The following is a 115,343-nucleotide window of genomic DNA, read 5'->3' as shown; positions in this document are numbered from 1 at the left end:
CCTGCCACACCAAGTAGCGCTAATGCTAATGAACTCGTTGCAGAGACTGTATTTGCTACAGTACTTGTATAAGCGATGCTACCGCTAGTAAAAGCATGCGGATCAGAGCAACAGTTCACGCCAGAGCTTAAATTAAATGTGATGCTAATCAGGCCATCAGCGATGATGCTTGCCCACGTCGCTTGAGATATTGTTGCTTGGCCTGTCATAAATACCATGTTGCTATGACTACCAACGTAGTCATCTGATGCAAAGTTAAAGAGATCATTGCCAACATTATTGTCAAAGATGGTACCTAGTGAAAAACCATCGATAGAAATAGTTACAGACTCTGAAGCGTCGTTGTTGTCGAAGTCGCCAGCAATCATAAGAGTGAAAATAGCATCGGAAAATGTAGTAGAAGGGGCTATCAAGTTGCTATATGTTATACTCCCTCCATCGACACTAGTGCTCATTGAAGACAACGTAATTAAGCCAGCGTTGGCACTACCTGAAATCAACAACATTAAACCAACAATTAATTTTTTCATGAGTTTATCCTAACTGCTAAAAAGATGTGTAACATGCCTTTAGCTATAATAGTGCCACTTTGTAAGGTATTGTTTTTACGTTGATAATTTTGATAGATTAAAGGTGGTGTAAAATTTACAGACACACTCTATTGAGAACGTTTGAAATGAGTTATAACTTTAAACTCAGATTTCTAATATTGTCTTTATTTTGGTCCAGAACGGAATTTAACCCGTTAAAGAATGGTCTTTAATTTTTGTAGTCTATCGAGAGCTGTGCTAAGTGCGTTGGGGCACACAGTAAGGCAGTTCACTTTTTATTCTTATTTTCCGTTTTAGAGGTTTTCGTAGTGCTAAGGAAAGGCTTAGTTATCTCTACCGTTTTTTTGCTGCCTATAGCGGCAGCAGCGTTCTTTTTAAGTGTTCATGAGTTATTTAGCATGAAGACTGTTAATGTCGACCCAAAGTTAAAAGAAATATCGGGTATCGAATTTGATAAATATAAGCGTCTTTGGGCTATCAATGACAGTGGTGATGGTCCGAAGCTGTATATGCTAAATAAAGATGGCACTATTGCTCGAGAAGTAACGGTAACCAACGCCAAAAATGTCGACTGGGAAGATATGACCCAAAATCGCTTTGGGCACTTTTTCTTAGGAGATTTTGGTAATAACGACAATGACCGTCGTTGGTTGACCATATATAAAATTGAAAACCCAATAGATATTAAAACCGATACCACTGAAGCAGAGATTATCAAATTTACCTATCCGCAAATGGCAAAGGGGAAGGTAAAACCCGAAGACAAAAATTACGACTTAGAGGCTTTTGTTGAATATAAGCGTAACTTGTACTTGTTCACTAAAAATCGCACAAAGCCATTCGATGGTATTACTAAGCTTTATAAGGTCGGCGACCATGCTGCAAATTTTGATGCACAGCTCATCGGTGAGTTTAAAACGTGTACAACACTAGAGAAATTGTGTTGGATCACGTCTGCTGCCATTAGTCCAGACAGAACGAAATTGGTACTTCTCGATTCTACCAGTCTTTGGCTGTTCGAGAATTTCGTAGGTGACAACTTTTTCAGTGGGGATGTGTCGCGTATTGACTTAGGTGTTGTTACTCAAAAGGAAGCGGTAACGTTTTATGATGACAATACTCTTATATTTACTGACGAAGAGTACAAAGGCTTATTCGGTGGAAATATATATGAAGTTAAACTCGACCAGGTAAAGCGTATCGTGATTAAATATCGCGAAGATTCAGATCAAAATAAACAAATAAAGCAGTAAATTTTTATGAAGTTTAGTCCATTACTTTCAGAGCTTATTCAAGCATTGACCTGTTTACCTGGTGTGGGGAACAAAAGTGCTCAGCGTATGGCGTTTCATTTGTTGGAGCGAAACCGCACTGGCGCAATAGACTTGAGTAATGTTCTGCATAACGCGATGGAACATATTCATCACTGCAAACGCTGTCGAACCTTTACCGAGGATGAACTTTGCGATATCTGCCGGCATCCAGAACGAGAGGCTAGCGGATTACTTTGCATTGTAGAAAGCCCACAAGATGTTTTAGCTATTGAGCAAACCCTGAGCTACAAAGGTCAGTATTTCGTGTTGATGGGGCATTTGTCGCCAATTGATGGCGTAGGGCCAAATGAAATTGGTCTTGATGAGTTTGAATCTCGACTTCAAGCTGGTGGCATCAATGAAGTTATATTGGCGACCAACCCTACTGTTGAAGGTGAGGCTACGGCACACTATATTGCTCAGCTATGTGCCTCTCACAATGTAGAGGCTTCTCGCATTGCTCATGGCGTACCTGTGGGCGGAGAGCTCGAATATATCGACGGTAATACGTTAACTCATGCTTTTTCAGGCAGACGAAAGCTTTAACATTCTATTCAAACAGCGGTTTATTTGTCTGTAAGCCGCCGTGCACCAAAAATTTTCACCGCTAATTAATAAATTTTTGTGCTAAACGTTGAAAAATGCATCCAACGTCCTCACCTCGCTAACAGTAGCGAAATCCATTCAATGAGGAGATATTGGATTATGGCTGAAGCAGCCCACAAAGAAACCCATGGTTTTCAAACAGAAGTAAAACAGCTTCTTCATCTAATGATTCACTCTTTGTATTCAAACAAAGAGATTTTCCTACGTGAGTTAGTGTCAAATGCCGCCGATGCTGCAGACAAGCTCCGTTTTCGAGCGTTGGAAAATGACAGCCTTTATGAAAACGACGGCGATTTAAACGTTAAACTAAGCGTAGATAAAGAAGCAAATACTGTCACCATTACCGACAATGGTATTGGTATGACCCGTGACGAAGTTATCGCTAACCTAGGTACAATTGCAAAGTCAGGTACTAAAGACTTTTTTAGTAAATTGTCTGGCGATAGCGCCAAGGATTCACAGCTAATTGGCCAGTTTGGTGTTGGCTTCTACTCCGCATTTATTGTTGCCGATAAAGTAACGGTTCGCACACGCGCAGCAGGCGCTGACGCCTCTGCGGGCGTTGAGTGGATTTCAGACGGTGAAGGCGAATTCACTATCGCTGAAATCAACAAGCCGACTCGAGGTACAGAGATTACCCTTCACCTTCGTGAAGATGAAAAAGAGTATGCTGACGCGTGGCGTCTTCGCTCTATCGTGAGCAAATATTCTGACCACATCAGCATTCCTGTTCAAATGTGGAAAGAAGAAGTACCTGAAAGTGAAGGTCCTGATGGTGAAAAAATTGCAGCGCAGCCTGGTGAGTGGGAAGTTGTAAACAAAGCTACTGCGCTGTGGACTCGCGAAAAGTCTGATATTTCAGATGAAGAATATAACGAGTTCTATAAGCATATTTCTCACGACTTTGCCGATCCACTCGCATGGGCGCATAACAAAGTTGAAGGGAAAACAGAGTATACCAGTCTTCTGTATATCCCCTCAAAAGCACCGTTTGATATGTGGAACCGCGATCAAAGCCATGGGTTAAAACTTTACGTACAGCGCGTATTCATTATGGATGACGCTGAGCAGTTCATGCCAACGTACCTTCGCTTTGTAAAAGGCTTGCTTGATAGCAACGATTTACCGCTTAACGTATCTCGCGAAATTCTACAAGATAACAAGATTACACAAGCACTGCGTCAAGGCTGTACCAAGCGCGTATTGCAAATGCTTGAGAAAATGGCGAAAAACGACGCTGAGAAATATCAGTCTTTCTGGAACGAGTTTGGTAATGTGCTAAAAGAAGGTCCTGCGGAAGACTTTAGCAATCGTGAAAAGATTGCTGGTCTACTGCGCTTTGCTTCAACGCACGGTGACTCAGATGCGCAAACGGTATCACTAGCTGACTACATCGAGCGCATGAAAGAAGGCCAAGACAAGATTTACTATGTAACGGCAGATAGCTTGCAAGCTGCTAAATCAAGTCCGCACCTTGAGATTTTCCGTAAGAAAGGCATTGAAGTACTTCTTATGGGCGAGCGCATTGACGAGTGGTTAATGTCTCATTTGACTGAGTTCAACGAAAAGCAGTTCGTTTCTATTGCGAAAGCAAACTTAGATCTAGGTGATTTAGAAGACGAAGAGACCAAAAAAGCACAAGAAGAAGCCGAGAAAGAGGTTGAAGGCGTTCTAGAGCGTGCTAAAGCAGCGTTAGGTGATAAAGTTATTGATGTGAAATTTACTCACCGTCTTACTGATTCACCTGCGGTTATCGTGGCTGACGATAACGGCATGACAACGCAAATGATGAAGTTGATGCAAGCAGCCGGACAAACTGTACCGGATGTGAAATATCACTTCGAGCTAAACCCGGAGCACAGCTTAGTTAAACTGCTAGCAGATACGCAGGATGAAGAACTGTTTAATCAGTGGGTTGGTGTATTGTTCGATCAAGCAGCGTTGTCTGAACAAGGTAGCTTGAAAGATCCATCAACCTTTGTTCAAAACCTGAACACACTGCTGATGAAGTTAGCAAAGTAAAGCGCTAACAATATTAAATAGGTAAAAACGGGCTTAACGCCCGTTTTTTTATACGTGTTGTCAACAAATGTAAGTTTGTGATCTTAATTGTGCTATATTCGAAGCGTTTATAAGGCTCTTAAGATAAAAATCTCACTATTATTGGCCTGCAGAATAAAATATTGGTAGACGTAAATAATCAATTACGCCTATAAGCTGAATATATATTCGCCATTAGTCTTAAGATTCACCTAACGGTGCTGCTTACACTTGTCACTCAACTGTTGAATGTGTAAAGTGCCGGAAGTAAAAAAGTTCAAAAATCATAAGCGGAGAACGCACTCATGCGAATCATTCTTCTCGGCGCTCCTGGCGCGGGTAAGGGCACACAAGCTCAGTTTCTAATGGGCAAATATGGTATTCCTCAAATTTCAACTGGTGACATGCTTCGTGCGGCTATCAAAGCTGGCACAGAGTTAGGCTTACAAGCCAAGCGCGTCATGGACGAAGGGAAATTAGTATCTGACGAAATCATTATTGGTTTGGTTAAAGAGCGCATCGCACAAGACGATTGCAAAGATGGTTTCCTATTAGACGGTTTTCCTCGCACAATTCCTCAGGCTGATGCCATGAAAGAGGCAGGTGTTTCGGTTGATCATTGTATTGAATTTGATGTGCCGGACGACGTGATTGTTGAGCGCATGGGCGGCCGTCGTGTTCATCCTGCATCAGGTCGTGTATATCACGTTGTTTACAATCCACCTAAAGTGGAAGGTAAAGACAACGAAACAGGCGAAGACCTAATTGTTCGCGATGACGACAAAGAAGAGACTGTTCGTAAACGCCTAGCAATCTACCACGAGCAAACAAAGCCACTTGTAGATTATTACAGTGCAGAAGCCGCGGCAGGTAACTGTGCTTACCACAAACTAGACGGTACACGTCCGGTTGAAGAAGTCAGTAACGAACTGGCTGAGCGCTTGGGTTAAATACCCGCGTTTTAAGTTGTAGAAAAGGGCCGCGTAAAGCGGCCTTTTTTGTGGCTTGTAACTTATCAACTGATGACGTTTAATAACGTTTTAAGAAGTGGGTTTAGACAAGACCGTATAAAGGTTTTGATAGTCTCGATTTGCACATAACAATAACATGTGGAGCACACCATGGTTTTGCCAATTACGGCGTTTTACGCAAGCTTGTTAGGTATTTGCTACCTTTATTTATCAATAATTGTGATTGGCGCACGGCGTCGGCATAAAGTTGGCATCGGTGATGGTGGACATGAGGATTTGAGCCGTTTAGCGCGAGCACATGGTAACTTCAGCGAATATGTTCCTATTACTCTAATCATGATTGCATGCTTTGAGGCAAATACAGGCCAAATGTGGGCAGTACATGCGCTAGGGAGCGCGTTATTGTTTGGTCGCGTGTTGCACGCATATGGTCTTGGTAAACACGCTGGAGTGAGCTGGCAGCGCTTTGCTGGAATGATCCTTACCTTTATTGCAATGCTATGTGCTGCGATAGGGAATTTGATACTTATTCACTTTGGGCTTTAGCCGACGTTGTGAAATATGAAAACGCCCACGGAAGTGGGCGTTTTATTTTAAATGATGTACTTTACGTTAAAAGCGGTAGGTCACTTTTGAGTATACGAAACGTCCTCTAGGATTGTGTACGCCACCTACATAGCCATACAAGTCACTATCGCCATTACCAATAGCAAATGGTGGCTCTTCATCAAGTAGGTTGTTAGAACCCAGTACAAGACGAAGATTGTCGCTGTAGTTATAGCCTACTTGCAGGTCGACCAACATTTGTGAGTCTACGGTGCGAGAGGTATTCTCTTCAAAGTCGAGTACACCGTCGAAATTAATGTCAGGCGTATCCTCAAACTCACCAATAAAGCTAATATTTAGGTTGGCATCAAACGCGCCTTTTGACCACGTTGTAGCAAATAACCAGCGATGTTCTGGGTAGCCGTATTCTCCTGTGAAATCTAGATTGTTTCGCTCAAAGTTGTTCAGATAAGACCAATCTAAGCTGAAGCGTACATTGCCATACTCGTTCATATCCATACTGTAGTTAGCATTGAAATCTATGCCCGATGCTTCTTGCGATGATACGTTTTGGTATGTGTTAAATATTTTCTGGATTACGCCGAGAGACTCTCCTTGCTGAGGCGCAAGGCGCACACAAACCGTACTATTCTGATTATTACATTCAGCGTCGTACACTAGGCCGAATTGCTGCTCATCAATCTTGTTGTCTTGCGTAATACTCCAAACATCAATACTTAAGCCCAATTCTTGAATGGGTGCATAAATGACACCTACGTTCCACGATTCAGATTCTTCGGCATCAAGGTTTGGGTTACCCCCAAACTCAATGTTGTAGTCGAGTGAATCACAATCTTGTCCTGTGGCATCACAACGATATTGGTCAACAAAGAAAACACTTTTTTGTGAAGGACCTAGGCCAATCTGTGCCAATGACGGCGCACGGAAACCCTGTGCCCATGAACCTCGTACAGTAACTTGATCACTGGGTGCCCAACGAAGGGCAATTTTAGGGTTGGTGGTGCTACCAAAGTCACTAAAGTGGTCGTAGCGACCCGCTAGTTGTAATTCAAGTTGTTCGGCGAGCGGAATTGAAAGTTCTAGATACGCAGCGTATTGATCTCTCTCTGCTGCGGCAGATACAGATTCAGTACCAAAGATTAGCCCGCGTTGAAATTGAATGTCTGGTACATCAGACACTTCTTCTTCTCTATATTCTACACCTGCCGCCATCATGACGACGTCGTCGCCAAAATCGAAAGCCTCACCCGAGATATGCGCATCGAAACTCGTCATGCGCGACTCGCCGCGACGAACTAGGCTAGTCGTAATTTCATCAATAACACTTTGTGGGTTGGTCACGCCACCAAATGGGTTGTAGTTGCCAAGATTGATTTGTTCTTGGAGCCAGTCTACACGAACCCAGCCTTGTGATTGGTCACCGCTTTGTTCTGAGCGGCTACGCCCTTTTTGCACTGATGCTTCCCAGTCGTAATCTGCAATTTGGCCACGAAGACCTGCCACAAGTCGAAGGGTGTCTGACTCTATATCCCAGCGACGAGGACCTGCATCTACCGGACGATAGCGACCAATATCAATGTCTTGCCCGAACGGGTTATTAGGATGAGACCCTGGCACTGTCAAACCTGCATCTTCATCTAAAGGTGTGGCTGCGCCACCTGCTTCTGATGTGTTATGTTGCATGGCAACTTCTAAAAATGCTGTGGTATCAGAAGAAATTTTATAGTCGAATTGCCCGATAAAACCAACGCGTTCAGAAGCTGGGATCGTCAATCCAAATGGGCCATAGTCAAATAAACAACTGCCCGATGCGGTTGCATTTTCAGGTGGACAATCTGGGTCGATAGTTTTAACGCCATCTACATAAAAATAACCTGGGTAGCCTCGTGATGAACGAAAGTCCATACCGCCATAAGGTGACTGGTTGGCCGTACCAAATCGGCCCATTTCATCAGCACCTAACGTACTATTATTGAAATAGTCGATGATTACTGTCGCACTGCTTTTATCGCTTTGCGAACCCCATAGAATACTGGCTGTCGTTTCATCATAGTTCGGACCTGTTGTACCGCCGTAACCGGCATTGAGTTCAAGGCCGTCAAAGTCTTTCTTAAGCACAATGTTCACAACGCCTGCTACCGCGTCAGAGCCGTAAATAGCGGAAGCGCCATCTTTTAATATATCAATACGCTCAATAGCTGCGACAGGAATTGAGTTAATATCAACAAATGAATTGGTAATACTTTCTGCAAAAGAGCTTATCGCGACGCGACGCCCGTTGATAAGTACCAGTGTTGCATCTGGCCCCATACCGCGAAGCGATACCGCCGCGGCACCATTGGCCGTTGAGTCCTGACTGTTATTTCGTGTTGAGAATGTACCTGCGCCAGTCGCAGGCATACGCTCAAGAAGTTGTTGGAGGTTTTCATAGCCCATGCTATCAATCATGCCAGCATCAATAGATTGAACAGGCGATGGGCCTTCCATGTCAGTGCGCTTAATGCGCGAGCCTGTAACCGCAATACGTTCTAAATTATCTGCTTCTTCGTCAGCTTGTTGCGCGTAGGCAGGTGTCAGTGTAGTTAATCCCGAAAATGCCAATCCCACTGCGATGGCACTTACTTTACAACCATGTTTCATTATTATTTCCTTATTTCCATTTACTTGTTGTGTGTTTGCAAGCAGCGTTCTGTTGCAAATTTATGAATAGCATTGGTTAGACTTAAGTTGCAATAGTGAAAATAAGGAAAGATGTGACACTTAGTTACAAAGTGTGTAAACCATGTAGTACTAAGTAGAAGGAAAGAAAGTATTTGAGCAGGAAATAGCAGGAGTAACGAAGGTTACTCCAATGCAACAAAAAAGCGTTCTTTACGCGGTAGGTAAGCATTTTCTTTGTCTACGGAAAAGGCGATTGAAGTGGCTTGACCCCTAATCTCTGAAAGTGGAATAAAGCCATAATAGCGAGAGTCTACACTGTTATTTCTATTGTCTCCCATAGCCACTACATAACCTTCAGGCACAATAACGTTGTCGAAACTTGAAGCAGGACTGTCAATTGGGTTTAAGGCAATGGTACGGGAACTTGATAAGATGTCCTCGCGAAATACGTGTTCATTAAGCGGTGTAAGCTTCGATTTCTCTCCATTTATATGAAGCACATTATCATGCAAAGCGATATTGTCTCCTTGTACTGCAACCACTCGCTTAATCAAACGAGTTTGTGCTGCTTCACTGTCAATAATGATAATGTCGCCCCGTTTCACTGAGCCAGTATTTGCAACGCTGATGTCAGTAAAGGGAATATCAAGTGTATACGCCATTTTGTCTACCACGACGCGATCGCCTACTTGGATAGTGGGCTCCATTGAACCTGACGGAACGTGATACCAATCTGCAACACTGCTTCTAAAGGAGAACATCAAAACAATAAACAATATAAAGGTGAGGTTTTCTTTTACGTATTTTTTTACGTTCAACATTTAAATGCAGCCTTGTGTAATAGGTAATCTCGATGTAGGACGTCAATTGTGTTTATCAGTTCATAGCAAAATGTAAGGATATGTTTCGTGTCAATGTCCCCAGCTGTCTTTAAAATGGCCGCTATAAACGTACCAAAAAGTTAAAATCCTATTGAAACAATGGGTTAATGATGGAGTCTTTAGTGGATATCGGTTTGAACGTGTATAGAAGAGTGACTTAATCATTATTGTCAATGTAGCTTGCTACAAGGCTTTGTGGTAATTCTTAACGCTTTTATGGACAAAAGAAGCGGAACCATGTTTAAACGCTCAAAAATTTTTACTGGGCTAGCGGCTGTTACATTAGTAGCGTCAATAGCAGGCTGTAGTCACTCAAATACCTCTAAACCATTAACCTCTGATCAATCTCAGTCTAAAACCACAACCTCTCAAGTGGAAACCACCGTTGAAAGTTCAGCGACGTTCAATGTCGAGTTTGAACGATTTACTCTTGATAATGGCTTAACTGTACTTCTACACGTTGACCGTTCTGATCCTGTCGCTGCTGTGGCATTAACGGCCCATGTAGGCTCTGCTAGAGAAAAAGAGGGAAGAACGGGGTTTGCACACTTGTTCGAGCATCTGTTGTTCTTGGAGTCAGAGAATTTAGGAAAAGGCGGACTAGATAAACTAAGTGCGCGCATTGGTGGTTCTGGTGCTAACGGATCGACCAGTAGGGACAGCACTAACTATTATCAAACTGTGCCTATTGATGCCTTAGAAAAAATGATTTGGGCAGAAGCCGATAAGCTTGGTTATTTCATTAATACCGTGACAGAGCCTGTACTTGCGAAAGAAAAACAGGTGGTCAAAAATGAAAAACGTCAAAGTGTTGATAACCGTCCTTACGGCCACAATCAATATGTCATTGATAAAAACCTGTACCCCAAAGGTCACCCGTACAGTTGGCAGGTCATTGGGTCGCTAGAAGACCTTCAAAACGCAACGCTAGCTGATGTGAAAGAATTCTTTAATCAATGGTATGTGCCCAATAATGTAGTGCTAACCATTGCTGGGGATATAGATATTGCTCAGACCAAGGCGTGGGTAGAGCATTATTTTGGTGAAATTCCTGCTGGCAATAGTATTAAGCCCTTAGCGCAGCAACCTGCTGCGTTAACTGAAACAGTAAAACGCTTTCACGTCGACAACTTTGCCCAAGCGCCAATGCTCACTATGGTGTGGCCGACGGTGCCGGAATATCACCCTGATTATTATGCATTAGAAGTCCTATCTGAGTACTTAGCGCAGGGGAAAAACGCGCCGTTAAACAAGGTGTTAATTGATGAGAAAAAGCTCACCAGCAATGTTTATATGTATGGTTATGATTCTGAAATAGCAGGTCAAATGCAGCTACAAGTCATGGCGTTCAACGACACTGACTTGAATAGGGTTGCAGAGGCGATTAACCATGCATTTGCAGCGTTTGAAAAAGACGGTATTGCTGAAAAAGATTTAGCTCGTATCAAAGCTGGGCAAGAAACAGGGTTCTATCAGGGGCTATCAAGTGTTCTTGGTAAGGGATTCCAACTGGCCCAATACGAAATTTTTGCAGGTGGGGCACAGTACATCAGTGAAGATGTACAGAAGATATTGTCAGTAAGTGCTGACGATGTCATGCGTGTTTACAAGACATATATAAAAGATAAGCCGTTTGTTGCAACAAGCTTTGTACCGAAAGGCCAAGAATCTCTGGTGCTTAATAACTCGTTAGAAGCGGCAGTGGTTGAAGAGCAAATTGTGGCAGGTGCAGAAGAGAGCTTTGATGCGTCTATCACTGCTGACTACGAACGTACCCCTTCTAGTTTCGACAGAAGTAAAGAGCCGCCATATGGTGAGCAAGTTACCATCACACCGCCGGTGGTGTGGCAAACTACACTAGACTCTGGCATTCACGTAGCGGGCATAGAAAACGATGAAGTGCCGCTTGTCGCGTTTGAGCTTAAGATTGATGGCGGCATGCTGCTTGACCCACAAGATAAAACAGGCGTCGCTAATCTACTGTCTGGTATTTTGCTTAAAGGTACACAAAGCAAGGCACCTGAAGTGTTAGAGCAGGAAATAGAGATGCTTGGCGCTTCACTTGACGCACAAGCGACCGATGACGCCATTGTTATCAGCGGTACTTCACTGTCAAAGCACTTTGATAAAGTGATGGATATTGTTTCTCAAGTCATACTTACCCCACGATTCGACGCGACAGAGTTCGATCTTGCCAAAGATGATGTCATCAATGAGATTAAACAGATTAAAGCAAATCCAGGTGCAATCGCGTCGGTGGAGTTTGGTGAGCTTCTCTATGGTGAAGAGCACCCATTGGCGCAACCTGTTATTGGTTCAGTCGACAGCGTAACCGCCATTGAGGTGAGTGACTTAAAGCAGTACTTTGAGCGAAACTTTACGCCTACTTTAGCCAAGCTTCATGTAGCGGGGGATATTTCGCAGTCGAAGGTAAGTAGCGCACTGGCTAATTTAAACACAAATTGGAAGGCGAAAGCGGTAACGTTGCCTGAAGTATCTCAGGTTAAGCTACCTGAAAAAGCCAAGATTTATTTTTATGACGTGCCCGACGCGAAGCAGTCAGTGCTATATTTTGGTCATCCAGCACCATCTGTGTCTCACCCAGATAGTTATGTTGCCAGTGTCATGAACTACCGCTTAGGCGGTGGTGGTTTTGCCTCTCAACTAATGCAGGAATTACGTGAAAACAAAGGGTATACCTACGGAATCTATTCTGGATTCTCTAGTGATAAGAATACAGGCGTATTTGCATTAAGAAGTAATGTTCGCTCGAACGTAACGTTGGAAGCCATCGAAGCCATACGTGATATTTTGTTGTCTTTCGGGAACAACTATTCAGCTGAAGATTTGTCTGTGACAAAGGGCTTTACGCTTAAGTCTAACGCGCGTGCCTTTGAAACATTGGGCGCAAAACTAAATGTAGTGGGTAACATTAGCGACCTTGGGTTTGCTGACGACTACGTAATGCAGCGCGAGCAGCAAGTTAAAGCGTTGACGGTTGACGATATGAAGCGTTTGTATCAAAACTATGTTCATCCAGACAAAATGATTTATTTGGTGGTTGGTGATAAGGCAACACAATTTGAGCGTCTGAAGGCGCTCGGATTAGGAGAGCCTGTATTGCTAAACGAAACTGAAGAGTAGAAGAGCATATAAAGGCTTGCTCAATAACTGCACTTTAGCACATGTCGTAATTGTGCACGTTTAGTTGAAGTTGCAAGTCTTCGCTTAACTAGAGCGTGTTGACCACTGCAAAAACGTATTGCAAAGGGCAACACGCTGTTACTTCAATGGGCAGGTTGGCCCATTTCGTGTTGCCACATCTTCCTTTTAAGCCAATTGCAGAAAAGCGTTATGCGCTTGTGCTTAGGAGAGTGTTCAAGATAAATGATGTGTGATTTCCACCTGACCGGGTGAGGTATATCGACAGGCACAATAAGTTGGCCTGACTTGATGTATTGCCCAATCATCATATCAGAAGCCAACATAACGCCTTGGCTCGACAGTGCTGCACTCAGCGCCAGATCACTTGAAGAGACCTCGGTTTTGTTGAGAGGCTTGTTCATTGTATCTACTTGAACGTGTTCAAAATACGTCTCCCAATTTACCTTGTCACTCATGGGCAACGCCAGCAAACGCGTTTTTACTAAGTCTTCAGTGCTATGTATTTGCTTGTCTCTTGCAAATGACGGTGAGCAAACTGGAACGACGCCATTCTCACCAATTTTCTCAACAACTAACCCTTCTTTTTGAAGTGCCGAAGTAGACGTGCTAAATCGAATGGCGACATCGACGTTACCTTCATGTAAGTCTTCACATAGATTTGACGCTTGCACGTTGATGTTAATTTCGGGGTGAATGTTAAAAAAGTCGTAAAGATTAGGCAGTAACCACAACGCGCAATAGGCTTGTGTTGAGCTTATGGTTAGGCTCCCTTGAATAGGCTCTTCCTGAACTTGGTTTAACCCATTAACAATTTCTGAAAAGCCCGTCTGACAGGCGTGAAGTAATGTTTTACCTTGTGAGGTAAGTACCATTTTTCGTCCTTGTCGTCTAAATAAAGCCGCGCCAATATTTTCTTCGAGCAAGCGCATTTGTTGACTTACTGCGGCTTGAGAGACAAAGAGTTCTTCAGCGGCTTTGCTGTAACTTTGATGCCGCGCTGCTACTTCAAAACACAGTAAATTGTTTAACCATCGTAGACGTTTGTCCATATTAGTGCTTGTATAAGTTTACCTTATATAAAAGGTTAGGTTTTATCGTTGGTGAAGTAAAGACAAATCAAGGATGCTGAGCACTCGGTGAGCAGGCAAAAGGTAATTGTGACAATGTTAACTAGTTTATTGAGCAGCATGAAAAGGAAGGCAGGTGGGTTTAATGGTGCTAAGCGTGTTATCGCGCTTGTGAGCGCGCAAAAATTTAAAGTTAGACAGCGTATGAGTGACTATTTAGCTCATATTGGAAATAAGCTTAACTTATCTATGTGGAGCGCGTTTAAATAATGCTGCGGGTAACGTTGTTAGCACAACCCTGTAAAGGCCATAGCATGTGTTTACCATATGGCTGTACAAGGTTGTGCTAGGTAATGCCTTTATTTATGACGCTCGCGAAGTACATCAAGTGCATCGTTTAGCGACATGTCGCTAGCTTGAAGTAATACGGTTAGGTGATACAGCAAATCAGCGGCTTCGTTTTTTAGCTCTTCTTTGTCGTGTACGGTGGCAGCCAATGCGGTTTCAACGCCTTCTTCACCCACTTTCTGTGCTATTCGCTTAATGCCTTTGTTGTATAGGCTTGCGGTGTAGCTGCTTTTGGGGTCGGCATCTTTGCGGGCAGCCAATACTCGCTCTAAGTCTGCAAGAAAGGTAAATGCCGGAGTGTTCCCGTCAAACCAGCAGCTTTCAACGCCAGTGTGGCATGTTGGGCCATTAGGGTTAGCAAGTACCAACAGTGAATCTTGGTCGCAGTCGCAGGCAACGCTCACTAAATCTAACGTGTTACCTGACGTTTCACCCTTAGTCCAAAGGCGCTGCTTTGAGCGGCTGAAAAAGGTCACTTTACCCGTTTCAAGGGTTTTTGCTAGGGCGTCTTGGTCCATGTAACCCTGCATCAATACCTTGCCTGATAGTGCGTCTTGCACAATGGCAGGCAACAGGTTATCCATTTTGTCCCACGCTAGCTTATTGCTATTGTCATTAGTAATGATCACGGGTTTACTCCTTCTGCTTGCGCCGTTAATCCGTGACGCTTACGCATGGCAACGCCATTGCTGGTTAATTCTGCTTTCAGCTCATCAATGTTGATGATGCCCTTGTGAAATACCGATGCCGCCAAAGCGCCATCAACATCTGCCTGTTGAAACACATCAGTAAAGTGGGCAATTTCACCTGCACCTCCTGATGCAATTAGCGGCACTTCACATACATCGCGTACGGCTTTCAGCTGCTTTACGTCGTAGCCTTTGCGCACGCCGTCTTGGTTCATGCAGTTAAGCACAATTTCACCTGCTCCGCGCGATTGTACTTCTTTAATCCAATCGATGGTTTGCCACTGGCTTTTTTGTGTGCGGGCTTCATCACCGGTGAATTTGTAAACTTCGTATTGGTCGGTTGCTTCGTTATAGAAGCTGTCGATACCAATCACCACGCACTGTTGACCGTAAACATCGTGCAGCTGGTTAATAAGGTCTGGGTTGTTAAGGGCAGGGGAGTTAATCGAAATCTTATCTGCACCCATTTCCAAAATGCGCCCAGCGTCTTCAATGCTTTTAATGCCGCCTGCAACGCAAAACGGAATATCAATAACCTGTGCAATACGGCTTACCCAGCTTTTATCCACTACGCGGGCATCAGAGCTTGCGGTAATATCGTAAAATACCAGCTCGTCGGCACCAGCTTTCGCGTATTGCTCGGCAAGAGGCACAATGTCGCCAATGATTTCGTGGTTTCTAAACTGAACGCCCTTAACGACTTTGCCGTCGCGTACGTCTAAACACGGTATTATGCGCTTTGCCAGCATGCGATAGCCTCCTTAACCGTAAACTTACCTTCAAGCAATGCGCGGCCTAAAATAACGCCGCCAACATTTGTGGGTTTGAGTGCTTCAATATCAGCGATGCTACCAATACCGCCCGACGCTTGCCAGCTAACGTGTGGGAAGCGGGCTGCCATTTCTTGATATAGCTCGGTATTCGCGCCTTGAAGCGTACCGTCGCGGCTGATGTCGGTGCACAGTACGTGCTTTGCGCCAACTGATGCGAAGTCTTCTAATAAGCCTTCAAGGGCGACACCAGAGTTTTCTTGCCAGCCGTGCGTGGCAATAAGCTTTTCGCCGTTGTCGCTAATATTTATATCAAGAGCCAATACAATGTGCTCTGGGCCATATTTTTCTACCCAAGACTTCACTAGCTCAGGCTGTTTCACCGCCAATGAGCCAATAACCACACGGCTTACGCCAGTCTCGAGCAGTTGCGCTACTTCCTCTTCGCTACGAATGCCGCCGCCTGCCTGAAACTGCATGCGCTTGGTGTCGACCATAGACTTAATAAGTGAAAGCTGGCGTTTAGTTGTGTCTTTGGCGCCAGTTAGGTCAACAATGTGCAACCAGGTTGCACCTTGGTCGGCATAGTCGTGAACCACGTCTACTGGGTCCAGTTCGTATTGGGTTTTCTGCTCGTAGTCGCCTTGATAAAGGCGCACTACGCGTCCGTCAATAAGATCAATCGCTGGAATAATCATTATAGGTTCACAAAGTTAGTCAGTAGTTGTGCTCCGGCTTCGCCAGAACGCTCTGGGTGAAATTGCACCCCGTAAAAATTGTCTTTATTTATAGCGGCTGAAAATGCGTTGCCGTAAGTACAGCTTGCAAGCGTGTTCTCGTACTCAGGTACAGCAAAGCTATGCACAAAATAAAAGTACGTATCTTGTGGGATGCCTTTGAACAAGCTTTCGTTGTTGTGACTGCTGTTATGAGAGACAGTGTTCCAACCCATATGCGGTAAGCGCACGCCTTTCGATTCCATGCGCGCTACGTGCCCGGGCATAAGGTTTAAGCAGTCGATGTTGCCTGTACCTTGAAAGCCACCTTCGGCGCTGGTTTCAACCATAAGCTGCATGCCTAAACATACGCCTAGTACAGGTTGGGTCAGCGATTGAAGAGTTTCCACTAACGCTTTTTGTTTAATGCTTGCCATGGCAGCAGCGGCGGTACCTACGCCGGGTAAAAACACTTTGTCAGCGTTTTTTATTACGTTTACATCGTCAGATACCTCTACTTCAACACCCAAGCGTTCAAGCGCAAAGCGTACAGATGAAATGTTGGCACAGCCGGTATTCACTATAACGATTTTTTGTCGCTGGCTGATATTTACCACTGACATTACAGTGCTCCTTTACTGCTTGGTAGTGCATCGCCTTGGCGTGTAATAGCTTGACGAAGTGCGCGGCCAAATACTTTAAATAAGCTTTCTACCTGGTGGTGTGCATTGCCTTCGCTGGTGGAAAGATGCAGCGATAAACCCATGCTTTGCGCAAGCGAGTAGAAGAAGTGAGGCACCATTTCTGTGGCCATTTCGCCTACTTGGTCGCGGCTAAATTCAGCATCGAATTTAAGGTGAGGGCGGTTAGAAATATCCATGATACATTCCGCACGACACTCATCCATTGGCAGAGCAAATCCAAAGCGACCAATACCTCGTTTGTCGCCCAAAGCTTTTTTTAGTGCCTCACCGAGTGCAAGCGCGGTATCTTCTACGCTGTGGTGATCATCAATGTGCAAATCACCATTAGTAGTCAGATTTAACTCAAAACCACCGTGGGTAGCAATTTGGTCAAGCATGTGGTCAAAAAAGCCCATGCCGGTTTGAATTGTCGACTTAGCTTGCGAGTCTAAATCTACGCGAACGCGAATATCGGTTTCAGAGGTGGTACGCACGACCTCTGCAATGCGTGAAGACGCAAGTAAGCTTTTCTGAATATCGTTCCAGTTTAGGCTCTCGCGGTTGTACTGAAAGCTGCGAATACCCATGTTTTCAGCAAGTTGAACATCGGTAATTCTGTCACCAATCACAAATGAACGAGTGAAATCCACCTTGCCCTGCTGCAAGTATTCTTGCACTAGGCCGAGCTTCGGCTTGCGGCATGTGCAGTTGTCTTCGTCAAAATGCGGGCAAATTAACACGTCGTCAAACACGACGCCTTGGCTTTCAAATACGGCCATCATGGCGTTGTGAGGCTTGTCGAAATCTTCCTGTGGGAAGCTGTCTGTGCCCAACCCGTCTTGGTTACTTACCATCACAAGTTTAAACCCAGCTGCTTTAAGCTTAAGCAGCACAGGAATAACGTTTGGTTCGAAAACAAGCTTTTCTAAACTATCTAACTGCTTATCTACTGGCGGCTCTTCAACAAGTGTGCCGTCGCGGTCTATAAATAAAATGGCTTGCTGACTCATGCCGCGTCCTCATTATTTTTAAATTCGTTAATTAGCTGCATTAAACGCTGGTTTTGCTCTTCAGTGCCGATGCTTACGCGTAAACAGTTTTGTAAGTTAAGCTGTTTTGATTGGTCACGAATAAGCATGCCTTGGCTGACCAGATATTGCATTAGAGCCGGCGCCTTTTCATAGCGGAACAAAATGAAATTCGCTCTTCTATCACCTACCAATTCAATGCCATCTACAGCTTGAAGTGCTTCTGCTAGCGCTTCTTTTTCACGATTAATGGTAGCGACTTGAAGTTCAAGTAACGCTAGTGATTCTTTTGAAAGTGCTTGAGCGGCAATTTGTGCAACTGGCTCTGGAATAGGGTAGGGTGCAATTACCTTTAAAAGCGCTTGAATAACCGGTGCTTGGGCAAGCGTAAATCCGCAGCGAAGGCCAGCTAATGCAAATGCTTTAGACAGCGTGCGAAGCACCACTAAATTCGGGTAATTGTTTATTTCGTTTGCCCACGTATTATCTGCATCAAACTCAATGTACGCTTCATCTACTACAACCAATGCTTTATCGGCAAAGTGATTAAGCACGGCTTTAATGTCTTCGCGAGCAACCGGTGTTCCGGTTGGGTTATTCGGCGCGCAGATAAAAATCACGTTCACGTCTTCTTCAGCACATACAGCATTCACATTAAGGCTAAAGTCGTCGTTAAGTGGCACTTTTTTAATGCCGACATCACAGGTTTCAGCACTGATTGCATACATGCCATAGGTTGGCGGGCAGATAAGAATGTTATCTTTACCCGGCGTACAGAAGGTACGAATTAGCAGTTCAATCCCTTCATCGGCGCCGCGGGTAACGATTAGCTGTGACTTATCAAGCCCAGCATAGCTTGCGTAGCCTTTGACTACCGCTTCAGGCTGGCAAGATGGATAGCGATTAAAGTTACCGCTATCCACACTGTAATCGTTTGCATAGGGTGACTCGTTGGCATTAAGCCAGTCTTGACCACCAGAGAACAAGCGACGTGCCGACTCATAGGGCTTTAAAGGCACCAAGTTGTCGTTAATAAGGTTATCGATAAGCGTCGACATTAGGCGTCTCCTTGCTTAAGTGCCTGCATGCGAAGTGCAACGGCCTGTTCGTGTGCGTCTAAGCCTTCTGCTGCAGCGAGTGCCATGATAGCAGGGCCTAAATTACGCATACCATCTGCACTTAGCTCTTGAATTGTGTAACGGCGCATAAAGTCTAACAGGCCAAGACTAGAATAATTCTTCGCATAGCCGTAGGTGGGCAGCACGTGGTTTGTACCTGATGCATAATCGCCGGCAGATTCAGGTGACCAAGGACCTAAGAAAATTGAACCTGCGTATTTGATTTTGGGCAAATAATCGCGAGCGTTTTCTATCTGCACTATCAAGTGCTCAGCGGCATAAGCGTTGCTTGCTTCAATGGCTTGTTTAATTGAATCGGCCAAAATATAGCGCGCATTTTGCATAGCTGGGCGTGCAATCTCTGCTCGTGAGAGCGTTGACAATTGACGCTCAACGGCAGCTTTGGCTTCTTCAATAAGCTTGGCACTGTTTGATACCAAAATCGCTTGTGAGTCTGGACCATGCTCGGCTTGAGAGAGCAGATCAGCTGCCACGAACTCGGGGTTTGCGTTGTCGTCAGCAAGTACCAGCACTTCTGATGGGCCCGCCGGCATATCAATAGCGGCACCATCAGCGCGCTGGCTTACTTGTTGTTTAGCTTCTGTTACAAAGCTATTACCCGGGCCAAAAATCTTATCGACCTGCGGAATGGTCTCTGTACCAAGAGCCATAGCGGCAACAGCCTGAGCGCCACCACACAAAAAAATCTTGTCGATACCGCACTTTCTTGCCGCATAAGCAATTTCAGGCGCGATGAGCTGTTCTTTGTTTGGCGGAGTGCACAGCAGTTTATTTTCACAACCCGCCACCAATGCAGGCACACCCAGCATTAACACTGTAGACGGTAATGGTGCACTGCCGCCTGGAATATAAAGTCCTACGGCATCAAGAGCTGTAAAGCGAAGCTCGCATTTAACGCCTGGTGTCGTGGTTAATGCGATGTCACTTGGCATCTGTGCTTCGTGAAACATTTTTATGTTGTTAAACGCTGTGTCGATGGCGCCTGCTACCTCAGGTGTCACCTTAGCAGCAAGGGCATCAATATTATCTTGCGAAAGCACCAAGCTGGTGAGTTCTGGGCAGTCAAATTTGCGCGTGTAATCAAGTACAGCTGCATCGCCTTCTGCTTCAACGCGGGCGATGATGTCGCCCACGGTTTGCTTTAACTGTTGGCTATTGGCCATAGCCGGGCGGGCTAGCGCCTGTTTTTTCTCATTTGCTGAAAGAGATGACCAAGTAATCATAATTGCCTGCCTTTTAGCCCATCATTTTTTCGATTGGCATTACAAGAATCGAGCTACAACCAAGGGACTTAAGCTTTTCCATGGTTTCCCAGAATAACGTTTCTGTAGACACCACGTGGATAGCCACTTGTTCGTCATTTCCAGCAAGAGGTAATACGGTTGGGTTTTCAGCTCCTGGAAGTAAGCTTTTTACCTGCTCCAAATAGGCTTTTGGTGCGTGTAGCATGATGTACTTGCTTTCTTTTGCTAGCAATACACCGTCAACACGCGGCATTAACCGATTAACCAGCGTTTCTTTTTCGTCGCTTAGTTCGCCGTCAGCGCGTTTAATTAATACTGCTTTACTGCGGAAAATAACGTCTTTCTCAACAAGGCCGTTCGCTTCTAGCGTTGCGCCTGTTGATACCAAGTCACAGATAGCGTCGGCTACGCCAGCGCGCGGAGCTACTTCTACTGAACCTTGAAGCATGACGGCTTTGGCATTGATACCTTGGTCTTTGAAATAGCGCTCAAGTAGGTAAGGGTAGGTGGTGGCCACTTTTTTACCCTCTAAAGACTGAATGCCTTCATATTCCATTTCATTAGGTACTGCGATTGATAGTCGGCAACCGCCGTAATCTAAGCGACGTAGTACTTCATACTCAAATGGCTTGCCGGCTGCTTTACGTTCGAGCATTTTTTCTTCAAGCTCGTTTTCGCCGATAAAACCAAGGTCAACAACGCCATCCATAACAAGGCCTGGAATATCGTCGTCACGCACGCGAAGTAAATCGATAGGCTGGTTCGTTGAATGCGCAATCAGCAGGCGATCACGAATGTTTAATTTGATGCCAATAGCTTTCAGTAAAGCGATGCTGTCATCGCTTAAACGGCCTGATTTCTGTACGGCAATTCGAAGTCTTTTGCTGTTACTCATTGAAACGTTCCTTACACGTTGTATTTAAACTTTTGATTGCGCCTTAAACGAAAAAACCCTCGGAAGTTTCCTTCCGAGGGTCGAGAATTTGTTCTATCTGCGCCACTGGAAGGAGTCATAGACCTTCCAGCACGAACCTGAAAGGTTATGCTTTGTGGTGATGGTGATGAATCGCTGCGCAGTTAATCATTTCTTAAAAATTTATTCCTATTTCTGAACGGCTGAAACATTATCGTTTTGACATACGATTTGCAAGGCTAAAGTGAACTCTTTTTAGTCAATGGGTCTAAATAAAAGTATATATAGTAAAACTTTTCGATATGAATGATTGTGATCCTAATGTTTTTGAACTAGTCAGCAGATATAAAGATTAGGTGAAAAGGTACTTTTTAACGTTGAGGAATGTATGAGTAACGATCTTTTGTTTCCAATTTTACCGCGCAACACCAAAGTGCCTGTTGAAGTTGATGAGCGCGTGAAAAAAGTGCAGAAAACAAAAAAGTCTGACCATCTTTCAGAAGAAGATCGCGATCAACCCCAAGATGTGAAGCATGCTGAAGCCATTGAGAGAACCTCTAAAAAATCGTATGACAGCGAGAGTCGACAGAACGATGACGGTAGCGGGCTTAAACATATCGATATTGACGTTTAGCGACTGGTATATAGCTCCTCAAAAAGTGCGGCGATCTGATTACTGACCTTATGATTGGGCAAGTATAAAGGCAGAGGAATGCGTTTAGAATGTGACTCTTTTATTTTTACAGTCGCGCTTATGTAATTTTCCAATACCGGCAGACCTTGCTCTTTTAACTGGTTAACTAAATGGGTGGGCAAATTGGCTTGGCTGTTGAATTGGTTTATTACCACACCTTGAAATATAAGCTCTGGATTGTGATCACTTTTCAATTCCATCACGTTTTCTAGCAAGCGATGGATAGCTTGTGCTGAAAAGTCATCGCAATCAAACGGGACACAGAAACCATCCGCTGCAATTAGTGCTGCTTTAGAATAAAAATTAAAATTGGGTGGCGTATCAATAAAGATGTAGTCAAATTTGCTTCGCAATTCTTTAAGTGCATCGCGAAGCTTAAAAATCTTGTAGCGTGTTTCAAGCTCTCTCTCTACTTCCGCTAACGCGGGTGAAGAGGGCATTACGAACAAGTTATCAAATGCAGAGGAGTGAACAAATTCTATTGGTTTCTTAGGTGTTCTAAAAATACCAACGACTTGCTTGAACATATCTGTGACAGTCAACGTGTTTTCGCTGACATCAACCCCCACATAGTGTGTGCTATTGCCTTGGGCGTCTAGGTCTACCAGTAGGGTTTTGTAACCCAGTTTGGCACTTTGTGCGGCCAAGTTCGTACTAATCGTTGACTTGCCTACACCACCTTTCTGATTGAACACTACACTTATCATACGAAGTCCTTTTAGCCGTGTAGTATAAAATATGCCCAAGTAACTAATGATATGCAAAAGAAAAATGGCGCCCAAATAAGCGCCATTTATCGTGAGTATCAATTTAGTTCTTTATCTACCCAAAATTTCGTGCCTTTTACCGTTGCTTGTAGTGCAAGGCCGCTTTCGGTCATGGTGTAAACGGTGACATTGCCAAGGTAGCCTTCACCTTCCGCTGATGCACCTTTGTTACCCGCCTTTGCTGCGGCGTCAGCGTTGCCGCCCACTGTCCAGCCATTTTCTATGAAATAACGCATCGCCTGCGGAGTGTGGAAGACCATTACAATACGATAATCTTTTGCACCCAATCCAAGACCTACACCACCTTCTGCCATGTTCATGTAGGTTTTGGCACCCGTTGTATTATTATTAACGACGCCGTATCCCGTGCCTGCCGCAAAGAAAATGACATTAACGTTGGCATTAGTGAAAACGGCATAACCGGCTGCGTCTCTAATCTGCGAGCGGGTGTCTGGTTTTTCGGTGTAAAGTCGCGCTAACGCATTATCTTGCATATCAAGGATAGCTTGTCGTTTTTCTGCGACAGTGCCGTTGCCCATAGATGCACACGCAGCAAGTGTAAGAACCGCTGCTACGAAAAGTGTTTTTATTGCTAACTTGCTATTTTTCATGCATTTCTCCTTAGCATGTGAAGTAAGTCTATGGCATAGCATTTTGCTCTATTGATGCGATGGCCATGCCCAAACTGTTGCTTTCTTAAGGATATACGCAATAAACGTGCAAATTAGTTTTGTTGGCAATGAAATTACGTCAATGTAAATGCAGATTTGCTACCATTCAATTTCAAGGTCCAAAGGACTTGGCCGCTCGTGTTGACCAACCATTTCTTCGTAAGGTGTATTTTGGCGAAGCCAAACATGATCGAATGACTCGCTGTCGAAATGCGCTCGAATTTCATTAAGACAATGAAATGTCTTTGGCTGTGCTTTATTGTCTCTCACTAAAGTACGCGTTGCGCCCATTCCGGTAGATGCTAAATAGTTACCACCTTCTAGCGATTCAATATATAAATTCATGGTTGTGCCCTCATTAGTCCCACTTACATTTTTAGTTCAATGGCGAGGAAATGATCATTAATTTTGTGTCATGCATGCCCGCTTAGCCATTCCACCATTTGTTTTTGCACACCATAATCCCTGCCTCAGAGAAGTGATGCTGTAATAGTGATTTGTCTTTTTCGTTCAAAAACGCACCTATTTCACACTTCGCCTGGGTTGTGGAAAAGACCAGTTTGGGTATACGCCTGTTGTGAATATCTTCGATGAAAAACAAAGAGGTCTGAACGCGCTGAAGCACAAGTTGCGTGCCCTTTGAATTTATGATTCTTATCGTGTCTTTATTAATGACAACCTCTTCCCACTGGTAAGTCGCTCTTGATACTAAGTACATAATGAGTGACAGTGCTAACACTTCGAGGCCCGCAAAAGGAAGAATGACCCATGCGCCTACAAGCGTCCAAGCTACTGCGATAGAAACAACAAAGCAGGTAAAGCCAAGCATTAGTAGCTTGGTCTGTTTCCATGTCGCGGAGCGGTTTGGTGATAATCGAAGCTGAGTGCTATCGTCAAATGTTGATATTTCTATCATCTTAGCTCTTTAAAAAAGCGTAGTATAAATAGTGAGCCATCAGCGACTTTACTGTGCATTAGAAGCTCACTTCTTGGTACCCTTAAACATAGTACTGACCTTATACGAATGATAGGTCGCAAAAAGATTGAAAATTACTCAGTGTTAGCATTGAGTGAAATAGCAAAGAGGACGTTGAGTGGCACTAGTTGTAAAGCACTTATCGAAGAAGTCGGTAACCATATTACTGGTATTAGTTTGGGCGAGTGTGTGGCTTTTCCAGTCCAGCCCTCTCGATTTGGCGAAGGGTTATGGGCTTTTTTCTCTACTTGGTATTCTTGGTGCTATTTTTGCCAACTCTACTGGCGCGGGTGGGGGGGTTATTTTCGTTCCTTTTTTTAACTATTTGTCATTCTCCCCACAAGCCATAGTCGCCACAAGTTTCGCAATACAGTGTTGCGGTATGACTGCGGGGGCTATTACCTGGTGGCATTACTATCGAAGCCAACATCAGTTTGATGGATATTGGAAAGCACTGCCTAGCACCTTAGTACTTTCTATTCCTGCGTCTATTATTGGTATTTTGTTTTCGCAATTTTCAACGCAAGGCAAGGCGGTACTTAACAACTTATTGGGTGGCGCAAGCAATTTGCATATGTTGTTTGGCAGCTTTTCCGTACTTCTGGCGGTCGCCATATTCGCCTCGATCCCAATGATGAAACGGTCTCATTTTAAAAAAGATATCACACGTAAAGATGTTCTCGTTCTTCCTGCAATAGCTTTTATTGGTGGCGTTATCACAGCGTGGCTTTCTGTAGGGGTAGGCGAACTGGTCGCCGTATACCTGATAATTCGAGGTTTCAACGTTACTATGTCTATCGCTGTTGCCGTCATTTTATCTGCGTTTACCGTTTGGTCGGCTCTGCCATATCACGCTCTCATAAGTGATACCGTTGTATGGGAAGTGGTGTTATTTGCTGGTATTGGCGCTATTGTTGGAGGAATGTTAGCGAAGTATTTAGTCCTCGCATTTTCTGTACAACGACTGAAACTATTCTTCGGTTTCTGGGTATTAATACTAGGCATATCTAGCTTACCCGTATTTTAAATTCAACCGCACTTCGCGTGCGCACGCCATTCTTTACATCAAAACGATAAAGGAGCGCTTATGCAGGCACAGTCGATAGAACCTCAAAATCTCTATTCCATTAAGCAACCGTCGTGGTCGTCACATAGCGTTATTTATCAAGTAAATACAAGACAATTTTCAGCATCAGGCTCCTTCTCAGGCGTCACCGAACAACTTGAGAGAATTAAGGCGTTAGGGGCAGATATACTGTGGTTGATGCCTATTCACCCAATTGGTGAAAAAAACAAAAAGGGCAAATTAGGTAGCCCCTACGCCGTAAAAGATTATCTCTCCATCAACCCTGAATTCGGCAATGAAGAAGACTTTCGAACGTTGATCAAAAAGGCGCATGAACTTTCACTTAAAGTCATAATAGATTGGGTTCCCAATCATAGCGCGTGGGATAATCCGCTAGTGGAATCTAATCCCCAATGGTACGCCAAAGACTACAAAGGCGATTTCAGGCCATCTCCCTGGTGGGACTGGAGCGATATTATCGAGTTTGATTACAGTCAAGTAGGGTTGCGCAAATACATGATTTCCGCAATGAAGTACTGGGTCGAAACGTTTGATATCGATGGTTTTCGCTGTGACGTGGCAGGTTATGTTCCCAATGATTTCTGGCAGCAGGCAAGAACTGCACTCGATGCGGTAAAGCCTGTGTTCATGCTAGCTGAGTGGGAAAATAGAGACCTTCATGAAAAAGCGTTCAATATGACATACGCGTGGAGCTGGAATGAAACCCTTCACGAGCTAGCCCATGGGAAGTGTACATTAGATAGGCTGCGTAAATATTATTCGTGGAACGAGCGCAGTTGGCCCTTAAATGCTTACCGTATGACGTTTGTAAGTAATCACGATAAAAATGCGTGGGATGGTACCCAGCGAGAACAATTTGGCGATGCTCTTGAAGCTTGTATCGCGCTGTCGGTAATCGGTGAAGGTATGCCGCTCATTCACAACGGTCAAGAAGCGGGCGAGACCAAACGCTTGACGTTTTTCGAGCGTGATCCAATCGAATGGCAAGAGCATGCCATAGGCACTTTGTACCGCAAACTCATATCGCTTAAACAGTCCAAAGCCGTATTAGGGAATGGCGAGTATGGAGCAAGAATGATTCAAGTACCCAATTCAGATATGGATAGAATCTTTAGTTTCGTGCGCCATAACGAGAAAGAGAAAGTGTTTGTTGTCATTAATTTCTCGAATGACCACGTAGAGGTAGCGTTTGAAGAGCCATTATTTGAAGGCGAGTATACGCACTGGGCCAATAATGAAAGTAGGGTTTTCAGCGCTGGCAGCGTGTCTAAAATAGCGCCTTGGCAGTTTGAAATTTGGGTTAGGTGAATCCGAAGTTGAAGTTACACCTTTATTTGATTGTTAACTCTTTCTTAAAATATATTTAATCTTTTGTGCAGGTCCTTCGTACCAACTCTTTAATAGGTGGAGTTTAAAAGAGTAACTGTGAACTGATTTATTGTTACGAACGAAGGATTGGCAATGAAAAAGCGAAATGTATGGATAGTTAAGGGCGTAATGGCGGTGCTTTTTATAGCCGCAGTTATTCTGTTGTGGAAATATGTGGTCACCCGAGAGCAAGTGTCTGAGGCTGTGGACTATATTCGATCATTTGGCGTTTGGTCTGTCATTGTTTATTTCTTCGCTTATACCGTACTGGTGGCACTCTCTTTCCCTTCTACAATATTGAACATAGCTTCAGGTATCTTGTTTGGGCTTATTGCAGCAATGACCGTCTCAATATTATCGGCTTTTAGCGGCGCGTGTATTACTTTTTTATTTGCAAGGTATTGGTTAAAGGAGCGTGTCAAACACAAACTGGAACGCTATGAGAGCAGCAAGGAAGTACTGTCTTTGGCCAAAGACAGTGAATGGCGGCTTGTTGTTTTACTCAGACTTAACCCATTTATTCCTGCGGTATTAAAAAACTACGGCTTCGGCATAACAGAAATTTCTTTTAAGCAATATGCGTGGGCTACTCTAATTGGGCAATTGCCTTTGGTCAGCCTCTATACCTACCTTGGTTGGGTGGGCGGAAACTCCATGCTAAACAGTGATGCTCATCCGCCAACCTATCAATGGGCGATCCTAGGAGGCGGTCTGCTCGTTAGTATAATAATAACTTACGTTGCATACAGGCATACAAAGAAGAAACAGCATGCCTTTGCAAAACCTGCATAAGGAGAAATACAGGTGAATGTGAAAAGCTTTTTTAAGCCCGATATGACTATGGTGCTAGGCGGGTTGATACTCGCAGGATGCTTATGGGCATTTTTAGAGTTAGCGGGAATGGTGGTGAGTGGTGGCACCGCAGCAGTTGATGAAAAACTACTGTTGCTGTTTCGAACCGCTGATGATCTCTCAGACCCTATAGGTGCGCATTGGGTTGAAGAACTGATGAGAGACATCACAGGTTTAGGCGGGGTCGGTATTCTCACCTTTTTTACGCTGGCGTCAGCTGCCTATTTGTTGTTAATTAAGAAGCCAAAAATGGCGCTTTTTATTGTGGTGGCCATAGTCTCGGGTACTTTGCTGAGTTTTGCGCTTAAATATGGTTTTGATCGCCCACGTCCCGACCTTGTGCCACATGGCAGCTATGTATACACCCACAGTTTTCCGAGCGGACACTCGCTTATGTCGGCATTAGTCTATTTTACCTTGGGTACTTTACTTTCACGCATTGAAGGCAGAAAGCGCGTAAAAGTATTTTTGATGTCTGTCGCTGCTCTTCTTACTGTCAGTATTGGTATTAGCCGTGTTTATTTGGGTGTGCATTGGCCTTCGGATGTACTGGCAGGCTGGACTGTAGGGATATTCTGGTCAATTTTATCGCTTATGATAGCCGCTTCCTTGCAATCTTCCGGCACTATTGAGCAAGAAACTGATGACAATGATATGTCTCACGACAAGTCGGCGTTGCACAATATTTAACTGGCAACGCAGCTTGATGCACTGTCAAAATTGCTTTTTTGCGGCGAGCTTGGTGAGTAGAGAGGAAAATGGAACGTGAGATAAAAGAGCAAGTATTTCAACGTCTCACTGGCAAACTAACCAACATTTTCCGATAATCATAGTTTTACGCTATTAGAATTTACCATGGAAACTCGACTTCCTTTATATAAGAAATTGTTGGTCATGTATCGCATAGAGCCTGGATGCCTTGGTCCACAAGGCGCAGACTTTGTGGAAGACTTTTGTGTATTTGCAAAACAAAAGCTTAAAGACACACATGGTCACTGTTTGCGATGGACAATTAAACCGCGGTATGACAAATCGCTGCCGGAGCTTGAGTTTCAGATAAAAAACGCAGTGGTGTCTCGTGAAAATGCAACTAAGTACATGGGAAGTTTTGATATTGATATTGATGCTTTCGAGGAAAGCTTAGATGAGACATTGGCCGATTTAGTGGATGCGTATTTCGAAAGATAAAGAGACCTTGCCAAGCAAAGGCAAGGTCGCTATTCATTAAGGCTAGTCAATAGAGGTTAATTTTGCGTAGCCCTCTGATTCTAGCTCGTCATTCACGCATTCTAATATAAATGCCTTTATCGGCTTGCCTTGCGTACCTTCATCTTCAGCAACTTCTGCACAATATTGCTTTAGTTCAGCAATCAGCTCAGCCGGGGCTTTCTCAGATTCGGTTGCCAATACCGAAAACGTCAGTGCGCTTAAACCAATCAACAACAAACCTTTCATAACCACCTCTTACATTGAGTTAACGATTAACATTTACGCGCTGAATATTGCGCCTAGTTGCTGATATTAAAAAGCTAATTTTTTTGTTCTAGAAGACAAATTCTTTTCATCATTGCGTATCGCTCAATGGGTATAAACTGAATGCTCTTGAGGGAAATGCAAACCTTTAATGGGCATTCAAAGCGCTTTTTGGCATAATGCGCGACCCTAAGTAAAAAGAAATAACAGCATTAAGCCATGCCCACAATCAACAATGTTTTCTCATCAGACGGTCTACTTGCTAGTGCCATCAAGGGATTCGTGCCGCGTGAAGCACAAACCGAAATGGCAAAAGCTGTAAAGCGTGCCATTGACACGACCGGTAGCCTGATTGTTGAAGCGGGAACAGGCACTGGAAAAACCTTTGCCTATCTTGCACCTGCGCTATTAAGCGATGGCAAAGCAATTGTTTCAACCGGAACGAAAAACCTTCAAGAGCAATTGTTTCATCGAGATCTGCCTTTGGTAAAAAAAGCGCTAGGCAGTAAGCGTAAAACGGCGTTGCTAAAAGGGCGAGCAAACTATCTGTGTTTACACCGCTTAGCACAGCATGGTGGTAACTCTACACTGGTGGAGAAAGATGTTTTAGGTCAGTTATCCGAAGTGAAACGCTGGTCTAGTACCACGAAAACAGGCGATATGGGGGAACTTAAAACGCTGCCAGAAGATGCGCGCGTTTTACCTATGGTTACGTCAACGGTTGATAATTGCCTGGGGCGAGATTGTCCAGATTATGAGGACTGTTATCTGGTGAAAGCGCGCCGTAAAGCGCTTGATGCTGATATTATCGTTGTTAACCATCATTTATTTTTTGCCGACATGGCACTCAAAGATACAGGGTTTGGTGAGCTAATTCCTGAGGCTGATGCCATTATCTTCGATGAGGCACACCAAATTCCTGACATCGCTAGTGATTACTTTGGCGAGTCTTTGTCTACACGCCAAATTCACGATATGGCAAAAGATATAACACTGCTATTTAGAACTGTGCTCAAAGATGCTGGACAGCTCGATAAAGCAGCGGACAAATGCCGCATGATAGCGTCTGACCTGCGCTTGCTGTTTCCTGATAATCCTGAACGTGGCAATTGGTCTGAAGCCCTTGATAGAGACGATGTTAGGTTGCAAGTTGGCAAGCTTGCAGAAGCCTTGGGTGTGCTTCACGAGGTGTGTAAGCTGCATATCGGTCGTGATAAAGACTTAGATAATATGTATGAGCGCGTGGTAGCCGCGCGAGAGCAGCTTGATGCGCTGAGTGATAACCAACAAGAAAATGTTAGCCTGTGGTATGAAACTACGCAGCGTCATCTGATTATGCACTTAACGCCACTATCAATTGCGGCAAAGTTCAGACGTTTTGTATCATCTCCCCCACGAGGTTGGATTTTCACCTCAGCAACGTTAATGGTGAATGGTGGCTTTGAGCATTTCCAGCGACGTATGGGGCTAGAAGAGGCAGAAACGCTAGGGCTCGATAGCCCGTTTAATTACCCTGAGCAAGCCATGCTATGTGTACCACGTTACTTGCCAGAGCCTAACAGCTTTAAGATGCGAGAAACGCTTTTAGAGACCGCTAAGCGTTTAATCAAAGCCAGTCGCGGACGTTGCTTTTTGCTATTTACTAGCCACGCGATGCTCCGTGAGATTGCTGAAAGGCTTGAAAATGAGGTTGATAACCCTTTACTGGTGCAAGGAACTACCACAAAACAAGCGCTGCTTGATGCCTACCTTGCTGATGAAAAAGCCGTACTCATGGGCACTGGCGCGTTTTGGGAAGGCGTAGATGTGCGCGGCAATGACTTGGTTTGTGTGATGATTGATAAGTTGCCCTTTGCTTCTCCTGATGATCCATTGCTGCAAGCACGCATGGAAGATGTAAAAAAGCGCGGAGCAAATCCTTTTGGCGTCATTCAGATCCCACAAGCAGTAATTACGTTGAAGCAGGGCGCAGGACGATTAATACGAGACCCGTCAGATAAGGGCGTGTTGGTTATCTGTGATAATCGCCTTGTGACTAAGCCCTACGCAAAAACATTTATTGGTAGTTTGCCAGATATGAAGCGTACAAGAAGCCTCGACGAGGTAGAACGCTTCCTTGCTAACATCGATGAAGACTAATTTTGTAAGAGAAAATTATGAAAATTCTAGCTATTGATACAGCTACAGAAGCATGTTCAGTTGCTCTGCAACACAACGATGTTGTTACATCGCGATTTGAGGTGTGTCCTCAGCAGCACAGCCAACGTCTACTTCCTATGGTAGACGAGGTGCTAAAAGAGGCGGGCGTGGCGCTAGGCGAATTGGATCTACTTGCATTTGGGCGCGGGCCGGGCAGTTTTACTGGCGTTAGGATCGCAACGGGCATGATTCAAGGGTTAGCGCTTGGAAGTGGCCACAAAGTTGCTGGCGTGAGTACGTTAGAAGCCATGGCGCACGAAACTGCCACAATAAATAGCATCGACAACCTAAATGCAAATAAAGACTACTACATAGCGGTGGCTTCAGATGCGCGTATGGATGAGGTTTATTTCGCGGTGTATAAGTATTCAGGCAATGCCATTTCGTTAGTGATAGAAGAGCAGGTGTGTCCACCTAATGTTGCCATTGAACAATTAGATGCACTTGATGACGCTAACGATGTTGTTGCAGCAGGAACTGGCTGGACGGCATATGAAGAATTGACGCATTGGCTAAAAGACAATTCGAGTCAGGAGATGGCGACGGTGACGTTACCCAATGCACGCTTTATGCTTGAGCTTGCTGCCGTCGCGTTTGAACAAGGCAATGTGTCAGATGCCGTTGCGGTTGAGCCAGTCTATTTACGCGATAAAGTCACATGGAAAAAATTGCCTGGTAGAGAGTAGTAATATCGATTCACAGCGTCGTAACAGCGGCGCTGGTATAAATATTGCGTAGCCATACCTTGTATGAACATAACTAATAACTTCTCTATACCGTCATCAGGCTCTGAACAAGGGCGTGTTGGCAGGATAAGCAAAGACCCGCAGCAACAAGAAAAGGGGCAAGAACAGTCGTCATTAAAGGCGATGGTTGTTGCGCCTGACGAACAAGGCACAGACAACGCCAAAGCCTATCAGCAGTTCATCAGAGAAGATGGGAATGCGTATTCTCAGCAGGCTATTGCCTCTTATACGAGCTTCGAGAAGCTCAAGCAGCGAGAATCTATTCAATCTATGTTTGGTGTGGATATTTACGCATAATTACGTTCTGCGCGGTATATTGCCATTTGATGGTGAACAATTTCTCTATATTGTGCTCTAACATCCATGCGGCACTCTCTATTACAAGTGATTGTTGAAGTTCTAAAACCTAGCGCCATTTTACGAGACGTTCAAGTGAGCTCGGCTATGTAAATTATCGTTTTGTAATAGAACGTTAGTGGTGGTTGTCGCGTAAAAATGCTACTGTCAGTAAACTGAATTGGCGCGTTGTTTTGCATTACCTCGCATTACCTCTTGATAGGTGCCAATGAAACGGACAAGCATATGATGTTGTTTTAGGGAATTCTTAGGAGCAGTAAAATGTCTCGATTCTTGTTGCTACTCGCGGTTGTTGTTTTTTCTGGTTGTGCCATCGTTCCAGAGAGTATTGATGTGCCTGAGGTTACTCAACTTGTTAGCTATTCAAAAGCAGTAACCTCAGGAGCTAACGCGCAAGGGCAGAAAGCGCGATGGGGTGGACTTATCGTCGGTGTCGAGAATAAGCCCAATTTAACCCTGATCGAGTTAGCGCAATTTCCGCTTAATCACTACGGTAAACCCAATACAGGTGGCGAAACTGCCGGGCGCTTTAAAGTACAGATTGATGGATTTGTTGATCCCATTGTATTTGAAGAAGGGCGAGCTGCGACGTTTTTAGGTACCTTAACGGCGCCAACGGCAGGGATGGTTGGTGAGCAGCCTTATATATATCCGACTATCGTTGCTGATGACTACCACATGTGGCGAAAGCGAGATGTTTACGAGGTAGATACCTTCTTTTTTAACTATCATACAGGTTGGTACTCACCATTTTATGGGTTTTACAGCCCGTTTTATCATCCTTGGGGACATCCCGGTTTTAACCGCACACGAGTCATAAGATATCGAAACGCACCAAGTAAATCCGCAATGCCGAGCCGTTCTCAAGGTAGAATTATGCAAAGCAATGATGCCGGTCGCTCTGGCGAGCAATCAAACTACAAACGAAAATAACAGCAAATAAAAGAAGGCGGCATATAATTGCCGCCTTCTTTGTATGTCATGGCAATAATTGGTCGTTGTTATATGCTAATAGTTGCCGCAAAAGGAACTGCCAATGTTGGAAACAGAATTTAATGCTGGACCGTTACAACTCGCTGCATTAGATAATCAAGGAAGTGGACCTGTTGTTATTGGTCTTCATGGCTATCTAGATAATGCTGAGAGCTTGCGACCTCTTTCTCCCTATTTGCAATCGTACCGATTTATTGCCTTAGATCTTGCTGGGCATGGGCATTCACAGCATCGGCCGATCGGCGCTCAGTATAATCAAGCTGACTATATTCAAGATTTATATGCGCTTATTGAGGAAAATGGATGGGAGTCGGTCATTCTATTAGGGCATTCATTGGGGGGAATATTGGCAACGATGTTCGCAGCTTTATTCCCAGAAAAAGTGTCAGCAGTAATCAGCATTGATGCGTGTGGCCCGCTCACTCAACCTGCAACTACGACCTCTGAGCAAATGCGTGAGGCTGTGCTAAGTCGGCACACAAAACGCCGTAACAAATTGCGAATTGTAGATTTAGACGAGGCGGTGAAGGCGCGATGCAAAGTCTCTGACATTCCACCTGACCACGCGCGAGTAATACTCTCACGTAACCTTACGCAAGATGCGGGTGGTCATTGTTTTTGGTCCTCTGACCCAAGATTAAGAACTAAGTCGGTGCTGCGCCTTACTGAAGACCAAGCCGAAAACTTAATGAGAGAGATTCGATGCCCTGTACTATTTATCGGAGCATCGAACAGTTTTAAGCAGTTAGAGACTGTTTTTCCTAAAAGAGCCCTGTGGTTCAAAAATGCACAATATGTGCAATTCGTAGGCGGTCACCATATTCATATGGAAAATACTGACGATGTAGGCCTACTAATTCGGCAATTTGTTGAGCAATTGTAAATTGGGCCGTTTATTTTTTTTTACACATCCTATACTATTCGCAAGTTATCAGACCAGTTATATGAGACGCGGTCTCTTTGCGCTCATAAAAGTAGTATAAGAATAAAGTAGAGGAGGTTTTGGTGGAAAAAACCTGGCTTAAGCATTATGACCCTCGTGTATCCGCAGAAATTGATGCAGATCGCTATGCGTCTGTTGTAGACATTTTCGAGCAGTCGGTTAAAAAGTTTAAAAATAAAGAAGCCTTCATTAACATGGGGCATTCTATTACCTTTGAAGAGCTCGATACGTTGTCGGCGCAGTTTGCGGCTTATTTGCAAGCAAGTGGATTAAAGCGTGGCGATGCTGTGGCAATCATGATGCCAAACCTTCTTCAGTATCCTGTGGCTATGTTCGGGATTTTGCGTGCAGGTATGGTGGTTGTTAACGTAAACCCACTTTACACGGCCCGCGAATTGAAACACCAACTTAACGATGCAAATGCAAAAGCCATCGTTATTGTTGAAAACTTCGCGTGTACGTTAGAAGAAGTTATCGCAGAGACTAATCTACAAGAAGTCTTTCTTACTGCACTAGGTGACATGTTACCAGCGCCAAAACGCTGGATTGTTAATGCCGTAGTGAAGTACGTGAAAAAGATGGTTCCTGCTTTCAACTTGCCAGAGACTACATCTTTCACTGCTGCCGTTAAGAAAGGGCAGTCGCTGGAATACAAGCGCCCTGAAATTGCAAATACTGACTTAGCATTTTTGCAATATACCGGTGGTACAACTGGCGTTTCAAAAGGCGCAATGTTGACGCATCGCAACATGGTAGCAAACCTTGAACAGGTTTCGGGTATTCTAGAAACAGTTATCGAGGAAGGGGAAGACTTTGTTGTTACGGCCCTGCCTCTTTATCATATATTCGCTTTGCTCGCGAACTGCCTAATGTTCGTAAAGTATGGTTGTCGCAACCTACTTATTACTAATCCGCGCGATATGCCAGGGTTTGTAAGCGAACTGAGCAAATACCCATTCACCATTTTGCCAGGTGTAAACACATTATTTAATGGCTTGTTAAACACCCCAGGGTTTGACGAACTTGATTTTAGCAAATTTAAGTTTGGTCTTGGCGGCGGTATGGCAGTCCAGCGTCCTGTTGCTGAAAAATGGGAAAAGGTTACCGGAACGGTATTGCTTGAAGGCTACGGCTTGACTGAGTGCTCTCCTGTTGTGGCGGTAAACCCTCCACAAATAGAAGCGTATAAAGGCGCTATTGGCATGCCTGTACCGTCTACGGATATTAAGCTGCTTGATGACGACGGAAATCCTGTTGAAAAAGGTGAGCCAGGCGAAATGTGGGTGAAAGGCCCACAAGTAATGAAAGGCTACCTGAATCGCCCTGAAGCAACAGAGGAAGTGTTGAAAGACGGTTGGCTGGCAACGGGTGACATTGCAACGATAGATGATGAAGGTTATCTGTATATTGTTGACCGTAAAAAGGATATGATCCTCGTATCGGGCTTTAACGTGTTCCCTAACGAAATAGAAGAAGTGGCTGCCATGCATGAAAGCATTGTAGAAGCTGCTGCAGTTGGGGTTCCACACGAAGTAAGTGGTGAAGTTGTTAAGTTATTTGTAGTACGCAACAATGAATCACTGACTGAAAAAGAGGTAATTGCGCACTGCCGTAATCACCTAACAGGTTACAAAGTACCTAAACAAGTTGTTTTCAAAGATGACTTACCTAAAACCAATGTAGGAAAAATTCTGCGTCGGGAGCTTAGAGACTAATCAGCTATTTTTAGAATTAGTTTTTTAAAGCCGGCGTGAGCCGGCTTTTTTATTACTGTGCAAAACTATGCAATATCAATTAATAACGACATTTGAACAACTAGAAAAAGTATGTACTACAGCGCAGCGTCAAGAAGCAATAGCCCTTGATACCGAGTTTGTAAGAACACGTACACTTACTCCCCACTTAGGACTCATTCAACTGTATGACGGCCATCAGTTGGTGTTAATCGACCCGCTCGCTATTGAAAATATGCAGCCATTTGTGGCGCTGCTTGAAAATACTGATGTTGTTAAGGTATTGCATTCGTGTTCCGAAGACTTAGAAACGTTCTTAACTGCATTTGATACTATTCCAACCCCTATTTTTGACACGCAATTCGCCGCAAGCGTACTCGGAAAAGGGCCAACGCTGGGTTACGCAAAGCTCGTTGAAATGCTTTGTGACGTAGAGCTGGACAAAGGAGAGTCTCGAACAGACTGGTTAGCCCGTCCGCTACGAGAAGCGCAACTAAGCTACGCAGCTAATGATGTACTGTATCTACTGCCGTGTTATCAGCAGTTAGCCAGTGAAATACAGGCAGTAGGTAAAGCAGATTGGGTGTTTGAAGAAATTGCGTTGCTAGGTGCAAAAAAACGAGCACAAATGCCTGAAGACTTCGCATACCTACAAATTAAAAATAGCTGGCGTTTAAATGCAGAGCAGTTAACGGTTCTACAAGCGTTAGCTGCATGGCGCTTGAATACTGCAAGAAAGAAAGACTTAGCGCTTAACTTTGTGTTTAAAGAAGGGCACTTATTTGAAGCGGCACAGCGTTTGTCAGATAGCAAATCTGCATTATCTCGAATCAATGGTGTTAATCATCAATCGGTGCGCCGTTATGGCGATACCATTGTTGCAATTATTGAAGAAGCCCGTACTAAATTCGCGCAAACGCCTGAAAAGTTCAGGTTGCCTGTTGTACTGCGTTTAATTGATATTCCTAAATATAAAAAGACGCTGGCTGAGTTAAAGAGTGTTTCTGAGCAAATTGCTGATGAAAATGGTGTAAGTAGCGACGTTATTGCCTCTAAAAAGCAGTTAAATCAATTGCTAAAATGGTACTGGTTTCAAGTTGATGAAACGCGAGTGCAGGGGCTTAAGCCTGACGTGTTGTCTACCTGGCGAGCGCCGTTATTTCAACCTTATGTATCAAAACTGTTGGGCGATGCCCCATAACAACGAATAAAATTTACCTCTAACACAAGGCGAGACGTATTATGCTATGTGCGGTATATAAAACCCGAAGAAAAGAAGGTATGTATTTATACGTACCTAAAAAAGGTGACTTTAGCGATGTGCCAGAGCCCTTGATGGCGCGCTTTGGTTCACCAGAATTGGTGACCATATTAGCGTTGGAAAAGCGCGAACGTTTGGGTCTTGTTGACAAACAAAAGTTGATCGATGAGCTAAATGACAAAGGTTTCTATTTACAAATGCCGCCCAAAGAAGACAACTTGCTAGAGCAGCATCGCGAGTCACTCGGCCTTTCTAAAACGCCTGACAAAAAGTTCTAAGTTATCCATGTTACATTATCTAATTACCAGTTTTAAACGCTGGCAAAGTGCATTGTGTGCACAGCAAGTACATCATTATTCAGGTGCAGGGCTATGCGTTTTTGTCACTCTGCTTACCGCTTTTTCTGTCAGTGCCTATGCGCAAGACGATAACGCGGAAACCGAGGCTGCGTTTGCCAATTATGTTTCGGCTTTAAAGAGTGAGGCTGCTACCAAAGGCTTTGACCCTGCTATTGTAAACGCCGCATTTGCAGACATTCGTTTTCGTCCCACTGTGGTGAAATCAGACAAGAATCAGCCTGAACGAAAAATTACCTTAGACAGTTATCTTGCTACCCGTGTGCCGGATTGGAAGGTTAATCAAGCTGTCACACTTTATCGTGAAAACAAAACACTGCTCGATAACATAGCTAAAGACTATGGCGTACAAGCTCGCTTTATCGTGGCCTTATGGGGTAATGAATCTAACTTCGGCAAAATTCAGGGCAACTACAGCGTATTATCAGCCCTTGCGTCACTGGCATTTGAAGGTAGAAGAGAAAAGCTTTTCAAAGACAACTTCTTTGCAGCACTGAAAATACTTAATGAGGGCCATGCCGATGTGACTGCTTTTAAAGGGTCGTGGGCGGGCGCGATGGGGCAAACACAGTTTATGCCTGTGTCTTTTCTCAACTATGCTGTCGATTATGACGGTGACGGCAAAAAGGATATTTGGCAAACGAAAGCTGATGTATTTGCCTCAATTGCGAATTATCTTTCGTCAGAGGGCTGGAATGATCAAGGCACCTGGGGACGGCAGGTCAAACTGACTCGACCGGTAAAAATATCAGGCCTGTCAAAAGCAAATATGAAACCCTTGTCATTTTGGCGCGACCAGGGAGTAACGCGATACGATGGTCGAGATTTACCCAATGCCGATGTCAATGCGTCACTCATTATGCCCGATGGTGAGAATGGCCGGGTGTACTTGGTTTACGACAATTTTCATACACTCATGAAGTGGAATCGTTCTTCTTACTTTGGTGTGTCAGTGGGCTATCTTTCTGAGCGTATAAAGCGAGGTTATTAATGACTTATCAACATATTGACCATCACGGTAAGCCTATTGCACTTCCAGTAAACAAGGTGGTGTGCATTGGTAGAAATTATCTCGACCACATCAATGAGATGAACTCGACAATTTCAGAAGCACCGTTGTTGTTTATGAAGCCAAAAGCGGCAATGTGTAATATTGCAAACGACATCGCTATTCCTACTACACTAGGTCCTTGCCATAACGAACTTGAAGTATCGGTGCTACTGAAAAAAGGGCTGAAAAACGCCAGTGAGCAAGAAGCTGCTGAAGCCATTTGGGGTATAGGCTTAGGCCTTGACTTAACGCTTCGCGAGATACAAGGGGCACTTAAAAAAGATGGTCAGCCTTGGGAGAGAGCAAAATCGTTTGACAATAGTGCTCCATTGTCTCAATTCATTCCAATTGATGCGTTTGGTGATTTGGACGACCTTAAGTTTACACTTACGATAAATAACGAAGTGCGTCAAAGTGGGCATACAGCATTAATGCTACACAAAATTATCCCGTTAATCGCTCATATGTCGACTATATTTACGTTAGATGCTGGTGATGTTGTACTCACCGGCACACCCAAAGGCGTTGGTCCACTGTTTGAAGGTGACATTGTGTCTATCTCATTACATGACCATTTTACTCTAGAAACAAAGGTAGCCGGGGAATGACGACCGCTTTTTGGGAAACTAAATCATTAGAAGAAATGACTCAAAGCGAATGGGAGTCTTTGTGTGATGGCTGTGCAAAATGCTGTCTTCACAAGTTCATTGATGATGAAAGCGCAGAAGATTATTCGCCTACCGATCACATTAATACTAATGAACAAATTCATTACACCAACATTGTATGTTCATACCTGAATACCAAAAAGTGCGAGTGTACTCAATATGCTAAGCGTACAGAGCTTGTGCCAGACTGCGTAAAGCTAACAAAAGACAATCTGAAAGATATCTTCTTTATGCCCCCCAGTTGTGCTTACAGACGGTTACACGAGGGAAGAGGGTTACCCTCATGGCACCCGCTTTTGAACAAAGGGAAAAAGCACGCTATGCATGCAGCGGGCATGTCGGTGCGCAACAAGACGGTATTTGAAACTGATGTCGACTTAAATGATTTTGAAGATTACATTGCAATTTGGCCGCTTGAAGACTTGGATTAGTCTTGCATTAAACGCTATTTTTAGTCGTTGACGATAGCGTAGAGTAGGGCATCTCTGCCGAAAACACGTTTACGGCAGAGTCCTTCTTTATTGCCGCCAATACGTTCAGCAACCCGAATGCTCGCCTTGTTATTAGGCTCAACAAAGCATTCTAAACGGTGTAAGTTCATCTGAGAGAATGCGAGCTTCTTTAGAGCTTCGCAAATAGCGGTTGCTAAACCTCTACCACATGCATCAGGCCTAAGCCAGTAGCCAAGGTTTGCAGTTAGGTGGGTGTGGTTGATGTAATTAATAATCCCCATCCCCAAACACTTTTCATCGTGCATAAGAAGGTAGGTCAAGCCATAACCCGTGTCCCGCGCCTTTTCCATATTGTCGATACATTGCTTTGCCAACGCTGGAGTCACCGGACAAGTCGATGCACCAAACCAAGGTTTGACGTGGTGAATAGAGTGTTGACCAGCTTCACACAACGCATTGCAATGCTTGTGTGCAATGCGTTGGATAGTGACAGGCCCTTGCTCAGTGTGAATGGGCGGGAGCCTAGAAGGAAGTATGGATAGGTCAATCAAAAGGGTTTCTTATCCAACAAGCGGCTGCAAAAAACAACAACGAAAACGACAAAGTAGGCCGCAAAGATAATTTGCATCCACTCAGCCATGCCCATTGATAAAAATTGCCAACTGTCTTCTAGGCAGTCACCTTCAGCGGCAAATACAGCAGGTATCCATTCGTGAAGCTGTAACCAAGACGGAAAATTCGGCACAATTTCGCAGGTAGCAAAAAATGGATTGGCTGCGTTTAAAATACCGATATGCTCTTTAGCAATTAAAAAGCCCCATGCACTAGACACTGCCCAACCTGCAAAGCCCACCATACGAGTGAGTCCATTGTTTTTAATCAAAACAACAAGTGCAGATATAACAATGCCATACATTGCCGTACGCTGATAAATACACATAATACAAGGCTTAAGCCCCATACCATATTGAAAATACAGCGCGGCTATTTCGAGGGCCAGCGAGGTGGCGAAAAGCACAAGCCACGATGACTTATGCTCTGCCCACTGACTAATATTGTGAATAAGTGAACGCATGACTTAGTGGCTTACCGTACCAGTGCCAACATCTGTCACACTGTGATGTTCAATCAAGTGCATGTCGTATAACCATTGCGTTGCATCTGCCAGACCAAGGTAAGTTGCAAGCAAACCTACAATTGTAAGTACAATAGTGTAGGGTAATGCCATCATTACCATCTTGCCGTAAGACAAACGAAGCAAAGGCGCTATTGCCGAGGTTAACAGGAATAGGAATGCGGCTTGTCCATTTGGTGTTGCTACACTTGGTAAGTTAGTACCCGTGTTAATGGCAACGGCAAGCATATCATATTGGTCACGGGTGATTTGCCCAGACTGTAGAGCAGCAGTGACTTCTGTAATGTACACTGAGCCTACAAACACGTTGTCACTTACCATAGAGAGCACACCGTTTGCGAGGTAGAACATTACCATTTGTGTTTCGCCCTCGAACGACAGTACCCAGTGTATAACTGGTTGGAACAATCCTTGGTCGATAATAACTGCAACCACGCCAAAGAATACGCACAACAGGGCTGTAAACGGTAGGGCCTCTTCAAATGCTTTGCCAAGGGCGTGCTCTTCAATTACACCACTCATTGAGGTGGCAAGAACGATAACTGATAAGCCGATAAGGCCCACTGATGCCATATGGGTCGCTAGACCAACAATCAACCACACGCCAATCAGTGCCTGAACAACAAGCTTAGCGGATTCGCGCTTGCTGCGCCCTTTGTCCATGTGGTCGTTGTAATCTACAAGAATCTGACGCACTGCAGAAGGCAGCTTGGCGCCGTAAGAGAATAGACCGGTTTTTTCAAGCACTACGGTGGTCAGTAGTCCACAAATAAAAACCGGAAGCGTTACCGGGGCCATGCGGATGAAAAACTCAACAAAGTTCCAGCCTGCTTTATCGGCGATAATAAGGTTTTGTGGTTCACCTACCATTGTCATTACGCCGCCCAGTGCTGTACCAACAGCTGAGTGCATCATTAGGTTACGCAGAAACGCCCTAAAATCTTCCAAATCGTGGCTGCCAAGCTCATCGTCGCTGGTGTGGTCATGGTCAGAGTGAAATTCTTTGCCCGACGCGACCTTGTGGTAAATTGAGTAAAAACCCAAGCCCACGCTGATGATTACTGCAACTACCGTTAATGCGTCGAGAAACGCTGATAGGAACGCTGAGGCAAAAATAAATGAAAGCGACAATACCAGTTTATTTTGCACCTTGATCACAAGCTTTGTGAAAAGGTACATCAACAGGTCTTTCATGAAGTAGATGCCAGCCACCATGAAGACTAGGAGTAAAAGTACTTCAAGGTTGACTTCGATTTCGTGCATCATATGTCCCGGCGATGTCATACCGATGAACATGGCTTCAATCAGTAACAAACCTCCAGGCTGTAAGGGGTAACACTTAAGTGCCATAGCCAGCGTGAATATGAACTGAATAACAAGCGTCCAGCCTGCAATGTAAGGGTCCACCATAAAGAGGACGGGGTTTACAATGAGAAAGGCAATAATCGTTTTTTTATACCAGTCGGGCGCGTGTCCCAGGAAGTTCTTATAGATCGCCGCGATCATTGAGGTTTGCATGAGTTCCTGTTCCTTTTACAACAAAGCGCACGTTTTTGCGCACTTTCATACTGTGTAGTTCCGGGTATTGCATACATAAACTGCTGTTAGCGAAAGAGGTTCTCACTCGCTTTGCGGTTTTGCTGCTGTCATTATAGTCGGAAATTAAGCGTACATGATATTAACGCCTTGAGAAAGCAAATCACAGACCCCACCCTGTGAAAGTCACTGAATATTTATCGATTTTTCCTTGATGTTTATTATTTAAATTCAAAATAGAACAATGTTGCTGGTTTTGTGAGCAGCGGTTTGTTCTTTTGCTCCTGCTAGCGGTCATTTTTTAATAAGTTGTTAAAAGCTTTACTGGACGCGGCATATTTCAGTGTGATAATAAATGAGCATCTGGTACAATCAGTTACAAAATAACAATAACGTGCAGGCGATTAGTTATGATTTATAAGGCTCAGAGTCCAGCTGGATTCGCCGAAGAATATATTGTTGAATCAATTTGGAGTGGACGTTTTCCACCAGGCACGATTTTGCCTGCAGAAAGAGAACTTTCTGAGCTTATCGGTGTGACAAGAACCACACTACGAGAAGTGCTTCAGCGTTTAGCGCGCGACGGTTGGTTAACAATTCAGCACGGTAAACCCACCAAAGTGAATAACTTTTGGGAAACGTGTGGTTTGAACATTCTTGAGACACTAGCTCGACTCGATCAAGAGGGTATTCCTGAGTTAGTTGATAATTTGTTAGCAGCTAGAACGAATCTTAGTGCCGTGTTTATCAGAGGTGCGATCCGTAACAACCCTCAAGAGTCAGCAGAGATTATTGCTCGATACAAAAACGTTGAGCAAGAAGGTTTAGCATTTGCTCAATTTGACTATCAAATGTCGCATGACCTTGCATTAGCTTCTAACAATAATGTGTTTGTATTGATGATGAATGGCTTTAGAGGTTTGTATTCGCGAATTGGTGGCTTTTTCTTCTCTTATCAACAAGCCCGTGACGTTGCAAATAAGTACTACGCAGACTTATTAGAAGTCGCTGAAAAAGGTGAGTACGACCGCGTGCCGGTTGTTGTGAGAAAATACGGTATTGAAAGTGGTAAGGTGTGGCAAGAAATTCGAGATGAAATGCCAAAAGACTTAGTAGACTAAGTCAGTACTCATCGCCCTCAATAAACAAAAGCGCCGTTAAGGCGCTTTTTTGTTACTTGAGTTATAGAAGCAGAGCCTCAGTCAAATATCTTGTAACACTTTTCACATACTTTGCCCCGTGCGCAATCACATAGCGTGTAGACCAAAAATTCCAATTGGATATACTCAATAGGTTGATAAAAACAAACCTTACAATTGGGAATAAGAATGAAATATGTATGGATTGCACTAGCTGCAGGTGGCCTATTATCGGGTTGCAGTGCCGATAGCGAGGTAGCAAAAACGCCGATGGAAAAACCACAAAGTACGGCATCTAGCGTAGTATTGAATACGCAAGCGCAAGCGCAAGCGCCGGTCGCCAAAAAAGTACCTTACGAGATGACAGCGCACGGCGTCACACGAACCGATAACTACTATTGGATGCGCGATGATTCGCGCACCGATGAAGCCATCCTAGGTCATCTAGAGAAAGAGAATGACTATGTTGAAACGGTATTAGCACCGCTTAAAGAAACCCGTGAAAAGCTGTATGAAGAATTAGTAGCGCGTATCGAAAAAGATGACTCTACTGTTCCGGCTTTTTCAAATGGCTATTGGTATTACACGAGCTTCTCAGGCGAGAACGAATACCCAATTTATTTGCGCAAACCGTCGTTAGATGCTCAGCCTGAAGTGTTGCTAAACGCGAATGTTATGTCTGAAGGGCATGAATATTTCAGCATTGGTGACTATGAAGTTAGTACGAATAACAATCTTATTGCTTACTCGGTAGATACCTTGAGTCGTCGCATTTACACCATCAACATCAAGAACCTAAAAACAGGTGAAATGCTTGCTGATGAGCTAGAAGGTACGTCGGGACAAGTGGTGTGGGCGAATGACAATCAACACCTTTTTTATGTGAAAAAAGATCCACAAACGCTTCTGGGCTATCAAGTTTATCGCCACAAGCTGGGTTCACAGCAAAGTGAAGACGTGTTGATGTATGAAGAAACTGACCCTACGTTTTACACCTTTATCGGGAAAAGTAAGGATCATGAAGACATCTACATTTACCACAGCAACACTGATAAGAAAGGCGTAACACTGATTGACGCAAACGAACCTACAAGCGGTACAAATGTCTTTCTACCGCTTCAAGACGGTCAAGAATACAGTGTTGAAAAGTTAGGTAATGCTTACTTCGTATTAACGAATATTGATGCAAAGAACTTTAAGGTAATGAAAGCTCCAGCTGACGCTACCGATGATGTTTCAAAATGGGAAGAGGTGGTTGCGCACCGCCCAGATGTATTTGTTCAAGACATTGAAGTGATGAACAACCATTTGGTTGTAAAAGAAAAAGAGAACGGCATGTTGCGTCTTGTGGTTCATAACTTAACTACGGGCGAGCAAAAAGTTTTACCTACACAAGATCCCATTTACGGCGCATTTTTTACAGGTAACACACAGATAGATACCAACAAGCTGCGTCTTTACTACAGTTCTTTGACCACGCCAGCGTCTATCATTGACGTAAACCTTGATACCTTCGAAACTGAAGTTATGAAGCAAACGAAAGTATCTGAGACATTTTCATCTGCTGATTATGCGTCTGAGCGCGTTATGATTGAAGCGCGCGATGGTACTGAAGTCCCTGTTTCGTTGGTATACCGCAAAAGCCAGTTTAAGAAAGACGGTACGAATCCACTTTATCAATATGCCTATGGTTCTTACGGCGCAACTATTGACCCCACTTTCAGAAGTAGCTGGATTTCGTTGTTAGACAGAGGATTCGTTGTGGCTATCGCACACATTCGCGGCGGTCAGATGATGGGTAGAGAGTGGTATGAAGACGGTAAAATGGATAACAAAGTGAATACTTTCACCGACTTCATTGATGTAACCAAAGGCCTAGTTGCAAAAAATTATGCTGACGAGTCACGTGTTTTTGCTATGGGCGGAAGCGCTGGTGGTCTACTAATGGGGGCTATCGTCAATATGGAACCAGAGCTCTATAGAGGTGTAAGTGCACACGTCCCATTTGTTGATGTGGTCACTACTATGAGTGACGCCTCTATTCCTCTAACTACTGGTGAGTATACCGAATGGGGAAATCCAGCCAATAAAGCTGAATTTGAATACATGTTGTCATACTCACCTTACGACCAAGTAGAGGCGAAAGCATACCCCAACATGCTTGTTACAACAGGTCTACATGACTCACAAGTGCAGTACTTTGAGCCAATGAAGTGGGTGGCGAAGCTAAGAGAAATGAAAACAGATGACAACCTCCTGCTTTTCAAAACTGACATGGAGGCTGGTCACGGAGGCGCTTCGGGTCGCTTTAAGCGCTTTGAGTCTACCGCTTTAGAGTACGCATTTGTACTGCATTTAGCAGGAGTTTCACTGTAGCGAATACGATGTTTGCTAGAGCGTAAAACCTCACATCAATACAAAAGCCCGACATTATTTCGGGCTTTTTTTATTTTTTTTAGTTTTTAGTATGCGGTTTCTAATTGTTGAGCGTAAATTGAACTCATGGTGTTGAAGATACACTCACATTTAGCATTCATAGGAGCTGAAAATGACTACTACAGATACAATTAAAGGCAAAATCAACGAAGCTGAAGAAATGGCTCGTAAAATTTGGTTAGCGGGTCTTGGCGCTTATGGAAAAAGCGTAGAAGAGGCACAAGGTCGTTACGAAAAGCTTAGCGAAGAAGCGAGCAAAATGTTCGACGAACTTGTAAGCAAAGGTGAAACACTAGAAGACGATGCACGCAGCAAGTTCAAGTCTACTACTAATGATGTTGAAAACCGTGTTGCTGACGTTCGTAAAAAGCTTGGTTTAGACTCAGAGCCAGCTGACCAGCGTATCGAAGAGCTATCTGCAAAAATTGATGCACTAACTGAAGCGGTAGCTAAATTAGCTGCAAGCAAGTAAACGTTAGCTTGTAGCGAGTTTACAACAACTGCGCTAGTGACATCATATAGCACATCAACACTTGGTGTGTTGGGACTAGGGCCAAAAACGATACACGTTTGGCCCTTGACCATTCCTACAAAAATCTCCTCACAAGGAGGCATCATGACAAACAAAAATACGCCAACGACGACAAATACCGGCGAAACCGTGACAGAGAATCCTCTCGTTACGATTAACGGTACTTCATCCTCTTCATTAAAATCGTCACCGCTCTTCGGATGGTTGTTCGCAGGTTCTGACTTGCTTTCAGCAAAACTAGACCAAGCCGCTGGCATGGTGAGTCAAAAAATAGACGACACACATGAAACTATTATGGCGATGCAAGCAAAGGGCATGGAAGTGGAAAGTGAATTGAAACGCACACTTAATCCGTTTTCGCTCGTTGATACCGCGCAAAAGCTTGTTACCGCCAATCCGATATTTAGCGTACTTTCGGGTGGTCAAAAAAGGCAGCAAAAAGAGCAACAACTCGCGTTGCTAAATGCAAAAGTAGATTTATTGGTCGAGCAAGTGGCATTACTTGCGGCGAAAGAAGCGGCGGCTAAGGTCGAGAAGTCAACGACAAAAGAAGAAGCGCCGAAAGCGCCTGCTACAAAGCGTGCACCGGCTAAAGCCAAGACGACAACTCGCACAAGGGCGACGGCAGCCAAAGCGGCAACGCCTAAAGCGAGCACAAAAGCAGCTGCGTCGAAAGCGTCTACTAGTACATCTACAACAAAGCGAAAAGCACCCGCAGCTAAAGCGGCGCCGTCAACAACTGCTACAACAAAAACGTCAAAAAGTGCTGACACTAAGACGGTTTCAAAGGACGGTGAAGACAATTAATGCGTTAGCCTAGCTAGCTTAATGAGTAAAAAGCAAACAGAGGTTTGCTTTTTTTATTTATTCTTCGCCCAAATGTTTTGGTGGTTTTTAAAACTGAAGAAGTCGTAAGGTTCCCAATAGCTAGGAACAAGATCGTCGAGTGCATCGGGTGTGAAATCGCTGGAGAGTTCTCTCATGATCTCCATTAGCCGCTCCTTACCAATACGCATTAACTTTTTTCTGTTTGCGGGGAAATATAAGTTGCGGCTTTTAGGGACAACTTCATTGCTTCCACTGGAGATATACGTCAAATTTCGAGTAACCACTCTACACAAAGGTTCAGCAGGGTTGGACGGGTTCAGCCCTGTCACAACGGCGCATTCATACTGATCTTTCTCTTGGTCATTTTCGTTGGTAGGAATGAAGGTAATGCCAAAGCCTTGTGGAAAATAGCCAACAATATTCAAAAAGTCTTCAGCAAGCTGTTTGTTCAAGCTGCCTTTTTTGGCCAGTTGCTCAATGAGCATATATCCCTTGGGCAAGCTTAGTCTAGAGTAGTCAGACTTTGTGGAAAACACGATTGAGGCGTAAATCTGCGGTATTTTAATGACTTCCCCTAAACCTGTTTTGGATATGAAGGCATCTTTAACCAGCTGAAGTATAAATGCGTTAGCGTCGCGGTGAGTTTGCACAAACTTATCGCGTTCTAACCGGTCATTACCTACATATTTAGGCAGCCCCAAGCCTTCAGATAAATACTTTAGCGTGTGGTGATAATTAAGTTTAAGTAAATCTTTTCGTTGAGATTCTTCTAAAAGTCTAAATTCATCTTCATCGCCATTATCGCCTTTTAAAATGCGCAATGCAGCAGGGCATTGTAATCCGATATCCTGTAACAGCGAGGCCGTAATTAACGGAACGCCTAACTCAACTTTCCATTTCTCGCGCCAGTATTTATCGTTTTGAAAACGCGCCGACGACTCACGATACTTAGACAAATACTTATGCGCGATAGTGTCGTGCTCTAGTAATTTGTCAACGAGTCTTAGCGTAAGTACTGCTTTGTAAATTGGCTTGAATCTTTGATGGATACGCGGCGATTTACGACCAGAACCTGGCGTCAACAACATAAGCGTACCCAAAAGTTTACCACTTAAATGCTGAGTTTCTTGCCAGTTTTCACCTTCGCACAGTTCAATAAGTTTTTCGCTGACTTGTTGTAAGCGCTCTAGGCGAGATAACCGTTCTTCTTCTAGTTTTTCTCGGTTGTTTTTGATTTGGTCAGCAAGCTGCTCAGCCAGTGTTTCTTTATTTTTTTGCGCTTTAATTTTGTCGAGTTGCGCAACGAGGTCAAGAGTATGCTTTTCAAGCGACGGAGTAAGGCTAAAATAATGATTAGCATCCTCAAAAACAGAGCCGTAGCCTATTTCGTGAGGATAAACCATGTTTATCAGTTGTTTTACGTGCTGTGTGTAAATGCTGTCGGGGTTTGGGCTTTTTGCGCTCACCGTCGTCCTTACCAATCTAACTGGGCGTTACCGTTTAGTTCTAGCATTCTTACGATAACTAGGGGCGATGAGTTTGCTTTTTGGGCTAACGAACAAGGTGTCCTAATTCCACCGCCTCGCGTTTTTTCAATTGTGCCAGATGATACCTCAAATTTTCACTTATTTTGGTATTTCTTTTTATAACGTGCAGTTGTGGCCACGAAGCGCGTTCACCACTCGCTATGAGTTGTTGAATACTTTGTAAAGTTGGGTTCGATAAAACCTGTGACAAGTTTCTAATTTGTCGCTTAGGGAGTATGTTGATATTGCCAACATATTGCTGATCAATAATAGAGCGTACTTTATGGATTGCCAATTTTGCCGCTTTATTTCCTGTTAAGCGTTCAATGATATCTATGGCAAAAATGCTATTAGTCTTAGCAAGTTGACCAATGTGGCGTGCAGACATATCCCACAAGGAATTAGGATCAATGCGATTAGATGAAATAAACGGAACCGCAAGCGGGTTAGTTTGACTCACAATGCTATGGTTAACGCCGTAAAGCCTTGCGAGACGCTCGAATGGTAAGTCTGCCATAAGTGAACCATCTGCGAAGCGCCTGTTCGGAATGTAAGGCACCACCTCACCACTTAGTGTCTTTGCACGTAATTGAACTGGGCTAAAAATAATTGGCACGGCGCACGAGGCGCGAACCGCTTGGGTAATAATAGCATTTGGCGATGTTTTAGCATTGAGCAAACGCGAATGTTGATGAAGGTCGGCAGGTGATACCGTGATGGTGATGTGGCGGCCCGTCTTTTTAAAGGCCTCCTCGAAGGTGGTTAAGTCGAACAGTTCGATAAGTGCGTTCTCTAGCACTGAACTGTCGAATAAACTCTTTTTGCCGAGCCCTGCAAAACTGCGCCAGTGTTTAAAGGTTTCATAAATAAATTCGGCGCTTAACGACTCAAGTAATTCGTCGTGATCGCGCGTGCCAAGCATAGCGGCAATAATAGAACCCGCACTTGCCCCTGACACTACAGTGGGCAGTAAATTTTTCTCGTTAAGCGATTTCACCACGCCGGCGTGAAAAAAGCCAAGGCCTGCGCCGCCTGATAGCATTAGACAACTGCGACCAAACGCATGAGCTGTTTCTTCAAAGAATGATAGCTTTTCGTAGAAATCGACGTCGTTTTCGTCGGCGTGATAAATTTGCTCTAGCGCAGTGATAACCTCATCAATAAACTGCTCTATCAGGTATTTCGTACCGATTTTGCACTTACTAATTAGTACGGGGTTGGCGATATTGCCCAGATTGCCATGGAGCCCTTCGTGAAGAATTGACATAAGCGCATGTATGTCTCCTTTGCCGCGGGCTAGCTGCAAACGTTGAACACGCTTTCTAATTAATTTGTAATCGTAGTCGTCGCTGGCATCTTTCGCTTTCCATTCTTCGGCACCAGAAAGGGCATCATGTGCAAGACACGCTGCTTCGTATTCATCACTACTACTAGCATGCTCAATGTCATGTTCTAGTTTTTTTAAACGCAAATCGAATACTGCCATGGCAACTACCTATTCAGTTTGAAAGACTGAGCAACGCGCTTTTTAACCAGCAGACACGCTACTTTTACGTCAACATAGTTCAGTGTAAGTCTGAATTTTAGAATCTACTACCTAGAAAATCAGAATTTGTTGAGTGTGTATATATTCCACTTTTTAGCCGCACATTCACTTGTTTTCAATCAACAATTAGCACTAAATGTCACTTTTACATTGACCAAATCCTATGCACTCAGTAGCCTGAGAAAGAAAATAATAAATCGGACCACTTACTCGCAGTATGGAATGGAATTTTGAAACGCTCACTCTGCTATCTATCCCGCTGATAAGCGCCATAGTAGGCTGGCTAACAAACTATTTAGCGGTAAAAATGATGTTTTACCCTATAGAGTTTGTTGGCATTAAACCTATATTTGGATGGCAGGGACTAATACCCGCCAAACGCCGCCAAATGGCAGAGATTGAAGTTGAATTGGTGTTGGGTAAGCTGCTAAGCGTTGAAGAATTAGCACAGCGTTTAGACCCCGACGAGCTCACTAAGGCAATGGAGCGTCGCTTAAGCCAAGTGATAAGAAAAGTCGTCAATAATGTGATGGCTGAGTCTGCCCCTCAGTTGTGGGCTGCGTTGCCTGTGCAAGGCAAAAATTTGGTATACCAGCGAATCGAGAATGACATACCTAATGTGGTTCACAAAATGGTGGACGACTTTCAACATAACGTGTCTGAAATCTTAGATATTAAAGAGCTTGTTGTTGAACAACTGGTTAATTCTCCTGAACTGATTAATGAAATCTTTTTGACCGCCGGCAGCAAAGAATTTCCGTTTATCGTTCGCTCGGGTTTTTATTTTGGTTTTCTGTTTGGTTTGCCAACCATGCTGTTGTGGTATTTCTATCAGGCATGGTGGATATTGCCTTTAGGGGGGCTTCTGGTGGGGTACGCGACCAATTGGATAGCCATCAAAATTATCTTTGAGCCGAAGCGCCCCAGAAAACTCGGCCCTATGACCATACAAGGTATGTTTTTAAAACGGCAAAAGGAAGTGTCTGAGGTCTATTCATCAATTATCGAAGAAAAACTGATTACCCCTAAAAACATTACTAATATTATTTTACATGGCTCTGGTTCAGCACAACTGCTTGAGCTTATTGAGCTGCATGTCAACGATGCCATCGAGCGATACGTTGCCATAGCGCAGCCGTACTTTGCCCTTGGGGTCGGGTCGGAAAATTACCATAAAATGAAAGCATTAGCCGTGCAGCAAATCTTTGACAATTCAGACAAGTACCTTATGTATGCGTTTGACTATGCCAATGGTGCTTTGCACGTAGGTCAAGACTTGAGCGAGCGCATGCAGGCACTTTCTGCTGAAGAGTTTGAAGGCGTACTGCGCCCAGCTTACCAGCAAGATGAATGGAAGCTCATTGTAACAGGTGCAATATTGGGCATGGTGGCAGGCTTCGCGCAGTTGTACTTTGTTTTTATGTGATAGTTATTAGTCGTGCATCCAAACGAGATAAATTAGCGGTACGATTGGATGAATAAACACAAGTAAAAAAGCCTCCTATGAGGTGCAATAGGTGTTGAATTTGTATATATGAAAACCGCACAAAGGATTTTATTGACGGCTCTTACCCTGTTTAACGAACATGGTGAGAATACCGTAACCAGTGTTGATATTGCCGTTGAGCTGGACATCAGTCCAGGCAATTTATATTACCACTTTAAGGGCAAGGATAGCCTTGTGACAGCACTAATGAAAATGCACGAACAGCAAATGCAAAAGCTGCTTGTGAAAGACAAGCTCGATACCTTGCACGCTGAAGATATCATGTATTACCTGTATTTGCTGGTGGATAGTATTCATGTGTTTAGGTTCTTTTATCGCAGTCCAGCAGATTTGGTTGAGAAATACCCCTCAATTATTCGCTCCCGCAAAAACATTCTATCGAGTTTACGCTCGCAGCTTACTTACCTTTTCGATTCGCTTCGCCTGCGTGAAGTATTACTAGCGAACAAATCCGACAATGCGTTACTTGTCGATTTGGTGTCACTCATAATTACGCAATCATGTCAGTTTGATGAGCTCAATAGTCATATGGAAGACACGCTTCAGAAGTACCATGCGCTTTCATTGATGATGGTAGCCATTTTGCCGAGGTTAGCGTTAAGTGACGATGAAAAGCTGAAGTTGGAGCAAACGCTCAACTCGCACGATTTTGTAAAAGATTTCAAAACCCAGTCGCCCCTCGACTTTGCTTAAAGGAATAATGATGGCAAAAACGCTCAGTTTCTTAGATAAGTCCTTTTGGATAACCGAGTCTGATGAGAATCCAAAACACGTTGCATGTTTGCAGCTACTTGCCATGCCGAAAGGGGCCAAAAGCACTGAATACGTACCTGAACTCTTTCAGGAGATTCGCGGATTTGCTCGGGCGACTTCACCGTTTAACTGCGCGGTAAAAACGGTTCTCGGTTATCCAGTAGGCTTCGTTCCGGTAAAAAAATTGAACATGGACTACCATGTTCAGATACATAAGGTGGCTGATGTGACAAACCGCGAGGCATTAGATGCGTTCGTTGCACGTTTGCACGCTTCACGCCTTGACCCTGACAAGCCGCTCTGGCAGTACCACTTTATCTTCGACGAAAACAGCGACACATTTGCCATTTATGCGCGGGTTCATCATATGTATGGCGATGGTGCGACCTTAGTGCGGTGGTTTCAATCAGGCTATGTGCCACATTCTCACGACACCAAGTTTACGCCTGTATGGGCCGTTAAACGCCTAAGGCATAAAAAGCGCGACCCAGTCAGCTTTTATAAACGTTTGGTGGGCGTGGGATATGCGCTAAAAACCGTGCTTGATTTGTGTATTATCTTTTTGCGCATATTCATGAAACTTCTAAGAGTTAACCCTCACTATATGCCTATTCCCTTTACCGGCACGAAAACGGTGCTCACGGGTCAAGTTAAAGCGGGCAGGGCTGTCGCTACTATGGACTTAGACTTTACTCGCGTAAAACAGTTAGCCCGTCGTACGCGCTCAACTGCCAACGAAGTGCTGCTTTGCGCGTTTGATATTGGGGTGCACAAGTTGTTGCAAGACCATGGACAAGTGTTCAAAAAAGCCCTATTTACCAACATGCCTATTAACTTAAGAAAACCTGGCGAGAAAACCACAGGCAATAAAATTGCCATTGTGCCTGTGCAGTTAGCCCATGGCGAAACCGACCCGTATCTGCGTTTGCGACAAATAGTGGTAAATCACCGTATAGTGAAACACGCAGCGCAACACGCAAGGCCTGCTGCGTTTAGTGGCTATACTATTGCCATTCAGTCATTGGCCCTTGTATTTGAGTGGCTTAGGCTATCAAGTGTGGTTAAGCCTATCGCCAATATTCTGATATCTAATGTACCAGGGCCTAAAGACACCCGTTACTTAAAAGATGCAGAGTTACTTGCATGTTATCCCATTTCAACGATGACGCCCGGAGGCGGTGTTAACATTACCCTTATGACCTATGCTGGCACGGCTAATGTAGGTTTAGTGTGTTGTAATAAGAATATTGAGTCTTTGCAGCCTCTAGCCAAATACGTTAGTGAAGCATTCGATATGCTTGAAGCTAGTGTTGATGATCCTCGATTAAATATAGAGGACATTGGTGAGCAAGTAGAGGTGATGCCGGTATCTATTGTGAGTGATCATTAAGGTAAAAACGAAGCACGTTATCTTCAACGCGCACGTTTTTACCCAGGCGCGCAAACAAGACTTCTCGCCATTGGGTATCTCGCATACGGTGGCTTAAATCGTCTTGAGTGAGCTGTCGTGTAATGGCGTTATCTATTTGTGGTTTGTGGTAATCAAGAATTGCTTGTTTTGACCCTGAAAGATAAAGCTTTAAATACTCTGAAGCCATATCTGACGTGCCTGCCGTAAACAACGAAAGGGCAGAGCGCAAAGGTTTGCCCAACAGCGAGTTTAAGCTTTTTGGAAAAAACTTAGATAACAGAAATTGCGTATCACGAATAAACGCATAGTCGTCGTTAATTAACGTGAGCGTGTCCGTGGTTAAATTGGTGAGGTACAGGGTTTCAGCATTAGCGTCGTAGTGCGGAGTAGCACTTAATGCAAATACAATGTGGGCGCGATAAATAGTGCTTGCAGCCACTTCAATATGAACGGCAGCTAAGCATTGCAACCCAACGCGATTGGCGGCGTTATCCAGAGTCACTTTGCCTTCAAGTACATTTACTGTACCTACGCCAACTGGAATATCGAAAGTGAATTGGTAAGGAAAGGCATCTTCGATGAGTGCTTGAAGCTCAGGTCGGGTAAAGTCGTCGTGATTGAGTTTTCCAAATTTTACCAACCATGTGGCGATAAAGAGTGTTATGCGGTCTTTAAGCGTTAATTGCGTTGTTATCATAGTTATTTTGACCGCTGTCCGTCACGAGGTTGTATATAAGATGGTAAGTTGAAACGTTACCAATGTACTACATAAGAGCTACATAAGAGCACGTATACTTAATAGTTCATTTTTTTGAACGTATAGCTTCTAAATTACCAAGATTATTAGATTTTTTAAAACTTACAATATAAAACTTTTCTCGCTGTAGTGTTATTTGGTAATCTGGTCGTACCACAACATTTTATTAACAAGTTGATGCCCTAAGTATATCACTACTATTTAGTGGCAAGGAGTAAGCGTAATGAGTGAAGTACTAAATAAATACGATTACATCATCGTAGGCGGCGGCTCAGCTGGCGCAGTACTTGCCACGCGACTATCTGAGAATCCAGCGCTAGATATTCTGCTTCTTGAGGCTGGTTCAAAAGACACCAACCCGTTTATTCATATTCCCTTTGGCCTATCATTGCTAAGCCGCTTTGAAGGTATTGGGTGGGGTTATCATACCGCACCACAAAAAGAGATGTATGACCGTGAGCTGTTCTGGCCGCGTGGAAAAACCCTTGGCGGTAGTAGTTCCGTTAACGCTATGTGTTACATACGGGGTCAAAAAGAAGACTATGACCGATGGGCAAATGAAGAAGGGGCGACGGGATGGTCATTTGATGAAGTCTTGCCGTACTTTAAGCGTGCTGAAAATTTCGAAGAAGGCGCTGATGAATATCATGGTACAGGTGGCCCTTTAAATGTCAGCAAATTACGCCATACCAGTGTGCTGTCAGATGCCTTTGTGAATTCAGCGTCGTTTGCAGGGTACCGACAACTTGATGATTTCAACAGAGATGACCGGGAAGGGCTGGGCTATTACCACGTAACTCAGGTTAACGGTCAGCGTTGTTCAACTGCAAAAGGGTATTTGACCCAAGCTAAACATCGCAACAACTTAACGGTACTTACCAAGGTAGCCGCTGAAAAAGTTCTGCTGAAAGAAGGTAGGGCAATTGGTGTTCAGGTAAGAGAAAAAGGCGCTGTTAACCGCTATTTTGCCAAAAGCGAAGTGATATTGTGCGGAGGCGCTATCAATTCACCGCAACTTTTAATGCTATCTGGCATTGGTCCACGTGCCGAATTAGAAGAAAAGGGGATCTTTGTACAACAAGATTTGCCGGGCGTAGGCCAAAACTTACAAGACCATCTAGACGCGATTGTCCAATACACCTGTAAAGCCCGCGAAGGGTACGCAGTTGCAGCGGGTGCACTACCGTCTTATGTTAAGGCTACGGCTGATTATGCCTTTAAGCGCAAAGGTATATTCTCGTCAAACATTGCCGAGTCTGGCGGGTTTGTGAGTTCTAGTCTTGCAACACAGGGACCAGATATTCAGTTCCATTTCTTGCCCGCTATTTTAAATGATCACGGGCGACAACTGGCCTTTGGGTATGGATACGGGTTACACGTGTGCTGCTTGTACCCCAAAAGTCGCGGCACAATTTCGCTGCAGAGTAACCATCCTGCAGATCAAGCTTTGATTGACCCTAATTACCTTTCTGCTGAGGAAGATCAGCAGGTAATGATTGAAGGTGTGAGAATTGCCCGAAAGTTACTTTCAGCGCCAGATTTTGAGAAATTTGGTGGCAGTGAACTGTATCCCGGTGAAGACGCGCAAACCGATGAAGAGATTCTCGACTTTTTGCGAGAGCGTGCAGAGACGATTTATCACCCCATAGGCACATGCAAAATGGGCAGCAGTGATGATCCAATGGCGGTTGTGGATAATCAATTAAATGTGCGAGGCGTAAAAGGGCTTCGTGTAGTGGATGCCTCTGTCATGCCAAGCTTGATTGGTGGCAACACCAACGCGCCTACCATCATGATTGCTGAGCGCGCCGCTGAATTTATTAAAGCGGCACACGAAGGGCAACCAATACCCATCGCAAGCTAAGGTGTGAAAAACTCACTGCAAAAAGCGCTAGGGTTTTTGCATAAACAGATCGGCGGCACAGTCACACATTTCTTCAATGTGACTGTTGTCGGCGTAAATACCATCTATAAGAAGTCGCGCAATACCGTGTAACGTGCCCCAGGTTACCTGGGCCAATCGCAAGGCATCTTTATTATCTGGTAACAAGCCTTTTTCTTGCCAGTAGCGTGTCATGGTGACCTGGAATTGAAAGCACGGAAAAGCCACCTCTTTTAAATCATCTGTCGCAGCGTTGTTGCGCCAGATGGTGCGACCAAACATCAATTCGTACATTTCAGGATTATCTGCCGCATACCCGACATATTCGTGTACAAACTCTCTAAAACGCGCCTGTGGTGTTTTGTCTTCTTGTTCAAAAATGCGTTTTGCAGCGTTATGCCAATCACTAAAGCCTTTGGCGGCTATTGCGCTTAGCAAAGCACTTTTGTCTTTAAAGTGATGATAAGGCGCCGTGCGTGAAACGCCTGCATCTTCAGCAAGCTTTCTTAATGAAAGACTGTCTACGCCTTGGTGTGCAAGGCGCTTTGTTGCAACCTCTAGAAGGGTGCTGCGCAAATCACCGTGGTGATAAGTTTGTACTGCTGATGCCATAAGTAAACACGAATTCCGAAAACATTGACTACACTATTGAGTCCACAGGCAGTGTTGAGACTACCCTAGGTGCACGGACAATGCCTTTTAAAAAGCACAAGGTCAATACACCGCAGTCCTATACCTTACTTTTTATCTTGACACTGTCAACATAGCCTTTTATCTTGACGCTGTCTAGTTTGCAAAATTGTTAATAGGAATTCGCCATGGAGACAGCGCAAACCATGAATTACTCTACGTTAGAGATTAAAACCGAAGGTCATATTGCCCATATTGTGTTAAACCGCCCAGATGCGATGAACAGTATGACCCCTGCTTTTTGGACCGAATTACCAGCTGCGGTGCGTGCCATTGACGAAGCCGCCGAGGCAAGAGTTATTGTGATTTCCTCTACAGGAAAGCATTTCTCGGCGGGTATGGATTTATCTGTCTTTTTGAATATGAAAGAGGACTTCAAAGGCGATCCCTCACGTCGCGCGGAGCGCATGCGCCGCATGGTTATGCTGCTTCAAGATAGCTTTACTGCCATAGAGCAAGCGCGTATGCCCGTTATCGGTGCTGTACAAGGTGGTGCAATTGGCGGTGCGGTAGATTTACTGAGCGCTTGCGATATGCGCTACTGCACTAATGATGCGTTCTTTACAATCAAAGAGACTCAGCTCGGTATGACCGCGGATGTAGGGACGTTACAACGCCTTCCAAAGCTTATTCCAATCGGCATCGTAAAAGAATTAGCGTACACCGGGCGCAACTTTGGTGCGCAGGAAGCGCAGCAACTGGGTTTTGTTAATCGCGTCTTTGACGACCAAGCTAGCATGCTTGAAGAAGTCATGACCATTGCTAAGCAAATAGCGGCAAATTCGCCACTCGCCGTATCGGGTACCAAAACCATGATTAACTACGCGGTAGAGCACACCGTGGCGGAAAGTCTCAATTACATGGCGACATGGCAAGCGGGTATGTTTCAAATGGAAGACGTATTTAAGGCCATGGAAGCACAAAAGACAAAAGTGCTACCCGACTACCCGCCGCTACATGGCGCGGTAAAGAAAATGAATTCATAACAATAAATATTAACGTCGTCGCGTTAAAGCGACATCAATTTTAAAAATACAACGTTATAAAATTATCAGGTATTTCTCATGAACCAGACCGTTACTGACCACTCTGTTTATCCGCATTTATTTCGTCCACTCGATCTTGGTTTTACGACGCTAAAAAATCGCGTGTTAATGGGCTCTATGCACACAGGCTTAGAAGAATTGCCAGACGGCCATAAGCGAATGGCGGCATTTTATGGTGAACGTGCCAGAGGTGGTGTAGGCCTTATCGTTACTGGTGGTATCGGCCCAAATGAAGAAGGCGCTACGCATCCTTCTACATTTCGATTAGACACCGACGAAGCAGTAAAAAATCATAAAGAGGTGACCGACGCCGTGCATATTGCTGGCGGCAAAATTTGCATGCAAATACTGCATACCGGTCGTTATGCGTACAGCCCAAAACTGGTTGCACCATCAGCAGTGCAAGCGCCGATAAATCCATTTAAGCCTAAAGCACTTGAAGCGGACGAGATTGAAAAGCAAATAAAAGATTTCATTACTGCAGCGACTCAAGCGCAGCGCGCGGGTTACGACGGCGTGGAGATCATGGGCTCAGAAGGGTACTTCCTAAACCAGTTTATTGCTAAGCGCACCAACCACCGTGATGATGAATGGGGTGGCGAATATGAAAACCGTATTCGACTGCCTATCGAAGTGGTTCGCCGTGTACGCGAAGCAGTAGGTAAAAACTTTATCATTATTTATCGTCTATCTATGCTGGACTTGGTAGAAGGTGGCTCAACCTATGAAGAAGTGGTTCAGTTAGGTAAAGAGATTGAGCAAGCGGGTGCAACTATTATCAACACGGGTATTGGTTGGCATGAAGCGCGAATTCCTACTATTGCGACCAAGGTGCCTCGCGCGGCCTTTACATGGGTAACGGCGAAATTTAGAGAAGCACTGTCTATCCCCGTAATTACGTCTAATCGTATTAACACGCCAGAGGTGGCTGAAGAAGTACTTGCCCGCGGTGATGCAGATATGGTTTCAATGGCGCGCCCTTTCTTGGCAGACCCAGAGTTTGTGCGCAAAGCGCAGCAAAACAAAGCAGATGAAATTAACACGTGTATTGGTTGTAACCAAGCCTGCTTAGACCACGTATTTAACGGCAAAATGACAAGCTGTTTGGTTAATCCTCGCGCCTGTCATGAGTTAGAAATTAACATTAAGCCTGCTGAAACGAAAAAGCGTGTTGCGGTTGTCGGTGCAGGACCTGCTGGACTAGCCGCAGCAGTGACTTCAGCACAGCGAGGCCATGACGTTGTTGTTTATGATGCAGCCAGTGAAATTGGTGGCCAATTTAATGTGGCTAAACAAATTCCAGGTAAAGAAGAGTTTTATGAGACGCTGCGTTATTTTGCCCGTCAGATAGAGCTTCACAAAAATATTACGCTTAAGCTTAATACCTATGTCGATGCCGCTGCGCTAAATGATGAAGGGTTTGACGAGGTTATGGTTGCAACAGGCATTAAACCACGTACGCCTGCTATCGAAGGTATCGAGCACGAAAAAGTACTGACTTACCTTGATGTATTAAAAGACAAAAAGCCGGTAGGCAACAAAGTAGCTATTATTGGCGCTGGTGGCATAGGGTTTGATACCGCTGAGTATTTATCTCACGGAAAAGAAACGCCAAGCCAAGATATTCCTGCGTTTATGAAAGAGTGGGGTATTGATATGACATTCTCTGCTCGCGCGGGAATTGAAGGTGTTAAACCGCAGCCAGAACCATCGCCACGAGAGATTTTCTTGTTACAGCGTAAATCTTCAAAAGTAGGCGCTGGGCTTGGTAAAACAACCGGATGGGCGCACCGCGCAGGGTTATTGGCGAAAGGCGTTACTATGATCCCAGGCGTGTCTTACGACAAGATTGATGATGAAGGCTTACATATTACGGTAGAGGGCAATAGCCAAGTGTTGCCGGTAGACAACATTATAATTTGCGCGGGTCAAGAGCCAATGCGAGACATTGTCGAAGGCCTTAACATGCCATATCACTTGATAGGTGGGGCTGACGAAGCACTAGAGCTTGATGCTAAGCGCGCTATCGATCAAGGCACGCGCGTATGTGCTGAAGTCTAACGTGTAAAGTAATCTAAAAAGTACAAAAGTAAAAAGCGCTTCGTTATGAAGCGCTTTTTTTTATCTTTTCGACAGCCAAAGTTCACTCGATTGTGGCCTAATGGAAAAGTCGAATTCGCCCAATACATTCATTCCTAGTAAACCATCGGTGTCAGGTAATGCCGCTTCTGGTAAAACAATGGCTGAAACGTTTTCAAATTCATAACCTGCAAAGTAAAAACGCGGTATTTGCACTAAGGGGGCTTCAATGGTGCCTGATGCCGTTCCAACATTAAAATTACCTAGAAAGGTAAGCCTGCGCGTACGGCCTAGTCGCGCGTACAACCTTGACGAAATTGCGGTTGTCGTAGCGCCTGTATCTAAAATCATCACCGCTTTCTGATTCAGCGCTTTTGCCTGAACACGGTACTGGTCACCTACGCGATTAAGTGCAATGCGTTTTTCACTACCTTGCATGGGTGGCGTTTCAAAAGACGACGCTTGTTCAGGCTCTTGATTATTGGTGGCATAGGCTAAATCTCGAATGGCCTCTGCTTGAGCGTCAAAGCTAGGTAACGCAGCAAGCGCGTCTTCCATCAGCGTAAGTTTTTGTTGATGAGCGTAAGCCTCGGCCAGATTAAGCGCAAAAAGACGGACATCAGGTAAACGTTGGAACAAAGGCTCATTGAGCATGGCCACAAGCTCCCACTGGGCTTCTTTACTTAACTGCGCTTGGGCTTGTTGGTACAGCTGTGTCACTTTTGATCTTATGTCTTCTTGAGATTCAGGTGAAAGGGGAAGCTCCAGTAGGTCGTAGTAGTGAACCAATGCCGTCGGTAGCGGTTTGGTGAGCTTGATAAGCTCAGCTTCCATTAGCAATAGCGATTCGTCAAAAGGGTAGGCTTTTAGCTGTTCTGTTAAGTATTGAGACAACTGTTCGTAGTCGCCGTTATTGAGCAGCGTTAGCATCCATTGCTTTTCATTCATTTGTCTTGTCGTTGTGGCTACGTCTGTTTGCCAACTCGTTTCACCACTATTGTTGTTTACTTCTCGAGGTATCGCCGGAGCGGTGCTATTTTTGGTATGCTTTGAGGTGGGTAAACGCGAGATACTGTCACTTTGATTTAATGCCAACCATAAATAAACGTTAAGCCCAAGTGATAGCACCAAAAGACCGATAAGTAGCACTGCCAGCGTGGTCCTCATTAAGGCTGCTCCGCATGGATACAAGCCTTGCCATAGGCCTCTGTAAATTGTGCAGGCATACGCTTGGGGGCGCCCGTATCCAAACTTACACATACAAATGTAGTAACCGCGTCAAACACGGTTTTCATACGCTTGGGGCAAATAAATTGAAACTGCCGTTTAAGGGTTAGTTTTGAATCACAGTGCACAATCCACGTTGCACAATATAAGCTATCGCCTAAATGGGTGGGCAAGTGATAATTCAGTTCGTGGCGCTTAATCACCATGCCGCGATTAAGTGATTGGTAGTCTGAAAAATGAAGGCCGAGTGCGTTTGAATGAGCCCACGCGAGTTTTTCAAGTTGCGTTAAATAGGCCACATTATTCACGTGCTGATAGTGATCAATATGGGTCTCATCTATATGCCACTGCTCAATAAATGGCGCATCATGCATCCAAGGTAACGCTAGGTCGGTCAATGTGATTCCTTAAGGTTATAAAACGTCAGGCAGCGGATTGTCATCCGGCAGCGTTATTGTGTCATCAAACAAGCGGTGCATTAGCGCGCTTTCACGTTCAAGCACAGGTTGAATAAAACTCTGCACATCGCCAATGGCTTTAAACGCATTAAACCCTCTTTCGAGAAACTCGTGAAGCGCTAACAGGCCTGCCAGTTTTGCCGGTCGGCGAGATAGCGAAATCAGCATACCAATCCCTCGAATCTTGATGACATCGGCGAGTTGATCACCAAGATGTGAGATAATTTCAATTTGATGTTGTCGGTCATCGCGTCTGCCCACATGGCGATACGCTTCGGCGTAGCTGTGTCTATTTATTGGTTGTTTTGCAAAATGTGCATTGAGATATTGCGCCATTGCCATATCAAGGTCGAACGACAGGGCATTTAACGACAGCGCATCGTCCATGGCGTTCATAGCTTTGTCGGGTAATACTTTGGCTAATTTGGGGATAACACGCACTAGATCAGCATCCCGTTGACTGAAATCTTTTGGCCCATATAACTCTTCAACAAAAAACGCCATGGCTTTTTGATATCGCTGCTGTTGGGCTAAATCATCATGGCTCACCAACAGTCGCTGGCACTGCCAATGCTGTAATTCATGAATCTTGTGCATCACATCTAACTTAGTGGCAAGATCGCGAAGTGCATTCACCCTGTGGATGTGTTTTATGATTTCTTGTGCCAAAAATAAGCTCCGACGTGAAAAAGAGTAAACCTAGATTGACCCAACCAGCTTTTGCTTTCAAGGGACAAGTTTAATCCCTTTGGCTTTTACTGGTATACTGCGCGCCCAATCTTAAGCAGTTCATTGATAAGGTTAACACCACGTAATATGGAACCAATAGGTAGTTCGTCATTGCAAAGCAGCATTAGTAATAGCATTGGTATTGATAACGAGCCAATGGAAGTAGACCGTGACGTCCCCGCGCTTATTTCGCTATTCAATGATACTTTTTCAGACTTTAATACGCGCTTAGTATTGGGAAGCGACGAACCTATTTATCTGCCTGCTAACGAAACATGTGCCTATAACCAAATTGTGTTCGCTCACGGGTTTTTCTCAAGTGCGCTTCATGAAATTTCGCATTGGTGTATTGCGGGAGAAGCACGTCGTAAGCTAGAAGACTATGGATATTGGTATTGTCCTGATGGACGCGACGAACAGCAGCAGGCCGATTTTGAGAAAGTGGAAATAAAGCCACAGGCTATCGAGTGGGCTATGACAGAAGCGGCTGGGCGTACCTTCCAAGTCAGCACCGATAACTTAAACGGCGCAGAGCCTGACAGAGAAGGGTTCACACGCAACGTGGCTGCGCAGTTGCAACGTTATAAAGCCGAAGGGTTTCCACCCCGAGCAGCGCGCTTTATCCGCGCATTAGAACAAACATTTTTATCTAAAGCGCCTTACCACGCTGAAAACTCGGCACCTAATCAACATACAAGCACGCCAGTAGGAGGGAATGCTGCATGACTCAACCCTTGTTTCGACTAGGTATTATTGTCAATCCTTTTGCGGGCATTGGCGGTGCACTAGCACTTAAAGGCAGTGACGGGGCCGAAATAAGAGAAAAAGCCTTAGCGATGGGCGCTGAAAAAAAAGCCAACGAAAAAATGGCGCGCGCATTAAGCATACTTGATGCATTGTCTGGGCAGTTTACCGTTGTCACCGCTGCCGGCGACATGGGCGCAAGTGTTTGTGAGTCGTTGGGTATTCCGTTTGAGGTCATTTACGCGCCAGAGCAGGAGCAAACTGAAGGGGAAGATTCAGAACGCGCGGCCAAGGCGATGGTTGAGGCTCGTGTCGACTTACTGCTATTTGCGGGCGGCGATGGCACTGCGCGTAATATATGCCGTATGGTAGGCAACGACGTACCCGTGTTGGGCGTGCCAGCCGGCTGTAAAATTCACTCGGGCGTTTATTGTGTTTCTCCCTCTGCGGCTGGGCAGGTCGTTAGTCAAATGATTGCGGGTGAACTGGTCAGCGAAATGGATGCTGAGGTGAGAGACATTGATGAAGACGCATTTAGAAACGGCAAAGTCATTGCAAAACACTATGGTGAAATGCGCGTCCCCGCTGAACTGAGTTATGTACAAGCTGTTAAAATGGGCGGCAAAGAAGATGAAGCCTTGGTACTTGACGATATTGCAGCGTACATTAGCGAAATAATGGATGACGAGCCTGATACCTACTTTGTAATGGGGTCTGGGTCGACGGTTGGCGCTGTGATGGAATTCCTTGGCTTTGATAACACATTGCTGGGTGTTGATATTGTTAAAGGCGGCGAACTTGTGGCCAGTGATGTCACGGCGCAGGCACTTATTGATATTACTAAAGGCCATCCAACAAAAGTGGTGTTGACGGTCATTGGGGGACAAGGGCACGTGCTCGGTCGCGGTAACCAGCAGTTAAGCCCCGCATTTATTCGCCAAATTGGCAAACCAAACATGCTTGTGGTTGCCACCAAACAAAAAATTCAGGCGCTTCAAGGAAAGCCTTTGCGTCTAGATTCCGGTGACGGCCAGTTAGATGAAAGCCTTGCCGGAGCCTTCACCATTATCACGGGTTACAAAGACAAAGTGCTTTATAACGCGGTTTAGCCACAATCACCTTATTGAATTGTTTTAAAAAGAAGAGTTAGGAGAAAACCTTGTTACCACCTGCTGCTGCGCCACAAGACGTGGTTGATGCTATTGCAAAAATTGAAGCACTACTTGACGATGTCGTTAACCATGGCAACGATGACGAGCTCTTTATCGCCAGCTATTTGCAAGGTCACTTTGCTGTTGAGGCGCGTCAATTAGAAATGGTTGAAGGGGCAAGTTTGTCGATGCTAAACGAGAAGATGACAGGCAGCCTACAGCGGGCTTTTGACAACAACGAACTTGACGCGCAAGACGCAGAGTTAGTTAAAGCGCTGTGGAGAAGGCTTTTCGAAGGGGCTAACCAAGTTCTTACTAACTAGGCCCTTAAATTATAAACGGCAACGTCCATACGCTTTTTCAGTGCGTTGCCGTTGGTACCTCTTGCATGAAAAATGCGTTACCATGCAACAAGTTATTAACATGTTGCGAGTGAGTTATGCTAAATCGTGCGTCTAAGCCATTTGTTAAGTTAGTTGAGCGCTATCTACCTGACCCTTTCATTTTTGTTCTCATATTAACACTGGTCACACTCGCCGCTGCAGTCATCGTTGAGCAGCAATCGCCCGTTACGGTTATAGAGCAATGGGGCAGTGGCATCTGGGGCCTACTTACCTTTTCGATGCAGATGCTGCTTGTGTTGGTCACAGGCTTTATGCTCGCCAATACGCCGTTGATGAAAGCGCTACTGTCGCGACTTGCCATGCTGGGCAATACGCCAGGCAAGGCAATCGTGCTTGTTACTATAGTGTCGCTTACCGCGAGTTGGATAAACTGGGGTTTTGGGCTTGTCGTGGGGGCATTATTCGCAAAAGCATTAGCGCGTAATACTCGAGTTGACTACCGTTTGCTGGTGGCAAGCGCCTATTCTGGGTTTGTGGTTTGGCATGGTGGCCTGGCAGGTTCTGTTCCTCTTACTATTGCAACCGAGGGGCATTTTGCCCAAGCTCAAATAGGTGTTATCTCTACCAGTGATACGATTTTTAGTGCATTTAATCTGTCTTTGCTGGCGATTCTGTTTGTGGTTATTCCGCTGGTAAATAGGCTAATGCTGCCCACTGAGCATGACAGTGTATTTGTTGATACAGACAAGCTAAGCGAAACACAAGCACCTGTTACAACCAACCAAAGGCCCGCAGACAAACTAGAAACCAGTAGAGCGCTTTCTTTGTTAGTGGGAGCGATGGGGCTTTTCTATTTGGTCAGTTATTTTATTCAAGAGGGCGGGTTAAATTTAAACATTGTCAATATGCTTTTCTTGTTTTTGGCTATTGTGTTACACGGTACGCCAAGAAGTTTGCTGCACAGCTTACAGCAGGCAGTACAAGGTGGTAGCGGCATTATCATTCAGTTTCCGTTTTACGCTGGCATTATGGCGGTTATGGTGCAATCTGGTTTGGCACAATCAATGTCGCAATGGTTAATTAGCATGGCAAGTGCTGACTCTTTGCCAGTGTGGAGTTTTATCAGTGCAGGCATTGTTAATATCTTCGTGCCTTCTGGAGGCGGGCAGTGGGCAGTTCAAGCCCCCGTTGTTTTGCCTGCGGCCATGGAGCTTGGCGCTGATGTTTCTCGCGTTGCTATGGCGGTCGCCTGGGGAGACGCATGGACAAACTTGATTCAACCCTTCTGGGCATTGCCTGTTTTGGCTATCGCTGGGCTTAAAGCCAAAGACATCATGGGGTTTTGCCTATTACAGCTAGCGATTACAGGCGTGATCATTGCCTTGGTATTGCGCTTTTTGTAACGCAAAAAGACACGTGCTAGCGTGTCTTTTTTACATCACTCTGTATTGTGTTATTAGTCTTAGTGCTAGGCTTGACCAAATGCTGTTGCGATGTCGACAATCTCAATGCCTCTCACCTGCATTGAATCTAGCGCAAGTAAGTGGGCGATGGGATCTACAGTACAGGTGCAAGGCTCAATAACCTTGGGGTTGTAACGCTGTGCCGCCGGAGAAAGCGCCGTGTGGGTAACACAATTGTGCGTCATCATGCCCGCAAGCAAAATTTCTTCTACGCCTAACGATTGTAAAACTTCATCCAGCGTTGTTTTTTCGAAACAATCTGCGTGCTGTTTTGTGATAACAGGGGCATGCGGGGCTGCGTCAAAAATGTCACTGTGTATTTCTACGCCTTGTGAATGCTCATAGAAAAACAAGCCTTCGCCAGCCGCCGCCGGAACCACATGCTGAATATGGATAATGGGCACCCCTTTTTCTGTCGCAATCGCCATTGCGCTTAGAGTGTTTTGCTTTGCCTCTTCGGGCTGATGAAGGGGATATTTACCACCTGGGAAATAGTCATTTTGGATATCGATAACGATAAGTGCTTGTTTAGCCATGATTGTGCCTCTTTACTTGATTGATGATGGGCATTGTGCGCGTTTTGACTCCTAAGCAGGAGTGGCTAAAATGACATAAAGCACGCCATAAGCGACAAAGTGTTATGAAGCACAGGGAAAAAATAGAGAGGTAACTGTGAAGCAGGTAGCCGTACAAATTATAGATTACCTTACCGCCAGTAAAGCTGCGGTTTTCGGGCTTCTAGAAATGATGGAGCTGGCCAATACGATTTGTCGTCAATTAAACGCAGACGTATGCTTTGATGTGAAAGTATTAACCACAAGCGCATTATCTGAAACCGAACCCTCGGATGTCATTGTATTGCCGCCAAGTACAAGTGAAGACTTCTTCGACAATGATTTCAGTGATTTAATTGATTATTTGCATTTGCAACAAGAAAAGGGGGCAACGCTGGCCTCTGCCTGTGTCGGTGCATTTATTCTAGCTACGGGTGGATTTCTTAATAATAAAGTTTGCACAACGCATTGGAGAATAGCCCAGGATTTTAACCGCGCCTTTCCAAATGCTAAGCTCGATGCAAATGCGATTGTCGCGAGCGATGACGGTGTTATTACGGCTGGCGGGCGCATGGCGTGGATAGATTTGGGTTTTGAAGTGATTAGTCAGTTCTCTAGCCCGGCTATTGCATCGCATCTGTCAAAAGAAATGGTTATTGATACCGGTTATCGGGAACAGGGGTATTATCATCAGTTTTCGCCTGATTTAAGTCATAAAGACGAATTAGTGTTAAAGGTGCAGCGCTATTTAGCAGAGCACTTTGCTTCACCATTACAGGTTAAGGCCATTGCCGATATTCATTTTGTAAGTGTAAGGACGCTGCAACGACGTTTTACGCAGACCCTAGGTTTAACCCTGATTGAATATTTACAAAAGCTGCGCCTACATCATGCATGTCAGCATATGGAGATTTCCAAACTCAGTGTCAATGACATCGCCTACGCCGTTGGCTACCAAAACGTCAATGCATTTAGAAAAGTGTTCAAAAGCGAATACGGACTTAGTCCGGTTGAATATAGAAAGCGCTTTTCGATAACGGAGTAAAGTTGCCTCTTTTTTGGCGGCCCCATAGTAAAAAAGTATGGCTGAGATACTGCTTTTCATTAAAAATGTTATGATATAACATCTGCAAAGTGCGTGAGCTAGTAAATGACTTGCGCAAAGCGTTTTGAAAAGTTTCTGTGAGGGCGAAATGTCTACATTTAATCAGCTACCTGTTACCGTGCTTTCTGGTTTTTTAGGCGCAGGTAAAACTACGGTACTCAATCATATTCTCAATAACAGGGAAGGGCTGCGCGTTGCGGTCATTGTTAATGACATGAGTGAAATCAATATCGATGCCGCGACTGTCAAAAACGAAATAAGCTTTAATCGTGCAGAAGAGAAGCTTGTTGAAATGAGTAATGGCTGTATTTGTTGCACTCTTCGAGAAGACCTTTTACTTGAAATTGAGCGCCTTGCTCATGAAGGTAAATACGATTACTTAGTCATTGAGTCTACGGGTATTTCTGAGCCGCTCCCTGTTGCAGAAACCTTTACCTTCGCAGACGAAGACGGTAAGAGTTTATCGGAGATTTCACGCCTTGATACCATGGTGACCGTTGTCGATGCGCTTAATTTTCTAAAGGACTATGACGAAGCCAAAGGATTGGATGAAGTGGGAGAAAGTTTAGGCGAAGAGGATGAGCGAAGCGTCGCCGATTTGTTAGTAGAGCAAGTTGAATTTGCAGATATTTTGCTTATTAGCAAGACCGATCTCATCACTGAAAATGACCTAAAACGTTTGCAAAGCATTTTGCAAACACTGAACACAGAAGCAAAGCAAATTCCCATTCAACATGGCCAAGTACCGCTAGATGAAGTCCTCAATACCGGCCGCTTTAGTTTTGAGAAAGCGCAACAATCAGCTGGCTGGTTGAAAGAGATGCGTGGTGAGCATGTACCAGAAACCGAAGAGTTTGGTATCAGCAGCTTTACCTATGAGGCTCGACGCCCATTCGACCCTCAAAAGTTCTACGACTTTCTTCACAGTAAAGAGATCGCTGGCAAATTAATACGCTCAAAAGGCTTCTTCTGGCTGGCGACAAGGCCACAGCTGGCAGGAAGTTGGAGCCAAGCGGGCGGTATGGCACGCTGTGGCGCAGCAGGTTTGTTTTGGAAAGCCGTTCCCAAAGAACAATGGCCGGACGATCCGGATTACCTAAAAGCCATCGAGGCACAGTGGATGGAGCCTTTTGGTGATATGCGTCAAGAGCTGGTATTTATTGGCCAGGGGTTAAACAAAGATGACATTATTGCGCGATTAGATGCATGTCTACTAAATGATGAAATGCTAATGCAAGGTCACGCTGTGTGGGCTGAGTTACCTGATCCATTCCCGTCTTGGGGGCATTAAGGTGAGCATGAGTACCCAAGCCCTTAATATCACAGATATTCACTCAACCAATGCGTCGTGGTGCGAAGGTAGCGAGCCTTTGGTTTTGGGCGATATCTTTGACGTTGGAAAGAGCGTTGTAGTGTGGAAAAGACCCAATAATACGCTAATACAAGGTTACTTCTCTGCTGCTTTCAAAGCCTTAGGTATGGGCGTGCGTGGCGTGTTTTCTATGGCATCATTAAAAAAAGAGCTTGCACCACTGCTTCCAGATAGCGACGGCAAACAAGCAGTAATTGATGACATCTTTCTACTTTCAGACATGCTTACGACGTTGTTTGATTGCGATAGTGTTGGCGTGAGGCTTGTTCCACTTAGCGCAGCCATGTGTCCGAGCTTTCATGTAGACAACATACCTGTGCGCCTTGTGAATACCTATCTCGGTGAGGGCACACAGTGGCTACCGCAAGAAGTGATAGTTTCACAAGCCTCAGTGGGTGTCTCAGGGTCGCTTAAGAAAAACAGATTGGGTCAGTATTATAAGGAAAGTGATGTGCATCAGATGCGCGCATTTGATGTAGGGCTGCTTAAAGGTAAGGCATGGAAAGGCCACGAGGAATTTGCTGCGGTACACCGTTCTTGCCCAGTTGAAGTAGACGATAAACGGGTATTGCTTACGTTAGATCCTATGTAGGTTGCGAAGAGATATTCAGTGAAAGTTTCAGCGTATTTTTCAGTGTCATTTGCAGTGTGATTTTGATGAGGTTTTCACCGTAACTCGCAACTCAGCTGCCATTACAGTGATGGGCTGAATTAATGCTGACGTCGCGATTGCAACGTCAGCATGTCTTACATTACATAAACGGTTTTAGTGCCTCAACCTCTTTTAATTGTGGCATCACGCTTTCAGTGTCGCCAACAATGGTCAAGTGCATTTTATTCACGTCCAGATATTTCGCGGTGACCGCTTTTATCTCTTCTGGTGTAATAGCGTAAATGGTTTTCACATAGTCGGCTAAATAGCTTTCGTCCAAACCATGTAGCTCTGTAAACGCTAGTTGAGAGATGATGGCAGTACGTGACGAATTTCTTAGCACGAAAATACCAGCCATGTAGTTTTTTATCCCCTCAAGTTCTTCTGCAGTCGGTGCTTCGTTAGCGAGTAAATTGATCTCTTTTATGATCTCGTCAAGTGCAGCGCCTGTTGACTCTGCCGTAACATCGGCTGCTTCATACCAAACCCCCGTACCAACGCGGTCTACCATCGAAGAACGAGGAGAGTAAGTGTAACCTTTATCTTCGCGGATATTTGATGTAATACGGCTTGAAAATGCGCCACCAAGTAACGTATTCATCAGGCTCATTTTCATGTAGTCATCGTGTGCGGGTGAAAGTGTTGCTAGACCAAGTCTCAATGTTGACTGTGGCGCACCTTCGCGTGCGAGTATCTCAAAAGACGGCCCCGTTTGCGTTAACACCGTTTTGCGCTCAACGGTTTCACCTTTCTCCCATTGACCAAATGAAGCTTCTACCGCCTTAGCTACTTCATTTTTATTAAACACGCCTGACACATAAAGGTGGCTGCGATTAGGTACAACATTTGTCTTAACGAAATCGGCTGTATTTTGTGCTGTAAGTGCAGAAATACTCTCGCTTGTAGGGTAAAGTCGACCGTATGGGTGATTACCAAAAACCGAGTTGTAGAATGCTTCATTTGCAATTGAAGAGGGGTTAGAAAGTGATACGGTTAGACGTCGCTGAGTATCTGTTTTAATGCGCTCTAGGTCATTGGTTTCAAACTTGGCATTCATCACCATATCGGCAATTAATGCCACAGCGTCGTCACCAAATTCAGATAGTACACTCATACCGATGAAGCTTGAATCCATACCCACTGAAGTATTTACTTCACCCCCCATGCTCGCTACTGACTCTGCTAATTGTTTTGCTGTGTAAGTATGGGTGCCTTGGCGCAGCATTTCATAGCTGATATCTGAAAGCCATATGCTTTCGCCATCGTCAATGTTGCCCGTGCCGGTGCGTAACTGCAGTGTCACTTTGGGCGTTTTACCATAAGGAATAAAGGTAACTTTTAAACCATTATCGAGTGTTACTGTATCGGTTTCTGGTACAACAAAATCTTTGGGCTGCCCACCTACAGGCGGTGTCTCTTTTGCCATAACTGAAAATGCGCTCAACGTGCACAATGCTGTCACCGCGGTGACGAGAAGTTTTCTCTTAAATTTCATGGTTACTCTCCTTGTTCCGCGGCGTCAGTTGTCGTTTCAGATTTGGTATTAGGGTCTTCACCTGGCGTGACGGTTAAAATGGTACGGTTCGTAGGGCGAAGATACTCTTTAACCGTTTTAGCTATGATTTCGGGCGTTACTTTCTTAAAGTTTGCTTCTAATTCATTGATTTTACTTGGGTCATTATCAAACAAGGCGAAGCTTGCTAACAGATCTGCGCGACCAAAACCATAAAATCCGTCTACTGCATCAAATAGGCTAGAGCGTATCTTTACAATCGCGCGCTCCATTTCTTCTTCACTCAGTGGCGTTTCTTGTAGTTTGTTAACAACCTTGTCGATGGCTGCAGTAATGGTATCGCGGCTAACGGTATCGTCATGGGTAAACGAACTCATCCAAAGCATGGGGCCGTTATAGTTGAACATGTTGCCAAGCAAATAGTTGATACCGCCATTTACACTTCCCGTGATTTGCTGATTTTTAACAAGTTCTTGATACAGCAAACTGTCTTCACCTTGCACTAAAATTTGGTCAATGATGCCCATTGCATAGTATTCTGGCGTGTTTCTCGGTGGCATTTTATAAGCAAAAGCATACGCAGGTTTTGGTGCAAGCTTGTCGAACTTATTAAACACCTTTTCTTTTTCTTGGCGAAGTTCGGTAAGGTCAGGTTGAGGGGCTAGTTCAGTCGACGGTATTGCAGCAAAGTATTTTTCGACCAATTGCTTAGCTTGTGCAACATCAATGTCGCCAACTACGGCTAATACCGCATTGTTAGGAGCGTAGTACATATTAAAAAACGCGTCTACGTCTTCAAGGTTTGCTGCGTCCAAATCGGCAAGGTCGCCGTAAAAATTGTGCGCATTGTACCAGTTGTTAAACGCGTATTGAGGCATATCAAGCCATGGGAAACCACCGTAAGGTCGGTTAAGCACGTTAACTTTAACTTCGTTTTTAACCACACCTTGCTGATTTGTTAAATTTTCTTGCGTTATTGCGAGCCCTTTCATTCTGTCGGCTTCGGCCCAAAGAAATGTTTCTAATTTATGCGCTGGAATAATTTCAAAGTAGTTAGTGAAATCAAACCGTGTCGAGCCGTTTAAAACGCCGCCATTGTCATTGACCAACTTAATAAATTCCATCTTTCCTAAGTTTTCAGAGCCTTGAAACATCATGTGCTCAAAAAGGTGGGCAAAGCCTGTGCGGTCTTTAGGCTCATTTCTAAAGCCAATATTGTAATAAACAGCCACAGTGACCACAGGCGCAGTGTCATCTTTTGATAAAACGACCTTAAGTCCATTGTCTAACGTGAAGTATTCGACGGGTACGTTATAGCCAACGTCCATTTCAACGTTACTTGCAGCCTCAACTATTTTTGAGGTTTGATCGACCGAGGTTTCTGATTGTGAGCGCGTGTCTTGACCACAGCCACTCAACAATACCGACAGAACACCTGCCGCAATTAAGGAAAGTTTTTTCATCGTTCTCTCATTCTTTTATCTAGGTGATACCGTGCACATCAACATCCTTGCCGACCAAACACCAAACGGAGCGTGTAAAGATGGGATACGGTGTGAGTGGCGCGCTCTTTGACATTCAAAATAAGAAAAGAGAGCACCTTAACTTAGAATGCAGGGAGGTATTAAAAGGGTCAACAGAAATTCGTAACACTTTGTTAATTGCTCAGACTGTTGAGAGAACCGGGCCGTAGTCTTGCATATTCAATCTGTTGGGAATGCTTGGTAGGCTCTCATCCTCGTGATGTGTCACATATAGCACCGTACTTGTTTTTGCGTTAGCGACTATATCGATGAACTTAAGTATTTTTTGCCGATTAAATTCATCTAGTCCATTACACGGCTCATCGAGAATGAGTAGTGTTGGGTGTTTAACCATTGCTCTTGCGAGCAGCACTAACCGCTGGTCGCCGAAAGAGAGCGACTGAAATGGAGTATGCTTCTTATCTTCCATACCCAATACGGTCAGCCATTCTGCGGCGCAAGTTTTCTCTTCTTGGCTTGCTTTTGTGTAAAGGCCAATACTGTCGTAAAAACCAGAAAGTATCACATGTTCTAGGTTTGCATTTACCTTGTATTGCATATGCAGCGCGTTGGACATTATGCCAATGTGCTTCTTAATATCCCAAATGCTTTCACCCGTTCCTCGTTTGATACCGAAAAGGGTCAGTTCGTTGGTGTAACAATGAGGATTATCGCCTGTTATCATTTGTAGCAAACACGTTTTACCAGAGCCGTTAGGACCAACAATTTGCCAGTGGGTATGTTGTGTTACCGTAAAATCGAGATTTTCAAATATGGTTCTGCCGTCGTATCTCACATAGCCCTTTTTAAGGGAAATAAGTACCTGAGGTGACGCCTTGTCTTCCACTGTATTTGAAGTAGTGATTTGATGAGACAGCAGCGCCTGCGGTAGCGACACCGCATCGTTGCTTAATGCAAACCATGTGCTGAGCTCGTCAATGATACTCTCAAAACTGATGGCTTTTTCAGTACGCCACGTCACCGCGAGATTTTCCATAACGATGACATAGGCGATTATTCCCTGAGGAATATCGCTCAGTTTGTTGGCAGTTATTACAAGTGTGGCTTGTTGTTGAGAGATGAGAAACTGACTAAACGCTTTTGCAGAATCAATATCTAGTCCTTCGAAAGGTTCATCGAGCACGATCAGTTTGGCATTACTAAGCCATGCCATAACGATAATAACCTTGCGTGTCTCGCCAGTCGATAATGCAAGAAACTCGGCATCCAGCAAATGTTCAATGCGAAGTATTGTGACTAATGTGTTGAAAAGCGGGTGGTTGATATAGTCCGTATTAGTGCGAGTAAAAAGCTCTCTGACTCTAGTTGGTGTAGCTATAACATCAAGTATATCAGCGCTGTCTTTTCGTCTCTCTTCCTCGATCAACGCTTGTTGTGCGGCTATCGAGACTTGCGCTACTTCTGAGTCGAACTCCCGTTTTCCAGCTACGGTTTTACCATCGCCAGCAATAGCAGATAATAACAGTGATTTTCCGGCCCCATTTCTGCCCGCTACAATATAGTGAGTTGGCTTTTCGTGACCGTAGGGGGTCTGAATATCAATTGAGAAAGCGGGTGTTTTAAACCCTGAAAGCAACGAAAGAGCAAATTCAAAAAGCGATAGCATGCGATGATAAATGAAAGCTAATATGTCGCCTCATTGTGAGTGAAAATATGCTGCTGTCAATGGCGCAACGAAAAGTGTGTCACAGTCACTGCGCTTGGATGGGAAAAGGATTGCGCTTAGGCGGCAAACCTATTCCGCATTTTGTAAAAAATTAGAAAAGCTCTTTTGCGATGGGAGCGTTTCTGTAGGTTAAGCTTAAGAAACTACTTTGTGGTGCAATTATTGCAGTGTTGAGCGTAATAACACAAGTATGGGTGATTTTTTGACCCACGTCGTCGGTTTGATGGCACTTCAACTATCATAAAACTGTCAGCCGAATTTTTGTGTGACTTCACATTCAATAATGACGGACTGTATTTGGAATCGAAAAATGAATGGCGCTCAGTGTAAACCTAATTCGAAATCGTTGACTATCGCTGTTAGGTGGTTAGCAGGTATTGCCGCAGCGATAAGTGTGATGACAGGGTGTACTGCTTCACAAGAAACGCAAAGCCAACTTGCTCAAACTAATTCATCAACGATAAATGCCCTTGGCAACGTTGAATATTATACCTATTTGCTTGCCAATGAGCTTTTTGCTGATGCGGGCCCATCACGCCAGTCTCGTTATGCAGTAGTGGGCTTTGTTCCCGCTGATACAATGAAATTTGATGCTAATCATCAGCATCCACTGATGCTGCTTGGCCATCAACTAGAGCAGGGCATGATTACTGAGGCGACAAAACGGGGTTTTTCTACTCAAGAATTTAAGCTATCAGACGATATTATTGTTAGTGACGAAAGTGACAGAATACTGACGCGTGAAATTGAACGATTGTCTAACATTGAGCGTGTCGATTTTTATATTACTGGCACTATGGTGTATCAGGAATCTGGTGCAGTGGTAAATGCACGTATTATCAACGCGCGAAACAAAGATATTGTTGCCGCTGCCACGCGTTTTTTTCCAGCAGAATTGTTTTGGCAAGAAGAGCGCGTAACCACGCGTAACGGCAAGTTATACAGAACCGAGAGTATGAGGTAATTCATGACAACTAAATATAAATTGGCAGGGCTCATGCTATCGGCTTCACTACTTACGATAAGTGGTTGCTCGATGATGATGGAAGAAGAACAGGTAGCCGAGCAAGCACCTCAGCGTCCAGCAATGAATGTGATAGACGTTACCGCTCAAGATCGTGCCCCGAGCAGACCTCAAGTGACAGAAGATGAACAAGAAGTGAGGGGAATGGATGCGTATGGCGCAATTGGGCAACCACCATTATATTCAAGCGTTCAAGGGGCATATAAAGGCAGGCCGCTTACCAAACATATTGGCGATTATGTGAAAAACATGACGCAAGACCTCATTGCTAACATGGAATATGTTAATGACAAAACGCCTATCGGCGTAACACATTTTGCGTTACTCGATACCAACTTACAAAAAACCGATTTGCTCGGCAGGCAAATGGCGGAATCGTTTGTTCACGAACTTCATAAGTTTCGTGTGCCTGTTATTGATTTCAAGGCGACAGAGTACATTCGTATTACCGAAGACGGTGACTTCGTGTTAAGTCGAGATTACTTGGAGTTAAGCAGCAGTCTTCCAATCGAGTATGTACTAACAGGTACAATGACAAAGCACCAAGGTGGCGTGTTGGTGAATGCGAGAATATTGGGCATGGAGTCGCGCGCGGTTGTTGCTAGTGCACAAATGCTTGTACCATTTTATGTTGTAGATGCACTCATACCGAGTGATGGCAGTGAACAAAATGGTATGCGCGACGGTGTAAAACTAAGCCGAGGTTAAGAGGTCTCTCATGCTAAAACAGTTTCCATTACGCGCGTGTTCACTTTTGGTAGCGGGCGTAGTTGTGATGACATTGAGCGGGTGCACAAGCACAGATTCTATTGGCTCTTTTTGGCTTGGTGAAGATGGTGAAATTACCCATGACGCAGAGCCTGTTCCAGTGCCAAGGCGTTCAGGTTTAGTGTACACACCAGATTCAAGAGACCGCGAGTATCAACAACACGTTGCGGTGGAGCCTGGCTATAAAGATCCACTACACCAAGGCTTTTTCCCTTCACAAACCCATAAAAGGCTGAACGATTATGCGTCTCAGCTGGCAATGAAATTAATGGATAATGCAACGCGACTGACCCATCAAGATATGGTCGGGGTCGCCAGTTTTGTGCGTCTAAATCATTCGCTTAATGAAAGTACTGTGCTTGGTAATCAACTATCAGAGTACTTAATTGCTGAACTACAAGATTTTGGGTTAGCCATTGTCGACTTCAAGCTGGCCGGTGGAATTACCGTTACGCCAGTGGGGGATTTTGTACTTACGCGCAGTGGAAAAGCGCTTGCAAAGCAAGTAGAAATGGACCATGTGGTTACAGGAACTATTATCGAAGATGACAGGGGCGTGCGAGTTAACGCACGCATTGTGTCACTTGAAAATAAACAGGTGGTGGCGAGTGCCGATGTTTATATACCCGCTTTTATCGTAATGGACCTGAACAAAATGGCCAGCGTACGCACGCCTTAATTCGTCTAAATACCGCGAATAGCCTCTCGAGTCATAAAGCGGCTGGTATTAACCGCATTTAGCAAGTCGTTGCTCATTGGAAGGGGTTGATTACACAAGCTACTGACTAATACTTCAGCCATCAAGGGTGCAGTGGTCAATCCTCGTGACCCCAAGCACGTTAATGCAGATACTGCGCTAGCAGGCAGTGTGGGTACTGTTTCCAAAGGTCTACCGACACCGAGATCGCTGTAATGTGCTTTCAATAGTGTAAAGTCATGAAGTGCACCCACCACAGGCTGATGATCCGGTGAGCCTAATCGCGTAGCTGCCCTTGCCATGCCGTCATGTTTGAGTTGGCCGACAATGTCTGTGTTGGCTAGTGCTTGGGAGTGGGTAGCCAAATTTGTATCGGTTTCTTCACCACGTACATCTGTTGCCATATCATTTTTAACATAGGTTGAGCCAAGGGCATGTCGTTCATTTAAGCTAGGCGTCATATAGCCTTTGTGACAAAGCACTGTTTGTAGTGATGCAATGGGGGCTTGCGTCGGTATGGCTTCAACCTGGCCGCGAACTGGTCTAAGCGATAAGCTATCAAACTCGGATAAACCAACCGCGCCAGCACCTGGAGCTAATATTATGTGGCTAGCGCTTTGTGTGGTTTCACTCGTGTCATGAATAAAATGTGCATTAACGCTTTCTGTAACGCTTTTGGGGTTGTCGACTACGCTGTGACCCACATAGCGATGTCCTGCTTTAATCGTGAGATTACCCGTCTTTTTAGCTTGGCGTACCATGGCATCAACGAGATGCGGGGGAGACAGCCAACCACCTTCTTTTATTAATAAACCTGAGTATGGAAGCGCGATATTGGCTATTTCACTAACCGTGTTGCTGTCAATCTTTGCTACCAAGTCTTCGGGCCACACGTCTGAATCTGCGAGCTTATTTTGACGCTCGGCTACCTTATCGTTGAAGCTAAGCTGAATAACGCCACAAAATTCATGTGCTACCTGCGGGTATTCTTGGACTATGTGTTCATAACACTGCTTGGCATATAAAAAACTATGGGCTTGAATTCGGCTGGCAATGCTTGCTTCACCATGTAACTGAGGGTAGAAGCCGCCTTGTGGATTGCCGGAGGCGCCCGCGGCCAATTCTGCCTCTTCAAAATACAAGGTTGTCGCAATACCTCGGTTGGCAAGCGATAAACATACACTTGCAGCGGCTAGCCCAGAGCCTACAACAATCACGGAACTTTCTGTTGTTAACGTTGTGTTGCCGTAGCGATAAAAAGGCCCTTGGGGCTGCCGAAGCTTATGGGGAACGTTTTCGCTCACCTCACTGAAAACACCGGTTAACATATCGCGCTTGCGCCCAAACCCGTTCCTTTTTGCGATGGTGAACCCTACATTTGCTAAACCTCTTTTTACGATACCCGCTGCAGTAAAAGTGCCAAACGTGGTGCCTGTTTTTGATAATCGAGCCATTTGACTGAACAAGGCGTCAGTCCACATATCAGGGTTCTTACTTGGCGCGAAGCCATCTAGAAACCATGCATCCACCAATCCGTTTCGAGGAGAGTGCCACTGGGGTAGAAGCGTGTGAACATCGCCAATCCACAAATCCAGTGTGGTCGAAAATGTATCGAACTGAAGTCGGTGACAGCCTTCTAGACCCATGGGATACACATCAGCTAACGCAGTGGCTTCACTAAGTAGCGCGGGAAATGCTGCTAATGCTCGTTGCATATCTGACTGCGGAAGAGGGTACTTTTCGGTTGTTAAGAATACGAGGCGCTTTAGAGGGTGACTCGGATTTGCTTCTCGAAACTTTTGAAATTCGTGCATCGCAACTAAAAAATTTAAGCCTGTCCCAAACCCCGTTTCTGCAATAACAAACGTGTATTCAGTCCAGTTTTGCCAACGCGTTTTAAGGTCGTTACCATCAACGAAAACGTGTTGAGTTTCATCTATACCACTGTCATTGGAAAAATAAACATCGTCAAAATGATCGGCCACAGGTGTACCGCTGTCATTAAAATGTACCTGTGCGTGCTTAGATTTCAATTTTTCTGGTTCTCCGCTTAGCTCAACTTTTCACTACCAATGCGCTATAACGCGCTGTGACACCGTTTGACCACTCATCATACCGCCAATGGTAACCCATCGGCCTTTAATTTGGATGAGTCCTCGGTGATCCATCGTCGGTGTTGGGGAAGTCGTGATAGACCATTTACCGGTAGCGATATTATATACCCAAATATCAGCACTGGGCTCGGATGGTTTGCCGTTATACCCGATGCCGTTATAGTTGTAAGGATTGTTAGAGCCGCCAACGAAAAGTATACGGTTCGACTCCGTATCACCTGCACTTGCCATGCGATACCGAGCTGTTCCTGTTGGGTGCTGAACAATCCTCCAGTCTATTTTTAAATGGTTGGCAGTATCGATAACGCCCTTATAACAGGCTGTTTCTGCGTGAAAAGAACGACGCTTATCTTCGTTTGGGAGCACGGCTACGCCGTCGCATACAAGCATAGTATTTTGAACTAGGCCGCCAGCGTGACCGAACACAGGTTTACCTAAAAATGGACTAGCTTGATGCCACGTATTGGTTTGCGTATCGAATACTTGCACTAAGTTTACGTTGCCGTCATTGTGCCAACCAGAAATCAAATACACGTAGCGAGATTGGTACACAAGGGCAACGGCGTCATCCACAGGAATTGGCATAGGGGGTAACAGTGTATATTTCTTCTCGACAGGACTGTATTTGTACACATCCGGTGTGCTTATTTCAGTGTGATCTTCCGCTACTGTGTAGCCACCAAAAATGTAAACCGCATCATTAACACCAACGGCAACGGACGCTAATCGCCCTTTAAGCGGCAAGCTGGACGGTACGCCAGGTAGTGCTTGCCATTGACCAACATCGCCATTAACTATCTCTATCTGCCATGCGTTGTTATGAACATCGTTGTGAGTTTTTCCATTACTCAAGCCCATAAAGCTAAACAAATACACGGTGTCATCAATATTTAACGTTGCCACCGCATTGTTAGATGTGCCCTCGGGTAAAGAGGGGAGTGTTATAGAAGAATGCGCGGCATTCGCTTTCTCTGTAACTACGCTTGTTTCATTAGCACTTGCGCTCATGGCCTCTGATTGCACGCTCATGGCTGTGACACAGGCAAGCAAAGCGATAGCGATGATGCGAAGGCGGCGGGGAAAATGAGCGTACTGTTTTTGTGTATTGAAAGTAGTTGGCATATTTTTCGCTGCTTTCTCTAATTAGGTATCACAATGTTTGGATAATAAAGGGGGCATTGTAGCGATCATTAAGCATGTTTGCTTGGGAAAGTCGGCAAAAGCGTATTTTGCCTTATGGCGCGTTTTCTCAAACGGCATCTCCATGACATCACATATGCCAAAAAAGCGTTGTGCTATTGCACCAAATAGTGGGTGGTCCAAGCACACTTTGGGGTCATTGATTTTGTTTGCTTACACGTGTACGCTGAGTTGAAATAATTATATAAATTGCCGTTGTGCAATGATTTAGTGGAAACGCATTTTGAGATATGCGCTAAGCAGACCACTTTATGATTCAAAATCGTTACCATAAGCCGCACTAACGCAAAGGGTAAACTATGAGAAGAGCAGTCATCACCGGTCTTGGCATTGTATCAAGCATCGGCGTAAATAAAGAAGACGTACTCGCTTCACTAAAAGCGGGCAAGTCTGGTATTACATTTTCAGAACAGTTCGCCGAAATGGGCCTAAGAAGCCAAGTTTGGGGCGATATTAATATTGATTTGAAAGACCACATCGATCGTAAAGCAATGCGCTTTATGGGGGATGCGGCAGGCTATGCTTATGTTGCAATGCAACAAGCTATCGCAGACTCAGGCTTAGAAGAAAAAGATATTTCTAACGAGCGGACTGGTATTATTGCAGGTTCTGGTGGTGCGTCCTCTGAAAACCAAGTGTTATCAGCTGACATTCTTCGCGAAAAAGGCGTTAAACGTGTTGGCCCATATATGGTGCCTCGCTGCATGGCGTCAACCGTGTCGGCTTGCTTAGCAACACCGTTTAAAATTCGTGGCGTTAATTACTCTATTGCCTCAGCATGTGCTACAAGCGCACACTGTATTGGTAACGCTTTAGAGCTTATTCAGTTAGGTAAGCAAGACGTTGTATTTGCAGGTGGCGGTGAAGAACTGCATTGGTCGCTATCTAGCCAGTTCGATGCGATGGGTGCGTTGAGCTCGAAGTATAACGACAACCCATCAGTTGCGTCTCGTACGTACGATGAAGCACGTGATGGATTTGTCAGCTCTGGCGGTGGCGGTATGGTTGTCGTTGAAGAGCTTGAGCACGCATTAGCTCGCGGTGCCAAAATCTATGGTGAAGTTGTTGGCTATGGCGCAACGTCTGACGGTTACGACATGGTAGCACCGTCGGGTGAGGGCGCTATTCGTTGTATGCAAATGGCGATGCAAAACGTTAATGGCCCGATTGATTACCTCAACACACACGGCACATCAACGCCTGTGGGGGATGTCAAAGAGTTAGCTGCTATCCAAGAGGTGTTTGGTCAATCAGGCGTGCCAATTAGTGCAACTAAGTCTCTAACAGGCCACGCACTGGGTGCTGCGGGTGTAAACGAAGCAATTTATAGCCTGCTAATGATGGAAAACAGTTTTATCGCGCCATCGATTAACATCGATACATTAGATGAGGCGGCTCAAGGCTTGGATATTGTAACTGAAGCACGCGATGCTGAATTAAACACTATTATGTCTAATAGCTTCGGTTTTGGTGGTACTAACGCAACGTTAGTAATGCAAAAATACAAGGGCTAGCGATGCCTGATTAGGTAGACAACGATGTTTGTCTATATAGTCATACATTGAAACTAAAAGCGCGCAATGCTTCTGCATTTCGCGCTTTTTTTGTGTTAGTTGTACTAGAGCGTTATATAAATTGATACTGGCGAAACAGGAGGTCAGGATCAGGAATGGTGAGTTTCCCATAATGACGCTTAAGAAGTCCCTCTTCCTGAAGCTCACCCAGAAGCTGGTTCACTGTCTGACGACTACTATTGATCATCTGCGCGAGAGATTCTTGGGAAAGCGTGAGTGTAATGGTGTCATGCCGCGGCAAGTGCTGACCGTAGCTGGTAGTTAGCATAAGTAAGCGTTTCACTAGCTGGTGCTTTAAACTCAATCCAGCACTTGAGTCGATAAATTGAAATGCACTGCGCACCCGTGTGCAGAGTAAACGTGTGAAATGTGGGTATAATTCAGGGTGTTTTTCCAACAAGGCCTTGAAGGGCTTCTTTTGAATTATCGCTACGGTACAGTCGGTCTCGCAAAAGTTATCATGGGTGCGAGGAAGATCATCAAACATGGATATTTCACCAAACCACGTGCCTGGCCCCAATAGCGCAAACAGCATTTCTCTTCCATCTATGCCAACCGAAACAACCCTAAGTCGTCCTTCGCAAACACCGTAAAAGCCCACGCCTTGTTCGCCTTTTGCGTGCAATTGTTGGCCCGCTTTAAGGTGCTTTATTCGCATGTTGTCAAACATGGCTTGTTGCAATTTTTCTGGTATGTCACTAAACCAGATGGAACTGGCAAGGATTTCTTTATAGTTGCTCATTTAACAAATTCATTACATTGTCGGATATCCGACAGTGTATAGTAGTTGTAACGCGTATTGTAGCTTCATAATTGATGTTAAATGATAAAAGTGGAGTGGGTTATGACACAGTCTGTAAAGTCGCAAGTTAGTGAACAGGAATGGCAAACACGAGTCGATCTTGCCGCATGTTATCGTGCCGTAGCCATGTATGGCTGGGACGATCTCATTTTTACACATATTTCAGCCCGTATTCCTGGGCCTGAACATCACTTTCTGATTAACCCCTACGGCATGATGTTCGACGAAGTAACTGCCTCAAGCTTGGTAAAAGTAGACCTAAATGGCAACAAGGTGATGGACAGTGAGTTTGACATTAATCCTGCGGGTTTTACAATTCACAGCGCCGTGCACGAGGCAAGGGATGACGCCAAGTGTGTGCTGCACTTACACACGGCAGAAGGCGTTGCTGTCTCCATCTTAGAAGATGGTTTGCAACCCTATTCCCAACAGTCTTTGTTCCCTCTTGCATCGCTTTCGTACCATGCCTATGAAGGCGTAGCGCTGAATCCTGAAGAAAAAGCGCGCTTGGTAAGAGATTTAGGTGATACTCAGTTTATGATTTTGCGAAATCATGGCCTACTAACCTGTGCTGATAATATTGCCGATGCATTTTTGTTTATGTTTATTTTACAGCGCGCATGTGAAATCCAACTGAAAGCACAAGCGACTGGTCAGCCACTTATTCCAATTCATTCTGCAATACTGCAAGGCATTCAAGCACAAGCTTCTGAGGTAACAAAACAGGCCGGTGGTGCGTTGGCGTGGCCGGGTATCAAGCGTCGTCTTGAACGCCGCTTTCCTGGCTTTGATCAATAACACTGTCTAATTTTAAACAATCTGATTGGCGCTAGGTTACTCATCGCGTAAGTTGCGGTACACTTAGCGCCATGAAAATACTCCTCGAAGATACTATTCCATTTGGTAGTGATTACCTCAACGACCTTGCTGAGGTAACCACTTATGCGTGGCAATCATTGCAGCCAGAGATGCTAAGCGATATTGATATCTTAGCGTTGCGCTCGACAACAAAAGTCGCACCTCAGCTACTTCAGTATGCAAATAAACTCAAGTTTGTGACCACTGCTACAGCGGGCACTAATCATTTGGATAAAACATTTCTTGATAAAGCAGGCATTACGCATAGCTCAGCCGCGGGGTGTAATGCAGTAGCGGTTGCCGAATACGTATTGAGCGTATTATTACATGCACACAAAAGCCAAAAAATATCACTGGCCGATGTGACGGTTGGCATAGTGGGCGCAGGTAATGTGGGGAGTGCGCTTTCGGCCATCCTGAAAACACTTAATATCAACTATAAGTTGTGCGACCCGCCGCTTGCCAAGTCAGGCGACTCACGCGATTTTGTATCAATGGGTGAAATTGCACAGTGCGACGTTATTTCGCTGCACGTGCCATTTATAAAGAGCGGGCCTTACGCCACAGAAACGCTTATAGATAACGCTTTTCTTGAGCAGTTAAATGCAAATCAACTACTCATAAACGCATGCCGCGGTGAAGTAATCGACGAAAATGCTTTAGTCACAAAGCTAAACGGCAACAATGCGCCAACTGTTGTGCTCGATGTATTTGACAATGAACCGAACATTAACACCGCGTTTTTTGAACACGCGTGGTTTGTGACGCCTCATATTGCAGGTCATTCTGTTGAAGGTAAAGTGCGTGGCACGCAAATGATCTACGAACAGATTTGCGAGGTACTGGGAAAGTCTGTAGAAAAGCGATTAAGCGATTTTCTCTCGCCAACACAACCCATTAAGATAACGCTTAAACAACCACAAGCACGTTCTCTTTCATATGATGATTTAGCCACAATTTTTCTGAAGGTCTACGATGTGGCGATAGATGATGCTAAAACGCGAGAGACACTACTTCCCAAAAAAGGGGGAAGTGGCAAATTAAGTGAAGCTGATGTCGGCGATAGGTTTGCGCAACTTCGTAAACAATATCGAATTCGAAGAGAGTGTAGTGCATACACGTTGCATACAACGCAAGAAGTTAGCACTGAGATAGCGCAAACTTTAAGGCAGTTGGGCTTTACTATCAAACACGCAGACAAAATATTGGAGCAGTAAGATAGGCTGTGAAAGGTTGGCACAGTAAATTTACTCGCTACTTGAATCTTTAAGAAGTAATACAACCATAGATGAGAAGTTTAAAAGCAATGTATTCTCATTTTTTTAATTAGGAGCACAAAACATTATGTCACAAGCGTTTGACGTCGCGGTACTTGGCGCCACTGGTTTAGTGGGGCAAACCATGATTGAACTATTAGAAGAGCGCGATTTTCCAGTTAATAAGCTGTATCCGCTTGCCAGTAAACGTTCAGCAGGGAGCACCGTTTCGTTTAAAGGTGAAGACATTGAAGTGTTAGACGCCGATGAGTTTGACTGGTCACTTGTTCAGTTTGGTTTTTTCTCAGCTGGCGGCAGTATATCCGAAAAGTTTGCGCCACTTGCCGCAGACGAAGGGTGTATTGTTATCGACAATACTTCTCACTTTAGATATGAGCCAGACATTCCGTTGGTTGTACCCGAAGTTAATGCTCATGCGCTGGCCGATTTTCGCAATCGAAATATTATTGCAAACCCAAATTGTTCGACTATTCAAATGTTGGTTGCATTAAAGCCTATTCAAGACGCAGTAGGTATTGATCGTATCAATGTGTGCACGTATCAATCTGTATCAGGTGCAGGCAAAGAGGCGATGGAAGAACTCGCGAAACAAACCGCTGGCTTACTGAATGCACGTGAAGTTAAAGCAGAAGCATTCACGCGCCAAATTGCATTTAACGCTATCCCACAAATCGATGTTTTCCAAGACAACGATTACACTAAAGAAGAAATGAAAATGTTGTGGGAAACACAGAAAATAATGGGTGACCAAAGTATTTTAGTTAATGCAACAGCGGTAAGAGTACCTGTTTTTTACGGTCACGCAGAGGCTATACACCTAGAAACGCGTTCACCCATAGATGCGCAACAGGTCAAAGAGTTACTTGCCAATGCGCCTGGAGTGACAGTGTACGAAGGCAATGAGCAATTCCCTACGCAAGTTGGTAACGCAAGTGGTAATGACATAGTTCATGTTGGCAGAATTCGAAATGACATTACGCATCCTTGTGGCCTTAACCTTTGGGTTGTTTCTGACAATATCCGAAAAGGGGCGGCAACAAACAGTATTCAAATAGCAGAAACGCTTATACGCGACTATTTGTAAGCAAAACAGCTGTTGGTATTGAATGCGGTAAGCACAGAAAAAGTAAACATTTTTCTGTGCTTGCCGATAGAAATGATAGTTGGCGAAAAGCGTAAATCGATGACACAAACTAGATTGCCTACCACAACTGGTTTATAGTTTGTGTAACGCTATTGTTTTATTGCTTGTGGTATTTGAAAAAATAACCAGAGGTCAGTGGTTTATCTAGTTTAAAAACAACAAAAGAACACGTATCGCGTACGTGTTGCACTGACCACAATTGTCACCGCAAAATGTTAGGAATGCGGGTGATTTAAGAACAAAAATAAAAGCCAATAAAGTTATCATAATAAAGATTGGCTCAAAATCCGCTTCGACGTCACAAGCGGTAAAGACGCTTGAGGGCATATAGGACTGCTATGAAATTGCATTTGACGGGCTTACTTTTACTTACACTTTGTTTGTCTGCCCCTATCGTTTCTGTCGATGCACAGGAGCGTTCCACGCTATTAAAGGGCCCCAAAGACGCCAGTAATCAATATTCTGGATTGGAATATGGTCCAATAGACTCTAGCGATACCTTATGGCGCATAGCGGAGCGTTACCGCCAAAATAATAACCTGTCTGTTTATCAGGTTATGACCGCTATCTATGAACTCAATCCAAATGCCTTTGAAAATGGCAACCTCAATTTGCTCGTTGATGGCGCGGTTCTCAAACTTCCCTCAGAGCGCTATATCGCGCGTATTGATAAACAAAAAGCGCAAATGCGTGCAGAGCAAGATGATAGAGCGTTTGCGGAGCTTCTCAACAAACCTGGTAGCAGTGTAAGAAATATTAAGCCAGCTTCACCGCTGGTCAATCAAAATGACCTTACACAGACCCAAAGCGATATCGAACAGAAAATTACACGTTTAGATGAAGAGCAGACGCGCCAGTTCGATGAACTTCGCATGCAATTTGCGGCGTCACTTGAAAACGTGCAAGCCATACTGGATGAAAATAGACGCCTATACGAGCGCGTTGAAGCCGTAAACGGTGAGCTTGAGACCTTGCGCGGTCAAGTTGAAGGTGATGTTAAGTCTCAACTGGACATGCAAGTAGCGCTTCAGCAAGAACTGCTCGATATGATCAGAGCCGAACAAGCGCAGAGAGAAGCTGAAAAGCAGGACTCCATTTTAAACGCATTAACCAGCCCAATGAGTCTAATTATAGGCACGGGCGTTCTCACGTTACTTTTAGTGGGTGGTCTAATTACTTGGCTATTAAAGCGCAATAGCAGCACTGAAGAAGCACCAGTAACTACACCGCCTATTACCTCGACTACTGACGACGTACCGGTTCCTGATGAAGATATTGGAGACCTCTCTAGCGCGCTAGCACCAGATTTGGGTGAGCAAACGGAATTGTCAGATGATGATTTGTTTAACGATGATGATCTTCTAGATGACGTACTCACTTCTGATCTGGAAGATACTCTTGATGACGAATTAGACACATTTGCCGATCTTGAAGATGACATGCTGGTGCCAGACGAAGGCACAGATGATCTTTTCGAAGAGGGTGCTGATGAACTGGACCAAAATGAATTAGATAGCCTTTTCGACGATGACGACCTGTCTGATAAGGTACTGAGCGAGGGTGAAACTGATGACCTCGAAGGTTTCGATTTATCTGGCGATGATGATGTTTTTGAAGAAACTGAAGACACCACAGATAGTGAAACGAGCGAACAAACACCAGACGAAGTTTCAGATGATGATTTTGATATTGACGACTTACTCGACGATGTTCAAAGTCAGGGCGACGCTGAAAGTGATAATGAAGAGACGCTGGGCACAAATGAAGATATTGGTGCATCCGACGATAATTTTGATGACGATGATATAGATGCTCTGTTGGCCGGTGCATCTCTTGATGATGCTGAAGAAGAAAGTGAAGATGTGTCGTCGGAAGATACTGAGGATACTTCTCCTAGCTTGCCTGCGGTAGAAGATGATGATGATACGCCAGAAATCAGTATTGACGATTTATTAGAAGAACACGGCGTAGATGCTGGGTTAACTGACGAACTCGACAGCAATGATGATCTCATCAATGAAGAAATGCTGGAAAAACTCGACGACGAAATTAACCAGCAAAATAAAGAAATAAACAAGATCACAGACGATTTGCTTAATGAAATAGAGCAAATTGAAATGATGGGTGGTTTAGGCGACGAGTTCGCTGAAGACGACGAAATAGAAGATGAAATTACAACAACACCATCACCTTCGCCACAGTCTATTCAAAGCTTAGATGACATTACCGATGATTTGGATGACATCGATGTTGGCGAAGACATTGATGGCGTAGCTGATTTTTCTGACCCGTTATCTGATGATCTTATTGCTGAGTTGCAAGCTGAAGATGAAAGTGAATCCTTTGATAGTGCTAGCGAAGTAGATGAAGAACTAGCTGCTGTTGAAGAAGCTGAGGACAGCGAACCGTCTAGCGAAATTGAATCAAGTGAAGATTTTGAAGATCCGTTTACCGACGAATTATTAGCTGAACTTGAAGCTGATTTAGAAGTAGAGCCAGAAGAGCCTGAATCAATACAAGAAACCAACGAACTTCAAGATGAAGAAGACTTCAGTGATCCCCTTACTGATGAGCTTCTTGCTGAGCTGGAAGCTGAGGAAAACGACTCCGCAACCGACGCTGATTTATTAGCAGACGAGCTGCTATCGGAGCTTGAGGCGGAAATCGAAAACGAGTCAGAAATAGATCAAGTCGACGATATCAATGATGCTTCGCCTAGTGATGATGATGAGCTAGCACAAGAAAATGTTGAGCAAGATGCTGATTTAGATGAAGAAAATCTTGACATCGAAAGTACTCTAGATGACGCTCTTGCAGAAGCAGAAGCAGAAGCAGAAGCAGAAGCAGAAGCAGAAGCAGAAGCAGAAGCAGAAGCAGAAGCAGAAGCAGAAGCAGAAGCAGAAGCAGAAGCAGAAGCAGAAGAAGCAGAAGCAGAAGCAGAAGCAGAAGCAGAAGCAGAAGCAGAAGCAGAAGCAGAAGCAGAAGCAGAAGCAGAAGCAGAAGCAGAAGCAGAAGCAGAAGCAGAAGCAGAAGCAGAAGCAGAAGCAGAAGCAGAAGCAGAAGCAGAAGCAGAAGCAGAAGCAGAAGCAGAAGCAGAAGCAGAAGCAGAAGCAGAAGCAGAAGCAGAAGCAGAAGCAGAAGCAGAAGCAGAAGCAGAAGCAGAAGCAGAAGCAGAAGCAGAAGACCCTTCTTCCGATCCGTTGGATGATGCCATTGAGGATTTCGATCAACAAATGATGGACGATATTCCATCGTTTGGTGAAGTAGATACAGACGCGCAGCCGTCTGAAGCACAATCTCAGTCCGATGACGATTTTGATGACAGCATTCTCGACGAAGCCTTTGATGACGTAGACAACTTTGAATTAGAGCAGGAAGTCGACGGGGTTGACGCATCTGAAAGCCAAAGCGAAGAAAATCAAACTAAGGCCAACGAAGAATCAGATATCGACGAGTTGGACGATGTTCCTGGTTTAGATGACTGGTTATCGAGCAGTGATGATGAGGGGAACGACAGTCACGCAATCCTCAATGATTTGGACAGCGCTGAATTTGATGAACTTTTACAGAGTTTAGAGTCTGAAGAACCTGTAGATACAAGTGAGCTAGAACCTGTCTCTGAAAGCGAACAATCAAGTGAAGAAAATACAAACTCTGACGAAGCCGACGAAGCCGATGATGATGTATTTGAACTTGATGACGCTGAGGAATTGGAAGAAGAAACAACTGTTGCAGATGCCTCAGATAACGACGAATCTTCCTTTGCACAAGACGACGACTTTGAACTAGAAGATGACGACCTAGAATCATTTTTTGAGTTAGGCGATGAAGATGAGCTAGAAGACACGTTTTCGTTGGAAGAAGACGATGCCCCTCTAGACGAAGCAACCCTAGATGATACTGAGCATAAAGATTCAGACGATGAGCACAATGACTCTGTACCTTCAAGTGCTGCAAGCGACGTTGCCAAAGAGGAGTCGCTTCAACTGGATAACCCTGATTTGGATTTGGCGGCGCTTTTAAATGATGGCAGTAACGATGCTTCTAGCGATGAACTAACACCGCCTGAAGATTTTCTTGATGTCGAGGCGCTTATGGATGACGGAGACGACACCATTGACCCAGATAGCCAAGAACTCGACTTAGACGTCAGTTTGTCTGAGTTCACGGGAGTTACTGACGAAGATACGGTTATTGATATCGACAAGGATGCTGGCCAAAACGCCAATTTAGATCTTGCTCGTGCCTATATCGAAATGGATGATGTAGACGCTGCAAAAGAGCTGCTTGAAGAGGTTATGGTTGAAGGTAGCGATGAGCAGAAAGCAGAGGCGGAATCGATATTGAAATCTATTCGCTAATTGCATGTTGGGTGTGACATGACTACACTTAGCGCCTTTTAGCATAGAGGTATCACAGAGATGGGGCGAATTGCCTTAGGCATAGAATACGATGGCGCTGCGGTTTATGGCTGGCAACGTCAGCGTGAAGTACCTAGTGTCCAAGAACATCTAGAAAAAGCACTTTCTACAGTAGCTAACGAGCCTATAGAAGTTCAGTGTGCTGGTCGTACAGATGCGGGTGTTCACGCGACAGGACAAGTCGTTCACTTTAACTGCGATGCGCCCAGAAATGAACGAGCATGGACATTAGGCGTAAACGCTAATCTTCCTGACTCGGTAGCGGTAACGTGGGCAAAGGTCGTGCCTGAAGATTTTCATGCCCGTTTCTCTGCCACACATCGACGCTATCGTTACGTGATACACAATTCGAAGATGCGACCTGCTATTTTGCATCATGGCGTCACCCACATTCATCGCCCGCTTGATGAAGCAAAAATGCATGAAGCGGCTCAAGCACTTCTAGGCGAGCAAGATTTTACTTCATTTAGGGCGGCACTTTGTCAAAGTAATACGCCATTTCGAAACGTAACTGACGTGAGTGTATATCGCCAAGGGCGTTATGTTGTTATCGACATACGTGCCAATGCTTTCTTACATCACATGGTACGGAACATTACTGGCGCTCTTGTAGAAATTGGTGCGGGGGAGCAAGGTGTGGATTGGATTGCATACCTTTTAAGCCTAAAAGATCGCAGTCAATCGGCCGCGACTGCCAAACCAAATGGTCTGTACTTGGTAGATGTAACCTATCCCGACACTTATGGCTTGCCAAAGCCGCCATTAGGTCCTTTATTCTTGCCTGACCTATAGCGAAGCATGTTGAGAAACACGGTCTGAACTTATTCCACTTTCGGGCCGTTTGCGACGTTTTAACGAAAATACTGCAATTTAACCACTCTTTTATTTGATAACACGAAGTTGTTTTCTATATTTAAGATATAGGGTTAATTGAATGCTATGAGGTTTTTGTTTAGGGAAGTCGAATATGGTAACAGTGAAAGCATGCCTTAAGCAGGGAGCGCTTTTTATAGCGAGCCTGTCAGTTTTTTGCGCTCTGATTACTCATTCTGTAGCCTCTCCAACTCAAGTGCGTTTTGCCATAAATGCACCGGGTTCACCACCATACCTTTTTTATGACAAGCTTTCACAGAGCTATCGCGGCGTAGTTGTAGACTTCTTTTCGTTTGTAGAGGCACGCGGCGACTACGTTGTGTCGTATTTAGATTCAAACCGAGTGCGCAGCGAAAACTTCTTGCTGCAAGGCGAGGCGGATGTCTTTTTATCTGCTGTTGAGTGGCTTAATAATCCCGAATCATTTGTGCTTAGCGATACCTTCATGAAGCATGCTAGTTATATGTATTCAACGTCGGCGTTTTATGGGCCTTTTGTGCCCGCTGATAATCCAAATGCCAGTATTTGCACGCGCTATGGATTTATTTATCCGGTACTGCAAGAGTTCTTTTACAAAAATAGTGGCGGATTAGTCAGAGTAAACTCGAACAGTCAAACCACCATGGCCATGATGTTGGCTCGCGGAAGGTGTGATTTTACAATTATGAGCGAGCAGAACGCGTTGTCGATTATGTTTGAGGAGCAATTTTGCGACACAGCCTTTTACCAATCATCAAATGTCATTAGCGATGTCGACCTGGTGTTTGTTATACGCCCTGAGCTTGCAGCGCTTCGCGACATTATCAAATTAGAGCTGAAAAATTTTACTGATAGTGGTGCGCTTCAAGAGTCTATCAACCGGCATTCGGGTATCCATCGATTCCCCAAGCATAAATGTCCAGCGTAATGTAGTAATGCGGTATTTTGCTATCATTGCTGCGAGCCTCATGCGGTTTTACCCGTTGCTAATTTGGAACAACCAAGCCACCTAAGTCGTTCATTGCCTGATACTCGCTTGGCGTGGACAAAAAGTGTACTGCAAAGATCAACACGCTTTGGTCTGTCCTAACTTCTTAGACCAGTTTTGTTTTTTCCATTTCGTTGTATTGTGGTCTAATAGCGCGCTATATTAGGTAGCTGTTCTACTGAATTACGACTTTTTTCTTGGTAATTCAGTATGAAACTTAAAAAATTAATGTGTGACTGGCCGTCATGTGAACAAATATCAAAAACAATGGCGAGTAACCAAAAACAAAGGATTCAATTTCCATGAGCTGGATTCAAAAGATTCTTCCGCGTACGCAAACATCGACCAAGGGCAATGTGCCAGAAGGTATCTGGACAAAGTGTGGTTCTTGTCAGGCGGTTTTGTATAAGAGCGAGTTGGAAAAGCTTCAGGAGGTTTGCCCTAAGTGCGACCACCATATGCGTATTACTGCGCGTCGCCGCATCGACGCATTTTTGGATGATGGTGATCGCGTTGAATTAGGCGCTGAACACGAACCGCAAGATATTCTTAAATTTAAAGACTCTAAGCGTTATAAAGACCGTATTGTAGCTGCACAAAAGCTAACAAATGAAAAAGATGCGCTTGTTGTTATGCAAGGTAAACTTAAAGGTATGCCTGTCGTTGTGGCGTGCTTCGAATTTGCTTTCATGGGCGGTTCAATGGCGTCTGTAGTTGGCGCTCGCTTTGTGGCTGCAGTCAATGCGTGCCTTGAAAACAACACGCCGCTTATTTGTTTTTCAGCAAGTGGTGGTGCGCGTATGCAAGAAGCGCTTATGTCTTTGATGCAAATGGCAAAAACATCAGCTGCTTTGGCGAAGATGAGCAAGAAAGGACTACCTTATATCTCGGTGTTAACTGACCCTACAATGGGCGGTGTTTCAGCGAGCCTTGCAATGCTAGGTGACGTCAATGTGGCAGAGCCTAAAGCTCTTATTGGCTTCGCAGGTCCTCGTGTTATTGAGCAAACTGTTCGTGAAAAACTACCAGAGGGCTTTCAGCGTAGCGAATTCTTAGTAGAAAAGGGCGCAATAGATATGATTGTTGACCGCAGAGAAATGCGTGATAGATTACATAGCCTGTTGGTTAAGTTACATAATAAGAATTAGTGAATAACAAAAATACTACTACCATTGGCTCAGAAAGTGCGCCTGCACTATCCCCTAAGAGTCTGAGCCAATGGCTATCTTACCTCGAATCTATTCATCCTAATGCCATCGATATGGGGTTAGACAGAGTGAAAGCGGTGGCAAATGCCATGTCACTCGACCTAAACGAATCTTTGGTCATTACCGTTGCCGGTACAAATGGTAAAGGCACTACGTGTCGTTTACTTGAGCAAGTATTTCTGCGTCAAGGCAAACAAGTTGCGGTTTACAGCTCTCCTCATCTAACAGATTACCGTGAGCGCGTTAGACACAACGGTGAACTTGCGTCAGAAAAGGCGTTTGTTGAAGCCTTTGAGTTTGTGGAAGCGTCACGTGGTGATATTACTTTGACCTATTTCGAGTTCGGCACTTTAGCGGCAATGAAGATGATGCAGCAGTGGGGTGTTGACGTTGCTATTTTAGAAGTAGGTTTGGGTGGAAGGTTAGATGCCACTAACATCATTGATGCTGACCTTGCCGTGATTACCACTATCGACCTTGATCACCAAGATTGGTTGGGTAATACGCGCGAAAAAATTGCCCGTGAAAAAGCAGGTATTATGCGCAAACAGGGGAGCGCTATCATCGGCGAACTGTTCCCTCCTTCGTCACTTTACGATGTGGCAAATGAGCTTTCTGTTAATGCCCTATGGGCAACACAAGATTTCAGTGCTGTAGTGGCAGATGATAATCAATCGTGGTCTTGGAAAGGTAAGCGGAACGAATTTACAGATTTACCTTATCCACGTATACCATTGCAAAATGCCAGCACCGCATTGGCGGCGCTAGAGCACCTTGACGCGCTACCTGAATCTGAGGTGTTAAGCGAAATATTGTCGAACACAACGATGCCTGGGCGTCAGCAGACTATCAGTACTAATCCGTTAGTGGTGGTTGATGTTGCGCACAACCCGCAGGCAACTGAAGCGATGAAAGCATGGCTTTCGCGCTATGACGTTAATAAAATTCGCGTTGTTGTTGGCATGCTAAAAGATAAGTCTATTGCACAGACCTTGGCACCATTAAGTGCATTAAATGCAACGTGGTATACCGCTACTACATCTGGCCCTAGAGGGTGTAAAGCTGAAGTTCTTGAAAATGCACTTGTTAATGCAGGCACAAGTATAGAGAATATAGCGACTTACGACGACGTAAAAACAGCTTATCAGCGCGCGCTTGCAGATTATCAAGACGGTGAACTCGTTTTAGTGTTTGGTTCATTTGTTACCGTAGCAGACGTGCTTGACGCAGAGTAATCAGATACTCATAAATGAGTAGTAACGCATTTCAAGCAGGAGAGAATAGTGACATCGGCATTAAAGAATAGACTGGTTGGGACCATTATTGTGGTCGCCCTTGCCGTTATTTTTTTACCAGACTTTCTTGATGGCAAGAAACAAACGAACAGAGAGCCATTTGTTTCAGTGCCTGCCAATCCGCCTAAGAAGCCTATCGTTGAGCCTGAACCATTTCCGAGTGAGCGTGTCGCTAAAGCGGCGGTACCCGCTGTGGAAATTGAAGACGAGCCTGCGCTCGATGATGTGTTAACTTCGAAAACGCCGAAAGAGACCTCGGTAGAAGATACTTCAACAGCAGCTGTCGCTCAACGAGAGGAAAAAGATAACCTTGCTAGTCAAACCGTTGTAGAGGCAAAAAGCGAAGCGGCTGATGATGCAGGGTGGGTAATACAGCTTGGTAGTTTTAGGCACGAGAAAAACGTAAAAGTGCTGTTGGCGAAACTCGAAAAAGCCGGTTATCGAGCGTTTAGCCGTAAAATTCAAACCAGTTCAGGCCCACTTAATAAAGTATTTGTTGGCCCAGACTTGGAAAAACAAAAACTGGATGCCGCACTTCCACACCTAAAAGAGCTTACTGGCCTTAAAGGTAAAGTAACGACCTTTAAAGTGGAATAAAGGAGCGTTTTCGCTCCTTTTTTATAAGTACGAAGGCAACACAAATTTATTACGCACTAGTAATATTTTTAGCTTCTGTTAGAATGCGCGCCATCTCGCCAAAGGCTCGTTGCTTTTATTTTTTAAGCAGCACTAACGCAACAAAGAGACGATGAACTGGGTAGACTTTTCCATACTGGGTATCATTGCGGTATCTACCTTAATAAGCCTAATAAGAGGGTTTGTTAAAGAAGCCATTTCTTTAGTGGTATGGTTCGCTGCACTCTTCATTTCAAGCAACTTCTACGCTGATCTCGCAATCTACTTTACAGCCATTGACGATCCCTATTTAAAAAATGGCGCAGCTATTGCGGCATTGTTTGTCACTACACTTATACTTGGTGGCATGATCAACTTTGCAATAAGCCAGTTGGTTCAAGCCACTGGCCTGTCAGGCACAGACCGAGCGCTCGGTATAGTTTTCGGTGCATTGCGCGGCGTATTAATAGTCAGTGCATTGCTCTTTTTTATGGACACCTTTACTGGCGCGGCTTCCGCTGCTTGGTGGCAAGCGTCGGTACTCATACCTGAATTTGGTGTCATTATTGAGTGGTTTTTCAGCTATGTGAAAGACTCCTCCAGTTTCTTAAATCCCGCTTGAAATAGGTAACGCACATGTGTGGTATTGTCGGAATAGTTGGTAAAACGCCCGTAGCTCAGTCTCTGTACGACGGTCTAACGGTTATTCAACACCGTGGACAGGATGCTGCAGGCATAATGACTATCGACCAAAATATGTTTAATTTGCGTAAAGCAAATGGTTTGGTTCGAGATGTTTTCCATACGCGTCATATGAAAAGGCTCTCTGGTAATATGGGCATTGGTCACGTTCGCTATCCAACAGCGGGTACGTCGAGCTCGGCAGAGGCGCAGCCTTTTTACGTTAACTCACCGTTTGGTATTGCTTTCGCGCACAACGGAAACTTAACTAATGCACATGAGCTGCAAGAAGAAGTATTTCGCATTGCTCGTCGTCATATTAATACCACCTCAGATTCTGAGTTACTGCTAAATATTCTTGCTCATGAGCTTCAGCAAGTAGCGGGCCTTAGCGTAAGCGCTGAGCACATCTTTGAAGTCGTTACCAAAGTTCACAAAAAAATTCGCGGCGCATATGCTGTTGTAGCAGCTATTATCGGTCAGGGCATTGTAGCGTTTCGTGACCCCCACGGCATTCGCCCACTTGCGCTAGGTAAGCGTATGACAGAGCTTGGTGAAGAGTGGATGGTAGCATCAGAAAGCGTGGCACTCGACGCGGTAGGCTTCCAATTTGTACGAGACGTAGCGCCAGGTGAAGCCGTATTTATCACCGAAGAGGGTCAATTGCATACGCGTCAGTGTGCTGAGAACCCGGTAACGTCACCATGTATATTTGAGTTCGTTTATTTCGCTCGTCCTGATAGCTTTATTGATGGCATTTCAGTATATGCTTCACGAGTAAATATGGGCCGTAAACTCGGTGAGAAAATTAAACGCGAGTGGTCTGATTTAGATATTGATGTTGTGATTCCTATTCCAGAAACGTCGATGGATGTAGCACTTCAAATTGCCAATACGCTTGATTTACCATACCGTCAGGGCTTTGTTAAGAACCGCTATATTGGTCGTACTTTTATCATGCCTGGTCAAACCATGCGTAAAAAGTCTGTTCGTCGTAAGTTGAACGCGATATCGTCAGAATTTAAGGGCAAGAGCGTGCTACTCGTTGATGACTCTATTGTTCGTGGTACAACGTCAGGTCAGATTATAGAAATGGCACGTGAATCTGGCGCGAAGAAAGTGTACTTTGCTTCAGCCGCACCAGAGATTCGTTTCCCGAATGTTTACGGTATTGATATGCCATCGGCTAACGAACTCATTGCGTATGGCCGAGAAATAGACCAGATTGCAGAACTTATTCAAGCCGATGGTCTTATCTTCCAAGATATTTCAGACTTAGTTGAAGCGGTTCGAGAAGAAAATGAATCTATCCAACGATTTGAAACATCTGTATTTGACGGTAATTACATTACTGCGGATATCGATCAAGAGTACTTAGAGCGTATCGATATGTCTCGCGGTGAGAAGTCGCGCACTGCACCTGTTGTTCAGGCTGAATTGAGCAATCTTGATGTTCACAACATTGGCGCTGCAGACGATTAATAGGTAATAAGTCAGATTAAAACAAAAAGCCGCTTCGAGAGCGGCTTTTTTTATGTTTAATTGCTATGTACTTAAGTGTATTGACCTTAGCTGCAAAAATGCACAGCAAACGTACACAGCCTAATGTTAGTGAACAAAAACGGGACCACCGTATAAGCCCCATACTAAAACAGAGCCTGTCATAAGGATAACAAGTAGAACCAAGCCGCAAGTCACTACTGAACTAGAATAAATAAAACCCTTATCTTCTGGCATATGCAGCATAATAGGCACACCAGAATAAAGCAGATAAACCGAGTAGCTAATACCAACAAGTAGCGCTGTCATTACAACCCAAAGTTCAGGGTAAAGTCCGGCAAACCCCACCATAAATAAAGGTGTTGCAGTATACGCGGCCAGTTCAAGCGATTGCGTATAGGTGGGAGACGCTTCAAACGCTTTCGCAAGTTCGTGTATCAGTACAGCAAGTGCAATCACACCAGCAACAAGCCCAAAGTACATACCTACACCCATCATGACGGCGCTTGTTTCGCTCAGTCTTATTACATCGCCTGCGCCAATGCTCCAGCCGGTATGAGCACTAGAGTAATAGGCAACCAATGACGGGATCAGGGCAATGAAAGCGATATGAGTTAGCGCGTAGAAATAGGTTTCATGTTTGATATCTATAGTTTGCCACTCTTCTTTAGGGTGAGTATAGATACCAATCAAATGGTTTAAAATCATAAAATCCTGCCTTATATAACCATGGTTATTTGTTGTTATGGATATATTGTTCTAGGCAGTGAAAACACGAGGAAACGCTTAGTTTGCAAAAAATGACACAGTTATTTGCGCAACTATAACGATAAAAGCAAAGATGCATAGCATCACAAAACTGCCGTTAACAATATCTTTACAATTTGAGTGTGCAGTAATAACTATGATGCGTCAATAAATTTGATTAAATAATGATCTGTTGACGTAAGTGCCACTTACACTCATGCGGCAACAGGTGAGCCAGAATGGAAACGAAAGGTATCATCATGACTTTGAATAAGCGTTTTTTCCACGGCACCAAAGTGTGCGACCCGTTCAGAAATATCGACGGGTGATATTGCAGCAGCAAGGGTTAAATAGTCTTCAAAATGACGAGCCTCAGAGCGCAACAAAGACACATAGAATTTGCCGAGAGCTTCTGAAACGTGAGGCGCAAGCTTTGCAAAACGTTCACATGAGCGAGCCTCAATGTAGGCACCACAAATCAGTTTATCTACTAGCTTTTCTGGCTCATAGGTTCGTACATGTTTAAGCAGCCCATTAGCATAGCGGCTAGAGGTCACCGACTTATAGTCAAAACCAAGTTCATACATAATTTCCAGCACTTGGTAAAAGTGGTGCAGTTCTTCTTTTATTAACATCACCATTTTATCTAGCATATCTTTTTTGAACGGGTCTAACCCTTCAACATTGAATACATTTTTAGAAAGATGTTTAGTATTTAGTGACTGCCAATCACCTTCATGGCGATAGGTGAAATCTTCGTAAGGCTTTAACCAACCCAGCAGTACTTTACTGGTTTGTTCATCTGCTACATAACGGCGTAACAAATACATGGCGCTTTGTGCTGCTTTTAGCTCACAAATAAGGTGATCGGTTAGCAAAATTCGCAGATTTTCTTCTTTTCTTGCTTCATCTATCCAAGCTTGTGGGGTCTCAGAGTGCAAAAAGGCGTTGATAGGTTGAAGAAGAGAACTGACTTCAGAAGAAGAAATGACTGACATTGTGTTACTTATCCCAAAATTTTTTGTAAGCTTGCGGTGTGCGTTATAAACGCGGCGGCAATACTACCTGATAGGTGTTGTGGCATACAACTTAAAAAACTAACAGGCAACCCAATATGAATTACCTCGCACATTTGTTCTTTGCTCAAGCCACTGAAGATTCACATTTTGGCAATTTGCTGGGTGATTTTAGGCGAGGCACAACAACGTCGCAGTTCTCAGATGCGGTTCAAAGAGGGCTTGCCAATCACTACGAGGTTGACAAATTTACCGATGCACACCGAAGTGTAAGAGAAGCCAAACAGCTTTTTGCCTCAAGTCGACGTCGGTTTGCACCTGTCGCACTTGATATCTACTTTGACCATTTACTCATAAAGCACTGGTCGCGATTTACGCAAGAAACTTTTGACGCGTTTACCACGCGAAGCTTCACGCTTTTAGAGCGACGTTTGCCCTACATGCCACGTTCGATGCAACACAGTATTGGCCATATGATTACCCATAATTGGTTTGATGATTACGCTAAAGAAGAGGGTATTGCAAAAGCCATTTCAGTAGTGGCAAAGCGGATACGATTTAAGAATAACTTTCATCAAGCGGTGGATGATATTGAGAATAACCAATGCGCCATTGAAGCGCACTTTCTAACGTTCTTTCCAGAACTCCAGCAACACATTAACCAATACGGTCCTGAGAATGTGTTTTTACAACGCTAAACGATTTACACACAGCGAAAATGGTAAAGGTGAGCATGAATGTCGACGGTTATCGAGGAAATTAGTTAGTTTATCGCGCAATTTTCAGAGAGTCGCAGAGTGGCGGTATAGTGTACAACGTAAACACCATGTTAATTGCACATAACTAGAAAGACTTTAAAAATGATTAAACCACGCTTAATTTCAAGGAAAGGCGCAGCATCATTGGCACTATTAGCTTCGTTATCATTAACGTTGATAGGTGTTCCCGCTCTTGCTGATACCAACTCAAGTGCCCACAATCGCAGTATACCAATAGACAGTAATGTGATTACACAGCACGAAACGAAAATTCTCGGCAAGCGCGTAAAATATAGCGCAACCACAGGTACACAGCCCGTATGGAACAGCGAAGACGAAGCTGTGGCTACGTTGTTTTACACTTACTACCAACGCACTGACATCAAAGATAATACCAGCCGCCCGTTAATAATATCTTTTAATGGTGGGCCTGGATCTGCCTCAGTGTGGATGCATGTTGCTTATACTGGCCCTCGCATTCTTAATATTGATAGTGAAGGTTTTCCTGTTCAACCTTACGGTGTGCAAACCAACCCGTATTCTATCTTAGATGTTGCTGACATCGTTTTTGTTAACCCGGTCAATACGGGTTATAGCCGAGTTTTAGAAGATGCAGATGGCAAAATGCCGTCAAAAGACGAGCAGCAGAAAATGTTTTTTGGTGTTAACGCTGATATCAAATATCTAGCTGATTGGGTAAACACCTTTGTTACCCGCAACAATCGCTGGCGTTCACCTAAATATTTAATCGGTGAGAGTTACGGTACAACTCGAGTCTCTGGTCTAGCCTTAGAATTACAAAGTCGTCAGTGGATGTACCTTAATGGCGTGGTACTGGTATCGCCAACTGATATTGGTATTGAACGCGATGGTCCAGTGAAAGCAGCAAACCGCCTTCCATACTTTGCAGCCACTGCGTGGTATCACAAAAAGCTGGACAGTGAATTGCAGAATAAAGACCTTACTGAGCTGCTACCCGAGGTAGAAGATTTTACCATTAACACCCTCATTCCAGCGTTAGCGAAAGGGGGCTTTATTGGGCTTAAGGAAAAGCGTGAAGTGCTTGCTAAAATGGCTCGCTACTCTGGTTTGTCTGAAGAAGCCATTGCTCAAAATAATCTTGATGTTAGTACCTCTTTCTTCTGGAAAGAACTGTTAAGAGAAGAAGGTAAAACCCTTGGTCGACTTGATAGCCGCTATTTGGGTATGGATGAAAAACAAAGTGGCGATCGAACCGATTATTATGCAGAGCTGACTTCGTGGCTTCACTCATTTACGCCTGCTATTAACTATTACTTACGTGAAGAACTTAACTACAAAACTGATACCAAGTACAACATGTTTGGCAATGTCCATCCTTGGGATAGAACCAACAACAAAACCGGTGAGAATTTACGTCTAGCGATGGCTCAAAACCCGTATTTGAATGTGATGGTTCAAGCAGGTTACTACGACGGTGCAACTAATTATTTCGATGCTAAGTATACTATGTGGCAGCTGGATCAAAGCGGCAATATGAAAGATAGATTGAGCTTCAAAGGGTATAGAAGTGGTCACATGATGTATCTACGTCGCGACGATTTAAAACAGTCGAACCAAGACTTACGCGAGTTTATAAAATCTAGCACGCCTGAAAAAGGTGAGCCTGCAATGTATCGGCGCTAGGCACAAGGCAATATAGTAAAAACATCACACTTAATAATGGCGGTTTTACCGCCATTATCTTTTGAATCATCCGCCTTCTTATACTTTTAAACTACTTTTCATACAGAAAGATCGCTTAATGTCTTAATTACGACTACGCTTTCAAAGAGCAGTGGTACGCCTGTTTTCTGCGATAGCTCGTCTTACTCGCAATAACATCCTCAGCAGGAACTTAAGGAAAGGGAATGGCCACAAAATTACGTGAAAACCCACTTCAAGCCGCTAACACGCATACCCAGTCAAAAACCTGTTACGCCGTATGGAGCGCTGGCAATGGTGAATCTATTGCTGCTGCAGAGTCAGGAACTTTCTTTCATATTAACGATAGTGCGGTTAAACCAATAAAAGTGAATTCAACTTCAGACTTTTATGATGTTCATGGATTTGCGCCTGATGACGTGTGGGCAGTAGGCACGTTCGGAGCAATCTGGCACTTTGATGGTAATACATGGGCCGAAGTACAGAATAACCCCACCGAGAATACCTATGACCCTACATGGTTTGAAGCGGTGTGGGGAAATAGTTCAAATGATCTGTATGTATGTGGCGATAACTCTGAAATATTGCATTTCGATGGTAATAAATGGACCTACCTAATGAAATGGGACCGTATTAGCCATAACCCTTTTCCCGATAGATGGTACTCGTTAGCGGGATTAGAAGACGGCACCATCTATGCGGTAGGCAGTCCCTATGAAGCAAATGGCGTCTTCAAGGGCGGCGTGGTGCGTATTCAGCCTGATAAAGCGCCTGAGTTACTCGATGCACCAACTAAAACACCATTTATTAATGCAATAGCCAAAATTCCAAACACTAACGAATTACTACTTTGTGGCGGCGACGGTACGCTTTGTCGAATCGTTGGAGATAAAATTACCAAAGAAGCAGCAGATGTTGTCAGGAAAAATGACAAATTTTATGCCATTGAAGCCATTGACGAAAATAATATCATTGTTGTTGGTTGGAGTACGCTTCTTCAATTTAAAGACGGGCAATGGTCGCGGCTTTATGTCGCGGGAAGGCCCTTTCTTGAAGGTATTGCCTATAGCGGAAACAATCAGCTAACTGCAGTGGGGTGGATGGGGAAAATACTCAATTATGACATTTCGCAAAAAAGGTGGTCGTGTTTGCACAATGGCAGAGTAGATGAAACCCTTACCATTGCAAGGTCGAAAAATGGCGGCTTAATTGCCTCATGTGATGGAGGAAATTTGATAGTCGCCTCGCCAAGTGGAACTTTTAGCCAACATTTGCCTTGCAGAAGTGATGTTAAACTGTCATTTGGCCTGTCTAATGGAAATATTGTGCTTGCAGGAGGAAGCGGATATATCGCCGAAGTCATCGTGCAAGAAGATGGCGACTTACACTATCACTTTGAAAATCTCAGCAGTGCAGACTGGCGCGCTGAATGTGGCGTTTCAAAACACAATGAAGTGTATTTAGGGTGTAGTGATTTGGCCGTTAGAAAATGGTCAAACGGTAACTTGTCTGAAATTGAGGGTGTTGACGCTTTACTCGAGGCAACTGATAGGGGTGAAAGGTTAAACTTTGAAGCCATTTTTATTGTTAGCCATACACAATTCTTAGTGAGACTAAGTAGTGGTTACCCCAAAGTGCTTAAATCTTATTTTGTCGATCTTGAAGAAAATACGGCTGAACGTTTGGATATATCCGTTGATGAATTAGTCGCGGTGTCAGAAGACGAAATATTTGTTATTGATAATGCGTCTGTCTATCGGGTGACAGATCTCTTTAAGCGATATACGTGGACTAAGATTTCGGATATTAAAGACCATTGGGTTTCCTCTGATGAGACAGCCAGCAGTGCATTATTTTCTGATGGCAGAATTATAGTAGGGGGCAGTCGAGGTAGTGTACTGCTTTGCGATAAAGATAAGACTGTGTCCACGCATCATACGGGTTCATATAGCAAAGTAACGTGCTTTTCTACGCTTGATGACGGTGTACTTTACGTGGGTCACCGGTGGGGACGGATCAAGAAAATTAAGCTTACCTGTAGCGAAGTATCAGGTTATTCCATTTCTGCACCAACGTGGTGGAGTGCTTTGGCCATAGAGTCAGGAACATTAGTGTGTGGACAGGATGGTGCAATAGGGTTACTTGAAAAAAGCAGTGTAACCGCCGACATAAAACCCAATAGTCACCAAAAAGACTATTTGTGCAGCGTAGAAATTGATGCCGAATTAGTATGTTTAGCAGGGGTAGAAAGCATAGTACTGTGGCGTAAGGCAGAAGAAACCCCAGTTACGTTTGCAATTGCTAACTATGTTTTTACAACGGCTAATTTTCATGACTCGCGCCTTTATCTTGGCACTAGCGGGGGAGAGGTACTCATCATTGAATCTACCCAGCTACAGTCAAGGCAATTGACAAAGAGAGCCATTTCTAAGCTGTTTGAAAAACCGCTACCTTCGCCGGTCGTTGATTTATCCATACTGGAAGGTGGTGTACGCATTGTGTGCGAAAATGGAAAGGTTTATTTTTCAAATAGTAGCACGTCGCTACTGTTTGATTTTCACGGTGTTCTTAAGCGTGGGGCTATTTCGCAAAACTGCGAAGCAGCGTATTTTGCTGGGTATTTAATTCGTACTTTCTCTACACCCCCATACGATAGAATGGTGGTTGTGAAATTTAATTCTATTTACGATGTTGAGGAATTGGAATTTCCCACCGGATATAATGGCAAGTTATTAACTCGTGAAGTTAGCGCCTATGCCCCTGACGATAAGAACGGTTTTTGGTTTGGTGGGCAATCAGGGGAACTCGTGATTACTGTCGATGGGAACTGGTATCAGGTATCAACAGGTATAGGAAACCACTTGCAAAGCGTAACGTCCAAGCATGATCGCTTAGTAGTGTGTGGCCGGTTTGGGGCTGTACGCTTTGGCGATATGACAATATTTAGAGCCCGAATAGAAGAATTAAACCAACATGTCGAACTGTTTCCTGAAGTAGCTGTTACTGTTGCTATAAAGCCAGCGTCCAACTTGGGCGTAGTAGAAAGACGGGTTTACGACATGCTTGAGCAAGACGAAGTTGAAATGCACTGCCTTCCCATCGAGTAGGCAATGGCTCATATTTGCTTTTCGTTGATAATGCCTTGTGTCACCAATGACGAAAGGAGCATCTCACAGCGTGTTTTTAGCATATCTCGCAACAAACGCACTGCGGGTGTAATAGATTGGCGGCTTGGGCAAATTAGCCATAGTTGGGTGGGTTTTGGCGTGTAATCTGGCAGAAATGTTACCAACCGGCCATTTAAAATATCGTCACATGTATCCAGACTGGACTTTACCGCCACACCTTTTCCTGCAACTGCCCACTTTCGCACAACTTCACCGTCATTGGCGGTGCGGTTTCCCTGCATTTTAATTTTCAGCAGTTTCTCTTGATGTAAGAACTCCCATTCTTTGTACACTTTATCGTGCAATTGATAAAAAAGCCCATTGCAGTCGCGCAGTTCATCGATGTTTGACGGCGTGCCGTTATTTGCCAAAAAAGACGGGGAGGCCACCAGTAAACGAGGAACTTCGCAAATTTTGAAGCCGTATACGCTGGCGTCGTCGGGCGATCCATAGCGCAAGGCTAGGTCGATAGGGTCACGATAAAAGTCTACATTGCTGTCACTAAAGTGAAGCTTCACGCTCACCTTTTCATGTTCTTCCATAAACGAGTCCAGCCATGGAACGATTATGTTTCTTCCTAAGTCAGACGATAATCCCAGACGCAATTCACCTTCTATCTCCCCTGTTTCACCTTTAAGGTGTTGTTGAGCGTTGACTAATAACCCCATTGCTTCTTCACAAACAGGAATAAAGCGTTCACCAGCCGCAGACAAACGTAATGAACGTGTAGTTCTCACAAATAATTCTGCCCCTAGGTGCTTTTCCACGCGCTTAATCGCAGCACTCGCAGTAGCACTGCGCATATTTAAGTGAGTAGCCGCTGCGGTAATATTGCGAAACTCCGCTACCTTTAAAACAACATTTAAATCGTCTAGTAACATGATTTTCAAATTTAAGTTGATAATGTTTCTTTGATTGTGCTGTTTATCTCAAAATAATCAAGCGTATGATAGCGATAACGTTCAAGAGGAGAGCCAAAAATGAAAGCTGTTGGATATACCCAGTCACTAGCAATTAATGAGAATGATGCACTAATTGATGTAGATATTGAAAAGCCGTCTGCATCCGGACGCGACTTATTGGTGAAAGTAAACGCGATTGCGGTTAATCCAGTAGATTATAAAATTCGTCAGCGCGTCAATCCCGAAGCGGGCACTCCCAAGATACTAGGGTGGGACGCTGTTGGAGAAGTTGTTGAAATAGGCGCTGATGTCTCTGAGTTCGCTGTCGGTGATCGAGTGTATTATGCAGGAGATCTTACACGCCAAGGAACGAATGCTGAATACCAGTTGGTGGACGAGCGCATTGTAGGACATGCGCCTAAAACTCTGTCAGATAGCGAAGCTGCAGCCCTACCTTTAACAACTATTACGGCGTATGAACTATTGTTTGACCATTTGGCACTAGCACAACAGCAAGAAAAAAGTGACGAAGTGGTTTTGGTCGTTGGGGCTGCTGGTGGCGTTGGTTCAATAATGCTTCAGCTACTAAAAACGCTAACAGGGGCAACAGTTATCGCGACAGCCTCTCGCCAAAGTTCAAAAGACTGGGTGGTCTCATTAGGTGCTGATTACGTTGTTGATCACAGCAAACCGATGGCGCAGCAAATTGAAGCACTCAACATTGGGCAAGTTACCCACGTAGCTAGCTTAAATAACACGGGGGCCTACGTTGAAGCCTTTGTTGAAGTCATGAAGCCTAAAGGTAAACTTGCCCTAATTGATGATCCTGAGTCTTTAGATGTGAGCAAACTCAAGCAGAAGAGTTTATCGTTACACTGGGAGTTCATGTTTACACGCTCGATGTTTGAAACAGACGATATAGTTGAACAAAGTCACTTGCTAAATCACGTTGCTAATCTAATTGATGAAGGCAAAGTGAAAACCACAGTGGGAAAACACCTGGGCAAGATAAATGCGGCTAATTTGAAAAAAGCCCACCAAATATTGGAAGAGGGTAGTGCTATTGGCAAGCTAGTGCTTGAAGGCTTTTAAGTTAATAGCGCGGACAGAATACAGCTACTGTGCTATTGCTTTTTGGCCTTAGCATTATGATGGTTTTGGACGTGTGTGGAAACTAAAATATCAAGCTCCTCTTTCCAGTGAGGAGGAGTTTCATTGATAATATATGAACGGATAGCAGCTTCATCGTTTTTATCAGGTAAATCAAGCGCTGCCGATGCGTTAATCCAGAGATATGACTTTGCAAGAAAGCGTTCATTTTCTTGTTGGCTCGTGGTGTACAATTCCCAGTATAGTGCTGCTAAGGGTAGATAGGCTTCGCCCAGTCCCTGTGCGGCCGCTATTTCATACCAATAAGCAGCTTGCTTAACGTCTTGTTGTACACCATCACCCTCATCAAACATCTTGGCTATATAAAGTGCAGCAGTGGGTTGTTTGTCAGGAGACGCAAGCTGGAACAGTTTGATTGCAAGAATAGGGTTTCTATCTACAATTTCGTCGCTGTAATAAAGTTCCCCAAGAAAAAGAGCGGCTTCTATACTGCCTTTTTCAGCTGATATTCTGCAAAGATCCAATCCTTGTTCAATGTCTTTCCTGCTGTCTTTGCTATTTTCAATAAGCAGTTTACCCGCTGAACAAGCAGACTCGTAAATACCGTTTTGAAAAGCCATTTGATACCAATACAACGCGACGTCACCATTACTTGGCGCAGTAATGCCTTCATTTAAACAATCTGCATATTTCTGCATTGCCAATGGCATATTATTTTTGGCTGCCCGCTCATACCACAAACACGCCTTTGCTTGGTTGCGTTTGCGAGACCAGCCTAAATCGTGGTGTAGCGCCAAATTAAATTGCGCTAAACCATTACCTTTGTTTGCAGGTTCGCGCATTAACTCGTAAGCACGTACGTACTCACCTTTGCTCTGCAATTCGATAGCCTCAAGCAAAGGTGCAGCCCAATCTTCTGTTTTCGCATTTACTGACGTACTGGGCAAAATTGCCCAGTAAGCCATTAATAAAAATACAATACGCATTCCGTCAGCTTCGAGAAGGGAATATTCCCTGTGTAGCCACTAGCCAATTCATACCTAAATAGGGGCTGCGTATATTAAATGGAACCGACCCGCCCGCTGGCAACACCGTGGTAGTCGCATTGCTGCTTACTGATACTTGCACATCTAACACGATAGCATCGGCACTCATATCGACGTTAGGCGTGCCTGAATTATATATATTTTCTCTTCTCGGGCTGTTCGCGAGTACATTCCCTGTTGGTACGTTGGTATCTGCATTTGCCGCCAGCGCTCGCAATGTGGCGGAACTGGCTGACGAGTCAACATTGTTCACGATTGTTGTCGACGCTGCGTGATTATGAGAAGGCATTTCTAAAACGCTGAGAGTATGAGTAGGAGACCCACCACGCTGTCCTAGTCTAATGGTATCCAGACCAGGACCCGTTCCTTGTCCTATGGGGGAACGGCCGCGTAGGTCAGGAAGTGCAAATGTTGTTCTTCCATCGCCGCCATAGGTGGTGCCGAACAACGAAAACAAAGCGGTGTTTTGACTTATAGGGAGTAATTGCCCTTGGGCAGAAGCATAACCTCTAATGGTAAAATTACCACCGAATAGGCAAAGCGTTCCCAAGTATACATCGGTTGAGCATGCGCTAGCGGTAGTGGGAAGTAACATTGAGCTTAACGCTAAACTTGAGATAGCAACTAATTGACGTTTATTTGGCTGTTTCATTTCTTATTCCTTTATCTTTTTTGTCTTACAGCGAAGTACATCATTACTAAAATCAAGACGGTTAATGTTGGGGGGGCCGGCACTTTGTTTACCGGGGGAGTAAGATTCTCGGTACCGACAACTCGAATAAATGCAGATGTATCAGCAGAAAATGAGCCGCTTCCATCAAAATCTATTCCTTCGAGTTTAATCTCTGTGGTGAATGAGTTACTGCTGTTTGCTGCAAGAATAAAGTTGAATAAGAAAGTACCAGAGTCGCTTAGCGTCGCGCCTTGCGTTGGGAGTCCGCTTCCATTTTTTTCGTCACCAAAAAGCGTGTCAGATGTCAAATCAGAAAAGAACAACTCATTGTTGAGTTCATCCTCAAGTATTATCTCAGCATCAGCATAAGCGTCAGCACCGCTTGCAGAGGTCGTATTAGTAAAAACAAGCTCAAAGAATATTTGAAAGCTATCTGTTAAAGACGTATTTGTCATAGAAAACAGAAAATCAAAAAAGAAACCTTCAGTGCTGCCGCCTGCGCTTCCTGATATAGAAGCGTCTGCGCCTACACCATCATTAGTGTTGAGCATAAGCCCACCTAACGGATTCGCGCCGGTAACCGTCAAGCCACTTACTGTAGTAATGCTGGAACTGCCACCCAAAACGCTCTCTAGTGTTGCAGTTTGTGATGCATTGCCTGATGCGGGGGCTGAGTCAACGCCAAAAGAGACGTTTCCAGTTACTTCCAAATCGCTAGGGATCAGCGCTGCAGAAGCGTGGAATGATACAAAAGTTATTAATAGGATTGCGAATGAAACTGTGCTGACGTACTTCGTTTGGTCCTTCATGATGTACTCTTGTTGTTTATTTTGGTTGTTTGATTTTTAAGCATCTACTGCGCCAAGTTAAATAAACGCCTAAAAAACAAGAGTATAAAAATTTGTAATATTTATGTTGGTAAAATGTGTAAATTTTGTTGACGGTTTTTTGAGCAACCAATATGCTCTAAACTTACTACTTGCCAGTTTTGTTTTCTTGTTTCTCTTCTATTACGTTTTTGGCTTCTCGCCACTTTGCCAGTTTTTCATAATATACATCCCAAATGCATGGACAACATGAACCGCCTCCACAGCAATCGTCTCGCAATGGTTTCTCTGGCTCTGGAGGGAGTGCCTGGCCTTCTTGGGTTGTGGTATTAGTCATGTCATCAATGTCAGTCTTTTACTTCAAGCAAATACTAACCAGTGAGGGGGCACTATTCAAATAGTTCACGTGTATGGCGTTTATGGTGCTATTTCACGGGTGTTTCACATACGCGCAGCTATTGTGCCTTCTATCATTAAATAATACGGTTTACACCCATGAGAATACCTTTTTTTCACTCGCCATTTTCTACCCGTGTAATAGGATTGACGCTACTTGCTTCCTGTAACGCACTGGCTGTCGACGAGGTGACTAAAAGCGAGTTTTCACCTTTGCCTGATAATTACAAAAAGGCGATAGCAGAGGCTATTACCAACTTTGAAAATACACCGATTAGCCAATGGGCGTATCGCGTGACGCGTTACGAAAATGAGGAAGGCGAAGTAACGAGTAGCGTAGAATCATACTCGCCAAATGAGATGGACTCTGCTCAATGGACGTTACTACAAAAAAATGGAAAAGTACCAAGCCAGAAAGCGCTAAAGGCATTTGAAAAACAAAAACAAAAACAAAAACAAAAACAAAAGCAAAACACAAATATTGCATTGAAACTCAGTGAGCTCATTAAATTAGATAGCCTTTTAGTGTCGTCTGCCAGTGAAAGTGAGGTATTGGCAAATTTTGATGTGAATTTTGAAAAGCTCGGTGAAGATGCGTCGAAGTATCTAAATGGGCAGCTCATTTATAATGTCACCAATGAGTTTATCAAGAAGATAACTATTACTAATACGGAGAGCTTCTCACCAGTTTTTGCTGCGACCATTAACGCACTGAAGGTTGATATGACATTTTTTAAAAATGGCGAAGCGATACTGCCTGAAAGCATCACTATGACCATGCAAGGGCGTTTTGCTGTGTTTAGCGAAATTAACGAGGTGTCTTCTGATACGTATTCTCACTTTCGCTATGTCGGCAGTACGTCAGATTCACACAAAGTTCTTAATGAAAGCGCAAAGTGATTTCTGTGCCAGCAGTGTCAGAAGGGCTGCTAACGGTCAGCGCAAGGCCTTGATGTTCACAAAGTCGTTTTACAATCGATAAACCAAAGCCAAGCCCTGTACTTTGTTCGCCCTTCACGCCCCGTTGGGTAACCAAATGAGCGATATCTTGTTGAATTCCCGGGCCAGTATCTTTGATATAAAGAGTACCGTTTTTTACCGTAAACAGCACACTACCTTTAAGCGTGTATTTGAACGCGTTACTCACAATGTTATCAAGAATAACTTTTAGCACATTGGGCTCTGCAGTTACGTCAGCGTTACAACTGTCATTAATTTCTACTTCGATAGGTTTATGTTCAAGTAGCAAGCGGTTATCTAATATCGATTGCTCTAAAAGTGGCATTAATTGCACAGAAGTGCTGCTAGATGGTGTGTGCTCCTCACGCGCTAACATCAGAAGAGTTTCTACAGTTCTTTCCATCTGTTCAGCGGCATTGGCTATACGCTCGAGCACCTGCTCGTCGTGATGAGTTTGATTGTTGCTTTGCTTCAATTGAGCCACTTCTACAGCGTTTTTAATAACCGCGAGGGGCGTTCTTAACTCATGACTCACATCTCGAGTAAAACTTTGTTCGCGCTCCATCGCCATTGCAATGCGTTTTAGCGTTCTATCAAAAGCACGAGCCAATATGCCAACCTCGTTGTTGGGGTAGTGGTTTACATCGGTATAGGAAGAACGCTGTTCAGCAAACTGTGTTGATAGTGTGGTGATATCTACGCCATCTACAGCGCTTGCCAGTTCATTGAGTGGACGCGTGGTGCGTCGCCCGATTAGCCAAGCGATCAAACAGGCAATCACGGTTACTGTCGCAGCGCTTATCACTAGAAACTGAATGACGCCCCCACGTATTGGGCGTACAAGTAATTGTTTGCTTACTTCGGCAACAAGATATGTACCGGGGTGATCATTAAAGCGATACAAATGATAGTGACGTCCATTTTGACCAAAGAATTCTTTCCTTTGAGGCTCTTCAATTGCAAGGGCTCTAATGTCGTCAGGAAGGTCGCTTTCAGAAAACACCAGTTGCATGTCAGGTGTTCTTGGTGAAGGCCACTGACCCGTGGTGCCAAATTGTGCGTTTAGATAGTCAGCTTCTTGTGCCACGCCTCGTTCAATGAAGCTATCCTCTATCGTATACATCAAAGACAGCGTAATAAGACCGTAAATAGATGAAATGATGAGCGTGAACAAGCAAAAGCGCCAAATAATACGACGGCTTAAGCTGTGAAATTTACGTTTAGCGAGTTTCATAAGTACTGATCACCCCTTACACTGCGTTGTTATCATCAACGGACAAAGCAAAGCCTGCACCAAATACGGTTTTAATTAAGGGCGAGGAAAAGGGTTTATCGACCACATTGCGCAACTGGTAGATGTGAGAACGCAACGCATCAGATTCGGTAGGTTCATCACCCCACAGTTGCTGTGTTAACTGGGAACGACTTACCACTTGTGGATGGGCTTCGGCTAAAATTTGTAAGATCCTAAATCCCATTGAACTTAATGATAGAGACTGCCCATCACGACTCGCAGTTTTGCTTTTACGGTCAATGGTTAGCGGCCCAAGTTCAATTTTATCGGTAGTTTGAAGTAAGTGGCGTTTTGATAATGCAATACAACGTACTTCAAGCTCTTGTAACGAGAATGGCTTAGTAAGGTAGTCGTCTGTCCCAACGTGAAACCCTGACACTTTGTCATCAATACTGTCACGAGCGGTCAGCATTAGAATTGGAACATGGCGTTCAGACTTTTCACGAATTGTTTGGCAAACATTCAGTCCGTCCATGCTAGGCAGGTTTAAATCAAGGATGACAACGTCATAGTAGGCATTGAGTGCTAAATCGAGCCCTTGGTCGCCACGTACCGCAAAATCAAGTACATGCCCTTTGTGCTCCATGTATTGTGCAATGTTTTTTGCAATACTGACTTCGTCTTCTATTAACAGTATGTGCAAGCCTTTAGACATTGTCATCTGAGATTTCCTTATTGCGAAATTGTCGCTAACAATTGCTGCGCAGGCTCAAAATCTGGATGCTGCTTAAGCGTTTGCGCCAACGTTTGCCTACTTGCCATAGTATCACCCAGTTGATATTGAGTTTTAGCAATTTGCACATCTAACGCAGGATTATTAATTGCCTCTTGTGCGAGTAACATTAGGGCCAGGGCTTGGCGTTGCTTGTGCTCGGTAGGGGCAAGCTGAAGATAGTAATAGCCGTACATTCCCACAAGGGCCATATGGTGCGTTTCCGGTGACGTGGTAATGTGTTGTAGCGCAGCGTCGTCACCATCAAGGTAAGCAGCGATTTGCGCAAGGGTGCGGTCATCCTTATACACGGTAGTTGGCTTTACTTTGATATTAAGCGCCTCAAGCATGGCATTCGCCACGCCTATGGTAGACGAAGGATTTTGTCCAGTCACCAGGTTGCCATCTACGGCAACATGTTCAAGCATAATATCCGAGGACTGAAATTTTGCGCCATTGGCAATGAGTTTATCTTCAAGCATGAAATCGAATTGCGGTGCCCACTTTTTACCAAATAGTTGTTCTTCATCATTAGTAAAGCCGTTTATGGTTTTGCCTGCAATAAGGTATTCACCGTTAGACAGCTTTACGTTTACCAGCGCAGCTGGCCCGTGACAAACTGCCGCTACCACACCTTGTTTTTCGTAGATGCTTGCAATGAGGTTTTGCAGTGGCTCATTGTAGGGAAGGTCGAACATAGCACCTTTGCCACCCACGACAAAAATACCTGAGTATTGCGCTGCGCTATGGTCACTAAGGTCACGAAGGGCTAGCGTGTTATTGAGCTTGCGCATAATTGCGTCATCAGCCAATACTTCACGATTATACGCTTGGTTCGGGTCGTATTGGTCGGCCTCAACAGCGCCACCATTTGGGCTGGCTATATCCACCATTATGCCGTTAGCTCTGAATACCAAAAAAGCCTTGGCAAATTCATCAAACTCAAATCCGGGCTTCTCTTTGCCCTGAGCTTGTCCATAGCCGCTGACAACCATCAATATACGAGTCTGCGCATCACTACTCGACGCTAAAGCCGATGATACTGCGCTACACAAAAACACAATCGAAAAAATTCGAGTTAATATACGTTGCATAAAGTGTCTCCTTTAAAATTACATGGTCACTTTATGCAACTCAACGTGAAACGAATGTGAAACGCTACTATTCGGTAAGTAACTCTCGAATTGTGCTTGAAAGACTGCGCTTACTTGCAAGGTAGCCTATAAGTACAACGGTTAAAACGATTATACAAAGCGTTGTAGCTAGCCAGCCAAAATCGGGTTGATAAGTCATAGAAAACTGCGACTGATAAATGAGGACTCCCGCCAACCACGTACCGAACATAGCGCCGAAAGCTGCAATGGAGCCAGTTATTACCCACTCTATAAGATTAAGCGTAAGGCATAACCTTCGCGGTAAGCCAAAGCTCATGATCACACTATTTTTCTTGCGTTCTCTTTGTTCATAGGTAAGCACTGAAGACACAATAACGATACAGGCCAAACATACAATAATAAGCGCAAAACCGCTGATGATTTTTGTCACAAGGGCAAGGGTGTCATCAAAACGCTGGGTCATTTCTCGAATTGAAATCATACGTAGTGAAGGGTGTTGTTTGTACAATATGCCGAGCGAAGCTAAGTTAGCTTCGCTCACTTCTAGGCTCGCCATAACGTAGTGAGGAGCCACAATGTGTGACATAGCTGACGC

105 protein-coding genes and 1 other annotated feature (2 of these 106 running past the window's edge) are annotated in these 115,343 nt (G+C 44.4%); of the genes, 60 read left to right on the top strand and 45 right to left on the bottom strand.

All coding sequences use genetic code 11. From position 1 onward, the window contains the following. Window positions 1–530: the 5' portion of a hypothetical protein gene (locus OZ660_RS12900; RefSeq protein WP_202261952.1), read on the bottom strand. The gene continues 37 nt to the left of window position 1, outside the view; 530 of the gene's 567 nt are visible here — the first part of the coding sequence; its start codon is at window positions 528–530; the stop codon falls past the left edge of the window. A gap of 329 nt (window positions 531–859) precedes the next feature. On the opposite strand from OZ660_RS12900, the gene OZ660_RS12895 reads away from it, so the two are divergent. The 5 genes from OZ660_RS12895 to OZ660_RS12875 all read left to right on the top strand — a co-directional run bounded on the left by OZ660_RS12895 (window position 860) and on the right by OZ660_RS12875 (window position 6,027). Next, window positions 860–1,804 carry a hypothetical protein gene (locus OZ660_RS12895; RefSeq protein ID WP_202261951.1) on the top strand — a complete coding sequence of 315 codons (945 nt, stop codon included), beginning with the start codon at window positions 860–862 and terminating at the stop codon, window positions 1,802–1,804. Window positions 1,805–1,810: 6 nt separating this feature from the next. Then, on the top strand, window positions 1,811–2,410 hold the full coding sequence (recR, locus tag OZ660_RS12890) for a recombination mediator RecR (RefSeq protein ID WP_202261950.1): 600 nt from the start codon (window positions 1,811–1,813) through the stop codon (window positions 2,408–2,410). A 159-nt stretch (window positions 2,411–2,569) separates the two neighbouring features. Continuing rightward, window positions 2,570–4,492: a molecular chaperone HtpG gene (htpG, locus tag OZ660_RS12885; protein WP_202261949.1), complete on the top strand. Its 1,923-nt coding sequence runs from the start codon at window positions 2,570–2,572 to the stop codon at window positions 4,490–4,492. A gap of 323 nt (window positions 4,493–4,815) precedes the next feature. Continuing rightward, on the top strand, window positions 4,816–5,460 hold the full coding sequence (gene adk, locus OZ660_RS12880) for an adenylate kinase (protein ID WP_202261948.1): 645 nt from the start codon (window positions 4,816–4,818) through the stop codon (window positions 5,458–5,460). Between the two features lie 171 nt (window positions 5,461–5,631). After that, on the top strand, window positions 5,632–6,027 hold the full coding sequence (locus OZ660_RS12875) for an MAPEG family protein (RefSeq protein ID WP_159626337.1): 396 nt from the start codon (window positions 5,632–5,634) through the stop codon (window positions 6,025–6,027). A 66-nt stretch (window positions 6,028–6,093) separates the two neighbouring features. Here the strand turns inward: OZ660_RS12875 and OZ660_RS12870 are convergent, their stop codons facing one another. Then, window positions 6,094–8,688, bottom strand: a complete 2,595-nt coding sequence (locus OZ660_RS12870; protein ID WP_274741181.1) for a TonB-dependent receptor — start codon at window positions 8,686–8,688, stop codon at window positions 6,094–6,096. A 203-nt stretch (window positions 8,689–8,891) separates the two neighbouring features. Further along, window positions 8,892–9,530, bottom strand: coding sequence for a signal peptidase I (gene lepB, locus OZ660_RS12865; protein WP_274741180.1), 639 nt, complete (start codon window positions 9,528–9,530; stop codon window positions 8,892–8,894). A gap of 297 nt (window positions 9,531–9,827) precedes the next feature. Between lepB and OZ660_RS12860 the strand changes: the two genes are divergently transcribed. Then, the gene (locus OZ660_RS12860) at window positions 9,828–12,734 is read left to right on the top strand and encodes a M16 family metallopeptidase (protein WP_274741179.1); all 2,907 of its coding nucleotides are present in this window, start codon (window positions 9,828–9,830) and stop codon (window positions 12,732–12,734) included. 143 nt (window positions 12,735–12,877) lie between these two features. On the opposite strand, the gene OZ660_RS12855 is transcribed toward OZ660_RS12860, so the two are convergent. The 9 genes from OZ660_RS12855 to hisG form a co-directional block, all read right to left on the bottom strand. Continuing rightward, window positions 12,878–13,804: a LysR substrate-binding domain-containing protein gene (locus OZ660_RS12855; protein ID WP_274741178.1), complete on the bottom strand. Its 927-nt coding sequence runs from the start codon at window positions 13,802–13,804 to the stop codon at window positions 12,878–12,880. Window positions 13,805–14,181: 377 nt separating this feature from the next. After that, a complete protein-coding gene (gene hisIE, locus OZ660_RS12850; protein ID WP_202942953.1) occupies window positions 14,182–14,799 on the bottom strand; it encodes a bifunctional phosphoribosyl-AMP cyclohydrolase/phosphoribosyl-ATP diphosphatase HisIE in 618 nt (205 codons plus the stop codon). Next, complete coding sequence (hisF, locus tag OZ660_RS12845) at window positions 14,796–15,608, bottom strand: imidazole glycerol phosphate synthase subunit HisF (RefSeq protein WP_014950033.1); 813 nt, start codon at window positions 15,606–15,608, stop codon at window positions 14,796–14,798. The genes hisIE and hisF overlap by 4 nt, the downstream gene beginning before the upstream one ends. Further along, a complete protein-coding gene (gene hisA, locus OZ660_RS12840; protein WP_274741173.1) occupies window positions 15,590–16,327 on the bottom strand; it encodes a 1-(5-phosphoribosyl)-5-[(5-phosphoribosylamino)methylideneamino]imidazole-4-carboxamide isomerase in 738 nt (245 codons plus the stop codon). Before hisA ends, hisF begins: the two co-directional genes overlap by 19 nt. Next, window positions 16,327–16,968 (bottom strand): imidazole glycerol phosphate synthase subunit HisH, encoded by a 642-nt coding sequence (hisH, locus tag OZ660_RS12835; protein ID WP_274741172.1) that lies wholly within the window; start codon window positions 16,966–16,968, stop codon window positions 16,327–16,329. The genes hisA and hisH overlap by 1 nt, the downstream gene beginning before the upstream one ends. Further along, a complete protein-coding gene (gene hisB, locus OZ660_RS12830; RefSeq protein WP_202261940.1) occupies window positions 16,968–18,038 on the bottom strand; it encodes a bifunctional histidinol-phosphatase/imidazoleglycerol-phosphate dehydratase HisB in 1,071 nt (356 codons plus the stop codon). The genes hisH and hisB overlap by 1 nt, the downstream gene beginning before the upstream one ends. Further along, window positions 18,035–19,114: a histidinol-phosphate transaminase gene (gene hisC, locus OZ660_RS12825; protein ID WP_274741171.1), complete on the bottom strand. Its 1,080-nt coding sequence runs from the start codon at window positions 19,112–19,114 to the stop codon at window positions 18,035–18,037. The genes hisB and hisC overlap by 4 nt, the downstream gene beginning before the upstream one ends. Next, a complete protein-coding gene (gene hisD / locus OZ660_RS12820; protein ID WP_274741170.1) occupies window positions 19,114–20,418 on the bottom strand; it encodes a histidinol dehydrogenase in 1,305 nt (434 codons plus the stop codon). The genes hisC and hisD overlap by 1 nt, the downstream gene beginning before the upstream one ends. 13 nt (window positions 20,419–20,431) lie before the next feature. Next, entirely contained in the window at window positions 20,432–21,334 is a 903-nt protein-coding gene (hisG, locus tag OZ660_RS12815) for an ATP phosphoribosyltransferase (protein WP_159626310.1), read from the bottom strand. 51 nt (window positions 21,335–21,385) lie between these two features. Next, window positions 21,386–21,504: a sequence feature (His leader region), on the bottom strand. Window positions 21,505–21,740: 236 nt separating this feature from the next. Between hisG and OZ660_RS12810 the strand changes: the two genes are divergently transcribed. Further along, window positions 21,741–21,986: a hypothetical protein gene (locus OZ660_RS12810; RefSeq protein ID WP_159626308.1), complete on the top strand. Its 246-nt coding sequence runs from the start codon at window positions 21,741–21,743 to the stop codon at window positions 21,984–21,986. Here OZ660_RS12810 and OZ660_RS12805 read toward each other — a convergent pair. The 4 genes from OZ660_RS12805 to OZ660_RS12790 form a co-directional block, all read right to left on the bottom strand. Continuing rightward, the gene (locus OZ660_RS12805) at window positions 21,983–22,753 is read right to left on the bottom strand and encodes a ParA family protein (protein WP_274741169.1); all 771 of its coding nucleotides are present in this window, start codon (window positions 22,751–22,753) and stop codon (window positions 21,983–21,985) included. The two genes, OZ660_RS12810 and OZ660_RS12805, sit on opposite strands and share 4 nt — an antisense overlap. A 98-nt stretch (window positions 22,754–22,851) precedes the next feature. Next, complete coding sequence (locus OZ660_RS12800; protein ID WP_202261935.1) at window positions 22,852–23,424, bottom strand: lipid-binding SYLF domain-containing protein; 573 nt, start codon at window positions 23,422–23,424, stop codon at window positions 22,852–22,854. A 159-nt stretch (window positions 23,425–23,583) separates the two neighbouring features. After that, entirely contained in the window at window positions 23,584–23,829 is a 246-nt protein-coding gene (locus OZ660_RS12795) for a DUF6482 family protein (protein WP_159626303.1), read from the bottom strand. 82 nt (window positions 23,830–23,911) lie between these two features. Continuing rightward, window positions 23,912–24,400, bottom strand: a complete 489-nt coding sequence (locus OZ660_RS12790; protein WP_274741168.1) for a DUF2244 domain-containing protein — start codon at window positions 24,398–24,400, stop codon at window positions 23,912–23,914. A gap of 247 nt (window positions 24,401–24,647) precedes the next feature. Here OZ660_RS12790 and OZ660_RS12785 point away from each other — a divergent pair, with 247 nt between their 5' ends. The 5 genes from OZ660_RS12785 to OZ660_RS12765 all read left to right on the top strand — a co-directional run bounded on the left by OZ660_RS12785 (window position 24,648) and on the right by OZ660_RS12765 (window position 28,955). Further along, complete coding sequence (locus OZ660_RS12785) at window positions 24,648–25,487, top strand: sulfite exporter TauE/SafE family protein (protein ID WP_446698984.1); 840 nt, start codon at window positions 24,648–24,650, stop codon at window positions 25,485–25,487. Between the two features lie 60 nt (window positions 25,488–25,547). After that, complete coding sequence (locus OZ660_RS12780) at window positions 25,548–26,855, top strand: alpha-amylase family glycosyl hydrolase (RefSeq protein WP_274741166.1); 1,308 nt, start codon at window positions 25,548–25,550, stop codon at window positions 26,853–26,855. A gap of 153 nt (window positions 26,856–27,008) precedes the next feature. After that, the gene (locus OZ660_RS12775) at window positions 27,009–27,707 is read left to right on the top strand and encodes a TVP38/TMEM64 family protein (RefSeq protein WP_274741164.1); all 699 of its coding nucleotides are present in this window, start codon (window positions 27,009–27,011) and stop codon (window positions 27,705–27,707) included. A gap of 12 nt (window positions 27,708–27,719) precedes the next feature. Then, window positions 27,720–28,457: a phosphatase PAP2 family protein gene (locus OZ660_RS12770; protein ID WP_274741163.1), complete on the top strand. Its 738-nt coding sequence runs from the start codon at window positions 27,720–27,722 to the stop codon at window positions 28,455–28,457. Window positions 28,458–28,622: 165 nt separating this feature from the next. After that, a complete protein-coding gene (locus tag OZ660_RS12765) occupies window positions 28,623–28,955 on the top strand; it encodes a hypothetical protein (RefSeq protein ID WP_159626291.1) in 333 nt (110 codons plus the stop codon). Between the two features lie 42 nt (window positions 28,956–28,997). Here OZ660_RS12765 and OZ660_RS12760 read toward each other — a convergent pair whose 3' ends face one another. Beyond that, window positions 28,998–29,222 carry a hypothetical protein gene (locus OZ660_RS12760; RefSeq protein WP_202261928.1) on the bottom strand — a complete coding sequence of 75 codons (225 nt, stop codon included), beginning with the start codon at window positions 29,220–29,222 and terminating at the stop codon, window positions 28,998–29,000. A 237-nt stretch (window positions 29,223–29,459) separates the two neighbouring features. Here OZ660_RS12760 and OZ660_RS12755 point away from each other — a divergent pair, with 237 nt between their 5' ends. The 11 genes from OZ660_RS12755 to OZ660_RS12705 all read left to right on the top strand — a co-directional run bounded on the left by OZ660_RS12755 (window position 29,460) and on the right by OZ660_RS12705 (window position 39,978). After that, complete coding sequence (locus tag OZ660_RS12755) at window positions 29,460–31,379, top strand: ATP-dependent DNA helicase (RefSeq protein WP_274741162.1); 1,920 nt, start codon at window positions 29,460–29,462, stop codon at window positions 31,377–31,379. A 17-nt stretch (window positions 31,380–31,396) separates the two neighbouring features. Continuing rightward, a complete protein-coding gene (gene tsaB, locus OZ660_RS12750; protein WP_202261926.1) occupies window positions 31,397–32,125 on the top strand; it encodes a tRNA (adenosine(37)-N6)-threonylcarbamoyltransferase complex dimerization subunit type 1 TsaB in 729 nt (242 codons plus the stop codon). A gap of 63 nt (window positions 32,126–32,188) precedes the next feature. Continuing rightward, window positions 32,189–32,482 (top strand): hypothetical protein, encoded by a 294-nt coding sequence (locus OZ660_RS12745; RefSeq protein WP_159626283.1) that lies wholly within the window; start codon window positions 32,189–32,191, stop codon window positions 32,480–32,482. A 321-nt stretch (window positions 32,483–32,803) separates the two neighbouring features. After that, the gene (locus OZ660_RS12740; protein ID WP_274741161.1) at window positions 32,804–33,475 is read left to right on the top strand and encodes a Slp family lipoprotein; all 672 of its coding nucleotides are present in this window, start codon (window positions 32,804–32,806) and stop codon (window positions 33,473–33,475) included. Window positions 33,476–33,578: 103 nt separating this feature from the next. Continuing rightward, window positions 33,579–34,418 carry an alpha/beta fold hydrolase gene (locus OZ660_RS12735; protein ID WP_274741160.1) on the top strand — a complete coding sequence of 280 codons (840 nt, stop codon included), beginning with the start codon at window positions 33,579–33,581 and terminating at the stop codon, window positions 34,416–34,418. A gap of 122 nt (window positions 34,419–34,540) precedes the next feature. After that, window positions 34,541–36,193, top strand: a complete 1,653-nt coding sequence (gene fadD / locus OZ660_RS12730) for a long-chain-fatty-acid--CoA ligase FadD (protein ID WP_159626277.1) — start codon at window positions 34,541–34,543, stop codon at window positions 36,191–36,193. 67 nt (window positions 36,194–36,260) lie between these two features. Further along, the gene (rnd, locus tag OZ660_RS12725; protein WP_226433393.1) at window positions 36,261–37,412 is read left to right on the top strand and encodes a ribonuclease D; all 1,152 of its coding nucleotides are present in this window, start codon (window positions 36,261–36,263) and stop codon (window positions 37,410–37,412) included. 41 nt (window positions 37,413–37,453) lie between these two features. Beyond that, window positions 37,454–37,750, top strand: coding sequence for a YcgL domain-containing protein (locus OZ660_RS12720; protein ID WP_159626273.1), 297 nt, complete (start codon window positions 37,454–37,456; stop codon window positions 37,748–37,750). A gap of 7 nt (window positions 37,751–37,757) precedes the next feature. Continuing rightward, a complete protein-coding gene (locus tag OZ660_RS12715; RefSeq protein WP_274741159.1) occupies window positions 37,758–38,819 on the top strand; it encodes a lytic murein transglycosylase in 1,062 nt (353 codons plus the stop codon). Further along, entirely contained in the window at window positions 38,819–39,487 is a 669-nt protein-coding gene (locus OZ660_RS12710; RefSeq protein ID WP_274741158.1) for a fumarylacetoacetate hydrolase family protein, read from the top strand. Before OZ660_RS12715 ends, OZ660_RS12710 begins: the two co-directional genes overlap by 1 nt. Then, a complete protein-coding gene (locus tag OZ660_RS12705) occupies window positions 39,484–39,978 on the top strand; it encodes a YcgN family cysteine cluster protein (RefSeq protein ID WP_159626267.1) in 495 nt (164 codons plus the stop codon). The genes OZ660_RS12710 and OZ660_RS12705 overlap by 4 nt, the downstream gene beginning before the upstream one ends. A gap of 20 nt (window positions 39,979–39,998) precedes the next feature. On the opposite strand, the gene OZ660_RS12700 is transcribed toward OZ660_RS12705, so the two are convergent. The 3 genes from OZ660_RS12700 to nhaB are packed head-to-tail and all read right to left on the bottom strand — an operon-like array spanning window position 39,999 to window position 42,652. Further along, window positions 39,999–40,550: a GNAT family N-acetyltransferase gene (locus OZ660_RS12700; RefSeq protein ID WP_159626266.1), complete on the bottom strand. Its 552-nt coding sequence runs from the start codon at window positions 40,548–40,550 to the stop codon at window positions 39,999–40,001. Next, the gene (gene dsbB / locus OZ660_RS12695; protein WP_159626264.1) at window positions 40,547–41,074 is read right to left on the bottom strand and encodes a disulfide bond formation protein DsbB; all 528 of its coding nucleotides are present in this window, start codon (window positions 41,072–41,074) and stop codon (window positions 40,547–40,549) included. The genes OZ660_RS12700 and dsbB overlap by 4 nt, the downstream gene beginning before the upstream one ends. Before the next feature lie 3 nt (window positions 41,075–41,077). Further along, window positions 41,078–42,652 carry a sodium/proton antiporter NhaB gene (gene nhaB, locus OZ660_RS12690; protein WP_274741157.1) on the bottom strand — a complete coding sequence of 525 codons (1,575 nt, stop codon included), beginning with the start codon at window positions 42,650–42,652 and terminating at the stop codon, window positions 41,078–41,080. 428 nt (window positions 42,653–43,080) lie between these two features. Here nhaB and fadR point away from each other — a divergent pair, with 428 nt between their 5' ends. The 4 genes from fadR to OZ660_RS12670 all read left to right on the top strand — a co-directional run bounded on the left by fadR (window position 43,081) and on the right by OZ660_RS12670 (window position 47,584). After that, a complete protein-coding gene (gene fadR, locus OZ660_RS12685; protein ID WP_159626260.1) occupies window positions 43,081–43,791 on the top strand; it encodes a fatty acid metabolism transcriptional regulator FadR in 711 nt (236 codons plus the stop codon). A gap of 207 nt (window positions 43,792–43,998) precedes the next feature. Beyond that, entirely contained in the window at window positions 43,999–46,185 is a 2,187-nt protein-coding gene (locus OZ660_RS12680; protein WP_274741156.1) for a S9 family peptidase, read from the top strand. 172 nt (window positions 46,186–46,357) lie between these two features. Continuing rightward, complete coding sequence (locus OZ660_RS12675) at window positions 46,358–46,717, top strand: phasin-related domain-containing protein (protein WP_159626257.1); 360 nt, start codon at window positions 46,358–46,360, stop codon at window positions 46,715–46,717. A gap of 144 nt (window positions 46,718–46,861) precedes the next feature. Further along, on the top strand, window positions 46,862–47,584 hold the full coding sequence (locus OZ660_RS12670; RefSeq protein ID WP_274741155.1) for a hypothetical protein: 723 nt from the start codon (window positions 46,862–46,864) through the stop codon (window positions 47,582–47,584). 53 nt (window positions 47,585–47,637) lie between these two features. Here OZ660_RS12670 and OZ660_RS12665 read toward each other — a convergent pair whose 3' ends face one another. Together OZ660_RS12665 and OZ660_RS12660 are read right to left on the bottom strand one after the other, a co-directional pair. Then, entirely contained in the window at window positions 47,638–49,071 is a 1,434-nt protein-coding gene (locus tag OZ660_RS12665) for a hypothetical protein (protein ID WP_274741154.1), read from the bottom strand. Between the two features lie 85 nt (window positions 49,072–49,156). Next, window positions 49,157–50,617 (bottom strand): DUF3336 domain-containing protein, encoded by a 1,461-nt coding sequence (locus tag OZ660_RS12660; RefSeq protein WP_274741153.1) that lies wholly within the window; start codon window positions 50,615–50,617, stop codon window positions 49,157–49,159. Between the two features lie 277 nt (window positions 50,618–50,894). On the opposite strand from OZ660_RS12660, the gene OZ660_RS12655 reads away from it, so the two are divergent. From OZ660_RS12655 to OZ660_RS12645, 3 genes are all read left to right on the top strand, one after another. Then, entirely contained in the window at window positions 50,895–52,103 is a 1,209-nt protein-coding gene (locus tag OZ660_RS12655; RefSeq protein ID WP_202261914.1) for a DUF445 domain-containing protein, read from the top strand. Between the two features lie 108 nt (window positions 52,104–52,211). Beyond that, a complete protein-coding gene (locus tag OZ660_RS12650) occupies window positions 52,212–52,877 on the top strand; it encodes a TetR/AcrR family transcriptional regulator (RefSeq protein WP_274741152.1) in 666 nt (221 codons plus the stop codon). A 10-nt stretch (window positions 52,878–52,887) separates the two neighbouring features. Then, window positions 52,888–54,327 (top strand): wax ester/triacylglycerol synthase domain-containing protein, encoded by a 1,440-nt coding sequence (locus tag OZ660_RS12645; RefSeq protein WP_274741151.1) that lies wholly within the window; start codon window positions 52,888–52,890, stop codon window positions 54,325–54,327. Here the strand turns inward: OZ660_RS12645 and OZ660_RS12640 are convergent. Continuing rightward, window positions 54,308–55,045 carry a DUF1439 domain-containing protein gene (locus tag OZ660_RS12640; RefSeq protein WP_274741150.1) on the bottom strand — a complete coding sequence of 246 codons (738 nt, stop codon included), beginning with the start codon at window positions 55,043–55,045 and terminating at the stop codon, window positions 54,308–54,310. The genes OZ660_RS12645 and OZ660_RS12640 overlap by 20 nt on opposite strands. A 283-nt stretch (window positions 55,046–55,328) precedes the next feature. Between OZ660_RS12640 and OZ660_RS12635 the strand changes: the two genes are divergently transcribed. After that, window positions 55,329–56,969 (top strand): GMC family oxidoreductase, encoded by a 1,641-nt coding sequence (locus tag OZ660_RS12635; protein WP_274741149.1) that lies wholly within the window; start codon window positions 55,329–55,331, stop codon window positions 56,967–56,969. Window positions 56,970–56,996: 27 nt separating this feature from the next. On the opposite strand, the gene OZ660_RS12630 is transcribed toward OZ660_RS12635, so the two are convergent. Next, window positions 56,997–57,599: a TetR/AcrR family transcriptional regulator gene (locus OZ660_RS12630; RefSeq protein ID WP_202261910.1), complete on the bottom strand. Its 603-nt coding sequence runs from the start codon at window positions 57,597–57,599 to the stop codon at window positions 56,997–56,999. A gap of 224 nt (window positions 57,600–57,823) precedes the next feature. Here OZ660_RS12630 and OZ660_RS12625 point away from each other — a divergent pair, with 224 nt between their 5' ends. Together OZ660_RS12625 and OZ660_RS12620 are read left to right on the top strand one after the other, a co-directional pair. Continuing rightward, window positions 57,824–58,663: a crotonase/enoyl-CoA hydratase family protein gene (locus tag OZ660_RS12625; protein ID WP_274743457.1), complete on the top strand. Its 840-nt coding sequence runs from the start codon at window positions 57,824–57,826 to the stop codon at window positions 58,661–58,663. Between the two features lie 78 nt (window positions 58,664–58,741). Then, window positions 58,742–60,784: an NADPH-dependent 2,4-dienoyl-CoA reductase gene (locus OZ660_RS12620; protein ID WP_274741148.1), complete on the top strand. Its 2,043-nt coding sequence runs from the start codon at window positions 58,742–58,744 to the stop codon at window positions 60,782–60,784. Between the two features lie 60 nt (window positions 60,785–60,844). Here OZ660_RS12620 and OZ660_RS12615 read toward each other — a convergent pair whose 3' ends face one another. The 3 genes from OZ660_RS12615 to OZ660_RS12605 are packed head-to-tail and all read right to left on the bottom strand — an operon-like array spanning window position 60,845 to window position 63,156. Further along, window positions 60,845–61,969 carry a retropepsin-like aspartic protease family protein gene (locus OZ660_RS12615; protein ID WP_274741147.1) on the bottom strand — a complete coding sequence of 375 codons (1,125 nt, stop codon included), beginning with the start codon at window positions 61,967–61,969 and terminating at the stop codon, window positions 60,845–60,847. Continuing rightward, window positions 61,969–62,403, bottom strand: coding sequence for an acyl-CoA thioesterase (locus OZ660_RS12610; RefSeq protein ID WP_274743456.1), 435 nt, complete (start codon window positions 62,401–62,403; stop codon window positions 61,969–61,971). Before OZ660_RS12610 ends, OZ660_RS12615 begins: the two co-directional genes overlap by 1 nt. Before the next feature lie 39 nt (window positions 62,404–62,442). Further along, window positions 62,443–63,156 carry an FFLEELY motif protein gene (locus tag OZ660_RS12605; protein ID WP_274741146.1) on the bottom strand — a complete coding sequence of 238 codons (714 nt, stop codon included), beginning with the start codon at window positions 63,154–63,156 and terminating at the stop codon, window positions 62,443–62,445. A gap of 216 nt (window positions 63,157–63,372) precedes the next feature. Between OZ660_RS12605 and OZ660_RS12600 the strand changes: the two genes are divergently transcribed. The 4 genes from OZ660_RS12600 (at window position 63,373) to OZ660_RS12585 (ending at window position 66,858) form a co-directional block, all read left to right on the top strand. Then, window positions 63,373–63,942, top strand: a complete 570-nt coding sequence (locus OZ660_RS12600) for an elongation factor P hydroxylase (RefSeq protein ID WP_274743455.1) — start codon at window positions 63,373–63,375, stop codon at window positions 63,940–63,942. Further along, window positions 63,939–65,069: an ATP-NAD kinase family protein gene (locus tag OZ660_RS12595; protein WP_274741145.1), complete on the top strand. Its 1,131-nt coding sequence runs from the start codon at window positions 63,939–63,941 to the stop codon at window positions 65,067–65,069. Before OZ660_RS12600 ends, OZ660_RS12595 begins: the two co-directional genes overlap by 4 nt. A gap of 50 nt (window positions 65,070–65,119) precedes the next feature. Beyond that, entirely contained in the window at window positions 65,120–65,434 is a 315-nt protein-coding gene (locus OZ660_RS12590) for a YfcL family protein (RefSeq protein WP_274741144.1), read from the top strand. Between the two features lie 116 nt (window positions 65,435–65,550). Continuing rightward, window positions 65,551–66,858 (top strand): short-chain fatty acid transporter, encoded by a 1,308-nt coding sequence (locus tag OZ660_RS12585; protein WP_274741143.1) that lies wholly within the window; start codon window positions 65,551–65,553, stop codon window positions 66,856–66,858. Window positions 66,859–66,923: 65 nt separating this feature from the next. Here the strand turns inward: OZ660_RS12585 and OZ660_RS12580 are convergent, their stop codons facing one another. After that, complete coding sequence (locus tag OZ660_RS12580; protein WP_274741142.1) at window positions 66,924–67,454, bottom strand: cysteine hydrolase family protein; 531 nt, start codon at window positions 67,452–67,454, stop codon at window positions 66,924–66,926. A 136-nt stretch (window positions 67,455–67,590) separates the two neighbouring features. Between OZ660_RS12580 and OZ660_RS12575 the strand changes: the two genes are divergently transcribed. The 3 genes from OZ660_RS12575 to OZ660_RS12565 all read left to right on the top strand — a co-directional run bounded on the left by OZ660_RS12575 (window position 67,591) and on the right by OZ660_RS12565 (window position 70,541). Beyond that, window positions 67,591–68,517 (top strand): GlxA family transcriptional regulator, encoded by a 927-nt coding sequence (locus OZ660_RS12575; protein WP_274741141.1) that lies wholly within the window; start codon window positions 67,591–67,593, stop codon window positions 68,515–68,517. Between the two features lie 148 nt (window positions 68,518–68,665). Next, the gene (zigA, locus tag OZ660_RS12570; protein WP_274741140.1) at window positions 68,666–69,868 is read left to right on the top strand and encodes a zinc metallochaperone GTPase ZigA; all 1,203 of its coding nucleotides are present in this window, start codon (window positions 68,666–68,668) and stop codon (window positions 69,866–69,868) included. Window positions 69,869–69,875: 7 nt separating this feature from the next. Next, complete coding sequence (locus OZ660_RS12565) at window positions 69,876–70,541, top strand: DUF1826 domain-containing protein (protein WP_274741139.1); 666 nt, start codon at window positions 69,876–69,878, stop codon at window positions 70,539–70,541. Between the two features lie 160 nt (window positions 70,542–70,701). On the opposite strand, the gene OZ660_RS12560 is transcribed toward OZ660_RS12565, so the two are convergent. From OZ660_RS12560 to OZ660_RS12550, 3 genes are all read right to left on the bottom strand, one after another. Continuing rightward, a complete protein-coding gene (locus OZ660_RS12560) occupies window positions 70,702–72,096 on the bottom strand; it encodes a M16 family metallopeptidase (RefSeq protein ID WP_274741138.1) in 1,395 nt (464 codons plus the stop codon). 2 nt (window positions 72,097–72,098) lie between these two features. After that, window positions 72,099–73,577, bottom strand: coding sequence for a M16 family metallopeptidase (locus OZ660_RS12555; protein WP_274741137.1), 1,479 nt, complete (start codon window positions 73,575–73,577; stop codon window positions 72,099–72,101). A 202-nt stretch (window positions 73,578–73,779) separates the two neighbouring features. Beyond that, entirely contained in the window at window positions 73,780–75,264 is a 1,485-nt protein-coding gene (locus tag OZ660_RS12550) for an ATP-binding cassette domain-containing protein (protein ID WP_274741136.1), read from the bottom strand. A 457-nt stretch (window positions 75,265–75,721) separates the two neighbouring features. On the opposite strand from OZ660_RS12550, the gene OZ660_RS12545 reads away from it, so the two are divergent. The 3 genes from OZ660_RS12545 (at window position 75,722) to OZ660_RS12535 (ending at window position 77,795) form a co-directional block, all read left to right on the top strand. Next, on the top strand, window positions 75,722–76,288 hold the full coding sequence (locus OZ660_RS12545; protein ID WP_319003226.1) for a FlgO family outer membrane protein: 567 nt from the start codon (window positions 75,722–75,724) through the stop codon (window positions 76,286–76,288). Window positions 76,289–76,291: 3 nt separating this feature from the next. Beyond that, window positions 76,292–77,056 carry a FlgO family outer membrane protein gene (locus tag OZ660_RS12540; protein WP_202261879.1) on the top strand — a complete coding sequence of 255 codons (765 nt, stop codon included), beginning with the start codon at window positions 76,292–76,294 and terminating at the stop codon, window positions 77,054–77,056. 67 nt (window positions 77,057–77,123) lie between these two features. Then, the gene (locus tag OZ660_RS12535; protein WP_442859706.1) at window positions 77,124–77,795 is read left to right on the top strand and encodes a FlgO family outer membrane protein; all 672 of its coding nucleotides are present in this window, start codon (window positions 77,124–77,126) and stop codon (window positions 77,793–77,795) included. Window positions 77,796–77,800: 5 nt separating this feature from the next. Here the strand turns inward: OZ660_RS12535 and mnmC are convergent, their stop codons facing one another. Beyond that, window positions 77,801–79,846, bottom strand: coding sequence for a bifunctional tRNA (5-methylaminomethyl-2-thiouridine)(34)-methyltransferase MnmD/FAD-dependent 5-carboxymethylaminomethyl-2-thiouridine(34) oxidoreductase MnmC (gene mnmC, locus OZ660_RS12530; RefSeq protein ID WP_274741135.1), 2,046 nt, complete (start codon window positions 79,844–79,846; stop codon window positions 77,801–77,803). A gap of 33 nt (window positions 79,847–79,879) precedes the next feature. After that, window positions 79,880–80,956 (bottom strand): Kelch repeat-containing protein, encoded by a 1,077-nt coding sequence (locus OZ660_RS12525; RefSeq protein WP_446698983.1) that lies wholly within the window; start codon window positions 80,954–80,956, stop codon window positions 79,880–79,882. 470 nt (window positions 80,957–81,426) lie between these two features. Between OZ660_RS12525 and fabB the strand changes: the two genes are divergently transcribed. Then, complete coding sequence (fabB, locus tag OZ660_RS12520) at window positions 81,427–82,641, top strand: beta-ketoacyl-ACP synthase I (RefSeq protein ID WP_274741133.1); 1,215 nt, start codon at window positions 81,427–81,429, stop codon at window positions 82,639–82,641. 112 nt (window positions 82,642–82,753) lie between these two features. On the opposite strand, the gene OZ660_RS12515 is transcribed toward fabB, so the two are convergent. Further along, window positions 82,754–83,443, bottom strand: coding sequence for a Crp/Fnr family transcriptional regulator (locus OZ660_RS12515; RefSeq protein ID WP_159626223.1), 690 nt, complete (start codon window positions 83,441–83,443; stop codon window positions 82,754–82,756). Between the two features lie 102 nt (window positions 83,444–83,545). Between OZ660_RS12515 and OZ660_RS12510 the strand changes: the two genes are divergently transcribed. The 11 genes from OZ660_RS12510 (at window position 83,546) to purF (ending at window position 98,324) form a co-directional block, all read left to right on the top strand. Beyond that, a complete protein-coding gene (locus OZ660_RS12510) occupies window positions 83,546–84,301 on the top strand; it encodes a class II aldolase/adducin family protein (RefSeq protein ID WP_159626221.1) in 756 nt (251 codons plus the stop codon). 71 nt (window positions 84,302–84,372) lie between these two features. Then, the gene (locus OZ660_RS12505; protein WP_274741132.1) at window positions 84,373–85,578 is read left to right on the top strand and encodes a 4-phosphoerythronate dehydrogenase; all 1,206 of its coding nucleotides are present in this window, start codon (window positions 84,373–84,375) and stop codon (window positions 85,576–85,578) included. A gap of 127 nt (window positions 85,579–85,705) precedes the next feature. Further along, window positions 85,706–86,722 carry an aspartate-semialdehyde dehydrogenase gene (locus tag OZ660_RS12500; protein ID WP_226433362.1) on the top strand — a complete coding sequence of 339 codons (1,017 nt, stop codon included), beginning with the start codon at window positions 85,706–85,708 and terminating at the stop codon, window positions 86,720–86,722. Window positions 86,723–87,120: 398 nt separating this feature from the next. Then, window positions 87,121–91,143, top strand: a complete 4,023-nt coding sequence (locus tag OZ660_RS12495) for a FimV/HubP family polar landmark protein (RefSeq protein ID WP_274741131.1) — start codon at window positions 87,121–87,123, stop codon at window positions 91,141–91,143. A gap of 60 nt (window positions 91,144–91,203) precedes the next feature. After that, the gene (gene truA / locus OZ660_RS12490; protein WP_202261872.1) at window positions 91,204–91,995 is read left to right on the top strand and encodes a tRNA pseudouridine(38-40) synthase TruA; all 792 of its coding nucleotides are present in this window, start codon (window positions 91,204–91,206) and stop codon (window positions 91,993–91,995) included. A gap of 175 nt (window positions 91,996–92,170) precedes the next feature. Continuing rightward, the gene (locus tag OZ660_RS12485) at window positions 92,171–92,983 is read left to right on the top strand and encodes a substrate-binding periplasmic protein (RefSeq protein WP_274741130.1); all 813 of its coding nucleotides are present in this window, start codon (window positions 92,171–92,173) and stop codon (window positions 92,981–92,983) included. Window positions 92,984–93,345: 362 nt separating this feature from the next. Further along, a complete protein-coding gene (accD, locus tag OZ660_RS12480; RefSeq protein ID WP_159626210.1) occupies window positions 93,346–94,191 on the top strand; it encodes an acetyl-CoA carboxylase, carboxyltransferase subunit beta in 846 nt (281 codons plus the stop codon). Continuing rightward, complete coding sequence (folC, locus tag OZ660_RS12475) at window positions 94,191–95,486, top strand: bifunctional tetrahydrofolate synthase/dihydrofolate synthase (protein ID WP_226432586.1); 1,296 nt, start codon at window positions 94,191–94,193, stop codon at window positions 95,484–95,486. Before accD ends, folC begins: the two co-directional genes overlap by 1 nt. Window positions 95,487–95,534: 48 nt before the next feature. Further along, complete coding sequence (locus OZ660_RS12470) at window positions 95,535–96,143, top strand: SPOR domain-containing protein (protein ID WP_274741129.1); 609 nt, start codon at window positions 95,535–95,537, stop codon at window positions 96,141–96,143. Window positions 96,144–96,294: 151 nt separating this feature from the next. After that, on the top strand, window positions 96,295–96,783 hold the full coding sequence (locus OZ660_RS12465; protein ID WP_159626204.1) for a CvpA family protein: 489 nt from the start codon (window positions 96,295–96,297) through the stop codon (window positions 96,781–96,783). Between the two features lie 14 nt (window positions 96,784–96,797). Next, window positions 96,798–98,324 carry an amidophosphoribosyltransferase gene (purF, locus tag OZ660_RS12460; RefSeq protein WP_159626202.1) on the top strand — a complete coding sequence of 509 codons (1,527 nt, stop codon included), beginning with the start codon at window positions 96,798–96,800 and terminating at the stop codon, window positions 98,322–98,324. A 126-nt stretch (window positions 98,325–98,450) separates the two neighbouring features. On the opposite strand, the gene OZ660_RS12455 is transcribed toward purF, so the two are convergent. Both OZ660_RS12455 and miaE read right to left on the bottom strand, forming a co-directional pair. After that, window positions 98,451–99,050 carry a Yip1 family protein gene (locus OZ660_RS12455; protein ID WP_159626200.1) on the bottom strand — a complete coding sequence of 200 codons (600 nt, stop codon included), beginning with the start codon at window positions 99,048–99,050 and terminating at the stop codon, window positions 98,451–98,453. Between the two features lie 254 nt (window positions 99,051–99,304). Beyond that, complete coding sequence (gene miaE / locus OZ660_RS12450) at window positions 99,305–100,087, bottom strand: tRNA isopentenyl-2-thiomethyl-A-37 hydroxylase MiaE (RefSeq protein WP_202261868.1); 783 nt, start codon at window positions 100,085–100,087, stop codon at window positions 99,305–99,307. Between the two features lie 116 nt (window positions 100,088–100,203). On the opposite strand from miaE, the gene OZ660_RS12445 reads away from it, so the two are divergent. The 3 genes from OZ660_RS12445 (at window position 100,204) to OZ660_RS12435 (ending at window position 105,653) form a co-directional block, all read left to right on the top strand. Further along, on the top strand, window positions 100,204–100,803 hold the full coding sequence (locus OZ660_RS12445; RefSeq protein WP_274741128.1) for an acyl carrier protein phosphodiesterase: 600 nt from the start codon (window positions 100,204–100,206) through the stop codon (window positions 100,801–100,803). Window positions 100,804–100,965: 162 nt separating this feature from the next. After that, a complete protein-coding gene (locus tag OZ660_RS12440) occupies window positions 100,966–102,528 on the top strand; it encodes a S10 family peptidase (protein ID WP_274741127.1) in 1,563 nt (520 codons plus the stop codon). Between the two features lie 224 nt (window positions 102,529–102,752). Continuing rightward, entirely contained in the window at window positions 102,753–105,653 is a 2,901-nt protein-coding gene (locus OZ660_RS12435; RefSeq protein WP_274741126.1) for a hypothetical protein, read from the top strand. A gap of 8 nt (window positions 105,654–105,661) precedes the next feature. On the opposite strand, the gene OZ660_RS12430 is transcribed toward OZ660_RS12435, so the two are convergent. Next, on the bottom strand, window positions 105,662–106,594 hold the full coding sequence (locus OZ660_RS12430; RefSeq protein ID WP_274741125.1) for a LysR family transcriptional regulator: 933 nt from the start codon (window positions 106,592–106,594) through the stop codon (window positions 105,662–105,664). 99 nt (window positions 106,595–106,693) lie between these two features. Here OZ660_RS12430 and OZ660_RS12425 point away from each other — a divergent pair, with 99 nt between their 5' ends. Continuing rightward, window positions 106,694–107,707 carry a zinc-binding alcohol dehydrogenase family protein gene (locus tag OZ660_RS12425; protein ID WP_274741124.1) on the top strand — a complete coding sequence of 338 codons (1,014 nt, stop codon included), beginning with the start codon at window positions 106,694–106,696 and terminating at the stop codon, window positions 107,705–107,707. A gap of 32 nt (window positions 107,708–107,739) precedes the next feature. Here OZ660_RS12425 and OZ660_RS12420 read toward each other — a convergent pair whose 3' ends face one another. The 4 genes from OZ660_RS12420 to OZ660_RS12405 form a co-directional block, all read right to left on the bottom strand. Further along, window positions 107,740–108,711, bottom strand: coding sequence for a tetratricopeptide repeat protein (locus OZ660_RS12420; RefSeq protein WP_274741123.1), 972 nt, complete (start codon window positions 108,709–108,711; stop codon window positions 107,740–107,742). Between the two features lie 4 nt (window positions 108,712–108,715). After that, window positions 108,716–109,423, bottom strand: a complete 708-nt coding sequence (locus OZ660_RS12415) for a phage tail protein (RefSeq protein WP_274741122.1) — start codon at window positions 109,421–109,423, stop codon at window positions 108,716–108,718. Between the two features lie 11 nt (window positions 109,424–109,434). Then, window positions 109,435–110,253 carry a hypothetical protein gene (locus tag OZ660_RS12410; RefSeq protein WP_274741121.1) on the bottom strand — a complete coding sequence of 273 codons (819 nt, stop codon included), beginning with the start codon at window positions 110,251–110,253 and terminating at the stop codon, window positions 109,435–109,437. Window positions 110,254–110,419: 166 nt separating this feature from the next. Beyond that, complete coding sequence (locus tag OZ660_RS12405; RefSeq protein WP_274741120.1) at window positions 110,420–110,608, bottom strand: oxidoreductase-like domain-containing protein; 189 nt, start codon at window positions 110,606–110,608, stop codon at window positions 110,420–110,422. A gap of 158 nt (window positions 110,609–110,766) precedes the next feature. On the opposite strand from OZ660_RS12405, the gene OZ660_RS12400 reads away from it, so the two are divergent. Next, window positions 110,767–111,567, top strand: a complete 801-nt coding sequence (locus OZ660_RS12400; RefSeq protein WP_274741119.1) for a hypothetical protein — start codon at window positions 110,767–110,769, stop codon at window positions 111,565–111,567. Here OZ660_RS12400 and OZ660_RS12395 read toward each other — a convergent pair. From OZ660_RS12395 to OZ660_RS12380, 4 genes are all read right to left on the bottom strand, one after another. Next, entirely contained in the window at window positions 111,548–112,861 is a 1,314-nt protein-coding gene (locus tag OZ660_RS12395) for a sensor histidine kinase (RefSeq protein ID WP_274741118.1), read from the bottom strand. The two genes, OZ660_RS12400 and OZ660_RS12395, sit on opposite strands and share 20 nt — an antisense overlap. A gap of 16 nt (window positions 112,862–112,877) precedes the next feature. Next, entirely contained in the window at window positions 112,878–113,582 is a 705-nt protein-coding gene (locus tag OZ660_RS12390; RefSeq protein ID WP_202261857.1) for a response regulator transcription factor, read from the bottom strand. An 11-nt stretch (window positions 113,583–113,593) separates the two neighbouring features. Then, window positions 113,594–114,727, bottom strand: coding sequence for a type 1 glutamine amidotransferase domain-containing protein (locus OZ660_RS12385; protein ID WP_274741117.1), 1,134 nt, complete (start codon window positions 114,725–114,727; stop codon window positions 113,594–113,596). Window positions 114,728–114,794: 67 nt separating this feature from the next. Beyond that, window positions 114,795–115,343, bottom strand: the end of a protein-coding gene (locus OZ660_RS12380) for an ABC transporter permease (RefSeq protein WP_274741116.1). The gene runs 1,932 nt beyond the window's last position; only the last 549 of its 2,481 coding nucleotides appear in the window; its start codon lies off the right edge, out of view — the gene reads right to left on this strand; the stop codon is at window positions 114,795–114,797.

The sequence above is a fragment of the Alteromonas sp. 009811495 genome, assembly GCF_028865455.1.
Lineage (GTDB): Bacteria > Pseudomonadota > Gammaproteobacteria > Enterobacterales > Alteromonadaceae > Alteromonas.
Note: the sequence above shows the minus strand (reverse complement) of the source record. Positions and strands in the feature narration are given on the sequence as shown.

Coding starts and splice junctions, on each gene's coding strand:
- recR (WP_202261950.1), top strand. CDS start 1,811: ATGAAGTTTAGTCCATTACTTTCAGAGCTTATTCAAGCATTGACCTGT.
- htpG (WP_202261949.1), top strand. CDS start 2,570: ATGGCTGAAGCAGCCCACAAAGAAACCCATGGTTTTCAAACAGAAGTA.
- adk (WP_202261948.1), top strand. CDS start 4,816: ATGCGAATCATTCTTCTCGGCGCTCCTGGCGCGGGTAAGGGCACACAA.
- OZ660_RS12875 (WP_159626337.1), top strand. CDS start 5,632: ATGGTTTTGCCAATTACGGCGTTTTACGCAAGCTTGTTAGGTATTTGC.
- OZ660_RS12870 (WP_274741181.1), bottom strand. CDS start 8,688: ATGAAACATGGTTGTAAAGTAAGTGCCATCGCAGTGGGATTGGCATTT.
- lepB (WP_274741180.1), bottom strand. CDS start 9,530: ATGTTGAACGTAAAAAAATACGTAAAAGAAAACCTCACCTTTATATTG.
- OZ660_RS12860 (WP_274741179.1), top strand. CDS start 9,828: ATGTTTAAACGCTCAAAAATTTTTACTGGGCTAGCGGCTGTTACATTA.
- OZ660_RS12855 (WP_274741178.1), bottom strand. CDS start 13,804: ATGGACAAACGTCTACGATGGTTAAACAATTTACTGTGTTTTGAAGTA.
- hisF (WP_014950033.1), bottom strand. CDS start 15,608: ATGCTGGCAAAGCGCATAATACCGTGTTTAGACGTACGCGACGGCAAA.
- hisA (WP_274741173.1), bottom strand. CDS start 16,327: ATGATTATTCCAGCGATTGATCTTATTGACGGACGCGTAGTGCGCCTT.
- hisH (WP_274741172.1), bottom strand. CDS start 16,968: ATGTCAGTGGTAAATATCAGCCAGCGACAAAAAATCGTTATAGTGAAT.
- hisB (WP_202261940.1), bottom strand. CDS start 18,038: ATGAGTCAGCAAGCCATTTTATTTATAGACCGCGACGGCACACTTGTT.
- hisC (WP_274741171.1), bottom strand. CDS start 19,114: ATGTCGACGCTTATCGATAACCTTATTAACGACAACTTGGTGCCTTTA.
- hisD (WP_274741170.1), bottom strand. CDS start 20,418: ATGATTACTTGGTCATCTCTTTCAGCAAATGAGAAAAAACAGGCGCTA.
- hisG (WP_159626310.1), bottom strand. CDS start 21,334: ATGAGTAACAGCAAAAGACTTCGAATTGCCGTACAGAAATCAGGCCGT.
- OZ660_RS12810 (WP_159626308.1), top strand. CDS start 21,741: ATGAGTAACGATCTTTTGTTTCCAATTTTACCGCGCAACACCAAAGTG.
- OZ660_RS12805 (WP_274741169.1), bottom strand. CDS start 22,753: ATGATAAGTGTAGTGTTCAATCAGAAAGGTGGTGTAGGCAAGTCAACG.
- OZ660_RS12800 (WP_202261935.1), bottom strand. CDS start 23,424: ATGAAAAATAGCAAGTTAGCAATAAAAACACTTTTCGTAGCAGCGGTT.
- OZ660_RS12795 (WP_159626303.1), bottom strand. CDS start 23,829: ATGAATTTATATATTGAATCGCTAGAAGGTGGTAACTATTTAGCATCT.
- OZ660_RS12790 (WP_274741168.1), bottom strand. CDS start 24,400: ATGATAGAAATATCAACATTTGACGATAGCACTCAGCTTCGATTATCA.
- OZ660_RS12780 (WP_274741166.1), top strand. CDS start 25,548: ATGCAGGCACAGTCGATAGAACCTCAAAATCTCTATTCCATTAAGCAA.
- OZ660_RS12775 (WP_274741164.1), top strand. CDS start 27,009: ATGAAAAAGCGAAATGTATGGATAGTTAAGGGCGTAATGGCGGTGCTT.
- OZ660_RS12765 (WP_159626291.1), top strand. CDS start 28,623: ATGGAAACTCGACTTCCTTTATATAAGAAATTGTTGGTCATGTATCGC.
- OZ660_RS12760 (WP_202261928.1), bottom strand. CDS start 29,222: ATGAAAGGTTTGTTGTTGATTGGTTTAAGCGCACTGACGTTTTCGGTA.
- OZ660_RS12755 (WP_274741162.1), top strand. CDS start 29,460: ATGCCCACAATCAACAATGTTTTCTCATCAGACGGTCTACTTGCTAGT.
- tsaB (WP_202261926.1), top strand. CDS start 31,397: ATGAAAATTCTAGCTATTGATACAGCTACAGAAGCATGTTCAGTTGCT.
- OZ660_RS12745 (WP_159626283.1), top strand. CDS start 32,189: ATGAACATAACTAATAACTTCTCTATACCGTCATCAGGCTCTGAACAA.
- OZ660_RS12740 (WP_274741161.1), top strand. CDS start 32,804: ATGTCTCGATTCTTGTTGCTACTCGCGGTTGTTGTTTTTTCTGGTTGT.
- OZ660_RS12735 (WP_274741160.1), top strand. CDS start 33,579: ATGTTGGAAACAGAATTTAATGCTGGACCGTTACAACTCGCTGCATTA.
- rnd (WP_226433393.1), top strand. CDS start 36,261: ATGCAATATCAATTAATAACGACATTTGAACAACTAGAAAAAGTATGT.
- OZ660_RS12720 (WP_159626273.1), top strand. CDS start 37,454: ATGCTATGTGCGGTATATAAAACCCGAAGAAAAGAAGGTATGTATTTA.
- OZ660_RS12715 (WP_274741159.1), top strand. CDS start 37,758: ATGTTACATTATCTAATTACCAGTTTTAAACGCTGGCAAAGTGCATTG.
- OZ660_RS12710 (WP_274741158.1), top strand. CDS start 38,819: ATGACTTATCAACATATTGACCATCACGGTAAGCCTATTGCACTTCCA.
- OZ660_RS12705 (WP_159626267.1), top strand. CDS start 39,484: ATGACGACCGCTTTTTGGGAAACTAAATCATTAGAAGAAATGACTCAA.
- dsbB (WP_159626264.1), bottom strand. CDS start 41,074: ATGCGTTCACTTATTCACAATATTAGTCAGTGGGCAGAGCATAAGTCA.
- nhaB (WP_274741157.1), bottom strand. CDS start 42,652: ATGCAAACCTCAATGATCGCGGCGATCTATAAGAACTTCCTGGGACAC.
- fadR (WP_159626260.1), top strand. CDS start 43,081: ATGATTTATAAGGCTCAGAGTCCAGCTGGATTCGCCGAAGAATATATT.
- OZ660_RS12680 (WP_274741156.1), top strand. CDS start 43,999: ATGAAATATGTATGGATTGCACTAGCTGCAGGTGGCCTATTATCGGGT.
- OZ660_RS12675 (WP_159626257.1), top strand. CDS start 46,358: ATGACTACTACAGATACAATTAAAGGCAAAATCAACGAAGCTGAAGAA.
- OZ660_RS12670 (WP_274741155.1), top strand. CDS start 46,862: ATGACAAACAAAAATACGCCAACGACGACAAATACCGGCGAAACCGTG.
- OZ660_RS12660 (WP_274741153.1), bottom strand. CDS start 50,617: ATGGCAGTATTCGATTTGCGTTTAAAAAAACTAGAACATGACATTGAG.
- OZ660_RS12655 (WP_202261914.1), top strand. CDS start 50,895: ATGGAATGGAATTTTGAAACGCTCACTCTGCTATCTATCCCGCTGATA.
- OZ660_RS12650 (WP_274741152.1), top strand. CDS start 52,212: ATGAAAACCGCACAAAGGATTTTATTGACGGCTCTTACCCTGTTTAAC.
- OZ660_RS12645 (WP_274741151.1), top strand. CDS start 52,888: ATGGCAAAAACGCTCAGTTTCTTAGATAAGTCCTTTTGGATAACCGAG.
- OZ660_RS12640 (WP_274741150.1), bottom strand. CDS start 55,045: ATGATAACAACGCAATTAACGCTTAAAGACCGCATAACACTCTTTATC.
- OZ660_RS12635 (WP_274741149.1), top strand. CDS start 55,329: ATGAGTGAAGTACTAAATAAATACGATTACATCATCGTAGGCGGCGGC.
- OZ660_RS12630 (WP_202261910.1), bottom strand. CDS start 57,599: ATGGCATCAGCAGTACAAACTTATCACCACGGTGATTTGCGCAGCACC.
- OZ660_RS12625 (WP_274743457.1), top strand. CDS start 57,824: ATGAATTACTCTACGTTAGAGATTAAAACCGAAGGTCATATTGCCCAT.
- OZ660_RS12620 (WP_274741148.1), top strand. CDS start 58,742: ATGAACCAGACCGTTACTGACCACTCTGTTTATCCGCATTTATTTCGT.
- OZ660_RS12615 (WP_274741147.1), bottom strand. CDS start 61,969: ATGAGGACCACGCTGGCAGTGCTACTTATCGGTCTTTTGGTGCTATCA.
- OZ660_RS12610 (WP_274743456.1), bottom strand. CDS start 62,403: ATGCATGATGCGCCATTTATTGAGCAGTGGCATATAGATGAGACCCAT.
- OZ660_RS12600 (WP_274743455.1), top strand. CDS start 63,373: ATGGAAGTAGACCGTGACGTCCCCGCGCTTATTTCGCTATTCAATGAT.
- OZ660_RS12595 (WP_274741145.1), top strand. CDS start 63,939: ATGACTCAACCCTTGTTTCGACTAGGTATTATTGTCAATCCTTTTGCG.
- OZ660_RS12585 (WP_274741143.1), top strand. CDS start 65,551: ATGCTAAATCGTGCGTCTAAGCCATTTGTTAAGTTAGTTGAGCGCTAT.
- OZ660_RS12580 (WP_274741142.1), bottom strand. CDS start 67,454: ATGGCTAAACAAGCACTTATCGTTATCGATATCCAAAATGACTATTTC.
- zigA (WP_274741140.1), top strand. CDS start 68,666: ATGTCTACATTTAATCAGCTACCTGTTACCGTGCTTTCTGGTTTTTTA.
- OZ660_RS12565 (WP_274741139.1), top strand. CDS start 69,876: ATGAGTACCCAAGCCCTTAATATCACAGATATTCACTCAACCAATGCG.
- OZ660_RS12560 (WP_274741138.1), bottom strand. CDS start 72,096: ATGAAATTTAAGAGAAAACTTCTCGTCACCGCGGTGACAGCATTGTGC.
- OZ660_RS12555 (WP_274741137.1), bottom strand. CDS start 73,577: ATGAAAAAACTTTCCTTAATTGCGGCAGGTGTTCTGTCGGTATTGTTG.
- OZ660_RS12550 (WP_274741136.1), bottom strand. CDS start 75,264: ATGCTATCGCTTTTTGAATTTGCTCTTTCGTTGCTTTCAGGGTTTAAA.
- OZ660_RS12545 (WP_319003226.1), top strand. CDS start 75,722: ATGACAGGGTGTACTGCTTCACAAGAAACGCAAAGCCAACTTGCTCAA.
- OZ660_RS12540 (WP_202261879.1), top strand. CDS start 76,292: ATGACAACTAAATATAAATTGGCAGGGCTCATGCTATCGGCTTCACTA.
- OZ660_RS12535 (WP_442859706.1), top strand. CDS start 77,124: ATGACATTGAGCGGGTGCACAAGCACAGATTCTATTGGCTCTTTTTGG.
- OZ660_RS12525 (WP_446698983.1), bottom strand. CDS start 80,956: ATGAGCGTGCAATCAGAGGCCATGAGCGCAAGTGCTAATGAAACAAGC.
- fabB (WP_274741133.1), top strand. CDS start 81,427: ATGAGAAGAGCAGTCATCACCGGTCTTGGCATTGTATCAAGCATCGGC.
- OZ660_RS12515 (WP_159626223.1), bottom strand. CDS start 83,443: ATGAGCAACTATAAAGAAATCCTTGCCAGTTCCATCTGGTTTAGTGAC.
- OZ660_RS12510 (WP_159626221.1), top strand. CDS start 83,546: ATGACACAGTCTGTAAAGTCGCAAGTTAGTGAACAGGAATGGCAAACA.
- OZ660_RS12505 (WP_274741132.1), top strand. CDS start 84,373: ATGAAAATACTCCTCGAAGATACTATTCCATTTGGTAGTGATTACCTC.
- OZ660_RS12500 (WP_226433362.1), top strand. CDS start 85,706: ATGTCACAAGCGTTTGACGTCGCGGTACTTGGCGCCACTGGTTTAGTG.
- OZ660_RS12495 (WP_274741131.1), top strand. CDS start 87,121: ATGAAATTGCATTTGACGGGCTTACTTTTACTTACACTTTGTTTGTCT.
- truA (WP_202261872.1), top strand. CDS start 91,204: ATGGGGCGAATTGCCTTAGGCATAGAATACGATGGCGCTGCGGTTTAT.
- OZ660_RS12485 (WP_274741130.1), top strand. CDS start 92,171: ATGGTAACAGTGAAAGCATGCCTTAAGCAGGGAGCGCTTTTTATAGCG.
- accD (WP_159626210.1), top strand. CDS start 93,346: ATGAGCTGGATTCAAAAGATTCTTCCGCGTACGCAAACATCGACCAAG.
- OZ660_RS12465 (WP_159626204.1), top strand. CDS start 96,295: ATGAACTGGGTAGACTTTTCCATACTGGGTATCATTGCGGTATCTACC.
- purF (WP_159626202.1), top strand. CDS start 96,798: ATGTGTGGTATTGTCGGAATAGTTGGTAAAACGCCCGTAGCTCAGTCT.
- OZ660_RS12455 (WP_159626200.1), bottom strand. CDS start 99,050: ATGATTTTAAACCATTTGATTGGTATCTATACTCACCCTAAAGAAGAG.
- miaE (WP_202261868.1), bottom strand. CDS start 100,087: ATGTCAGTCATTTCTTCTTCTGAAGTCAGTTCTCTTCTTCAACCTATC.
- OZ660_RS12445 (WP_274741128.1), top strand. CDS start 100,204: ATGAATTACCTCGCACATTTGTTCTTTGCTCAAGCCACTGAAGATTCA.
- OZ660_RS12440 (WP_274741127.1), top strand. CDS start 100,966: ATGATTAAACCACGCTTAATTTCAAGGAAAGGCGCAGCATCATTGGCA.
- OZ660_RS12435 (WP_274741126.1), top strand. CDS start 102,753: ATGGCCACAAAATTACGTGAAAACCCACTTCAAGCCGCTAACACGCAT.
- OZ660_RS12430 (WP_274741125.1), bottom strand. CDS start 106,594: ATGTTACTAGACGATTTAAATGTTGTTTTAAAGGTAGCGGAGTTTCGC.
- OZ660_RS12425 (WP_274741124.1), top strand. CDS start 106,694: ATGAAAGCTGTTGGATATACCCAGTCACTAGCAATTAATGAGAATGAT.
- OZ660_RS12420 (WP_274741123.1), bottom strand. CDS start 108,711: ATGCGTATTGTATTTTTATTAATGGCTTACTGGGCAATTTTGCCCAGT.
- OZ660_RS12415 (WP_274741122.1), bottom strand. CDS start 109,423: ATGAAACAGCCAAATAAACGTCAATTAGTTGCTATCTCAAGTTTAGCG.
- OZ660_RS12410 (WP_274741121.1), bottom strand. CDS start 110,253: ATGAAGGACCAAACGAAGTACGTCAGCACAGTTTCATTCGCAATCCTA.
- OZ660_RS12405 (WP_274741120.1), bottom strand. CDS start 110,608: ATGACTAATACCACAACCCAAGAAGGCCAGGCACTCCCTCCAGAGCCA.
- OZ660_RS12400 (WP_274741119.1), top strand. CDS start 110,767: ATGAGAATACCTTTTTTTCACTCGCCATTTTCTACCCGTGTAATAGGA.
- OZ660_RS12395 (WP_274741118.1), bottom strand. CDS start 112,861: ATGAAACTCGCTAAACGTAAATTTCACAGCTTAAGCCGTCGTATTATT.
- OZ660_RS12390 (WP_202261857.1), bottom strand. CDS start 113,582: ATGACAATGTCTAAAGGCTTGCACATACTGTTAATAGAAGACGAAGTC.
- OZ660_RS12385 (WP_274741117.1), bottom strand. CDS start 114,727: ATGCAACGTATATTAACTCGAATTTTTTCGATTGTGTTTTTGTGTAGC.